Annotated in this window: 103 protein-coding genes (2 of these 103 only partly in view); 45 read left to right on the top strand and 58 right to left on the bottom strand. The window is 64.6% G+C overall.

The window, feature by feature from the left end; translation table 11 throughout:
- The 11 genes in view from gspM to ACJA3S_RS05205 are tightly spaced (at most 17 nt apart) and all read right to left on the bottom strand, a layout consistent with a single transcriptional unit that may run on beyond the window.
- Positions 1 to 338, bottom strand: the 5' portion of a protein-coding gene (gene gspM, locus ACJA3S_RS05255; RefSeq protein WP_406821064.1) for a type II secretion system protein GspM. It extends 49 nt beyond the left edge of the window; 338 of the gene's 387 nt are visible here — the first part of the coding sequence; its start codon is at positions 336 to 338; the stop codon falls past the left edge of the window.
- The gene (gspL, locus tag ACJA3S_RS05250) at positions 335 to 1,411 is read right to left on the bottom strand and encodes a type II secretion system protein GspL (RefSeq protein WP_406821063.1); all 1,077 of its coding nucleotides are present in this window, start codon (positions 1,409 to 1,411) and stop codon (positions 335 to 337) included. Before gspL ends, gspM begins: the two co-directional genes overlap by 4 nt.
- Positions 1,408 to 2,076, bottom strand: coding sequence for a type II secretion system protein (locus tag ACJA3S_RS05245; protein ID WP_406821062.1), 669 nt, complete (start codon positions 2,074 to 2,076; stop codon positions 1,408 to 1,410). Before ACJA3S_RS05245 ends, gspL begins: the two co-directional genes overlap by 4 nt.
- Positions 2,073 to 2,441, bottom strand: a complete 369-nt coding sequence (locus tag ACJA3S_RS05240; RefSeq protein WP_406821061.1) for a type II secretion system protein GspI — start codon at positions 2,439 to 2,441, stop codon at positions 2,073 to 2,075. Before ACJA3S_RS05240 ends, ACJA3S_RS05245 begins: the two co-directional genes overlap by 4 nt.
- On the bottom strand, positions 2,438 to 2,875 hold the full coding sequence (gene gspH, locus ACJA3S_RS05235) for a type II secretion system minor pseudopilin GspH (protein ID WP_406821060.1): 438 nt from the start codon (positions 2,873 to 2,875) through the stop codon (positions 2,438 to 2,440). The genes ACJA3S_RS05240 and gspH overlap by 4 nt, the downstream gene beginning before the upstream one ends.
- Positions 2,876 to 2,878: 3 nt before the next feature.
- A complete protein-coding gene (gene gspG, locus ACJA3S_RS05230; protein WP_170028490.1) occupies positions 2,879 to 3,313 on the bottom strand; it encodes a type II secretion system major pseudopilin GspG in 435 nt (144 codons plus the stop codon).
- 17 nt (positions 3,314 to 3,330) lie between these two features.
- A complete protein-coding gene (gene gspF / locus ACJA3S_RS05225) occupies positions 3,331 to 4,533 on the bottom strand; it encodes a type II secretion system inner membrane protein GspF (protein ID WP_406821059.1) in 1,203 nt (400 codons plus the stop codon).
- Positions 4,534 to 4,535: 2 nt separating this feature from the next.
- The gene (locus ACJA3S_RS05220; protein ID WP_406822208.1) at positions 4,536 to 5,984 is read right to left on the bottom strand and encodes a GspE/PulE family protein; all 1,449 of its coding nucleotides are present in this window, start codon (positions 5,982 to 5,984) and stop codon (positions 4,536 to 4,538) included.
- Positions 5,984 to 7,753 (bottom strand): type II secretion system secretin GspD, encoded by a 1,770-nt coding sequence (gspD, locus tag ACJA3S_RS05215; RefSeq protein WP_406821058.1) that lies wholly within the window; start codon positions 7,751 to 7,753, stop codon positions 5,984 to 5,986. The genes ACJA3S_RS05220 and gspD overlap by 1 nt, the downstream gene beginning before the upstream one ends.
- Before the next feature lie 3 nt (positions 7,754 to 7,756).
- Positions 7,757 to 8,179, bottom strand: a complete 423-nt coding sequence (locus ACJA3S_RS05210; RefSeq protein WP_406821057.1) for a pilus assembly protein PilZ — start codon at positions 8,177 to 8,179, stop codon at positions 7,757 to 7,759.
- Complete coding sequence (locus ACJA3S_RS05205; RefSeq protein ID WP_406821056.1) at positions 8,179 to 9,819, bottom strand: lipoprotein UxpA; 1,641 nt, start codon at positions 9,817 to 9,819, stop codon at positions 8,179 to 8,181. Before ACJA3S_RS05205 ends, ACJA3S_RS05210 begins: the two co-directional genes overlap by 1 nt.
- A gap of 224 nt (positions 9,820 to 10,043) precedes the next feature.
- Between ACJA3S_RS05205 and ACJA3S_RS05200 the strand changes: the two genes are divergently transcribed.
- Positions 10,044 to 12,089 carry a PhoX family protein gene (locus ACJA3S_RS05200; protein ID WP_406821055.1) on the top strand — a complete coding sequence of 682 codons (2,046 nt, stop codon included), beginning with the start codon at positions 10,044 to 10,046 and terminating at the stop codon, positions 12,087 to 12,089.
- Positions 12,090 to 12,228: 139 nt separating this feature from the next.
- Here ACJA3S_RS05200 and gspK read toward each other — a convergent pair whose 3' ends face one another.
- Positions 12,229 to 13,194 (bottom strand): type II secretion system minor pseudopilin GspK, encoded by a 966-nt coding sequence (gene gspK, locus ACJA3S_RS05195; RefSeq protein ID WP_406821054.1) that lies wholly within the window; start codon positions 13,192 to 13,194, stop codon positions 12,229 to 12,231.
- Between the two features lie 144 nt (positions 13,195 to 13,338).
- On the opposite strand from gspK, the gene tatA reads away from it, so the two are divergent.
- From tatA to tatC, 3 genes are read left to right on the top strand one after another with little or no spacing between them, the layout of a single operon-like run.
- On the top strand, positions 13,339 to 13,572 hold the full coding sequence (tatA, locus tag ACJA3S_RS05190; protein ID WP_406821053.1) for a twin-arginine translocase TatA/TatE family subunit: 234 nt from the start codon (positions 13,339 to 13,341) through the stop codon (positions 13,570 to 13,572).
- Positions 13,572 to 13,859, top strand: a complete 288-nt coding sequence (gene tatB / locus ACJA3S_RS05185) for a Sec-independent protein translocase protein TatB (RefSeq protein WP_406821052.1) — start codon at positions 13,572 to 13,574, stop codon at positions 13,857 to 13,859. Before tatA ends, tatB begins: the two co-directional genes overlap by 1 nt.
- Positions 13,859 to 14,620 (top strand): twin-arginine translocase subunit TatC, encoded by a 762-nt coding sequence (tatC, locus tag ACJA3S_RS05180; RefSeq protein ID WP_170028481.1) that lies wholly within the window; start codon positions 13,859 to 13,861, stop codon positions 14,618 to 14,620. The genes tatB and tatC overlap by 1 nt, the downstream gene beginning before the upstream one ends.
- Before the next feature lie 103 nt (positions 14,621 to 14,723).
- Here the strand turns inward: tatC and ACJA3S_RS05175 are convergent, their stop codons facing one another.
- Together ACJA3S_RS05175 and purL are read right to left on the bottom strand one after the other, a co-directional pair.
- The gene (locus ACJA3S_RS05175) at positions 14,724 to 15,035 is read right to left on the bottom strand and encodes an NGG1p interacting factor NIF3 (protein WP_406821051.1); all 312 of its coding nucleotides are present in this window, start codon (positions 15,033 to 15,035) and stop codon (positions 14,724 to 14,726) included.
- Positions 15,036 to 15,038: 3 nt separating this feature from the next.
- Positions 15,039 to 18,938, bottom strand: coding sequence for a phosphoribosylformylglycinamidine synthase (gene purL / locus ACJA3S_RS05170; protein WP_406821050.1), 3,900 nt, complete (start codon positions 18,936 to 18,938; stop codon positions 15,039 to 15,041).
- A 279-nt stretch (positions 18,939 to 19,217) separates the two neighbouring features.
- On the opposite strand from purL, the gene mltF reads away from it, so the two are divergent.
- Entirely contained in the window at positions 19,218 to 20,675 is a 1,458-nt protein-coding gene (mltF, locus tag ACJA3S_RS05165; RefSeq protein WP_406821049.1) for a membrane-bound lytic murein transglycosylase MltF, read from the top strand.
- A 91-nt stretch (positions 20,676 to 20,766) separates the two neighbouring features.
- Here mltF and tadA read toward each other — a convergent pair whose 3' ends face one another.
- The 6 genes from tadA to ACJA3S_RS05135 all read right to left on the bottom strand — a co-directional run bounded on the left by tadA (position 20,767) and on the right by ACJA3S_RS05135 (position 25,988).
- Positions 20,767 to 21,246 carry a tRNA adenosine(34) deaminase TadA gene (gene tadA, locus ACJA3S_RS05160; protein WP_170028477.1) on the bottom strand — a complete coding sequence of 160 codons (480 nt, stop codon included), beginning with the start codon at positions 21,244 to 21,246 and terminating at the stop codon, positions 20,767 to 20,769.
- Positions 21,246 to 22,628 carry a multicopper oxidase family protein gene (locus tag ACJA3S_RS05155; RefSeq protein WP_186686085.1) on the bottom strand — a complete coding sequence of 461 codons (1,383 nt, stop codon included), beginning with the start codon at positions 22,626 to 22,628 and terminating at the stop codon, positions 21,246 to 21,248. The genes tadA and ACJA3S_RS05155 overlap by 1 nt, the downstream gene beginning before the upstream one ends.
- An 89-nt stretch (positions 22,629 to 22,717) precedes the next feature.
- The gene (locus ACJA3S_RS05150) at positions 22,718 to 24,190 is read right to left on the bottom strand and encodes a M48 family metallopeptidase (protein WP_406822207.1); all 1,473 of its coding nucleotides are present in this window, start codon (positions 24,188 to 24,190) and stop codon (positions 22,718 to 22,720) included.
- A 31-nt stretch (positions 24,191 to 24,221) separates the two neighbouring features.
- Entirely contained in the window at positions 24,222 to 24,887 is a 666-nt protein-coding gene (locus ACJA3S_RS05145; protein ID WP_406821048.1) for a hypothetical protein, read from the bottom strand.
- Positions 24,880 to 25,545 carry a hypothetical protein gene (locus tag ACJA3S_RS05140; RefSeq protein ID WP_325166789.1) on the bottom strand — a complete coding sequence of 222 codons (666 nt, stop codon included), beginning with the start codon at positions 25,543 to 25,545 and terminating at the stop codon, positions 24,880 to 24,882. Before ACJA3S_RS05140 ends, ACJA3S_RS05145 begins: the two co-directional genes overlap by 8 nt.
- Positions 25,542 to 25,988: a hypothetical protein gene (locus ACJA3S_RS05135; RefSeq protein ID WP_170028473.1), complete on the bottom strand. Its 447-nt coding sequence runs from the start codon at positions 25,986 to 25,988 to the stop codon at positions 25,542 to 25,544. Before ACJA3S_RS05135 ends, ACJA3S_RS05140 begins: the two co-directional genes overlap by 4 nt.
- A 176-nt stretch (positions 25,989 to 26,164) precedes the next feature.
- On the opposite strand from ACJA3S_RS05135, the gene ACJA3S_RS05130 reads away from it, so the two are divergent.
- Positions 26,165 to 27,109 carry a helix-turn-helix transcriptional regulator gene (locus tag ACJA3S_RS05130; RefSeq protein WP_406821047.1) on the top strand — a complete coding sequence of 315 codons (945 nt, stop codon included), beginning with the start codon at positions 26,165 to 26,167 and terminating at the stop codon, positions 27,107 to 27,109.
- Positions 27,110 to 27,156: 47 nt separating this feature from the next.
- Here ACJA3S_RS05130 and ACJA3S_RS05125 read toward each other — a convergent pair whose 3' ends face one another.
- Positions 27,157 to 28,038, bottom strand: coding sequence for a LysR family transcriptional regulator (locus ACJA3S_RS05125; protein WP_406821046.1), 882 nt, complete (start codon positions 28,036 to 28,038; stop codon positions 27,157 to 27,159).
- A 102-nt stretch (positions 28,039 to 28,140) separates the two neighbouring features.
- Between ACJA3S_RS05125 and ACJA3S_RS05120 the strand changes: the two genes are divergently transcribed.
- The gene (locus ACJA3S_RS05120) at positions 28,141 to 29,151 is read left to right on the top strand and encodes an aldo/keto reductase (RefSeq protein ID WP_406821045.1); all 1,011 of its coding nucleotides are present in this window, start codon (positions 28,141 to 28,143) and stop codon (positions 29,149 to 29,151) included.
- A gap of 125 nt (positions 29,152 to 29,276) precedes the next feature.
- On the opposite strand, the gene guaA is transcribed toward ACJA3S_RS05120, so the two are convergent.
- From guaA to ACJA3S_RS05100, 4 genes are all read right to left on the bottom strand, one after another.
- On the bottom strand, positions 29,277 to 30,854 hold the full coding sequence (guaA, locus tag ACJA3S_RS05115) for a glutamine-hydrolyzing GMP synthase (RefSeq protein WP_406821044.1): 1,578 nt from the start codon (positions 30,852 to 30,854) through the stop codon (positions 29,277 to 29,279).
- Positions 30,855 to 30,932: 78 nt separating this feature from the next.
- On the bottom strand, positions 30,933 to 32,402 hold the full coding sequence (guaB, locus tag ACJA3S_RS05110) for an IMP dehydrogenase (RefSeq protein WP_085624113.1): 1,470 nt from the start codon (positions 32,400 to 32,402) through the stop codon (positions 30,933 to 30,935).
- A gap of 86 nt (positions 32,403 to 32,488) precedes the next feature.
- Positions 32,489 to 33,046 carry a sugar ABC transporter ATPase gene (locus ACJA3S_RS05105; RefSeq protein WP_406821043.1) on the bottom strand — a complete coding sequence of 186 codons (558 nt, stop codon included), beginning with the start codon at positions 33,044 to 33,046 and terminating at the stop codon, positions 32,489 to 32,491.
- Between the two features lie 50 nt (positions 33,047 to 33,096).
- On the bottom strand, positions 33,097 to 33,852 hold the full coding sequence (locus ACJA3S_RS05100; protein ID WP_406821042.1) for a TSUP family transporter: 756 nt from the start codon (positions 33,850 to 33,852) through the stop codon (positions 33,097 to 33,099).
- Between the two features lie 97 nt (positions 33,853 to 33,949).
- On the opposite strand from ACJA3S_RS05100, the gene ACJA3S_RS05095 reads away from it, so the two are divergent.
- The 4 genes from ACJA3S_RS05095 to leuA all read left to right on the top strand — a co-directional run bounded on the left by ACJA3S_RS05095 (position 33,950) and on the right by leuA (position 39,281).
- On the top strand, positions 33,950 to 34,828 hold the full coding sequence (locus tag ACJA3S_RS05095) for a LysR family transcriptional regulator (protein ID WP_406821041.1): 879 nt from the start codon (positions 33,950 to 33,952) through the stop codon (positions 34,826 to 34,828).
- Positions 34,829 to 34,964: 136 nt separating this feature from the next.
- Positions 34,965 to 36,344 (top strand): exodeoxyribonuclease VII large subunit, encoded by a 1,380-nt coding sequence (gene xseA / locus ACJA3S_RS05090; protein ID WP_406821040.1) that lies wholly within the window; start codon positions 34,965 to 34,967, stop codon positions 36,342 to 36,344.
- 3 nt (positions 36,345 to 36,347) lie between these two features.
- Positions 36,348 to 37,175, top strand: coding sequence for a peptidoglycan DD-metalloendopeptidase family protein (locus ACJA3S_RS05085; protein WP_406821039.1), 828 nt, complete (start codon positions 36,348 to 36,350; stop codon positions 37,173 to 37,175).
- Between the two features lie 432 nt (positions 37,176 to 37,607).
- Positions 37,608 to 39,281, top strand: a complete 1,674-nt coding sequence (gene leuA / locus ACJA3S_RS05080; RefSeq protein WP_406821038.1) for a 2-isopropylmalate synthase — start codon at positions 37,608 to 37,610, stop codon at positions 39,279 to 39,281.
- A gap of 239 nt (positions 39,282 to 39,520) precedes the next feature.
- Here leuA and ACJA3S_RS05075 read toward each other — a convergent pair whose 3' ends face one another.
- The 3 genes from ACJA3S_RS05075 to zwf are packed head-to-tail and all read right to left on the bottom strand — an operon-like array spanning position 39,521 to position 42,388.
- A complete protein-coding gene (locus tag ACJA3S_RS05075; RefSeq protein ID WP_406821037.1) occupies positions 39,521 to 40,201 on the bottom strand; it encodes a bifunctional 4-hydroxy-2-oxoglutarate aldolase/2-dehydro-3-deoxy-phosphogluconate aldolase in 681 nt (226 codons plus the stop codon).
- Between the two features lie 17 nt (positions 40,202 to 40,218).
- Positions 40,219 to 40,932 (bottom strand): 6-phosphogluconolactonase, encoded by a 714-nt coding sequence (pgl, locus tag ACJA3S_RS05070; protein WP_406821036.1) that lies wholly within the window; start codon positions 40,930 to 40,932, stop codon positions 40,219 to 40,221.
- Positions 40,919 to 42,388, bottom strand: a complete 1,470-nt coding sequence (gene zwf, locus ACJA3S_RS05065) for a glucose-6-phosphate dehydrogenase (RefSeq protein ID WP_406821035.1) — start codon at positions 42,386 to 42,388, stop codon at positions 40,919 to 40,921. The genes pgl and zwf overlap by 14 nt, the downstream gene beginning before the upstream one ends.
- 211 nt (positions 42,389 to 42,599) lie before the next feature.
- Here zwf and hexR point away from each other — a divergent pair, with 211 nt between their 5' ends.
- On the top strand, positions 42,600 to 43,463 hold the full coding sequence (gene hexR / locus ACJA3S_RS05060) for a DNA-binding transcriptional regulator HexR (protein WP_169774905.1): 864 nt from the start codon (positions 42,600 to 42,602) through the stop codon (positions 43,461 to 43,463).
- Here hexR and ACJA3S_RS05055 read toward each other — a convergent pair.
- From ACJA3S_RS05055 to edd, 11 genes are all read right to left on the bottom strand, one after another.
- Entirely contained in the window at positions 43,456 to 44,310 is an 855-nt protein-coding gene (locus ACJA3S_RS05055; protein WP_406821034.1) for a D-hexose-6-phosphate mutarotase, read from the bottom strand. The genes hexR and ACJA3S_RS05055 overlap by 8 nt on opposite strands.
- A 116-nt stretch (positions 44,311 to 44,426) precedes the next feature.
- Entirely contained in the window at positions 44,427 to 45,770 is a 1,344-nt protein-coding gene (locus ACJA3S_RS05050) for a carbohydrate porin (RefSeq protein ID WP_170028460.1), read from the bottom strand.
- A 41-nt stretch (positions 45,771 to 45,811) separates the two neighbouring features.
- The gene (locus ACJA3S_RS05045; protein ID WP_406821033.1) at positions 45,812 to 46,966 is read right to left on the bottom strand and encodes an ABC transporter ATP-binding protein; all 1,155 of its coding nucleotides are present in this window, start codon (positions 46,964 to 46,966) and stop codon (positions 45,812 to 45,814) included.
- Between the two features lie 3 nt (positions 46,967 to 46,969).
- Positions 46,970 to 47,815: a carbohydrate ABC transporter permease gene (locus ACJA3S_RS05040; protein WP_406821032.1), complete on the bottom strand. Its 846-nt coding sequence runs from the start codon at positions 47,813 to 47,815 to the stop codon at positions 46,970 to 46,972.
- A complete protein-coding gene (locus tag ACJA3S_RS05035) occupies positions 47,808 to 48,716 on the bottom strand; it encodes a carbohydrate ABC transporter permease (RefSeq protein ID WP_170028457.1) in 909 nt (302 codons plus the stop codon). Before ACJA3S_RS05035 ends, ACJA3S_RS05040 begins: the two co-directional genes overlap by 8 nt.
- Before the next feature lie 132 nt (positions 48,717 to 48,848).
- Positions 48,849 to 50,147, bottom strand: coding sequence for an ABC transporter substrate-binding protein (locus ACJA3S_RS05030; protein ID WP_406821031.1), 1,299 nt, complete (start codon positions 50,145 to 50,147; stop codon positions 48,849 to 48,851).
- Positions 50,148 to 50,254: 107 nt separating this feature from the next.
- Positions 50,255 to 51,502 carry an AGE family epimerase/isomerase gene (locus tag ACJA3S_RS05025; protein ID WP_406821030.1) on the bottom strand — a complete coding sequence of 416 codons (1,248 nt, stop codon included), beginning with the start codon at positions 51,500 to 51,502 and terminating at the stop codon, positions 50,255 to 50,257.
- Between the two features lie 120 nt (positions 51,503 to 51,622).
- Complete coding sequence (locus ACJA3S_RS05020) at positions 51,623 to 53,077, bottom strand: ATP-binding protein (RefSeq protein ID WP_406821029.1); 1,455 nt, start codon at positions 53,075 to 53,077, stop codon at positions 51,623 to 51,625.
- On the bottom strand, positions 53,058 to 53,783 hold the full coding sequence (gene gltR / locus ACJA3S_RS05015) for a two-component system response regulator GltR (protein ID WP_406821028.1): 726 nt from the start codon (positions 53,781 to 53,783) through the stop codon (positions 53,058 to 53,060). The genes ACJA3S_RS05020 and gltR overlap by 20 nt, the downstream gene beginning before the upstream one ends.
- Positions 53,784 to 53,955: 172 nt before the next feature.
- A complete protein-coding gene (locus ACJA3S_RS05010; RefSeq protein WP_406821027.1) occupies positions 53,956 to 54,915 on the bottom strand; it encodes a glucokinase in 960 nt (319 codons plus the stop codon).
- A complete protein-coding gene (gene edd / locus ACJA3S_RS05005; RefSeq protein WP_406821026.1) occupies positions 54,912 to 56,738 on the bottom strand; it encodes a phosphogluconate dehydratase in 1,827 nt (608 codons plus the stop codon). Before edd ends, ACJA3S_RS05010 begins: the two co-directional genes overlap by 4 nt.
- Positions 56,739 to 57,003: 265 nt before the next feature.
- On the opposite strand from edd, the gene gap reads away from it, so the two are divergent.
- From gap to ACJA3S_RS04975, 6 genes are all read left to right on the top strand, one after another.
- A complete protein-coding gene (gap, locus tag ACJA3S_RS05000; protein ID WP_406821025.1) occupies positions 57,004 to 58,005 on the top strand; it encodes a type I glyceraldehyde-3-phosphate dehydrogenase in 1,002 nt (333 codons plus the stop codon).
- A 236-nt stretch (positions 58,006 to 58,241) separates the two neighbouring features.
- On the top strand, positions 58,242 to 58,754 hold the full coding sequence (locus ACJA3S_RS04995) for an RNA polymerase sigma factor (RefSeq protein WP_406821024.1): 513 nt from the start codon (positions 58,242 to 58,244) through the stop codon (positions 58,752 to 58,754).
- A 73-nt stretch (positions 58,755 to 58,827) separates the two neighbouring features.
- Entirely contained in the window at positions 58,828 to 59,790 is a 963-nt protein-coding gene (locus ACJA3S_RS04990) for a FecR family protein (protein WP_406821023.1), read from the top strand.
- Positions 59,791 to 60,032: 242 nt separating this feature from the next.
- On the top strand, positions 60,033 to 62,621 hold the full coding sequence (locus ACJA3S_RS04985; RefSeq protein ID WP_406821022.1) for a TonB-dependent receptor: 2,589 nt from the start codon (positions 60,033 to 60,035) through the stop codon (positions 62,619 to 62,621).
- Positions 62,622 to 62,823: 202 nt separating this feature from the next.
- A complete protein-coding gene (locus ACJA3S_RS04980) occupies positions 62,824 to 63,417 on the top strand; it encodes a biliverdin-producing heme oxygenase (RefSeq protein WP_406821021.1) in 594 nt (197 codons plus the stop codon).
- A gap of 55 nt (positions 63,418 to 63,472) precedes the next feature.
- Entirely contained in the window at positions 63,473 to 63,886 is a 414-nt protein-coding gene (locus ACJA3S_RS04975; RefSeq protein ID WP_406821020.1) for a YbaN family protein, read from the top strand.
- On the opposite strand, the gene arcD (ACJA3S_RS04970) is transcribed toward ACJA3S_RS04975, so the two are convergent.
- The gene (gene arcD / locus ACJA3S_RS04970; RefSeq protein ID WP_406821019.1) at positions 63,866 to 65,293 is read right to left on the bottom strand and encodes an arginine-ornithine antiporter; all 1,428 of its coding nucleotides are present in this window, start codon (positions 65,291 to 65,293) and stop codon (positions 63,866 to 63,868) included. The two genes, ACJA3S_RS04975 and arcD (ACJA3S_RS04970), sit on opposite strands and share 21 nt — an antisense overlap.
- A gap of 435 nt (positions 65,294 to 65,728) precedes the next feature.
- Between arcD (ACJA3S_RS04970) and arcD (ACJA3S_RS04965) the strand changes: the two genes are divergently transcribed.
- The 6 genes from arcD (ACJA3S_RS04965) (at position 65,729) to ACJA3S_RS04940 (ending at position 72,763) form a co-directional block, all read left to right on the top strand.
- Complete coding sequence (gene arcD / locus ACJA3S_RS04965; RefSeq protein ID WP_406821018.1) at positions 65,729 to 67,156, top strand: arginine-ornithine antiporter; 1,428 nt, start codon at positions 65,729 to 65,731, stop codon at positions 67,154 to 67,156.
- Between the two features lie 32 nt (positions 67,157 to 67,188).
- Positions 67,189 to 68,442 carry an arginine deiminase gene (arcA, locus tag ACJA3S_RS04960; protein WP_085624058.1) on the top strand — a complete coding sequence of 418 codons (1,254 nt, stop codon included), beginning with the start codon at positions 67,189 to 67,191 and terminating at the stop codon, positions 68,440 to 68,442.
- A gap of 68 nt (positions 68,443 to 68,510) precedes the next feature.
- On the top strand, positions 68,511 to 69,521 hold the full coding sequence (locus tag ACJA3S_RS04955; protein ID WP_406821017.1) for an ornithine carbamoyltransferase: 1,011 nt from the start codon (positions 68,511 to 68,513) through the stop codon (positions 69,519 to 69,521).
- Positions 69,522 to 69,701: 180 nt separating this feature from the next.
- Positions 69,702 to 70,631, top strand: coding sequence for a carbamate kinase (gene arcC, locus ACJA3S_RS04950; protein WP_406821016.1), 930 nt, complete (start codon positions 69,702 to 69,704; stop codon positions 70,629 to 70,631).
- Positions 70,632 to 70,687: 56 nt separating this feature from the next.
- Entirely contained in the window at positions 70,688 to 71,056 is a 369-nt protein-coding gene (locus tag ACJA3S_RS04945; protein WP_406821015.1) for a DUF5064 family protein, read from the top strand.
- A 198-nt stretch (positions 71,057 to 71,254) separates the two neighbouring features.
- Positions 71,255 to 72,763, top strand: coding sequence for a sigma-54-dependent transcriptional regulator (locus tag ACJA3S_RS04940; protein ID WP_406822206.1), 1,509 nt, complete (start codon positions 71,255 to 71,257; stop codon positions 72,761 to 72,763).
- Between the two features lie 11 nt (positions 72,764 to 72,774).
- On the opposite strand, the gene ACJA3S_RS04935 is transcribed toward ACJA3S_RS04940, so the two are convergent.
- Positions 72,775 to 73,644 (bottom strand): LysR family transcriptional regulator, encoded by an 870-nt coding sequence (locus tag ACJA3S_RS04935; RefSeq protein WP_406821014.1) that lies wholly within the window; start codon positions 73,642 to 73,644, stop codon positions 72,775 to 72,777.
- A 117-nt stretch (positions 73,645 to 73,761) separates the two neighbouring features.
- Here ACJA3S_RS04935 and ACJA3S_RS04930 point away from each other — a divergent pair, with 117 nt between their 5' ends.
- From ACJA3S_RS04930 to ACJA3S_RS04885, 10 genes are all read left to right on the top strand, one after another.
- On the top strand, positions 73,762 to 74,184 hold the full coding sequence (locus tag ACJA3S_RS04930) for an ester cyclase (protein WP_186686163.1): 423 nt from the start codon (positions 73,762 to 73,764) through the stop codon (positions 74,182 to 74,184).
- Between the two features lie 3 nt (positions 74,185 to 74,187).
- Complete coding sequence (locus ACJA3S_RS04925; RefSeq protein ID WP_406821013.1) at positions 74,188 to 75,234, top strand: SDR family oxidoreductase; 1,047 nt, start codon at positions 74,188 to 74,190, stop codon at positions 75,232 to 75,234.
- 3 nt (positions 75,235 to 75,237) lie between these two features.
- Positions 75,238 to 75,831 carry a histidine phosphatase family protein gene (locus ACJA3S_RS04920; RefSeq protein ID WP_406821012.1) on the top strand — a complete coding sequence of 198 codons (594 nt, stop codon included), beginning with the start codon at positions 75,238 to 75,240 and terminating at the stop codon, positions 75,829 to 75,831.
- Between the two features lie 136 nt (positions 75,832 to 75,967).
- Complete coding sequence (locus ACJA3S_RS04915) at positions 75,968 to 77,422, top strand: TrkH family potassium uptake protein (RefSeq protein ID WP_406821011.1); 1,455 nt, start codon at positions 75,968 to 75,970, stop codon at positions 77,420 to 77,422.
- 328 nt (positions 77,423 to 77,750) lie between these two features.
- The gene (gene gcvH / locus ACJA3S_RS04910) at positions 77,751 to 78,134 is read left to right on the top strand and encodes a glycine cleavage system protein GcvH (RefSeq protein ID WP_406821010.1); all 384 of its coding nucleotides are present in this window, start codon (positions 77,751 to 77,753) and stop codon (positions 78,132 to 78,134) included.
- Positions 78,135 to 78,145: 11 nt separating this feature from the next.
- Positions 78,146 to 81,001 carry an aminomethyl-transferring glycine dehydrogenase gene (gcvP, locus tag ACJA3S_RS04905; protein WP_406821009.1) on the top strand — a complete coding sequence of 952 codons (2,856 nt, stop codon included), beginning with the start codon at positions 78,146 to 78,148 and terminating at the stop codon, positions 80,999 to 81,001.
- A gap of 111 nt (positions 81,002 to 81,112) precedes the next feature.
- Entirely contained in the window at positions 81,113 to 82,489 is a 1,377-nt protein-coding gene (locus ACJA3S_RS04900) for an L-serine ammonia-lyase (RefSeq protein ID WP_406821008.1), read from the top strand.
- 27 nt (positions 82,490 to 82,516) lie between these two features.
- Positions 82,517 to 83,638 (top strand): glycine cleavage system aminomethyltransferase GcvT, encoded by a 1,122-nt coding sequence (gene gcvT / locus ACJA3S_RS04895; RefSeq protein WP_406821007.1) that lies wholly within the window; start codon positions 82,517 to 82,519, stop codon positions 83,636 to 83,638.
- Between the two features lie 358 nt (positions 83,639 to 83,996).
- A complete protein-coding gene (locus ACJA3S_RS04890; RefSeq protein WP_075043881.1) occupies positions 83,997 to 84,209 on the top strand; it encodes a cold-shock protein in 213 nt (70 codons plus the stop codon).
- A gap of 90 nt (positions 84,210 to 84,299) precedes the next feature.
- Positions 84,300 to 84,788, top strand: a complete 489-nt coding sequence (locus ACJA3S_RS04885) for an RDD family protein (protein ID WP_170028430.1) — start codon at positions 84,300 to 84,302, stop codon at positions 84,786 to 84,788.
- A gap of 160 nt (positions 84,789 to 84,948) precedes the next feature.
- Here ACJA3S_RS04885 and lptG read toward each other — a convergent pair whose 3' ends face one another.
- Entirely contained in the window at positions 84,949 to 86,010 is a 1,062-nt protein-coding gene (gene lptG / locus ACJA3S_RS04880) for an LPS export ABC transporter permease LptG (RefSeq protein WP_170028429.1), read from the bottom strand.
- Positions 86,003 to 87,118: an LPS export ABC transporter permease LptF gene (gene lptF / locus ACJA3S_RS04875; protein WP_406821006.1), complete on the bottom strand. Its 1,116-nt coding sequence runs from the start codon at positions 87,116 to 87,118 to the stop codon at positions 86,003 to 86,005. The genes lptG and lptF overlap by 8 nt, the downstream gene beginning before the upstream one ends.
- Positions 87,119 to 87,419: 301 nt before the next feature.
- Here lptF and ACJA3S_RS04870 point away from each other — a divergent pair, with 301 nt between their 5' ends.
- The 5 genes from ACJA3S_RS04870 (at position 87,420) to rlmF (ending at position 93,951) form a co-directional block, all read left to right on the top strand.
- Positions 87,420 to 88,913 carry a leucyl aminopeptidase gene (locus tag ACJA3S_RS04870; RefSeq protein ID WP_406821005.1) on the top strand — a complete coding sequence of 498 codons (1,494 nt, stop codon included), beginning with the start codon at positions 87,420 to 87,422 and terminating at the stop codon, positions 88,911 to 88,913.
- 49 nt (positions 88,914 to 88,962) lie between these two features.
- A complete protein-coding gene (locus tag ACJA3S_RS04865; protein ID WP_406821004.1) occupies positions 88,963 to 89,391 on the top strand; it encodes a DNA polymerase III subunit chi in 429 nt (142 codons plus the stop codon).
- 5 nt (positions 89,392 to 89,396) lie between these two features.
- Complete coding sequence (locus ACJA3S_RS04860) at positions 89,397 to 89,762, top strand: DNA polymerase III subunit chi (protein WP_406821003.1); 366 nt, start codon at positions 89,397 to 89,399, stop codon at positions 89,760 to 89,762.
- Positions 89,763 to 89,971: 209 nt separating this feature from the next.
- Positions 89,972 to 92,818, top strand: a complete 2,847-nt coding sequence (locus ACJA3S_RS04855) for a valine--tRNA ligase (protein ID WP_170028424.1) — start codon at positions 89,972 to 89,974, stop codon at positions 92,816 to 92,818.
- Positions 92,819 to 92,997: 179 nt separating this feature from the next.
- Positions 92,998 to 93,951 (top strand): 23S rRNA (adenine(1618)-N(6))-methyltransferase RlmF, encoded by a 954-nt coding sequence (rlmF, locus tag ACJA3S_RS04850; protein ID WP_406821002.1) that lies wholly within the window; start codon positions 92,998 to 93,000, stop codon positions 93,949 to 93,951.
- A gap of 50 nt (positions 93,952 to 94,001) precedes the next feature.
- Here rlmF and ACJA3S_RS04845 read toward each other — a convergent pair whose 3' ends face one another.
- Positions 94,002 to 94,283: an HU family DNA-binding protein gene (locus ACJA3S_RS04845; RefSeq protein WP_112250800.1), complete on the bottom strand. Its 282-nt coding sequence runs from the start codon at positions 94,281 to 94,283 to the stop codon at positions 94,002 to 94,004.
- Between the two features lie 371 nt (positions 94,284 to 94,654).
- On the opposite strand from ACJA3S_RS04845, the gene yejK reads away from it, so the two are divergent.
- Entirely contained in the window at positions 94,655 to 95,662 is a 1,008-nt protein-coding gene (gene yejK / locus ACJA3S_RS04840) for a nucleoid-associated protein YejK (RefSeq protein ID WP_186686196.1), read from the top strand.
- Positions 95,663 to 95,845: 183 nt separating this feature from the next.
- On the opposite strand, the gene ACJA3S_RS04835 is transcribed toward yejK, so the two are convergent.
- Positions 95,846 to 96,139, bottom strand: coding sequence for a GIY-YIG nuclease family protein (locus ACJA3S_RS04835; RefSeq protein ID WP_406821001.1), 294 nt, complete (start codon positions 96,137 to 96,139; stop codon positions 95,846 to 95,848).
- A gap of 151 nt (positions 96,140 to 96,290) precedes the next feature.
- Here ACJA3S_RS04835 and ACJA3S_RS04830 point away from each other — a divergent pair, with 151 nt between their 5' ends.
- Positions 96,291 to 97,067 (top strand): hypothetical protein, encoded by a 777-nt coding sequence (locus tag ACJA3S_RS04830; RefSeq protein ID WP_406821000.1) that lies wholly within the window; start codon positions 96,291 to 96,293, stop codon positions 97,065 to 97,067.
- Here ACJA3S_RS04830 and ACJA3S_RS04825 read toward each other — a convergent pair.
- From ACJA3S_RS04825 to ACJA3S_RS04815, 3 genes are all read right to left on the bottom strand, one after another.
- Positions 97,046 to 97,531, bottom strand: a complete 486-nt coding sequence (locus ACJA3S_RS04825; protein WP_406820999.1) for a nuclear transport factor 2 family protein — start codon at positions 97,529 to 97,531, stop codon at positions 97,046 to 97,048. The genes ACJA3S_RS04830 and ACJA3S_RS04825 overlap by 22 nt on opposite strands.
- Before the next feature lie 98 nt (positions 97,532 to 97,629).
- On the bottom strand, positions 97,630 to 98,910 hold the full coding sequence (locus ACJA3S_RS04820; protein WP_406820998.1) for a CynX/NimT family MFS transporter: 1,281 nt from the start codon (positions 98,908 to 98,910) through the stop codon (positions 97,630 to 97,632).
- Positions 98,911 to 98,923: 13 nt separating this feature from the next.
- The gene (locus ACJA3S_RS04815; RefSeq protein ID WP_170028418.1) at positions 98,924 to 99,574 is read right to left on the bottom strand and encodes a FadR/GntR family transcriptional regulator; all 651 of its coding nucleotides are present in this window, start codon (positions 99,572 to 99,574) and stop codon (positions 98,924 to 98,926) included.
- A gap of 139 nt (positions 99,575 to 99,713) precedes the next feature.
- Between ACJA3S_RS04815 and ACJA3S_RS04810 the strand changes: the two genes are divergently transcribed.
- Positions 99,714 to 100,910, top strand: coding sequence for an alkaline phosphatase family protein (locus ACJA3S_RS04810; protein WP_406820997.1), 1,197 nt, complete (start codon positions 99,714 to 99,716; stop codon positions 100,908 to 100,910).
- Positions 100,911 to 100,959: 49 nt separating this feature from the next.
- Here ACJA3S_RS04810 and hisC read toward each other — a convergent pair whose 3' ends face one another.
- From hisC to ACJA3S_RS04760, 10 genes are all read right to left on the bottom strand, one after another.
- Complete coding sequence (gene hisC / locus ACJA3S_RS04805) at positions 100,960 to 102,009, bottom strand: histidinol-phosphate transaminase (RefSeq protein ID WP_406820996.1); 1,050 nt, start codon at positions 102,007 to 102,009, stop codon at positions 100,960 to 100,962.
- Between the two features lie 2 nt (positions 102,010 to 102,011).
- Complete coding sequence (gene hisD, locus ACJA3S_RS04800; protein WP_289133970.1) at positions 102,012 to 103,337, bottom strand: histidinol dehydrogenase; 1,326 nt, start codon at positions 103,335 to 103,337, stop codon at positions 102,012 to 102,014.
- A gap of 126 nt (positions 103,338 to 103,463) precedes the next feature.
- A complete protein-coding gene (gene hisG / locus ACJA3S_RS04795; protein ID WP_051096610.1) occupies positions 103,464 to 104,099 on the bottom strand; it encodes an ATP phosphoribosyltransferase in 636 nt (211 codons plus the stop codon).
- Between the two features lie 179 nt (positions 104,100 to 104,278).
- Positions 104,279 to 105,544 carry a UDP-N-acetylglucosamine 1-carboxyvinyltransferase gene (murA, locus tag ACJA3S_RS04790; protein ID WP_406820995.1) on the bottom strand — a complete coding sequence of 422 codons (1,266 nt, stop codon included), beginning with the start codon at positions 105,542 to 105,544 and terminating at the stop codon, positions 104,279 to 104,281.
- Positions 105,545 to 105,567: 23 nt separating this feature from the next.
- Entirely contained in the window at positions 105,568 to 105,807 is a 240-nt protein-coding gene (locus tag ACJA3S_RS04785) for a BolA family protein (protein WP_003255121.1), read from the bottom strand.
- A gap of 117 nt (positions 105,808 to 105,924) precedes the next feature.
- Complete coding sequence (locus ACJA3S_RS04780; protein ID WP_170028413.1) at positions 105,925 to 106,227, bottom strand: lipid asymmetry maintenance protein MlaB; 303 nt, start codon at positions 106,225 to 106,227, stop codon at positions 105,925 to 105,927.
- Positions 106,224 to 106,871 carry an ABC transporter substrate-binding protein gene (locus ACJA3S_RS04775; RefSeq protein WP_326433623.1) on the bottom strand — a complete coding sequence of 216 codons (648 nt, stop codon included), beginning with the start codon at positions 106,869 to 106,871 and terminating at the stop codon, positions 106,224 to 106,226. The genes ACJA3S_RS04780 and ACJA3S_RS04775 overlap by 4 nt, the downstream gene beginning before the upstream one ends.
- 9 nt (positions 106,872 to 106,880) lie before the next feature.
- Complete coding sequence (mlaD, locus tag ACJA3S_RS04770) at positions 106,881 to 107,366, bottom strand: outer membrane lipid asymmetry maintenance protein MlaD (protein ID WP_170028411.1); 486 nt, start codon at positions 107,364 to 107,366, stop codon at positions 106,881 to 106,883.
- Positions 107,366 to 108,163 carry a lipid asymmetry maintenance ABC transporter permease subunit MlaE gene (mlaE, locus tag ACJA3S_RS04765; protein WP_406820994.1) on the bottom strand — a complete coding sequence of 266 codons (798 nt, stop codon included), beginning with the start codon at positions 108,161 to 108,163 and terminating at the stop codon, positions 107,366 to 107,368. The genes mlaD and mlaE overlap by 1 nt, the downstream gene beginning before the upstream one ends.
- Complete coding sequence (locus ACJA3S_RS04760) at positions 108,163 to 108,972, bottom strand: ATP-binding cassette domain-containing protein (RefSeq protein ID WP_012270662.1); 810 nt, start codon at positions 108,970 to 108,972, stop codon at positions 108,163 to 108,165. The genes mlaE and ACJA3S_RS04760 overlap by 1 nt, the downstream gene beginning before the upstream one ends.
- 248 nt (positions 108,973 to 109,220) lie before the next feature.
- Between ACJA3S_RS04760 and ACJA3S_RS04755 the strand changes: the two genes are divergently transcribed.
- The 3 genes in view from ACJA3S_RS04755 to lptC are tightly spaced (at most 12 nt apart) and all read left to right on the top strand, a layout consistent with a single transcriptional unit that may run on beyond the window.
- Positions 109,221 to 110,195 carry an SIS domain-containing protein gene (locus ACJA3S_RS04755; protein WP_406820993.1) on the top strand — a complete coding sequence of 325 codons (975 nt, stop codon included), beginning with the start codon at positions 109,221 to 109,223 and terminating at the stop codon, positions 110,193 to 110,195.
- A gap of 12 nt (positions 110,196 to 110,207) precedes the next feature.
- Entirely contained in the window at positions 110,208 to 110,732 is a 525-nt protein-coding gene (locus ACJA3S_RS04750) for an HAD family hydrolase (RefSeq protein WP_085623989.1), read from the top strand.
- Between the two features lie 8 nt (positions 110,733 to 110,740).
- Positions 110,741 to 110,947, top strand: partial view of an LPS export ABC transporter periplasmic protein LptC gene (gene lptC, locus ACJA3S_RS04745; RefSeq protein ID WP_170028408.1) — the 5' end (the start) only. 366 nt of this gene lie beyond the right edge of the window; 207 of the gene's 573 nt are visible here — the first part of the coding sequence; it begins with the start codon at positions 110,741 to 110,743; the stop codon falls past the right edge of the window.

Genomic DNA, 110,947 nt, shown 5'->3' with positions numbered 1-110,947 from the left:
AGCCCCCATTGCCGTAGCTGCGCGCCTTCGGCCCGCAGGCTGTGCAGCCAGCCCTGCAACAGAAGCTCGTCGGGTACCTGGCCACGCAACTGCCAGACCTCACCTTGCGCATCGACTTCGGCCAGTTCGATGCGCCGGGCCTGGGCTGACTGGCGTAGCCGTTCCAGGTTCAACCCCGGGCCGCCGTGCAGGCTGGCGGCTTGTTCGGCCAGCCCGCGCCACTGGCTGAGTTCGCGCCATTGCGCCAGGCCGGCGCGCAGGGCCAGCACGGCCAGCAACAGGGCAATCAGTGCCCCGGCGAAGGTGAAACGATGACGCTGTATCCAGTCCCGGTTCATGAGGCCGCTCCCAGGTCGAACAGCACCTGGTCAGCTTGAACCTGAACAGTCGCACCGGCAGCGGTGGCCATGTCCTGCCATGGCGGTGCACTGCCCTCACCGACCAGGCGCACCTGCCAACGCTGGCCATCGAAGCGCACCGCGCCCAGGTGCCAGCCGGGGTGGTCACGCAGCCAGGCCTGCAATGCCGCTTGCAGGTCGTCGAGCTGGCGCATGCGCAGTTGCTGTTGCAACTCACCTTCGCGCAGCCGCTTGAGCGCCTGCGCGGCGTGACGCGGGCTGGCCTGGGCACCGGTCACGGCAATGACCTGGCTGCGCCAGAGTTGCGCCTGGCGCCATTGCTGGGTCATCCACAGCCCAGCCCAGGCCACAGCCAATGCCAGGCAGGCGGCCAGCAGGCGTTGCTGCGGCCGGGATACCGTCGCCAGCGCACGCCTGTTGCGGGCATGCTCGAACAGGCCGGGCAGTTTATCGAGCGGCGGCAACGCCGTTGGCCAGTCACCGCTCAGCGGCACCCTGTGCAGCCCCGCCCACGGTTGGCGAGGCGCATCACCCAATGCATCCGGCCAGGCCAGCCAATGCTCCTGGCCATCTTCTTCCAGCCCTTTGCACAAGCGCAGATCGGCTGAGCGCTGCCAATGCCAGGCAGTGCCGGCCTCGGGTGTCGGCAGTAGCTGCAGCTCCGCCCAGCAACGCTGCACTGGCAAACCCCACTCGGCACACTGCCGGTGCCAGCTGTCCAGTTGCTGGCGCGCCACCACCAGCAAGCGAAGGTAACCGGGCCCACGCGCCAGGCAGGCACAGGTCACTTCGTCCGCGGCCTGCAGCAAGCGATCTTCGAGCAACAGTGGCCATTCCTCTCGTTTGAGCCCCGGTGGTGCCGGCACGCGGAAATGGCTGCAGGCTTCGGCAGGCAGAATCAGTGCGACACGCGCCTGCAGGTTCAGCGGCGGCTGGCCCTGCCCCTGGCTTTGCACACGGCCGCCATCGACCAGCGCCCAGTGCCAGGTTGCACCCGGTCGCAGCAACAACCAGGGCCGGGCTGGTGTACGCCGCCGCCATTCAACGTTCATGAGCGCCCCCACGGGAGCGCGAAGGTGCAGACATAGGGGGCTCCGTCACGCTGCAATTCCAGGCGCACGCCACGGCCGGGGTGCGCGGGTTGGTCAGAAGGCCAGGCCAGCCAGCGGCCGCCCTGGTAATACAGAACATTCAGGGCGCTGACCCGCTCGAGCCGTTCACGCTCGAGCCAGCGCGGCGCGGCAGCGGCGTACAGGTCGGCCGAGCTTTCCAGCAGCAGGCGCTGCTCGCGGGCCTCGAAGCGCAGGCGCTGGCGTTGCAGGCGCGAGCCACCTTCGGCGGGCGGCAGGCCGGTAGTGGCGACCCACAGCAGCTGGTTGCTGGCTGGCTGCCAGTCGAGCCAGCGGCTGGCCAGGGGCAGGCGCTGCTCGTAGATGCGGCGCATCACCGGGCTGTCGAAGCGCCGTTCCAAGGCCAGGCAAAATTCCAGTACCGAGGTTTCCTGGGTGGTGTCCTGCAAGCGTTCGCGCACCTTGAGCCAGCCATTGACCAGGGCGGCGAGCAGAATGCCGAGCACGGCGGTCAGGGCCAGGGCGACCATCAGCTCGATCAGGGTCAGGCCAGCCTGGCGGCGCTTTACCGGTTTGCCGCCCGGGTGACCGGTGTCCCCCGCTGCTACAGGGGGCAGGCACGCCTTTGAAATTGGCGGCCGGCTCATGGGCGCTCCAGGAATACGGTGTACTGGCCCAGCGGCAGGCGCTGGTCGCGATCGGCGAACAGCAGTAGTTCCCCGCGACGCAAGTCACGCACGCCAGTGCGGCGCAGCTGCAACTGCCAGTGGCACGCCTGGCCACCCTGGCTCAGCTCACCGCTCACCTGGTTGTTGGCAGGCCAGTACTGCTCGACGGCAAAGCGGGTTTGCAACTCGCGCGCGCACAGCAGGCCGAGGCGGTGTTGCTGCAGGTTGCCCTGCACGGCCAGGCGCTGGCGCAACACCTGGCTGGTGATTACCGCCAGCACGGCAGCGATCGCCAGGGCCACGGTAACCTCGAGCAAGGTGAAACCGCGTTGATGCCGCTTCATGGCGCCACCGCTATGCGCAAGCGGCCATCACGGCTCCAGGCCCAGCGTTGGCTACCATCGGCCCAGCGCCAGTGCACGCTGCCCGGCTGTGCCCAGCCGTGCGGGGTGAACAGCAGCTGAGGTTGCGAGCTGGCTGGCCAATCCGGATGCAGGCCTTTGGGCCAGTCGCCCAGGGCCACCGTCTCGAGCGCCCAGGCATCGCCCTGGCGGCGCACGAACTCCGGGCGCTGGCCGTTCCAGCGCAGGCCGCGCAGTTGCCCGGCGTGCCGGGCCAGCACGGCCTGGCTGCGGGCCTCTGCCGCCAGCCGCTGCAAGGCCTGGTCGACCGCGGCCTGGCCGTTGCCGAGACTGGCCACCGCCAGCCCGGTCATCAGCCCGGCGATGGCCAGCACCACCAGCAACTCGATGAGGCTGAAACCCCGCTGCCGACGCACGGGTTACAGCTCCCAGTTGCCCAGGTCGGCATCCTGGCCTTCGCCTCCCGGCAGGCCGTCGGCGCCCAGCGAGTACACATCGACCCGGCCGTGCTCGCCGGGCATGCGGTACTGATACGGGGTGCCCCAGGGGTCTTCAGGCAGGCGGCGCACGTAGCCGTCACTGCGCCAGGCCCGCGGCAGCGGTTCCTGGGCCGGCTTTTTCACCAGCGCGGCCAGGCCCTGCTCGTTACTGGGAAAGCGCAGGTTGTCCAGGCGGTACATGTCCAGCGCCTGCTCCAGGGTGGCCAGGTCGGCCATGACTTTCTGTTTCATGGCCTTGTCCTGGTTGCCGAGCACGCTGGGCGCGACCACGGCGATGAGCAGGCCGATGATGAAGATCACCACCATGATTTCCATGAGGGTGAAACCGCGCTGGCGGTGGCGTCGATGCTGCATGGCAATACTCCTTGCGTTCACAGTTGCAGGCCCTGGTTGAGTTGCATGATCGGTAGCAGCACGGCCAGCACGATGAACAGCACCACGGCGCCCATCACCAGGATCATCAGGGGTTCGAACAGCGCCATGGCGGTGTCGACCTGGCGGGCGAAGCCGCGCTCCTGGTCGTCGGCCACCCGCTCGAGCATGTCGGCCAGGGTGCCGCTGGCCTCGCCACTGCCGACCATGTTCACCAGCAGTGGCGGGAACTGCTGGCTGGCATCCAGCGCGCGGTGCAGGCTGGTACCGCCCTGCACCTGCAGGCGCACCTGTTCCATGGCCTGGCGGATACGCCGGTTGCCGACGGTTTCGGTGGCCACGTGCAGGGCTTCGAGCAGGGCCACGCCGCTGCCAGTGAGAATGGCCAGGCTGCGTGCCAGGCGCGCGCTTTCCAGCACCTGCAGCAGGTTGCCGATACGTGGCAGGCGCAACAGCAGCTGATCGCGGCGCAGGCACCATTGCGGCTTGCGCAGCAACCAGCCACCGAGCGCCGCGAGCACCACGGCCAGCCCCAATAGCCAAGGCCCGGCCTGGACCAACCCTTGGCTCAGGCCGATCAACAGCGAGGTGATCAGCGGCAGGCTCTGCCCGGCATGGGCGAATTGCTCGGTGAGCTTGGGCACGACGAAGGTCATCAGGCCGATGACCACCGCCAGCGACACGCCCATCAGCACCGTGGGGTAGATCAGCGCAGTGCGCGCCTTGTGCTGTTGCCGTTGTACCTGTTCCAGGTGATCGGCCAGGCGGGCCAGGACCTGGGCCAGGCGCCCGGAGCGCTCGCCGGCCTCGACCAGCGCGCAGTACAGGCCGCTGAACGGTGCGCCTTGGCGCGCCAGGCTGCGGGCCAGGCCCAGGCCTTCGGCAAGCGAGCCGCGCAAGGCCACCAGCACACTGTGCAGGGCGGGCTGGCGCAATTGACGTTCAAGGGTGGCCAGGGCGTCGACCAGGGGGATGCCGGCACCGGTCAGGGTGGCCAGCTGACGAGTCAGTTCGCACAGCTGGCCGCGGCTCAGGCGCTGGCGCCGGGGTTGCCGGGCACCGGCCTCGTGGCGCTGCAACTGGCGGGCGAACAGCCCCTGCTCGCGCAACAACTGGCGCGCGTGGCGTTCGCTGTCGGCTTGCAGGCTGGCCTTGCGGGTCTTGCCGGCGAGGTCGACGGCCTGGTAGCGGTAGGTCGGCATGCTCAGCCCTGCACCACGCGCAGCACTTCGGCCAGGCTGGTCTCGCCACGCGCCAGGCACTCGCTGGCCATCGCCACCAGGCTCTGCCGGCGTTCGGCCAGGTAGTCGTGCATGGCCAGTTCGCTGGCGCCGTCGTACAACAGGCCGACCAGCCCGGGGTCCAGCTCGATGAATTCGTACAGGCCCAGGCGCCCGCGGTAACCGCTGCCCTGGCACTGCTCGCAGCCCACCGCGTGGTAACTGCTGCCGAGTGCCGCCAGCTCGGGCCACAGCTCACGTTCAGCCGCCTGCAGCGGGTGCGCCACGGCGCAACTGCACAGGCGCCGCACCAGGCGCTGGGCCAGTACACCACGCAGGCACGAGGCGATCAGGAACGGTTCGATGCCCATGTCGCGCAGGCGGGTCACCGCGCCCAGCGCACTGTTGGTGTGCAGGGTGGACAGCACCAGGTGGCCGGTGAGGCTGGCCTGAACGGCGATCTGCGCGGTTTCCTGGTCGCGGATTTCGCCGAGCATGATCACGTCCGGGTCCTGGCGCAGGATCGCGCGCAGGCCGCTGGCGAAGGTCAACCCGGCGCGCGGGTTGATGGCAGTCTGGCCGATGCCGGCAATGGCGTACTCCACCGGGTCCTCGACGGTGAGGATATTGCGGCTGCCATCGTTGAGGCTGTTGAGGCTGGCGTACAGGGTGGTGGTCTTGCCGGAACCGGTCGGGCCGGTGGACAGGACGATGCCGTTGGGCCGCGCCAGGCAGCCACGCAGGCCCTGCAGTACCGCCGGCGGCATGCCCAGGTTGCCCAGCGCCAGCAGGCTGGCCTGCTTGTCGAGGACGCGCATCACCACCCGTTCGCCATGGATGCCAGGCAGGGTCGAGACCCGCACGTCCACTTCGCGCCCGGCCGCACGCAAGGTGATCCGGCCATCCTGGGGCTGGCGCTTTTCGGCGATGTCCAGGCGCGCCATCACCTTGATCCGCGACACCAGCATGGCTGACAGGGCACGCGGTGGGCGCAACACCTCGCGCAGGTAGCCATCGACCCGCAGGCGCACCACCAGGCTCTGCTCGAAGGTTTCGATGTGGATATCCGAGGCACGCAGGCGCAGGGCCTGGCCGAACAGGCCGTTGATCAGGCGGATCACCGGGGCCTCGTCGTCGCTTTCCAGCAAGTCCTCGATGCGCGGCATCTCGTTCATCAGGCTATCCAGGTCCACCTGCTCGCCAATGCCTTCGATCAGTGCCTCGGTGGCGTTGGCGCCTGCCTGGTACAGCTGGCCCAGGCGCTCGTCGAACAGCGCGGGCTCCAGGTATTCGAGCAGGCTGGGCTGGCCATGCACGCGCAACAGTTCCTGCAGTTGCGCACTGTCGGCGTCGGGCCGCAGCCACAATTGCCAGCCTTGCTCGGCCGGGGCCATGGCTACCCCGCTCTGGCGCGCCTGGCGATATGGCAGCATCACCAGTCACCGCCTTCCAGGCGCGCGCGGCTGGCAGGGAACACCTGCAGCAACTGCGGGCTGCCGGCTGCCAGGTCCGGCAGTTGCAGCGGCGTGGTCTGCTGCAAGGTGCGGTACTTGCCCTCGCTGAGCCCGGCCAGGCTCGGCTCGTCACGCAGGATACGCGGGCGAATGAACACCATCAGGTTCTGCTTGGTGTTCTTGCTGGCATCGGAGCGGAACAGCCGGCCCAGGTACGGGATGTCGCCCAGCAGCGGCACACGCTGGTTGCTGGTGCTCAGCTCGTCGGAGATCAGGCCGCCGAGAATGACCAGGCCGTTGTCCTCGACCATCACCTTGGTCTTGATCTCGCGCTTGTTGGTGATCACGTCGCTGGCCGCGCTGGAGTCGGCGATCGACGACACTTCCTGGACGATGTCCAGGCGCACGCTGTTGTCGATGTTGATCTGCGGCTTGATGCGCAGCTTCACCCCAACTTCCTTGCGCTCGATGGTCTGGTACGGGTTGGCGTTGTTCTGGGTCACCGAACCGGTGACGAAGGGCACTTCCTGGCCGACCAGGATCGACGCTTCGGCATTGTCCAGGGTCAGCAGGGTGGGCGTGGACAGCAGGTTGAAGCCACTTTTGCCCTTCAGCGCATTGACCAGCATGGCAAAGTTGAAGCCGCCGCCGAAATGGCCGATGCCGGCCGTGGCGCCGCTGGTCGACGACAGCAGCTCGCCCAGCGCCTCGCTGTCACCGCTGGCGGCCGCCCCGGCGATACTGGCGATGTTGACCCCGTTGCTGCCGAAATTGACGATGCCAGCACCGAACTTCTCATCGGCGAACAGCCACTGCACGCCCAGCTCCTGGGCACTGCTGTCGGAGACCTCGGCGATGATCGCCTCCACCACCACCTGGGCGCGGCGGATGTCCAGTTGCTCGACGATGCTGCGGTAGGCCGCCAGCTCGCTGTCGGGGCCAACCATGACCACGGCGTTGGTGCCTTCCTCGTACTCCAGGCGGATAGCACTGCCACCACCGGCAGCCATCACCGGCCGGTCCTTGGCCTCGGCTCCAGCAGCGCCTTCCGCCGCCACCATGCCCTCCTGGCTGAGGCCGCGCAGCACCTTGACCACTTCGCTGGCACTGGCGTGGCGCAGGTAGATCACCTGGGTGCCGGTGTTGTCCGCCACTTCGCCTGGGCGGTCGAGGTGCTGCAGCAAGCTGGCGATACGATCCAGGTTGCTGCGCCAGTCGGTCACCACCAGTTGCTGCGCTGCGGGGTAAGGGGTGATCACGCCCACCCGTGGATCGATCAGCGGCTTGAGAATGCCGAGCACTTGTTCGCTGGCAGCATTGCGCACATTGAAAACCCGGGTAGCCACGCTGTCGCTGCCCTGCCCCTGCTGCCCGGCCGGCTCCACCGGCACCGGTTCCAGGCGCGCCGCCTGGTCGGGGACGATCTTCACGCTGCCGTTGGGCAGGTCGACAGCGGCATAGCCCTGGGCACGCAGCTGCGCCAGGAAGATGTCGTAGATCGCATCGGCGTCGTGCATGTCGACGGTGCGCACGGTGACCTTGCCTTTGACCCGGGGGTCGACGATGAAGGTGGTGCCGGTAATGCGCGACACGCTGTCGATGAACTCGCCCAGATCGGTGTCGACGAAGTTCACCTCATACAGGGGCGTACCGTTGTCGTCGAATACCGGCTCTTCGGCATTGGCGGCGGGCAGGCCCATGGACAAGGCCAGGCTCAAGGCGGCCGCTAGGCAATATCTGACAGGCATCGTTCATCCTTGCCGCTTGAAGCCGGCCACGACGGGGCGTGGCGGCCAGGGCAGGCGTTCACGCCGCCCCTGGTTGTTGAAAATCAGGCCATCGCTGTCGATGTCCTGCAGCACGATCCCGGGTGCCAGGCGCTGGCCACGGGCCAGGGTGCGCACCTGCTCGCCATAGCGCAGCACTACCACGCTGGCGGCCAACGGCTGGGCCTTGAGGCCGCCGAGGTAGTGCAGCGGCAGACGGGTAAGGGCAATGGCGCCGTCGTCGACGGGCTGCTGCCAATGGCCGACCATCAACCCGGGCAGCGGCGTGTCGGCCATGCCGGGTGCAGTCGCTGGTTGCGGCTGGCGGCTCAGTTGCAGCACGCACTGGGCGGCCAGCCAGCCGGCCAAGGTCAGGCCAGCGCCAGTGAGCAGGCGCGAGATGAGCATCACGAGGCCAACTGCCGTGGGTGCCAACCCGGGTGCCCCTGTACGTAGCGCACTTCGGGCAATTGCAGCGGCGCCAATTGCCAGTCCGCAGGCTGGCGGGCGAGCCAGGCCTCAACGCGTTGCCACAGGGGCTCACCCGCCTGGGCCTGGAATTGCAGGCCGAAGGTGCGGCACAGGCCCGGTAGCGGTGCCAGGTCGCTGATGCGCTTGCCTTGCGGGCTGTAGCTGACCCGCCAGGGCTGGCCCTGCCAGCGCGGCAGGTCCTGGCTGTTGTCCAGCAGCAACGGATCGCCGAACAGTTGCTCTGCAGCGTTCTCCAGCACCTGCTCGACCTGCCGCGCTGGCGCTTCGACCACCGGGGCCGGGTAGCCACCGGTGAGGCTGATCAAGTGTTCGCGGGTAATGGCCGCCCCTGCTGGCAGCGGGTAGTCATAACGCAGGCCAGGCAGCAGCACCGGCATGTCGCTGTCGCCAGCCAGGGCCTGATGCAGCAGGCGGTCCCAGCTGCCGCCCCGAGTATCGCGGCGCCACAGGGCCTGGGGCGCGCGGGCCAACGGTTGATCGAGCCAGGCCGCATGGCCGGCGCGCTGTTGCCGCAGTTCGGCTTGCAATGGCGCGACACGCAGCTGCGCCGCGGCGGCCAGCTGGTGTTCAAAGGCCGGGAAGAAACGCCCGTCGAACTGCCACGCCCCGGCCACCCGCCGACAGCGCAGACGGAAGGCGCCGCTACCCCGGCAACCGGCGAACAGCACCGGTACCCGGCGGCCGCTGGCCTGGGTCACCTCAACCGGTGCCGGCCACAAGTCCTGGCCACGGGCAGATAGCAGCACGTCGATCTGCGCTACCCGCTCGGCCAGCCACAGCCCGGGGCCAGTGCCCGCATCGGCCAGGGCCACCACCAGGTCGGCGTCGCGCCGGGCCTGCTCGAACACCGGCTGGAGCGCCTGGTACCACTGCTTGAGCGACGCTTTCTGGTCCTGGGCGTAGGGGTCGGTGACACCGACCACGGCGACCCGTGCCCCACCCCGCTCGAAGATATGCAAGTTGTCCAGGCCCAGGGCCTGGCGTTGCCCTTCAGCCAGCCCGGCCCCCAGGGTGATGGCGCCAGCCTGGCGATACAGGCCTGGGCAACGTTGTGGCCACAGCACGCGCTCGTCGCTGCTGACCCGCGCTTCGATTCCCAGCAGCTGGCTGCCCTGCACGCCGCTTTCGCCCTGGGTCAGGTAGGCCAGGCCACTGCCATTCCAACCCTGGCCATTCTCCAGGGTCAGGCTGTTGCCCGCCCCGGCCTCGCCGCGCAACTGCTCCAGCAACGCCGCCAGCACTGCATAGCCGCCCAGCTGGGCAGACGCCGCCTGGCCGGCGTCGAGCAGTGACGCCAGTTGCGGGTGGGCGACGCTGGCGTTGCTGCCGGTCATCCATGGCGCGCGGCCCAGATGGCTGACCGGCCCCAGGCGCGTGGCCGGCACCACCGCCAGGCCAGGCTGGCGGGCATCGAGGGTATCGGCCACGTACAGCAGGTCGAGGCTGGCATCACCGCGCGGTTGCCCAGGAAAGGCGGAGCAGGCGCCGAGCAACGGCGCCAAGGCACCGACACCCATCCAGCCGATCACTTCGCGCCTGTGCATACTGCTTGCCATCGAACCCGCCATCCTTTTCCATGTTCATTCAGGGCACCGGATGTTGCGGCGTTGGCATTACAGTTTGATGGCAGAAATCCGACAACCATTCCAAACTGATCTGTCGATCCTGTTTTTAAGCGCCCGGTGTTTTAAAGGCGCGTTCACATTTCTGCCAATGAATCATCATATTTGCCCACTAAAGTCGCGGTTTCCTCCAACTCAGCCAACATAAGGACACCCTGATGAGTCGAGATACCGGCGACAACCTGGACCGGAACCACAGCGGCAACCTGCCGATGGCCCGCGTCATGGACGCCTACCTGAGCCGTCGCAGCGTGATGCGCGGCAGCCTGGGCGCTGCCATCGCCATGATTGCCGGTACCGGCCTGACAGGCTGCTTCGACAGTGGCGGTTCGGATCATGATGATCCGGTCACCGAGCCGGAAGTGCCAGAACTGGCGTTGGGCTTCCAGTCCATCCCCGGCTCGCGCACCGATGCCTGCGTGGTTGCCGCTGGCTACAGCGCCTACGTGCTGGCGCCCTGGGGCACGCCGATCAACAGCAACGGCAACCCGTGGAAGGCCGACGGCAGCAATACCTCGACCGACCAGGCCAACGCCATGGGCATGCACCACGACGGCATGCACTTCTTCCCTATCAACGGCAGCTCGGAAGACGGCCTGCTGGCAATCAACTTCGAGTACATCGACACCGCCGCCCTGCACCCGGCCGGCCCGACCACCGATATCAACGGCAAACGCCCGGCCGAGGAAGTGCGCAAGGAAATCAACGCCCACGGCGCCGGCGTAGTGCGCCTGCAGAAGGTCAGCGGGCGCTGGCAGGTGGTCGACAACGACCCGCTCAACCGCCGCTTCACCACGGCCTCGCGCATGGAAATCACCGGCCCCCTGCGCGGCACCGATCACGTGAAGACCAAGTATTCGCCGGACGGCACCCACTGCCGCGGCACCAACAACAACTGCGGCAACGGCTACACCCCGTGGGGCACCTACCTGACCTGTGAAGAGAACTGGCCAGGCATTTTCGTCAACAAAGGTACCCGCCCAGAAGACCAGCGCCGTATTGGCGTGAGCACTTCCAACGGCCAGTACAAATGGGAAACCGCGGCGGGTGACAGCAGCGAGGTAGCCGACGAATTCGCCCGTTTCGACGTCACCATCAAAGCTGCCAGCGCCACCGACGACTATCGCAACGAAGCCAGCACCTACGGCTACATCGTCGAGATCGACCCGTACAACAGCGCCACCCTGGCCACCAAGCGCACCGCGCTGGGCCGTTTCCGTCACGAGGGCTGCGCGCCGGGCCTGGCGGTCGCCGGCAAGCCGCTGGTGTGGTACATGGGTGACGATTCGAACAACGAGTACCTGTACAAGTGGGTGTCCGACGCCGTGTGGGATGCCGCCGACGCCAACCCGGCCGACCGCCTGGCCACCGGCGCCAAGTACCTCGACCAGGGCAAGCTCTACGTGGCGCGCTTCAATGCCGATGGCAGCGGGGTATGGCTGCTGCTGGACGTCGCCACCACGACCACTGCCGGCAGTACCCTGGGCGCCCTGTATGGCGACCTGCCGGGGATCATCCTCAACACCCGCGGTGCCGCCGATGCCGTAGGCGCAACGCCGATGGACCGCCCGGAATGGACCACGGTCAACCCGCTGAACGGCGACGTGTACCTGACCCTGACCAACAACAGCGCACGCACCCCGGACAAGGTCGATGCTGCCAACCCGCGCGGCCCGAACCGTCACGGCCATATCATTCGCTGGCACGACAGCGACGACCAGCTGAGCTTCACCTGGGACATCTTCGTGTTCGGCGCCAACGCGGCCGGCAGCGCCGACATCAACCGCTCGGGCCTGACCGAACTGAACCAGTTCGCCAGCCCTGACGGCATGAGCTTCGATAGCCGTGGCGTGCTGTGGTTCGAGACCGACAACGGCGAGAGCACGGTGACCGACTACACCAACGACCAGCTGTTGGCAGTGATCCCGACCAACCTGGTCGATGCCAGCGGCAAGCAGGTGCCGGTGAATGCGCAGAACCAGGTGGACCTGCGCCGCTTCTTCGTCGGCCCGAATGGTTGCGAGGTGACCGGGATTACCTTCACCCCCGACAACAAGACGCTGTTCGTCAACATCCAGCACCCGGACAACTGGCCGTATACCGACAAGGCCACCGATGCCACCCCGGCGGGGACCACGGTAAGGCCGCGAGCGGCGACGGTGGTGATCCAGCGTATCGATGGCGGCGAGATCGGCACCGCCTGAAAGGGCGCCGGTCAGTCAGCCTTGTGCTGGCTGTACCGGCCTCTTCGCGGGTGAACCCGCTCCCACAGGTACTGCACAGGGTTCAAAAACTGTGCGTTCCCTGTGGGAGCGGGTTTACCCGCGAAGAGCCCGGCGAATATCACCAGACAATCGGCTCGCGGCTACGCACCCGCACCTGCTGTGCCGGCACCCGGGCATGCCATTGCACCACACCCAGCGCCTCCACCTGGAACTCGCTGCGTATCACCCGCCCTTCCTCGGCGAACGACAGCTGCAACAGGAAATACCCGCTGTTCAGCAGCAGCCCTTCGCTCAGCCGCTCGAAGGTTTCGTCATCCACCGCCCCCAGTGCCTGGCGCAGCGCCGCCGCATCCGCATAGCCAGACGCCGGTCGGCCGCTGATGATGCGGCTGAGCAGCGAACGCGGATAACGCCCTTCGTACAGCGCCTCCAGCAAAGGCAGATGCTGCAACCCCAGGGCATTGGCATTCAGCCGCCAGCCCGTGGTCTGCGGCAAGGCGCACAGCATCGGGTAGCGCCCCTCACGGCTGGCATCCGGCTCCAGCAACAGGTTCAGCTCGCTGGTGTCCAGCATCGGTTGGTTGGCCGCCAACCGCGCGGGTTGCTGGCGCAGGTACTGGCCGCTCTCGGCGCCCAGCAGGCGGGCATCGCTATCCGCATCGAGCCAGTCGGCCAAGGCATCGACCAGGCGTTCGGCCGCCATGTCATCGCCCAGCAGGTAGCGCAACTGGCGTTCGGCGCGCTCACCATCCGCCCCGAGCAGCGCGTTGACATTGAAGCAGGTGTGCTGGTCGCGCACCTGCAGCTGTGCCTGGCCGGCACCAAAGTCATAGTTCAATGGCTGCCCGCGCAAGGCCTGCCAGAACAACGGGCTGAGCCGCCAGGCGGGATCAAGCAGGGCCTGCTCGGCATAGGCCAGGCCGGCCTGTTCCATGGCCCGTGCCTGCACCCGTTGATGCAACAGGCGCACCTCATCCACCTGACGCCGGCCATCTTCCACCAGCCAGGCCATGCCCGCCGCCAACATCGCCAGCACCACCATCACCATCAGCAGGGCCGCCCCCTGCTGTCGTCTGCCACCCATCCGTGCGCACCTCACCCGCGAATGAAAACGCCAGTCAACACCTTGGGTGTTGCAGCGAGATGGCAGCCACCATCCGTCATGTGCCCGTCATCTACACAAGGCACGATTGCCCTTCCTTTTCATGGCCTTACAGGAGTGGTCGCAATGGGTAGCATTGGAATCTGGCAACTGGTAATCGTACTGCTGATCGTATTCCTGCTGTTTGGTACCAAGCGCCTCAAGGGCCTGGGCAGCGACGTCGGCGAAGCGATCCAGGGCTTTCGCAAGTCCATGGGCGGCGACAATGGCGCCAACGTCGCAGGCCACCCGCAGGTGCAGCAGCAATGCCCGCTGACTGGCCAGGCGGCAAAGCAGCAACAAGCGGAACGCCAGGCCTGATGTTCGAGGTAGGCTTCAGCGAGCTGCTGCTGGTCGGCATCGTCGCATTGTTGGTGCTGGGCCCAGAGCGCCTGCCGCAGGCGGCACGCACGCTCGGGCGTGGCCTGGGCCAGGCGCGCCGGGCCATGCAGGCCTTGCGCACGCAGGTGGAACGGGAGATCGAACTGCCTGGCTTCGACCACGCCCCGTTGCAGCGCCTGGAACAGGAAATTCGCCAAGGCGTGCGCCTGAGTTCGGCCCCCAGCCAAGGCGCGACCACGGTAACGCAGCCCAGGGAGAATGCCTGATGAGCATGGCCACGGAACCGCTTGCCGGCATGCCGCTGACCGAGCACCTGCGCGACCTGCGCAAACGCCTGGTGCGCTGCCTGGGGCTGGTCGCGCTGCTGTTCGCCGGCCTGTTCCCCTTCGCCCAGACGCTATACACCCTGGTTTCCGAACCGCTGCGGCGCTTTCTGCCGGAAGGCGCCAGCATGATTGCCACCAGTGTCACCTCGCCGTTTCTGACGCCGTTCAAGCTGACCGCGATGTGCGCGCTGTTCGTTGCCATGCCGCTGTTGCTGCACCAGGCCTGGGGTTTCATGGCACCCGGGCTGTATCGCCGCGAACGGCGCATTGCCCTGCCGTTGCTGGTGTCGAGTATCGTGCTGTTCTATGCCGGCATGGCCTTCGCGTTCTTCCTGGTGTTCCCGATGATGTTCGGCTTCTTTGCCAGCGTGACGCCCGAAGGCGTAGCGATGATGACCGACATCAGCCAGTACCTGGACTTCATCCTGGCGCTGTTCCTGGCGTTCGGGCTGGCGTTCGAGATCCCGGTGGCGACCTTCATCGTGGTCTGGGTGGGGTTGGCCGATGTGGCCACGTTGCGCCGTAGCAGGCCCTACGTGATCGTCGGCTGCTTTGTGGTGGGGATGATCCTGACGCCGCCGGATGTGTTTTCGCAGACGATGCTGGCGGTGCCGATGTGGCTGCTGTTCGAGGTGGGGTTGCTGGCTTGTGCCTGGTTGCAGCGGCCTGAGCCAGGCAAGGAGAGTGTGACTGAACTGTAGGGCCCTTGCGCGGGCAAGCCCGCTCCCACAGGGATATCACAGTCTTCAGAACCCGTGATATCCCTGTGGGAGCGGGCTTGCCCGCGAACGGCCTTGATGCGATCTAGAACTCGGCGAGCCGCCAGACCTCGTAGGCTGGCGTCTCGTACGGGTGGCTCTGCCTGAGCGCAGCGACGACCAGGGCAATCAGCTCGTCGGCCACCACCAGCTCCACCTTCCACTCCTCCACCACCTCGACCTGACCGGTTTGCCCGAGGTACGGCTGGCTGCCGTCCAACGGGCGGAACTGGCCCTGGCCCAGGGTCTGCCAGGCACAGTGGTCATAGTCGCCGATGCGCCCGCCACCTGCGGCGAACACAGCAGCCTTGACCACTTCGACGTGGCTGGCGGGGACGAAGAAGGCGAGCTTGTACACGCCTTAGTTCACCCACACCCGGGCATTACGGAACATGCGCATCAGCGCGGCATCTTCCTGCCACTCGTCCGGGCGCCAGGAGTTCTGCACGGCGCGGAACACCCGCTCCGGGTGCGGCATCATGATGGTCACGCGGCCGTCGCGGCTGGTCAGGCCGGTGATACCTCGCGGCGAGCCGTTCGGGTTGGCCGGGTAGGCTTCGGTGACCTTGCCGTGGTTGTCGACGTAGCGCAGGGCCACGCAGCCGGACAGGTCCGCAGCCAGCAATGCCTCTTCGCTGGCGAATTCGGCATGGCCTTCACCGTGGGCGATGGCGATCGGCATGCGCGAACCGGCCATGCCCTGCAGGAAGATCGAGTTGGACTTCTGCACCTCGACCATGGCCACGCGCGCCTCGAACTGCTCCGAGCGGTTGCGCACGAAGTGCGGCCAGTGCTCGGTGCCCGGGATCAGCTCGTGCAGGTTGGACATCATCTGGCAACCGTTGCACACGCCCAGGGCGAAGCTGTCGGTGCGCGCGAAGAAGGCCTGGAAGGCGTCGCGGGCGCGGCTGTTGAACAGCGCCGACTTGGCCCAGCCTTCACCGGCACCCAGCACGTCGCCGTAGGAGAAGCCGCCGCAGGCGACCAGGCCCTTGAACGCTTCGAAGTCGACACGGCCAGCGAGGATGTCGCTCATGTGCACGTCGATGGCAGCGAAACCGGCGCGGTCGAAGGCGGCAGCCATCTCGACCTGGCCGTTGACGCCCTGCTCGCGCAGGATCGCCACTTGCGGGCGAATGCCTTTCTTGATGTACGGTGCGGCGATGTCTTCGTTGACGTCGAAGCCCAGTTTCACCGACAGGCCCGGGTTGTCTTCCTCGAGCAGCAGGTCGAATTCCTGGTCGGCGCAGTCGGCGTTGTCGCGCAGGCGCTGGATCTGGTAGCTGGTTTCAGCCCACTGGCGCTGCAGCATGCGGCGGTCGTCGTCGAACAGCACTTCGCCGTTCAGGCTGATGGACACTTCACCGTTGTTCACCGGCTTGCCGATCACGGCAACGCATTCTTCGCCCAGGCCAGCGGCGCTGAACTGTGCCAGCACGTCCGGGGTGGCATCCTGGCGAACCTGGATGACCGCGCCCAGCTCTTCGTTGAAGAGGATGGCCGCCACGTCGGCCTTGCTGTCGGTCAGCGGGTCCAGGTGCAGGTCGAGGCCGCAGTGGCCGGCGAAGGCCATTTCCAGCACGGTGGTGATCAGGCCACCATCGGAACGGTCGTGGTAGGCCAGCAGGTGACCGTCGGCGTTCAGGCCCTGGATCACGGCGAAGAACGCCTTCAGGTCTTCGGCATCGTCGACGTCCGGAGCCTCGGCGCCGAGCTTGCCGTAGGTCTGGGCCAGGATCGAGGCGCCCATGCGGTTCTTGCCGCGGCCCAGGTCGATCAGGATCAGGTCGGTCTCGCCCTTGTCCATGCGCAGTTGCGGGGTCAGGGTGCTGCGGATGTCGACCACCGGGGCGAAGCCGCTGACGATCAGCGACATCGGCGCGGTGACGCTCTTCTCGACACCGTCCTCGCTCCACTTGGTCTTCATCGACATGGAGTCCTTGCCGACCGGAATGGTCAGGCCCAGCTCCGGGCACAGCTCCATGCCGACAGCCTTGACGGTGTCGTACAGGCGGGCATCTTCACCAGGGTGGCCGGCAGCGGACATCCAGTTGGCCGACAGCTTGATGTCGGAGAGTTTTTCGATACGCGCGCCGGCCAGGTTGGTCAGCACCTCGCCGATGGCCATGCGGCCCGACGCCGGGGCGTCCAGCAGGGCCAGCGGGGTACGTTCGCCCATGGCCATGGCTTCACCGGTGTAGACGTCGAAGCTGGTGGCGGTGACGGCGCAGTCGGCCACCGGTACCTGCCACGGGCCGACCATCTGGTCGCGGGCCACCAGGCCGGTGATGGTGCGGTCGCCGATGGTGATCAGGAAGCTCTTGCTGGCCACGGCCGGGTGGCTGAGCACGCGCTGTACGGCATTGTCCAGGTCCAGCTGGCTCGGGTCGAAATCATCGCCCAGCTCGGCTTCGCGGGTAACCGAACGGTGCATGCGCGGCGGCTTGCCCAGCAGCACGTCCAGCGGCATGTCCACCGGGGTGTTGCCGAAGTGGCTGTCGGTAACGGTCAGGTGCGGCTCTGCAGTGGCTTCGCCGACTACCGCGAACGGGCAGCGCTCGCGCTCGCAGATGGCCTGGAAGCGCTCGAAGTCCTCGGCGCTGACGGCCAGCACGTAACGTTCCTGCGACTCGTTGCTCCAGATTTCGTGCGGGGCCATGCCCGGCTCGTCATTGGGCACGTTGCGCAGTTCGAAGCGGCCACCACGGCCACCGTCGTTGACCAGCTCGGGGAAGGCGTTGGAGATACCGCCAGCGCCAACGTCATGGATGAAGGCGATCGGGTTCTTGTCGCCCAGCTGCCAGCAACGGTCGATGACCTCCTGGCAGCGGCGTTCCATTTCAGGGTTTTCGCGCTGTACCGAAGCGAAGTCCAGATCGGCCGAGCTGGCACCGGTGGCCACCGACGAAGCGGCACCGCCGCCCAGGCCGATCAGCATGGCCGGGCCACCGAGCACGATCAGCTTGGCGCCGACGGTGATCTCGCCCTTCTGTACGTGGTCTTCACGAATGTTGCCCATGCCGCCGGCGAGCATGATCGGCTTGTGGTAGCCGCGTACTTCTTCACCGCGCGGGGTGTTGATGGCCTGCTCGAAGGTACGGAAGTAGCCGGTCAGGGCCGGGCGACCGAATTCGTTGTTGAACGCGGCGCCACCCAGCGGGCCTTCGACCATGATGTCGAGGGCATCGACAATGCGGCCGGGCTTGCCGTAGTTCTGCTCCCACGGCTGTTCGAAGCCCGGGATGCGCAGGTTGGACACGGTGAAACCGGTGAGGCCAGCCTTGGGCTTGGCACCACGGCCGGTGGCGCCTTCGTCGCGGATTTCGCCGCCCGAGCCGGTGGACGCACCGGAGAACGGCGCGATGGCGGTCGGGTGGTTGTGGGTTTCCACCTTCATCAGGATGTGCACCGGCTCCTGCACCGCGCCGTACTGGCGGGTTTCAGGGTTCGGGAAGAAACGGCCGGCCACGTTGCCGACGATCACCGAGGCGTTGTCCTTGTACGCAGACAGCACGCCTTCGCTGTGCATCTGGTAGGTGTTCTTGATCATGCCGAACAGGCTTTTTTCCTGGGCCTGGCCGTCGATGTCCCAACTGGCGTTGAAGATCTTGTGGCGGCAGTGCTCGGAGTTGGCCTGGGCGAACATCATCAGTTCGATGTCGTTCGGGTTGCGCTTGAGGCCCTGGAAGGCGTTGACCAGGTAGTCGATCTCGTCTTCGGCCAGGGCCAGGCCCAGGTCGATGTTGGCCTTGGCCAGGGCGTCACGGCCGCCGGCCAGGATATCCACCGAGGTCATCGGCTTGGGCTGGGCGTGGCTGAACATATCCGCGGCCTGCTCCAGCTGGCCGAGCACGCGCTGGGTCATGCGGTCGTGCAGTTCGGCAGCGATCAGCTCGGCATCGGTGGCGCTCAGGTCGCCGGCGACGTAGTAGGCAATACCGCGCTCCAGGCGCTGGATGGCCTGCAGGCCGCAGTTGTGGGCGATGTCGCTGGCCTTGCTGGCCCACGGCGAAATGGTGCCCAGGCGCGGCACGACCAGGAACAGGCGGCCGCTCGGCTCCTGTACCGGCACGCTCGGGCCGTACTTGAGCAGACGGCCCAGCACCTGCTGCTGGTCGGCGGTCAGCTCGCCGTCGACATCGGCGAAGTGGGCGAATTCGGCATACAAACCAGTAACAGCGGGGACTTTCTGGCTCAGTTGCTCGAGTAATTTACCGTGGCGAAAGGCAGAAAGGGCAGGAGCGCCGCGCAGGATCAACATCGTCGGGACAGCCTCAGGAAGGGGTGTGCTTAGAGGCCGTGCATTCTAGCCTAATTCGAAGGGTTTCGGCACCCGCTCTAAGCCACGACTGCCGGGCGGTGGAACCGGACTTCGGGGTCAGATTTCTGGGGGAGGGTATTCGCCTCAACGCATTCCGTGCCTGTGAGACCGAGCGCCTGGCGGCCTTGACGCAATCCCCCCAACCACACAACCCGCTACCAGACAAGCTAACAGTTGTCGAGATATGGTTGGGCCAGTCCTTTGCGTATACTGCAACCTATGTTCGCCCACACTGCTTTGCGCCAGCGTTGCGCCAGATGGCTTTTCGCAACCGGACTCTTTCTGCTGCTCGGTGCCTGCGTTGAAAAACCCAGCACCCTCGAGCGCGTGAAGGAGGATGGCGTGCTGCGCGTGATCACCCGCAACAGCCCGGCCACCTACTTCCAGGACCGCAACGGCGAAACCGGCTTCGAGTACGAGCTGGTCCAGCACTTCGCCGACGATCTCGGCGTGAAGCTGCAGATCGAGACCGCCGACAACCTCGACGAGCTGTACGACGCCCTCGGCAAGCCCTCCGGCCCGGTGCTGGCGGCGGCCGGCCTGGTCAGCAGCGAACGGCGCAAGGCCCAGGTCAAGTATTCCCACCCTTACCTGGAAGTGACGCCCCAGGTCATCTACCGCAACGGCCGCCCCCGCCCTACCGACGCCAACGGCCTGATCGGCAAGAAAATCATGGTGCTCAAGGGCAGCAGCCATGCCGACCAGCTGGCCGAGCTGAAAAAGCAGTATCCGGCCCTGGAATACGAAGAGTCCGACGCCGTCGAGGTGGTCGACCTGCTGCGCATGGTCGACGAAGGGCAAATCGATCTGACCCTGGTCGACTCCAACGAGCTGGCGATGAACCAGGTGTACTTCCCCAACGTGCGGGTGGCCTTCGACCTGGGCGATACCCGCGACCAGCGCTGGGCAGTCGCCGCCGGCGAAGACAACAGCCTGCTCAACGAAATCAACGAATTCCTCGACAAGGCGCAGAAGAACGGCACCCTGCAGCGCCTGAAGGACCGCTACTACGGCCATGTCGACGTACTGGGCTATGTCGGCGCCTACACCTTCGCCCAGCACCTGCAGCAGCGCCTGCCCAAGTATGAGAAGCATTTCAAGAGCTACGCCAAGGTCGAGCAGGTTGACTGGCGCCTGCTCGCGGCCATCGGCTACCAGGAGTCGATGTGGCAGCCGGAAGTCACCTCCAAGACCGGCGTACGCGGCCTGATGATGCTGACCCAGCGCACCGCCCAGGCGATGGGTGTGTCCAACCGCCTGGACCCGAAGCAGAGCATCCAGGGTGGCGCCAAGTACTTCATGAAGATCAAGGAAGAGCTCGACGACAGCATCCAGGAGCCGGACCGCACCTGGTTCGCCCTGGCCGCCTACAACGTCGGCACCGGCCACCTGGAAGACGCGCGCACCCTGGCCAAGCGCGAGAAGCTCAACCCGAACAAGTGGCTGGACGTGAAGAAGATGCTGCCACGCCTGTCGCAGAAGCAGTGGTATCGGCAGACCAAGTACGGCTATGCCCGGGGCGGCGAACCGGTGCATTTCGTGGCCAACATCCGCCGTTACTACGACATTCTCACCTGGGTGACCCAGCCGCAGCTCGAAGGCCAGATGGCCGAGGGCAACCTGCATGTGCCGGGGGTGAACAAGGACAAGCCGGCGGAACAGTCACCGCCGATGTAGGCCTGTACTGGTCTTTTCGCGGGCGTGCCCGCTCCCACAGGTGCAGCCACAGGCCTCAACGAAGTGGTATTCCTGTAGCGGCCGGTGCAAGTCAGCCCTTGGCCCGGCGCGCCCTGAAGAACTCCGTCAGGATCTGCCCGCACTCCTCGGCCAGCACCCCGCCCTCCACCATCACCCGGTGGTTGAGAAAACCCTGCCCGAAGAACTGCCCCTGGCTCTGCACGATCCCCGCCTTGGGTTCCAGCGCACCATACACCACACGCATGACCCGCGAATGCACGATCAGTCCTGCACACATGCTGCAGGGTTCCAGGGTCACGTACAGGGTGCTGCCAGGCAGGCGGTAATTGCTCGCCGACCTGGCCGCCGCCCGGATCGCCACCATCTCGGCATGCGCGCTGGGGTCACTGTCGATGATCGGCCGGTTGAAACCCTGGCCGATCACCTGGCCATGCTGTACCAGTACCGCGCCCACCGGCACTTCGCCCAGGGCCGCGCCCTCGGCGGCCAGGGCCAGGGCCAGGCGCATGAATTCCTGATCGCGACTGCGGTCGATGATCTGCGGGCGCATCAGACCACCGCGATCGCGGCCATCAGGCCGGTTTCCATGTGGTCGATGACGTGGCAGTGGAACATCCAGGTGCCCGGGTTATCCGCCACCAGCGCCACCTGCGCGCGCTCGTTACGGCCCAGCAGGTAGGTGTCGGTGAACCACGGCTCCTTGATGTCGTGGCGGTTCGAGGCAATCACCTTGAAACTCATGCCATGCAGGTGGATCGGGTGCTGGTACTGGGTCATGTTCTTCAGCTCGAAGATGTAGCTCTTGCCCTTCTTCAACGTGGCGATCGGCCGGTCGGCGCACGTCTTGTCGGTGATGTCCCAGGCCTGGCCGTTGATCTGCCACATGCTCGAGGGTTTGTCCTGGTCTGTGCTGACAGAAACCTTGGCCGCCCATTCGAAATTGAAGTTGAGCTTTTCGGCGTTCTCCAGATCCGGTTCGGCAATCGGGTTGGGCGGCAGCGCCGGCGGCCAGTCGCTTGGCGCATCGCTGCTGGGCAGCGAACGCAGCGTGCCCAGGCGGACAAAGCCGTCACGCAGGGAGATCTCCTCGCCTGCCTGGGGAATGCGGATGGCCAGGCAGATTCGCATGCCTGGGCCAAGCCAGTAGTCGTCGTCCAGCGGCCGTGGCGTCACCGGGTTGCCGTCCAGGGCATAGATCATTGCCTCGCAATTGCCCTTGAGGTTGATGCGGTAGGTCCAGGTGTTGTCCAGGTTCAACAGGCGCACACGGACCACTTGCCCGGCTGGCAGCTCGGTGACTGAATCGGCCTGGCCATTGATGGTGATCAAGCGCCCGGCGGTGCCGTTGCGCGCGGCCTCGCGGGGGATGCTGAACGGCAGCCAGGCGCCCTGCTCGTCCACATGCCAGTTCTTCAGGCTCAGGGTGCGCTCATGGCGGAACCCGGTGGGTTCGCGTTCCTCGACGATCAGCGGGCCGACCAGGCCGCGCCCCAGCTCCTCGGAGCTGCTGACATGCGGGTGGTACCAGTAGCTGCCGGCATCCGGCACGCGGAACTTGTAGTCGAAGTACTCGCCCGGCTTGACTGGCAGCTGCGACACATAAGGCACGCCGTCCATTTCCAGCGGCAGGCGAATGCCGTGCCAATGGATGGTGGTTTCCACCGGCAGGTGGTTGATGAAGCGCACCCGCAGCCAGGTACCCTGGCGCACGCGCAGCTCGGTGCCCGGGGCCGAGGGGCCAAACGCCCAGGCCTCGGTCTTGAACCCCGGTACCAGCTCGACATCCAGCGGCGCGGCGATCAATTCGTAATCATGCCCGGCATTGTCGTCCTCGACCCGGCCCAGCCAGTAACGCGCCGCGCCACCGGCGCCCAGGCCAACCACAACCAGGCCGGTCAGGCCTTTGAGCATTTGTCGACGGGTGAAGGACATCGGTGCGGGTACCTCATGTTCTGCGCAATCAAGCTGCCAGCATGGCTGGCGATGAAGGGCGAATACGATACACCTGCAAATGGGAAAGATTAAGTGAAGTCTCTGGCAACACCGCCCGCAGCCTTGCCATCGGCACTGCCGTCAGGGGCCAGGCAAAGCTCGTTGAACCACCGCTGGTCATCGCTGGACGGCGTGCGCAAGGCCGCCTGCAGCAATTGCGGGTCGAGCAGGACGTTCAGGTTCTGCAAGCGCGTGGCGGTGTCGGGGTGGGTATCGAACGGATGGGTAATGGTCAGCGCCAGCGCCTCTTCACCCAGTTGCAGCGGGGTGCGTTGCAAGTGCAACGCCAACGCCTGCGGCAGGCCTTCGCCACCGCGAACATGCAGTAACCCATCGATCACCCTGCCCAGGGCAATCGCCCGCAGCAGCGCCTGGATGAACAGCTTCGGCCCAGCGACCTCGGCACCCGCCCGGTCGGCCAGCAATTCCTGCGCCCGCCCCCAATGGTGCACCGCGACCTGGAAGTGATGCAGGAACTGCCCGGCCATCCACAGGATCGGGCGCACCGCCCAAGGCGGGGTGCTGTCGGCGCCAAGCATGGCCTGATAATGCGCGCACATCAGGCTGAAACGCGCGCTGATCTCACTGCCTCGCTCGGTGTCACGGCGACGGAAATGGCCCAGCTCATGGCCGATCAGCGCTGCCGCCTCGACCTGGCTCATGGCCGCCAGGCAAGGCAGCGGCAGATACAGGGTCCGCCCGCTGAGCTGGCTGCCGCTGGGCTGCAGCACGACAGGCACGCTGGTAACGAAAAAGCCTTGGTCAAGCCCGACCACGATATGGTCGGGCACAGGCGCATGCAGTTGCGCAGCCAGGCCCTCGACCCAGCGCCACAGCGCCGGCGCCGCCTGCCTGTGGAGCTGCCGGCCCAGAAAGCTCGCACTCGGCGCGCCCATGCCCGGCCACTGTTGGCGCAAGCGCCAGAGGGTGCGCATGCAGACGAAGAGCACAGACGTCAGCGGCAGCACCACGATCAGAACGGTCAGGCCGCCCTGCGCGGCATGGCTCAGCCCGAGGCTGGTCTCATAGAGCAATGCCAGGCTCAGCGAGCCCGCGAGCAGGCCCAGGTAGGCACTCAGCCAACGGCCCAGCACCAGCCAGTTGGCGCTCATGCGGCCGTGCAGGTACTGCGCCGAGCGCAGCGCTCGCCAGGCGTCGATCCTCAGCCTGAGCCAGGCGCCAACTCCGGTGAGCAAAGCTCCCAGTGCCAACCAGCCGCTGAGGCTGGCCATCCATTTGCGCAGGCCCAGCCAGTGACGGTCGGCGTCGAGCACGGCCAACTGTGCCTGCAGCGCTTCGCGCTTGTCGAGGCGCCCGTTGAGCTGCTTGCGCGCGGCCCAAGGCAGGCTTTGCAGCAAGGCATCGCTGGGTGCAGCCAGCCATTGGCGGATGATCCGTGCCTGCTCCTGCGCCGTGTCGGCGCGCCAATGTTGCAGCTGCCCCCAGCCGAACAGCGCCAGTGGCAGCAACAGCAGGGCCAGGCCCCAACCCAGGCGCCTCATCGCCAGCACACGCCGCTAGTCCCGACCCGGCTCATCGGGCCGTTTCGCCCAGGCGCGCCACGCCCGGAAACAGCTGCGCCAAGCTCCGCCTGGCCTGGGCCGCCTGCACATAGGCGTAAAGCAGATCCACCAGTTCCTGCAGGCTCAGGCGACGCCCGCCCACCACGGGCGTGCACAGCCACAGCCTGACCCGCAAGCCGCCTGCGAAGGTCACTGCGTCAGGCGAGGCCAGTGCCTTGAAACAGGCCGGCGCCAGGGCTGGCGCGTGGCTGAACGCCGACACGGTAAAGATCAGGCGGGTGGTGAAATAACCCTGCTCGACCTCGAAGCCGTCAAAGTCATGCAGGGGCGTCGGTGCCTGTGCGTTGGCAAAGCACAGCGTATCGGGCGTCACGCTCAGCACCCGCTTGCCGTGCCGACGGTGTAGCACGGCGGCACAGGCCAGCGCCGCCACTGCGGCGCCGGCCAGGGCGAGGCCGAAACCAGCCAGCAGCCAGATGGCAGCGCGGCTGGCATTGGCACTGAACTGCACCGCCAGGGCCATCAGCCAGGCCCCCAGTCCGCCGAGCAACAGGCCAATCACCGCACAGGCCAGCGCCTTGCCGAGCGAGTGTTCCAGCAGTTCGAAGCTGTCGCTGGGGCCGTCGGCCTGCGCCTGTAGGTACGCCAGGTGAGCTTCGCGTTCGTCGTTATCCATCAGCCTGCAGCAGCTCCAGTTGCCGTTGTGCATGTGCCGCATCGCGATAGGCCGCCAGCACCGCAAGCACTTCCTCGTTGTCCAGCTTGCGCCCGTTGCTGGCCAGGCCTGCAGACATGATGCGGATCTGCGGTCGCGGTTTTTTCAGCACCATGGCCTGGTTGCCGAAGAACTGCAGTTTCACCACATGATGCTTCGGCAGGGCGGCTTCGCTGCTCATCTCCAGCGTCTGCACCGTGACCAGCCCTTCATCCTTGACCGAAACATCTTCCACTTCCGCCAGGTCTACCGGCGCATCCAGCGTATCGACGAACAACTGGCGGCGGGTCAGGCGCATGAATACCTGAGTACCGGCATTGCGGTGTTGCCAGGTTACCGCTGCAGCAATCAGGGTGATGAAGACCCCCGCTGCCACCGCCCCCAAGCGCTCCGGGTTGAAGGTGACCGCCGTGATAATCAGGGCCCCCAGCAACAGTATCGGCCCCCACACCCGGTAACGTCGGGAGTTGGTGAACTCGCTCTGCTCGGGCACGCGCTCGATCACTTGCTTGAGCTCGGCGATCACCCGGTCGCGCTGGGCGGCACGGCTATGCTCGTAGTCCTGGCCGAGCGAACCGGACAGGTCAGACATCGGGTCGGTGAATTCGCCCATGGTCATTGCCCCTCCTGGTTCTGTGCCGCCAGGTAATCGGTAAGAAAGGCCTGCGCATTACCCTGCTGCGACAGCTCTTGCGAATAGCCGACTTGCAGCGCTTGCGCCTCGCCCGGCAGGTAGAGTTCGCCACCCCAGCTGCCCTGGACGATCAGCACGACGAATTTCTTGCCATCCACGGTGGTGGAATAACGGGTATCCCGGCTGGTCTTCTCCACCTGCATTTTCTGAATGCGCATGTTCCAGTCGTGGTCGACGCCTTCAACCTGCACCAGCGCCTCGTTGGCGGCGCGTTCACCAATGCGCAGCGTCCATACCTTGGCCCCTTGCGCGCCCGTGTAAGCCACCACCTGGTCGGCCACTTGCGGCCGTTGTTCAGCGTGAGCCTGGCCCAGCCACAGGGTGAGCGAAGCCACCAGCAGGGCTGCAAATTTGCGATAAGCGAGCATGTTTTTTCATCCTGAATTGAAACAAACGCACATTGAAATAAGCCCTGTCCGCGCTGCCAACCCCGCTGACCGGTTCGCACAACAGACAACGCCTTGCGCACAATGGCTGTTGCTGAATATGTGCACGCGTTACCATTTGCGGCCATGCCGCCCTCAGCCAAGGATGCGAAGCGCACATGCGATCGATCAGCCCTTACCTCGACACCGCCTTTTCCTTCGACAGCCCCGGCTCACTTGCCGAGGCCGGGGTGCTGGATGCGCGCAGCGCGCGGGTGATGGGCAGTGCGACCGGCCATTATCAGGCGCAGACGGTGCACGGCGGGTTGCAGTACTTCGACTGCAACCTGCAGTTCCCCGAACCGCTGAGGATCGACAAGGTGCTGCCACAAAGCCTGTGTTTCGTGCAGGTATTCGACGGCGCGTGGCAGCACAGGATCGACGGCCAGCTCAACAGCTATGCCCCTGGCCGGTTGCACATGCTGGGCCTGGGTGAAAGCCTGGAAGCGCAGGACCAGCTACCCGCCCACAGCCACGCCCGCATGGCCGGGGTCCGTCTTGCTGGTGATTACCTGCTCGAACTGGTCCGCGACGACGTGCAGTTGAAGCCGCTGCTGGCGCTGTTCGCCGATGGCATGCGCTTCGACCAGTTGCCGCAGTGGCCAACGGTGAGCCGCCTGTTTCAGCAGCTGTACCTGTCACCCTACACGGGCGGACTCCGGCGCCTGCATTGCGAAAGCCTGAGCCTGGCCATCGTGCTGGAGCTGGCCAACCAGCTCATCGGCCACCGGTTCAGCGGAAAACCCCGGGACCGGGGGTGGCGCGACCTGGCCATCGAAGCGCGCCGCCAGCTCGATGCCAACCTGAGCGCCACGCCTACAGCTGCAACCCTTGCCCGCCAGCTGGGCGTGAGCGAGACCACCTTGCGCCGCGCGTTCAGCCAGGAATATGGCCGCTCGATCCTGCAATACGTGCGGCAACAGCGCCTGGAACTGGCCCGTGCCCTGCTGCTGGAACGTCGCTGGCAGGTCTCGCAAATTGCCTATCACGTCGGTTATGCCAACCCGGCCAACTTCTGCCATGCCTACAAGGCGTATTTCGGGCATACGCCCGGGGCCGAGTAGGGTTTGAATGACCATGGGGTAGCACAGGCGAAAAGCCGGCGGCCCGGTCATGCCCGAGTAAAATCCACCAGCGTGCGCAGCGCCGCCGGCAGGTGTCGCCTGCCGGAGTAATAGAGGAAGAACCGGCCCGGCGGCGCAGCCCAGGCATCGAGCACCGTCACCAGCTGGCCTGCGCTCAGGTCATCGTGCACCATCGCCTCATACACGTAGGCAATGCCCACGCCATCGCGCGCAGCCTGGAGCATCGGTATGTCGTCGTCAAACACCAGCGGGCCGCTGACTTCGATGGCCAATGGTTCACCATCGGCGAGGAACTCCCAGGCGTAGCGCTGGCCACTGGGAAAGCGCCGGCCGATACAGGCGTGGCCGGGCAATTCACGTGGCGTTTGCGGCACGCCGCGAGCGGCCAGGTAGCACGGCGCGGCTACACAGACGAAGCGCTGCGGCGGGCCGATGGGTACCGCAACCATGTCACCGGCCAGACTCTCGCCGAAGCGGACACCCGCATCGAAGCCATCGCCGACGATATCGGCCAGGGCATCATCCGTCACGACTTCCACCTGCACCCGCGGGTATTTGCTCACGAAGCCGCTCAGCAGTGGCGCCAGTACCAACCGCGCCGCCGGGCGCGGCACGTTCAGCCGCAGCGTGCCGGCGGGCTCGGCCTGCAGCGCAGTCACATCAGCCAACGCGTCGACCACTTCATGCAAGGCCGGGACCAACCGTGCCAGCAAGCGCTGGCCCGCTTCGGTCGGCGTCACGCTGCGCGTGGTGCGGTGCAGCAGGCGCACGCCCAAGCGTTCTTCCAGCCCTCGCAGGGCGTGGCTAAGGGTCGAGGCGGATACCCCGCGCTCGGCGGCAGCCTTGCGAAAGCTGCGATGCCGCGCCACCGCAGCGAAGGCGTCCAGTTCGTGCAGATCGAAGGCCATATAGATGAATTCTGCTCAGTAGTTCATCAAGCATAACTCGGCTTATCAGCGACTGTCTGCGGCGAGACACTGGCGCTTTCTCACTGATCGAAAGGTTCGACCATGCAGCAACGACGACTCGGTAATGCTGACTTCACGATTTCGCCCATCGGCCTGGGTACCTGGGCCATCGCCGGGCCGGGGTGGGAATTCGGCTGGGGCGCGCAGGACGATAGCGATAGCCTGGCGGCGCTGGAATACGCAGTGGACCGAGGCGTGAACTGGATCGACACCGCCGCCGTCTACGGCCTGGGCCACGCCGAAGAACTCGTCGGCCAGTTGCTGCGCCGCGTGCCGGCTTCGCGCCGCCCCCTGGTATTCACCAAAGGCAGCCTGGTATGGGACCCTGCCACGCGGCAGATTTCGCACTCGCTAGCTACGGATTCGCTGGCCCGGGAGATCGAGGACAGCCTGCGCCGCCTGCAGGTTGAAACCATCGACCTGTACCAGCTTCACTGGCCGGCCTTTCCGCCGGGCGGCCCGGACACTGGTATCGAGGAGGCGCTGACGGTGCTGGCCAAGGCGCGCGAACAAGGGAAAATTCGCGCCATCGGCGTATCCAATTTCGATGTGCCCCAGCTCAAGCGCGCCCAGGCGATAACAGCGATCGCCGCGTTACAACCACCTTATTCGGCGTTGATGCGCGAGGTCGAGGCAGAAATCCTGCCATTCTGCGGGCAAGCGGGCATCGGCGTCATCGCCTATTCCACTTTGCAATCGGGCCTGCTGACCGGCGCGATGACCCGTGAACGCATCGCCCGCCTGGCGGATGACGACTGGCGCAAGACCCGCAGCCCAGACTTTCAGGAGCCGCGCCTGACCAGCAACCTTGCGCTGGTGGAAGGCTTGCGCCGCATCGGCGCACGCCACGGGCTGACGCCTGCGGCGGTGGCGATCGCCTGGGTGCTGCGGCAGCCAATGGTCACTGGTGCCATTGTCGGAGCGCGTCGGCCAGCGCAGGTCGACGGGCTGCTTGGCGCGGCGGACTTGCGGCTGAGCGCAGAAGAGTTGGCTGAGATCGCACCGCTGCTGCCCGAGGGCATGGGTACCAACGTGCCCGAGGCGGCTTCCTGAGCGACTATTGCCGGGGCCGTTTTGCTGAGGATGGCCCCGACACGTTGAAAAAGCCGAAAGCCCGCGATTATGCGGGCTTTCGGGTGTTTCCTGCCACTTGCTACCGGCTTATACCAGTCGCGGGATCACTCCCACTCGATGGTCGCTGGCGGCTTGCTCGACACGTCGTAGGTAACGCGCGAGATCCCTTCGATTTCGTTGATGATACGGCCGCTGACGGTTTCCAGCAGCTCGTATGGCAGGTGCGCCCAGCGCGCGGTCATGAAGTCCACGGTTTCGACGGCACGCAGGGCCACGACCCAGGCGTAGCGACGGCCATCGCCGACCACACCCACCGACTTGACCGGCTGGAACACCACGAAGGCCTGGCTGGTCTTGTGGTACCAGTCAGCCTTGCGCAGCTCTTCGATGAAGATGTGGTCAGCGCGACGCAGCAGGTCGGCGTATTCCTTCTTCACTTCACCGAGGATACGCACGCCCAGGCCCGGGCCCGGGAACGGGTGGCGGTAGACCATGTCGTACGGCAGGCCCAGCTCCAGGCCGATCTTGCGCACTTCGTCCTTAAACAGTTCACGCAGTGGCTCGACCAGCTTGAGGTTCATTTCCTCCGGCAGGCCACCCACGTTGTGGTGCGACTTGATCACGTGGGCCTTGCCGCTCTTGGCGCCAGCCGACTCGATCACGTCCGGGTAGATGGTGCCCTGGGCCAGGAACTGGATGTTTTCCAGCTTGCTGGCTTCGGCGTCGAACACGTCGATGAAGGTGCGGCCGATGATCTTGCGCTTCTTCTCCGGGTCGGCTTCGCCGGCCAGGTTGTCGAGGAACTGCTTTTCAGCGTCGGCGCGGATCACCTTGACGCCCATGTTCTCCTTGAACATGGCCATTACCTGGTCGCCTTCGTGCAGGCGCAGCAGGCCGTTGTCGACGAATACGCAGGTCAGCTGGTCGCCGATGGCACGGTGCAGCAGTGCGGCAACCACCGAGCTGTCGACACCGCCGGACAGGCCCAGCAGGACGTTGGCCGAACCGACTTGCTCACGTACCTGGGCAATGGCGTCTTCGACGATGTTGGAAGGCGTCCACAGGGCTTCGCAGCCGCAGATGTCCTGCACGAAACGGGACAGGATGCGACCGCCCTGCTTGGTGTGGGTCACTTCCGGGTGGAACTGCACGCCGTAGTAGCCACGCGCGTCGTCGAACATGCCGGCGATCGGGCAGCTCGGGGTGCTGGCCAGCACGTGGAAGTCGCTCGGCATCTGGGTGACCTTGTCGCCGTGGCTCATCCACACGTCCAGGCCCAGCAGGCCGTCGGCGTCGATGTGGTCTTCGATGCCATCGAGCAGGCGGCTCTTGCCGACCACATCCACGCGGGCATAACCGAATTCACGCAGGTCGGAACCTTCGACCTTGCCGCCCATCTGCTCGGCCATGGTCTGCATGCCGTAGCAGATGCCCAGCACCGGGACGTTGAGGTCGAACACGGCCTGCGGGGCACGTGGGCTGTTGGCTTCGTGGACCGACTCGGGGCCGCCGGCGAGGATGATGCCGCGCGGGTTGAATGCACGGATCGCTTCATCGTCCATGTCGAACGGGTGCAGTTCGCAGTACACGCCGATCTCGCGCACGCGGCGGGCGATCAGCTGGGTGTACTGGGAACCGAAATCGAGGATCAGGATGCGGTGAGCGTGAATGTCGAGGGCCATGACTCAATCTCGTCAGTGGAAATCGGAAACGACGCGGGGCTGTCGTGACAGCCCCGCTAACAGGTATTGCCGGAAGCCTCAGCCTACGCGGTAGTTAGGGGCTTCTTTGGTGATCTGCACGTCATGCACGTGGGACTCGGCCATGCCGGCACCGGTGATACGCACGAACTCCGGCTTGGTGCGCATCTCTTCGATGGTCGCGCTGCCGGTGTAGCCCATGGACGAACGCAGGCCGCCCATCAGCTGGTGGATGATCGCTGCCAGCGCGCCCTTGTAGGGAACGCGGCCTTCGATGCCTTCCGGTACCAGCTTCTCGGCACCGGCCGAGGAGTCCTGGAAGTAGCGGTCGGACGAGCCTTGCGCCTGTGCCATGGCACCCAGCGAGCCCATGCCGCGATAGGCCTTGTAGGAACGGCCCTGGAACAGTTCGACTTCACCCGGGGCCTCTTCGGTACCGGCGAACATCGAACCCATCATCACGCAGGAAGCACCGGCGACGATGGCCTTGGAGAGGTCACCGGAGAAACGGATGCCACCATCGGCGATCAGCGGCACGCCAGTGCCTTCCAGTGCTGCGGCAACGTTGGCGATGGCGCTGATTTGCGGCACGCCGACACCGGCAACGATACGGGTGGTGCAGATCGAGCCTGGGCCGATACCGACCTTGACGGCATCGGCGCCGGCTTCGGCCAGGGCCTTGGCCGCAGCGCCGGTGGCGATGTTGCCGCCGATCACCTGCACTTGCGGGTAGTTCTCCTTCACCCAGCGAACGCGGTCGATAACGCCTTTGGAGTGACCGTGGGCGGTGTCGACAACCACCACGTCAACGCCAGCGGCAACCAGGGCGGCAACGCGCTCGCCGGTGTCCTTGCCGGTACCGACGGCGGCGCCGACGCGCAGGCGACCCTGGTCGTCCTTGCTGGCCAGCGGGTAGGCCTTGGCCTTTTCGATGTCCTTGACGGTCATCATGCCCTTGAGGTTGAACTTGTCGTCGACGATCAGGACTTTTTCCAGGCGGTGCTTGTGCAGCAGCTCGCGGACTTCGTTCTTGTCGGCGCCTTCGCGGACAGTGACCAGACGCTCTTTCGGGGTCATCACGTCGCGCACCTTGGCGTCCAGGCGGCTTTCGAAGCGCACGTCACGGGAGGTGACGATACCGACCAGGTCGCCATTGGCCAGCACCGGAACACCAGAGATGTTGTTCAGGCGGGTGAGGTCGAACAGGTCGCGCACGGTGGCGTCGGCGTCGATGGTGATCGGGTCCTTGACCACGCCAGCCTCGAACTTCTTGACCTTGCGCACTTCGCTGGCCTGCTGTTCGATGGTCATGTTCTTGTGGATGATGCCGATACCGCCTTCCTGGGCCATGGCAATGGCCAGGCGCGCTTCGGTCACGGTATCCATGGCGGCGGAAACCAGCGGAATGTTCAGCTCGATGCCACGGGTCAAACGGGTCTTGAGACTGACTTCATTGGGCAGTACCTCGGAATAGCCAGGTACAAGGAGAATATCGTCGAAGGTCAGGGCTTCTTGGCTGATACGCAGCATCGCGGGGGCTCCCGGGCGGGAAAAATGGAAGCGCGCCATTATACTCATGCACGGCGCGCCGCTCAATGCAAAATAAGGGCCTTCGGTCAGCCTTGTGGCAGTTTTACCTGTACCACCGCCACCGGCTGGTCGAGCCAGTCGGCGAAGCTGTCGAGAAAGGCCGGGGTGAACCCGGCCTCGCCCCAGTTGTTGAAGATGAACCCCAGGTTGGAAAAGGCACATGGCTGCAAAAAAATGAAGCCGTTGATGTCGTCTTCGAAGCCGCACAGCGGGCAGGTGAAGTTGTCGCTCACCGCCGGCATCCATTCCTCCAGGCTTTCGAACAGCGGCTCACCCACCTCGCGGCGGCACTCCGGGCAACCGGCTTCTTCGAGGAAACCTTCGGTGGGCGTATAGATGCAGCGCTTGAGCATCACTTCCAGGCCGTTGACCGGCTCGCCGAAGGGCAGTCGCTCCGGGTGCAGGGCCACTTTGCGGGCACCTTCGGCCAAGGCATGGCCCATGCGGTTGCCGGTGCGACCACAGGTGGTCAGTTGCTCCTCGACGACCTTTTCGCGCACCAGCCAGCGCAGGATGGCGCGAGCCCGGGCTTCGTGCACCGGGACCGTGGACAACTTGGGAACGATGATGCTCTGGGTGTTCATGAACGGGGCAAGCCTGAAAACTGCGGTTGTGCTGCAATTCTACCGCCTGCTCAGGTACTCAGGTAGCGACCGATCAACGCCAGGCCGCTGGCCAGCACCAGCCAGGTGACCAGGCGCACGAAGGCTTCACGGGACAGGCGGTGGGTCAACCTGCGCCCGGCCCAGAGCCCGGCGCCCATCACCGGCAGCAGGCAGGCAGCAAGCAGCAACAGGCTCTGGTCGGCATACACGCCGGCGACCAGGAACAGCGTCAGGCGCACCACCGTACTACAGCTGATCAGCGCGCTCTGGGTGGCGCGGACCTGTTCCTTCGCTTCCAGCCGCGCACTCAGGTACAGCGCGTAAAGGAAGCCGCCGCTGCCGAACAAGGCGCCGAACATTCCGCCCGCCGTGCCCATCGGTGCCGCCCACAGGCCGGACAGGCTGGCCGGTCGCACCTTCACTGCCAGCCCGTACAGCGCGTAGGCGGTCACGAACAGCCCCATCAGCAGCAGTAGCAGGTCGGACTTCAACTGCAACAGGAACACCACGCCCAGCGTGCAACCGAGGGCCATGAACGGCAGCAACCGCAGCAGCTCGCCGCGCACCACGTCGCGGCGCGAGGGCAGCAGGTTGCCGAAGGCCGCGACGAAGTCGAGCAGCACCAGCAACGGGATGATCCGCGACAACGGCATGAAGTGAATGAGGATCGGCCCAGCCACCAGCGCGGTGCCGAACCCGGCAATGCCGAACACGATGTAGGCGGCGCCTACACCCAGCAGGATGGGTAGCCAGTCGAGGCCGGAAAACGACAGTTGCGCGAGCATGGCAGCGGTTCCAGAGAAGACAGGCAAAGATTAGTCAGCCAGGAGCCATGCCGACTAATATGCCTTTATCACCACAGCCATCTCGAAAAGGCATGACATGACGTCAATCCGCCAGTTGCGTTACTTCGTGGAAATCGCCGAATGCGGCAGCTTCAGCGCCGCGGCCGAGCGGCTGTACATCGCCCAGTCGGCACTGAGCCGGCAGATCAAGGAGCTGGAACAGCAACTGGGCACTCCGCTGTTCGAGCGCACGGCACGCCTGCCACGCCTGACATTGGCTGGCCAGGCGTTCCTGGAACGGGCGCGCCGGCTGCTGGCGGAACTGGCGCAGGCCGAACGGGTAACCCGCGACATTGGCGAAGGGCGGCAAGGCAGCCTGCGCCTGAATCACTCCAGTACCGTGCCGCTGAGCGGCCTGCTGCTGGCTCGCCTGGGCAGCTACCTGAGCGGCAACCCGGGCATTTCGCTGGAGATCGCCCAGCAATCGTCGGAGGCGCAGCTGGAGGATATCGCCGCGGGGCGGCTGGACGTTGGCCTGCTGCGCTTGCCAGTACTGCGCCAGCATGAAGGGGTAATGCTGCAGGAGCTGTTCAGTGAGCCGCTGCTGCTGGCGGTCGCTGCCGGGCATCCGCTGGCCGGCGCAGCACAGGTGCAGCTGGAGCAGTTGCGCGAGGAGCGCTTCATTTCCATCCCGCATCGGGACCGTGGCGGGCTGAGCTACCTGGCGGCCTCGTTGTGCATGGCGGCAGGTTTCTTTCCGCAGGCGGCGCAGGTGCTGTCGCGCAAGACCACGCAGTTGCAGCTGATACAGGCGGGTTTCGGCGTGGCGTTGTTGCCGGAATGCATGCGTGAGATTGCACCGGCTTCGGTCAGTTTCGTGGCCCTGGCGGGGGAATGTGAGAGTACCGTGGCGCTGGCCTGCCGGCGTGATGCAGGGCCGCTGGTGTGCCAGTTCGTGACGGCGATGCAAGCCTGAACGGCCCCATCGCCGGCAAGCCGGCCGCCACAGCGACAGCATGGCGCCCAAGCCAGCGCGATAGCGGTAGGAGCCGGCTTGCCGGCGATAGGGCCGGGACAGACAACCGGGGCCGATGTCCTTTATGATGCCCGGCATGATCAGAGACCCTTTCGAACGACTCGGTCTGGACCGCGAGGTCCTCACCGTCAGCCAACTCAACGGCCGCGCTCGCGTGCTGCTGGAAGACGTGTTCCGCAGCGTGTGGGTGGAAGGCGAGATTTCCAACCTCGCCCGCCCGGCGTCCGGCCACATGTACTTCACCCTCAAGGACAGCGGCGCGCAAGTGCGCTGCGCGCTGTTCCGGCAAAACGCCACGCGGGTGCGCCAGGCCCTGCGCGATGGGCTGGCGGTGCGGGTACGTGGCAAGGTGTCGTTGTTGGAGGGGCGTGGCGATTACCAACTGATCCTCGATACCGTCGAGCCGGCCGGTGACGGCGCCTTGCGCCTGGCCTTCGAGGCGCTGAAGGAAAAGCTCGGCGCCGAAGGGCTGTTCAGCGCCGAACGCAAGCGACCGCTGCCCGCCCACCCGCAGCGCATCGGCATCATCACCTCGCCCACCGGCGCAGTGATCCGCGACATCATCAGCGTGTTCGGCCGCCGCGCCCCGCAAGTGGAACTGAACCTGATCCCCACCGCCGTGCAGGGTCGCGAAGCGATTGTCCAGATCGTGCGCGCCATCCGCCTGGCCGACAGCCTCGGTTTCGATGCGCTGATCCTGGCCCGGGGTGGCGGCTCGCTGGAAGACTTGTGGTGCTTCAACGAAGAAGCCGTGGCGCGCGCCGTGGCGGCCTGCGTCACGCCGATCGTCAGCGCCGTGGGCCATGAAACCGATGTCTCGATCAGCGATTTCGTCGCCGACGTGCGCGCGCCCACGCCGTCGGCCGCCGCCGAGCTGCTGGCGCCCGACAGCAGCGGCCTGCAGCAACGCCTGGATGGCCTGCAACGGCGCCTGTTACTGCGCATGCAGAATCGCTTGAGCCACGACCGCCTGCGCCTCGAATCGCTGACCCGGCGCTTGCGTCACCCGGGCGAGCGCCTGCGCCAGCAGGCGCAGCGCCTGGATGACCTGGACATGCGTCTGCGCCGGGCATTCATGCTCAGCCTCAACAAGTGCCACGAACGCCTGGCACGGCTGGATACCCGCCTGGCTGCGCAGCACCCCGGGCGCACCCTGAAACTGCTGGGCCAGCGCCTGGACAGCCTGGCCGAACGCCTGCCACGGGCCATGCGCGAGGTGCTCAAGGATCGTCGTCAGCGCTTCCAGGCCCAACTGCAGACGCTGCAGGTGGTCAGCCCCTTGGCCACGCTTGCCCGCGGCTACAGCATTCTGCTGGACGAGCAGGGCCAGGCTATCCGCAGCGCCGCACAAACCCGCAATGGCCAGCGCCTGACCGCGCGCCTGAACGAAGGCGAGCTGTTGGTGCGGGTCGAAGACAACCACCTGACCCCGGTCACCCTCTCACTCCTGGACTGACACATGCCTCGCCTGCTCGCGCCCCTGCTTGCCCTTTCCCTCCTGCTGCTGGCCGGCGGCGCCCAGGCCAGCTATATCACCCGCACGCTGAACAAGCCGGTACCCGGCGGCGTTGCAGTGGTCGACCTCGGCCCCGCCGCCAGTGCGCCGAGCGCCCGCTTCGACGGCAAGCCGGTGCTGGTGGTGAAGGAGCAGGACAACTGGCTGGCCATCGTCGGTATCCCGCTGACCCAGAAGCCGGGTACTGCGCTGCTGAGCCAGGGCGACCGCACCCTGCCGTTCACCGTCGCCGCGAAGAAATACCCTGAACAGCGCATCACCTTGAAGAACACCCGCCAGGTCAACCCGAACCCGGCCGACCTCAAGCGCATCGACCGCGAACTGGCCGAGCAGATCGCGGCCTACCGCAGCTTCAGTCCAGCCCTGCCGAGCAACCTGATCCTCGACAAACCGGTCAATGGCCCACTGTCGAGCAAGTTCGGCGTGCGGCGCTTCTTCAATGGCGAAGAACGCAACCCGCATGCCGGGCTGGACTTCGCGGTGCCGGCCGGCACGCCGATCAAGACCCCGGCCAATGGCAAGGTGATCCTGGTGGGCGATTACTTCTTCAATGGCCGCACGGTGTTCGTCGACCACGGGCAGGGCTTCATCAGCATGTTCTGCCACATGTCCAAGATCGATGTGCAGGTGGGCCAGCAGCTGCGCCGGGGTGACGTGGTCGGCCGGGTGGGCTCGACCGGGCGGGCTACCGGGCCGCACATGCACTGGAATGTCAGCCTGAACGATGCGCGGGTGGATCCAGCCATTTTCATTGGCGCGTTCCAGCCCTGAGACCGCGGTGTCTGCTTCGCGGGCATGCCCGCTCCCACAGGTATTGCGCTGCATCTTGAGGCTGCATCGTACCTATGGGAGCGGGCGCGCCCGCGAAGAGGCCAACACAGTCGACATCAGTTCACCCGTGTTGCGCCATCGAAAAATACCACGCAAAGATAAATAAGCACTCAGCCAAATCACGCTATAAAATCTCGCCCAACAGCTTTTTTTAAGCATTCCTCTCAATTTTTGCTGAACGCTTGCCATCCCCCACCCCACTGGTTAGGGTTGAAGGCATGAAAACCTTCAGCACCCTCATCCTGCTCCGACAACATCGCAGCCTCTGCCTGGTCAGCGCCCGACTACCAGGCTGAATCGCGTCGCCTCGCCTATTCATCTCGTTATCGCTCGGCAGGCCCGATCTCGGCCGCACACAAAAGGATTGCTTCCATGACCATGCTCAAAGACCCTTCGAAGAAATACCGTGCTTTCCCGACCATCGACCTGCCTGACCGTACCTGGCCGTCGAAGACCATCACCGCCGCGCCGATCTGGTGCAGCTCCGACCTGCGTGATGGCAACCAGTCGCTGATCGAGCCGATGGATTCGGAGAAGAAACTGCGCTTCTGGAAGACCCTGGTGCAGGTAGGCGTGAAGGAAATCGAAGCCTCGTTCCCGTCTGCCTCGCAAACCGATTTCGACTTCGTACGCACGCTGATCGAAGACGGCCACATTCCGGACGACACCACCATCCAGGTGCTCACCCAGGCCCGTGAGGACCTGATCGCCCGCACCTTCGAGTCGCTGCGCGGCGCGAAGAAGGCCATCGTCCACCTGTACAACGCCACCAGCCCTTCGTTCCGCCGCATCGTCTTCAACCAGGACAAGCAAGGCGTCAAGGACATCGCGGTGAACGCGGCCAAGCTGTTCGTCAAATACGCCGCGCAGCAGCCAGAAACCCAGTGGACCTTCCAGTACTCGCCAGAAACCTTCAGCGCCACCGAAATGGAGTTCGCCAAGGAAGTCTGCGACGCGGTCATCGAGGTCTGGAACCCCACGCCTGAGCACAAGATCATCCTCAACCTGCCGGCCACCGTGGAAGTCTCCACACCGAACGTGTACGCCGACCAGATCGAGTGGTTCTGCCGCAACATCAACCGCCGCGACAGCGTGATCATCAGCCTGCACTGCCACAACGACCGTGGCACCGGCATCGCCGCCACCGAGCTGGGCCTGATGGCCGGCGCCGACCGCGCCGAAGGCTGCCTGTTCGGCAACGGCGAACGTACCGGCAACGTGGACCTGGTGACCCTGGCGTTGAACCTCTATACCCAGGGCATCGACCCGCTGCTGGACTTCTCCGACATCGATGGCGTGCGCAAGGTGGTCGAAGAGTGCAACCAGTTGCCGGTGCACCCGCGTCACCCGTACGTGGGCGACCTGGTTCACACCGCCTTCTCCGGCTCGCACCAGGATGCCATCCGCAAGGGCTTCGCCAAGCAACAGGAAGGCGCGCTGTGGGAAGTACCGTACCTGCCGATCGACCCGGCCGACATCGGCCGCAGCTATGAAGCGGTGATCCGCGTCAACAGCCAGTCGGGCAAAGGCGGCATCACCTACCTGCTCGAGCAGGAATACGGCATCAGCCTGCCGCGCCGCATGCAGATCGAGTTCAGCCAGGTGGTGCAGGGTGAAACCGACCGCCTGGGCCTGGAAATGACTGCCCAGCAGATCTACAACCTGCTGCACAAGGAATACCTCCAGGCCAACGCGCCGTACGCGCTGGTCAGCCACCGCCTGCAGGAAGAAAACGGCCACAGCGCCGTGGAAGTGGAAGTCGCCGGCGAAGGCGAGACCACCCTGCACTGGCGCGGCAAGGGTAACGGCGCGCTGGAAGCCCTGGTGGCCGGCCTGCCGATTGCCGTCGAGATCATGGACTACAACGAACACGCGATTGGCGCAGGCACCAATGCCAAGGCTGCCGCCTACATCGAGCTGCGCGTAGCCGGCGGTCGTCCGGTGCATGGCGTGGGTATCGATGAAAACATCACCACCGCCAGCTTCAAGGCGCTGTTCAGCGCACTGAACCGCTCGCTGAGCCAGCAGGAAGCCAAGGCCGCCTGAGGCTTGCCCTGATAGACAAGAAAGCCCGCATCCTTTGATGCGGGCTTTTTTTGTTGGCCTGTGCCGGCCCTTTCGCGGGCTCGCCCGCTCCCACAGGTACTGCACGGCACCTGAGAGCAGCGCGATACTTGTGGGAGCGGGCAAGCCCGCGAAAGAGCCGGTACAGACAGCAGAGGAATTCCAGGCAAAAAAAGGGGCGCTGACCAAGCGCCCCACAAGCCGTAAAGCACACAACAAATTCAGTTGGCGTCCAGCAGCGCAATCGCCTCCGCACTGCATGCCTCGATCCGCGCCCAATCGCCATTCTTGATCCAGCTGCTGTCGAGCATCCAGGTCCCGCCCACGCACATCACATTCGGCAGCGCCATGTAGTTGCGCACGTTAGCCGGGTTGACCCCGCCGGTCGGGCAGAAGCGAATGTCGCCGAACGGGCCGCCAAAGGCCTTGATCGCCGCCACGCCGCCGCAAATTTCCGCCGGAAACAGCTTGAAACGGCGATAACCCAGGGCATAGCCCATCATGATTTCGGAGGCCGTGCTGATACCCGGCAACAGCGGAATCTCGCTGTCTACACCCGCTTCGAGGATGTCCTGGGTAATGCCGGGGGTGACAACGAACTGCGCTCCGGCAGCTTCGACTGCCGCGAACATGCGGCGATCGAGCACGGTGCCGGCACCGACACAAAGCTCCGGGCGCTGCTCGCGCAGTACCTGGATGGCCTTCAGGCCATGCTGGGAGCGCAAGGTCACTTCCAGGGTACGGATACCGCCAGCGGCCAGGGCATCAGCCAAGGGCAGGATGTCGTCCTCGCGGGCGATGGTGATCACCGGCAGGATGCGCGCCTGTTCGCAAATGGCATCGATCCGTGCGGCTTTGTCGGCCATCGAGAGCTTGGGCTGTGGGCGTTCGAGGGTGGTCATGACTGTGGATCCTTGGCTCATGGGCACCAGTAGATGTCCAGGGGGGCGTGAAGAAAAGCGCGAATCGGCATTTCCGTAAGGTCGGTGCCAGCCAGCGCGGCGCGCAGGGTAGCGAGTTTGCCCTGCCCTTGCACGGACAGCGCGGTGAAAGCTGCACTGGCCAGCAGCGAGCGGGTCATCGACAGGCGCTGGCGCGGTACGCTCGGTGCCAGCAAGGGCAGGCAGCGGCGTGGGCTGGCCAGGTCGAGGGCGGCATTCAGGTTGGGGCTGGCGGGGAACAGCGAGGCGGTATGGCCATCGTCACCCATGCCCAGCACCAGCACATCGATTGGCGGCAGCTCGGCCAGCGCCTGGTCGGCCTTGACGGCAGCGGCGTCGAGGTTCTGCGCCTGCTGGTACAAGCCAACGAAACGCGCCTTGGCCGCGGCGCCCTTGAACAGGTGGCGAGCCAGCAGGCCAGCGTTGCTGTCGGCGTGCTCCACCGGCACCCAACGCTCATCGGCGAGGCTGACGGTGACCCTGGCCCAGTCGAGGTCTTCGCTGGCCAGCTGTTCGAGGAACGGCACCGGGCTGCGACCGCCAGACAGCACCAGGCAGGCCTGGCCCTTGCTGGCGATCGCCTCACGCAGGCGTACAGCCACGTCATGTGCCTGGCGCACGGCCAGGGCCTTGGCGTTGGCCAGCTCGTGCACGTTCACCGAGCCGGGCAGTTTCAGTTCAGATATCCCCATACCACGCCCTCCCGTCGCGTGTGATCAGAGCAATCGAGCTCATCGGCCCCCAGGAACCGGCCGCATAAGGTTTCGGTGCATCGCCCGCGTTACGCCAGCCGGCGATCAACTGGTCGCACCACTTCCAGGCATATTCGATTTCGTCCTTGCGCACGAACAGGTTCTGGTTGCCGCGCATCACCTCGAGCAACAGCCGCTCGTAGGCATCCGGAATCCTCGCGCTGCGCCAGGTGTCGGAAAAATTCAGCTGCAACGGGCCGCTGCGCAGTTGCATGCCCTTGTCCAGGCCCTGCTCCTTGGTCATCACCCGCAAGGAAATGCCTTCGTCCGGTTGCAGGCGAATGATCAGCTTGTTACCGATTTGCAAACGCTGTTCCGGGGCAAAGATGTAGTGCGGCGTTTCCTTGAAATGAATGACGATCTGCGACAGTTTCTGCGGCATGCGCTTGCCGGTACGCAGGTAGAACGGCACGCCCGACCAGCGCCAGTTGCGGATGTCGGCACGCAGGGCGACGAAGGTTTCGGTATCGCTCTGGGCGTTGGCGTTGTCTTCTTCGAGGTAGCCAGGCACCGGCTTGCCATCGCTGTAGCCGGCAATGTACTGGCCACGCACCACACGGGTGCTCAGGCCTTCGCCAGTGATCGGTGCCAGGGCCTTGAGCACCTTGACCTTCTCGTCACGGATGGCATCGGCGGACAGTTCGCTGGGCGGGTCCATGGCGATCAGGCACAACAGCTGCAACAGGTGGTTCTGGATCATGTCGCGCAGCTGGCCGGCCTTGTCGAAATAGCCCCAGCGGCCTTCGATACCGACCTTCTCGGCAACGGTAATCTCCACGTGGGAGATGGAATTCTGGTTCCACTGGGTTTCGAACAGGCTGTTGGCAAAGCGCAGGGCAATCAGGTTCTGCACCGTCTCCTTGCCCAGATAATGGTCGATGCGGTAGACCCGGTTCTCGGGGAAGAACCGTGCCACGGCGTCGTTGACCCGGCGCGACGACTCCAGGTCATGGCCGATGGGCTTCTCCAGCACCACCCGGGTGTGCGCAGCCAAGCCGGCCTTGTCGAGGTTTTCGCAGATGGCGCCGTACACCGCCGCCGCCGTGGCGAAATAGGCAATCAGCGGCTGCTCGCCTTGCATCTGTTCGGCCAGGGCCTGATAGCCCTCGGGCTGGAGGAAGTCGAGGTGCTGGTAGCTCAGCCGGGCAAGGAAGCGGCCCAGCGCTGCAGGCTCTATGTCAGCCTCGGGCACATGCCGGCGCAGGTGCGCTTCGATACTGTTCAGGTGTTGCTGTGCAGTACCGGCCTCGCGGGCCAGGGCCAGCAGGCGGGTATCCGGGTGCAACAGGTTGGCCCGGTCGAGCTGATAAAGCGCAGGAAACAGCTTGCGCAATGCCAGGTCGCCGAGGGCGCCAAATAGGGCAAAGGTGCAAGGTTCGACACTGATCGCAGCCATGATGTTGGTTCTTTCCTAAAGTTGGTCTAGGAATACCGCTTTCACATACGGTTTTCAAGGGATAATGTAGTAAAAACCACAACATTCGACACAAGTGTTACAGACAAGTGGTACGCCAACCGCGCCGACAGTACGATAGACGACCGTGCAAAAAGCCTGCTGCTCCCACAGCCGGCTGTCTTCCCGACCCAAGGACACACCCATGGACCGCGTGCGAAACCTCCTGGAACAGATCCAGGGACGCCTCGACGAGCTGAACAAGGCCGAACGCAAAGTCGCCGAAGTCATCCTGCTCAACCCGCAACAAGCCACCCGTTTCAGCATCGCTGCGCTGGCCCAGGCGGCCAAGGTCAGCGAGCCGACCGTCAACCGCTTCTGCCGCTCGTTCGGCGTCAGCGGCTACCCCGAACTCAAGCTGCAGCTGGCGCAGAGCCTGGCCAGCGGCGCCGCCTATGTCAGCCGCGCGGTAGAGGCAGACGATGATCCGGCCGCCTATACCCAGAAGATCTTCGCCAGCGCCATCGCCTCGCTCGACAGCGCCTGCCAGCAACTCGACCCGCAGCAGGTCAGCCGTGCCGTGGACATGATGATCCAGGCGCGGCAGATCCACTTCTTCGGCCTGGGCGCCTCTGCCCCGGTGGCGCTGGATGCCCAGCACAAGTTCTTCCGCTTCAACCTGGCGGTGTCGGCCCACGCCGACGTACTGATGCAACGCATGCTGGCCTCGGTCGCCCACACCGGCGACCTGTTCGTGATCATTTCCTACACCGGACGCACCCGAGAACTGGTCGAAGTGGCGCGCCTTGCCCGGGAAAATGGCGCCTCGGTGCTGGGCCTGACGGCCGCCGGTTCGCCATTGGCCAATGCCTGCAGCCTGAGCCTGCATATTCCGTTGCCGGAAGACACCGACATCTACATGCCAATGACCTCGCGGATCATCCAGCTGACCGTGCTCGATGTGCTGGCCACCGGCATGACCCTGCGCCGTGGCGTGGACTTCCAGCCGCACCTGCGCAAGATCAAGGAAAGCCTCAACGCCAGCCGCTACCCGATCGAGGACGACGAACTCAACTGAGCCGGTGCGCCTGCAAACGCAGGTGCGCCCGCTGCCCCGGCGCCAGGCTCAGGCCTTCGCCACTGCCGCTGGCGGCCTCGACGCAGACGAAGCGCTGGCATTCGCGGCCAGTCACCCCCATCAGCGGGCGATTGCCCGGGTGCCAGACCACGGTGTCGTCACTGTCGCCGGTATCGATGCACAGCTCACGCTGCCAGGCCGGGTCCTGCAGCTGCACCCGTGGCGTACCGGGGTAGACCTTCTGGCAGCCGCCCTTGAGCTTCAGCGCGCCATCCTCACGGCAGGCCTGGCGGTTGAGGCGGTCATAGCCTTCGATGTCCTCGAGCCCGGACAGCGCTATCTCGGACACGTCACTGATACACCAGTAGGCCAGCAGGGCATGGCTCAGCTGGCAGGGTTCGCTGTCCTGGTGCTCGGTGCTCAGGCTCAGCTCCATGCGGCTGCCCAGCCGCGCATGCAGGTCGACCTGCCAGTCGCACAGGTCCAGCCGCCACTTCAGGGTAACGCCCTCCTCGTCCTCGCGGCTGTCGACCAGCTTCCAGTCCAGCAGGCGCGCCCAGCCATGGGCTGGCCACAGGTCTTCGCTGGGGTGACGGCCATACCAGGGCCAGCACACCGGCACGCCACCGCGGATCGCCCCAACCTGCGGCCACTGCTCGGCACACCACAGCCAGGGCCGTTCGCCGGCCGGCTGGAAATGCAGCAGTTGCGCGCCCTGGCGGCTGAACACCGCCTGGCAGCATGGGTGGTCGATGATCAGCACATCGCGCTGCTGGTAACGCTCCCACTCGAATGTCGGCCGGGGCCGCTGCGAGGTAAAGAAGCGATGAAGCGGATGTTCGGGCATGTTCAGGGCTCTTGTTGTTTGAGATAGCGCTGTCTCGGCCTATCCCTGGCACCCACTGCAGACCAGTGGGTGCCGGGAGCCGAAATTGGATTGGCGTAAATTTACAACAATTGCCCTTAGAATGACGACTGAATCTTCAAGCCTGCGACCAGCGCATTGTCCACCTCATCGACCCCGCCGGGGCTCTTGATGTACTGCAGGTTGGGCCGCACGGTCAGCCAGTTGGTGACGTGGAAGCCGTAATAGAGCTCGGCATTGTATTCGGTGCGTTGCAGCGGCACGAAGCCGGGATTGTCGTAATCGTCGATACCGCTCTGGGCATTGAGCAGCTCGGCGCGTTTCTTGACGTCGTCATTCACATGAATGCGTGCCACACCGAAGCCGATATCGTCCTTGGGCCGGGCGTCGAAGGCACCCTTGTAGACCAGGCCGACCTGCTGGTAGTTGTCGACCACGTTGGTGGCCTTGTCGTGCACGGTGAAGTTGGCGAACAGGCTCAGGCCACGGTTGACATCGCCAGCATGCGCGGTGACTTGCTGTTGCGCCACGACCCACCAGCCGTGCTTGCTGGAGTGCGACTTGAAGGCTTCGCCTGTCAGCGCCTGCGGGTTGCCGTTGACATCGTCGAATACATCATCGGCCTTGGCCGTGCTGTAGTAGTAACCCAGGCGGTACTCGCCCGGCAGGCCATTGACCTTGGGTGACCACACCGCTTCCACCGGCAGTATCGCGCCCTTGGTGCCACTGCCGCTGAGCTTGAAGCCGTTGCCGGTTTCCAGGTTGGAAGGGTTCTGCTCGAAGGCACCGACCTGGACGAAGAATTCCGGGGTGATGTTGTACTTGACCCGCAGTGCCCACTGGCTCACCGGCCAGTTGTACCAGATGCCACCGACCCAGTTGCCCACTTGCGAGCCGCAGAAGGCCAGGTTCTGGAAGTCGCAAGGGAAGCTGTTGAAGTCCTCGCCTTCGCCGAAGCGGCCGAATTTCACGTCCAGCGCACCGTCGAAGTACTTCTGCTTGACCCACATCTGGGTCAGGCGCCAGGTCTGGCCACGGCCCCACACTTCCTGCACCGAGCTGAACTGCCCGGCGCGCGGGTCGCTGATGCGGTCGTTGGACAGGTTGCGGCCACTGCGCTCGGTGATCGCCAGCTTGAACTCGGCATCGTGCCAGCCGAGGATTTTCTGCAGGTCCAGGTGTGCGCCCAGGGCGAACTGGTCGCTGTAGCGCGCGGTCTTGTCGTCGTTGTAGCCGCCGTGCAGGTTGCCGGCTACCTCACCGACATAATCCAGGGTGAAGTCGTAACCTTTTTCCAGCAGTTCGGTGCGGGTGCCGCCCCAGTCGCCGGTCATCCACTTCGATTCGCTGGAAAAGGCCTCGGCAGCCTGCGCGCCGCTGCTGCCAACGATGGCAAGCAAGGCCAGCGAGCCCAATGTCCTGATGCGTTTGCGCTGTTCCATCCCTTTGCGTCCTCTTTTTTCTTATTGATGGTGTAGACGAATCAACGGCCCTTGAAGTGAGCCACGTTGTCCTTTACTGCGGCGGCGGAGCTGGCCAGGTGCAGGCGCTCGCCGCTTTCGGCGTCGAACAGCAGCACCCGGGCCGGGTCGAACTGCAGGTTCAGGTTGTCACCTACCTGGCACGCCACATCCGGCGCCAGGCGGCAGCAGACCTTGGTCTGGTTGAGGGTGACGAACACCAGCAGGTCCGGCCCGGTAGGCTCGGTCACCTGCACCTCGGCGCGGATGCCCGGCAAGCCGTTGCCCTCCCCGGTGCCCAGCGCGATCTGCTCGGGGCGGATGCCCAGAATCACCTCGCGCCCCTCGAGTTCGTCGGTAGCCAAGCCCAAAGGCAGTTCGCAACGCGCCTGGCCGCTGTCGAGCAGCGCCAGCAGGCGGCCATCCTGTTTGGTCAGGCGTACCGGGATGAAGTTCATCGGCGGCGAACCGATGAAGCTGGCGACAAACTGGTTGGCCGGGTCGTTGTAGATCTGTTGCGGGGTGCCGAACTGCTGGATGATGCCGTCCTTCATCACCGCCACCTTGTCGCCCAGGGTCATGGCCTCGATCTGGTCATGGGTGACGTACACGGTGGTGGTCTTCAGGCGCTGGTGCATCAGCTTCATTTCGGTGCGCATCTCGACGCGCAGCTTGGCATCGAGGTTGGACAGCGGTTCATCGAACAGGTAGATCTTCGGCCGCCGCGCCAGCGCCCGGCCCATGGCCACGCGCTGTTGCTGGCCGCCGGACAGCTGCGCCGGCTTGCGCGCCAGCAGGTGCTCGATCTGCAGCAGCTTGGCCACCCGCGCCACCTCCTCGTCGATGGCAGCCTGGGGCAGCTTGCGGATCTTCAGGCCGAACTCGATGTTCTCGCGCACGCTCATGGTCGGGTACAGCGCGTAGGACTGGAACACCATGGCGATGTCACGATCCTTGGGGCTCATGCCACTGACATCCTGCTGGTCGATGAGGATCGCCCCGCCGGTGATCTGCTCCAGGCCGGCAATGCAGTTCATCAAGGTCGACTTGCCGCAGCCCGACGGGCCGACCAGGATCAGGAACTCGCCATCCTTGATCGACAGCTGGATGTCCTTGAGGGTGTCCGGCAAGCCGCTGCCGTAGGTCTTGTTCACATTGCGAAGTTCGAGCGTTGCCATGACTTACCCCTTTACCGCGCCAGCCGTCAGGCCGCGGACGAAATATTTGCCTGCCACCACGTAGACCAGCAGGGTTGGCAGGCCGGCAATCATCGCCGCTGCCATGTCGACGTTGTATTCCTTGGCCCCGGTACTGGTGTTGACCAGGTTGTTCAAGGCCACGGTGATCGGTTGCGAGTCGCCGCTCGAGAACACCACGCCAAACAGGAAGTCGTTCCAGATCTGGGTGAACTGCCAGATCAGGCAGACCATGATGATCGGCGTGGACATCGGCAGGATGATGCGGCGGAAGATGGTGAAGAACCCGGCGCCATCCAGCCGCGCAGCCTTGACCAGCGCATCGGGGACGCTCACGTAGAAGTTGCGGAAGAACAGCGTGGTAAAGGCCAGGCCATAGACCACGTGCACCAGCACCAGGCCGCTGGTGGTACTGGCCAGGCCGAGCTTGCCGAGGGTGAACGAGGCCGGCAGCAGCACGGTCTGGAACGGCAGGAAGCAGCCGAACAGCAGCAGGCCGAAGAACAGCTGCGAACCACAGAAGCGCCACATCGACAGCACGTAGCCGTTCAGCGCGCCGATGGCAGTGGAGATCAGTACCGCCGGCACGGTGATCATGATCGAGTTCCAGAAGTACCCGCTGACCGTGGCCCAGGCCTTGACCCAACCAATACCGCTGAACACCGCCGGCCAGCTCAGCAGGTTGCCGGTGCTGATATCGTCCGGGGTCTTGAAGCTGGTCAGCAGCATCACCACCAGCGGCACCAGGTACAGCAACACGGCCAGCAACAGCACCGCGTGGATGGCGATGCGGCTGAGGCTCAGCAGCGGTTTGTCGACAGGGCTATGCATGGCGTTTGCTCCGCAGCTCCGAATACAGGTAAGGCACGAGGATCGCCAGGATCGCCCCGAGCATGAGGATGGCGCTGGCCGAGCCCATGCCCATCTGCCCGCGGCTGAAGGTGAACGAATACATGAACATCGCTGGCAGGTCGGATGAATAGCCCGGGCCGCCGGCGGTCATCGCCGCCACCAGGTCGAAGCTCTTGATGGCAATGTGCGCGAGAATCATCAGCGAGCTGAAGAACACCGGGCGCAGGCTGGGCAGCACCACACGCCAGTAGATGCGCGGCAGGCTGGCGCCGTCGATCTGCGCGGCGCGGATGATCGACGGGTCGACACCGCGCAGGCCGGCGAGGAACATCGCCATGATGAAACCCGATGCCTGCCAGACCGCGGCAATCACCAGGCAATACACCACCCGGTCCGGGTCGATCAGCCAGTCCAGGCGGAAACCTTCCCAGCCCCAGTCACGCAGCAGCTTGTCCAGGCCCATGCCGGGGTTGAGCAGCCACTTCCAGGCAGTGCCGGTGACGATCATCGACAGCGCCATGGGGTACAGGTAGATGGTGCGGATGAAGCCTTCGCGGCGGATACGCTGGTCCAGCAGGACCGCCAGCAGCACACCGATGACCAGGCTGATGGCAATGAACAGGCCGCCGAACAGCAGCAGGTTCTTGCTCGCCACCCACCAGCGGTCGTTGTCGAACAGCCGGGCGTACTGGGCCAGGCCGGCCCACTTGTAGGTCGGCAGGAAGGTCGACGTGGTGAAGGACAGGACAAAGGTCCAGAGGATGTAGCCGTAGAAGCCCACCAGGACGATGAACATGCTCGGCGCCAGTACCAGCTTGGGCAGCCAGCGCTGAAGCGCGTCCAGGGGTGAGGCCCGCAGTTGGGCGGTTGTTGTGGTCATGTCGTGGATCTCGAGGTAAAGGCGATGCTTTGCACCGCTTCGCGGGCACGCCCGCTCCCACAGGGGGCCTGCTCACCACAGGTCCTTGGCAGGACGCCGAACCTGTGGGAGCGGGCTTGCCCGCGAATGGCTTTACTGGGCAGCCTTGATCGCCGCCGCCAGCTTCTTCGCCGCATCGGCCGGGTCGGCCTTCGGGTCGTTGATGTAGTTGGTCACCACATCGAAGAACGCGCCCTGCACGGCCAGCGTGGTGGCCATGTTGTGCGCCATGCTCGGCTGCAGGCCGCCGCTCTTGGCATCGGCGAGGAAGTCCTTGGCGGAGGTTTGCGCGCAGGCATCGAAGCCGTACTTGCCCATGTCGGCGAGCATGTCGTTGCGTACCGGGATGGAGCCCTTGTTGATGCTGAACACCTTCTGGAAGTCCTGGCCCAGCACCTTGCGCGCGATGTCCTGCTGGCCGGCGGCGGTGCCTTCGTCGTTCTGCTTGAACACTACCAGCGAATCGATGTTGTAGAGGAACGCCTTGTCCGTGCCAGGGAATGGCACGCACTGGTAGTCCTTGCCGGCGGTTTTCTTCGCCAGGGTCCATTCGCTCTTGGCCCAGTCGCCCATGATCTGCATGCCGGCCTTGCCGTTGATGACCTTGGCCGCTTCGAGGTTCCAGTCCTGGCCCTTGCCATCCGGGTCCATGTAGGTGGCGACCTTCTTCAGCTCGGTCAGCGCCTTGACCATCTGCGGGCCGGTCAGCGCCTGGCTGTCGAGGTCGACCAGGGCCTTCTTGTAGCCATTTACACCCATCACGGCCAGCACCACGCTTTCGAATACGGTGCTGTCCTGCCACGGCTGGCCGCCATGGGCGAGCGGGATGAAGCCGGCGGCCTTGAGCTTGTCGGCGGCGGCGTAGAATTCGTCGAGGGTGGTCGGCGCCTTGTCGATGCCGGCCTTCTTGAACACTTCGGGATTGATCCACAGCCAGTTGATGCGGTGGATGTTCACCGGTACGGCGACGTAGTCACCGTCATACTTCACGGTATCGGCGACCTTCTTGTCGAGCAGCGTGTCCCACTTCTCTTCCTTGGCCACATCCTTGAGCACATCGGCGTCGAGCAGGCCGGTGGCTGCCCAGTCCTGGATGTCCGGGCCCTTGATCTGTGCGACACCCGGCGGGTTGCCCGCCACGGCGCGGCTCTTGAGCACGGTCATGGCCGTGGCCCCACCGCCGCCAGCGACTGCGCCGTCCTTCCAGGTGAAGCCATCTTTCTCGACCTGGGCCTTGAGCACATCGACTGCCGCTTTTTCACCACCGGATGTCCACCAGTGCACCACCTCGATACTGCCTTTGGAATCGGCAGCCAGGGCAGTGAGCGGGAACAGGGAGGCCCCTAGCGAGGCAATGGAGATTGCGGCAGCGAGACGAAGCGTAGAGTTCATCGAAGCACCTTTCTTGTTGTTATGCCGTGCAAGTCGGTCGCTTGCGTTGCATTGAGTCTAAACAGCGTGCGCGCTTCGGCAGGTAACGAAGCGACGCGTGAATGTCATCATCTGGTTACATTGGCGGCCAGGCTGCTGGCCAGGCTCGGCGCCAGCGGCAAGCCCGGCAGCAGCAATGCCTGGTAGGCGTGGTAGAGGTCGGGCTTGCCCGGCCACAGCGTCCCGGCTGGCTGGTTATGCGCATCGAGCTCGTGGTGCCAGCTGCCCGCAACCAGGTCGATGAAATGCCTGGCAATGAAGTCCCAGCAGCGCTGGTACCACTGCTCGTAGCGTGCCTCGCCAGTACGCTGCAACAGCGCTGCTGCAGCGGCGCAGGCCTCGGCGTGCACCCAATGCAGGCGCGCGTGCACCATCGGCCGATTGGCCCAGTCCAGGGTATAGACAAAGCCCGGCGCGCCATCGACGTGCCATGCGTGCAGGCAGGCCGCGTCGAACAACGCGCGCGCGTCATCCCCCAGCCAGCCCGGCGCAGGCAGGCCGGCCCGTTCGAGGCTGGCCTCCAGGTGCAACAGCAACCGCGCCCACTCCAGCGCATGCCCGGGGGTGGTGCCATACGGCCGGAAAGGATCAGCCGGACGCTCCAGGTTGTAATGCGGCAGTGGCTGCCACAAGGCATCGAAGTGCTCGATGACGCGATGGCCGTTGGCGGCGGCATGCTCATGAATGACGCGTTCGGCGATGCGCAGGGCGCGTTGCAGCCACAGGTGCTGGCCCGTGACGTCGGCCAGGGCCAGGAAGGCTTCGACCGCGTGCATGTTGCTGTTGGCGCCACGGTACGGCTCGGGCAGCTGCCAGGCACGGGAGAAGGATTCCCTGAGGGCACCCTCCTCTTCGCTCCAGAAATGCGCGTCGAGCATCTGCACCGCGTCTTCCAGCAGGCCGGGGGCGTCGACAGCGCCGGCCAGCACCGCCGAGCTGGCGGCCAGGGCGACGAAGGCATGCAGGTAGGCGGCCTTGCCGCTGTCGGTAGCGCCATCGGGGTGGGCGAACCAGCCGCCATGGGTGGCGTCCTGCATGGCGCCGCGCAGGGCGGCCACGCCGTGTTCGACATCGGCCAGGTATCCGGGCAAGCCCTGCAGGTGGGCCAGGGCGAAGCAGTGGGTCATGCGGGCGGTGTTCAGGGTATCGGCACGGGCACCGGGGGCAAGCTGCCCCTTGGCATCCAGGCTGCCGAAGCCATCGGGCAGTTTCGCAGCCTTGGCGAACGCCAGCAGGCGCTGTGCTTCGGCCAGGCGCCAGGCGGTGTGGGCCGGGCTGTCGAGCCAGCGGGTGGCAGGCAGGTTATGCGTATTCATGGGCCAGCTTGATCCTTGCCAGTCGTGGGCGAATTCTAGTCAGCGCGATCGGGCGGGATGTCACGAAGGGCCGGGGGTTTGTCACCATACGGTTACATTTCGCTTGCCGGCGCCCGGCTCTCAGTCCATGCCCCGCGGCAGGTACAAGGTCACCCGCAACCCGCCCTCGCGCAGGTTGAGCAGACTCACCTCGCCGCCATGGCTATGGGCGATGTTGCGCGCGATGCCCAACCCCAGCCCATAACCCTGCTGCTGCCCCGCCAGGCGGAAGTGCGGCTCGAACACCTGCTCCAGCTGCTGCTCAGGCACCCCCGGCCCCTGGTCATCGACCTGCAGCACGAAGCCCTCGGCACTGTCGATGATACGTAACCGTGCGCGCTCGCCGTACTTGATGGCATTGTCGATCAGGTTGCCGATGCACCGTCGCAACGCCAGCGGCTTGCCCGGATACGGCGCCAGCGCCCGGCCTTCGAGGGTGATGCGGCCATCGCCCAGGTAGGGCTCGGCGAGGATTTCCAGCACCTGGTTGAGGTCGACTGGCTCGATGTTTTCATGAATGTCGGTGTCCTTCACGCACTGCAGGGCCCCTTTGACCAGCAACTCCAGCTCATCCAGGTCCTGGCTGAACTTGGCCTGCAGGCGTTCGTCCTCCAGCAGCTCGACCCGTAGCCGCAGGCGGGTGATCGGTGTGCGCAGGTCGTGCGAGATAGCGCTGAACAGCTGGCTACGTTCGGTCAGGTAGCGGCTGATACGTTCGCGCATGCTGTTGAACGCCCGCCCCACTTCCACCACCTCACTGCCACCACCTTCGGCCACCGGCGGCACATCGGCCCCCAGCGACATTTCGCGCGCCGCCCGTGCCAGGCGCTTGAGCGGCCAGCTCTGCCAGTGCACCAGCAGGCCGATGAACAGCAGCAGCAACACGGTGGTCAGCACGATGAAGCCGATCTGCTGGCGTGGCAGGCGTTCGGCTTCCAGGCTGGTATAGGGCTCGGGCAGCAGCGAGGCGATGTACAACCACTCGCCCTCGCCCAGGCGAATTTGCGTCACCAGCACCGGCGGGTTGAGCGGTTCCAGGGTCAACGAGTAGTGCGCCCACGAGCGCGGCAGCTCGTCGAGCTTGAGGCCGCTGTTGAAGATGCGCAGGTCGTCGGGGCTGACGAACGCCACGGAAATTTCCATCTGCGAACCCAGGCGCTCATGCAGCACTTGCTGGAACACGTCGATCACCACCTGCTTGCGCGGGGTGACCGGCAGTACCGGCATGTCCAGTGGCTTGGCGTTGAGCGACACGAAGAAGCGCGTGCCGCCCATGCTGCGCAACTGGTCGAGCACCATGGGCCGATAGCCCATCGGCAACGAACGAAAGTAGCTGACGCTGGCGCTCATCGAGTGGGCCAGGCTGCTGGCGCTGGCACGCAGGCCCTGCAGTTGGCTGGCGCGCAACTGGGCAACCCAGATGATGCTGGACAAGCCCTGGGCCAGCAGCACCACCAGCAGGGTCAGCAGCAGCATGCGCCCCAGCAACGAGCGCGGCAGCAACCGCCAGCGCCGCTCAGGAGCCACTGCAGACATGGGCAGCCAGCAGGTAGCCACTGCCGCGCACGGTGCGGATCAGCCGGGGCGGTTTGTCGGTATCGCGCAGGCGCTGGCGCAGGCGGCTCACCGCCATGTCGACGATGCGGTCCAGCGGCATCGGCTCGCGGCCGCGGGTGGCGTTGCCGATGGTGTCGCGGTCGAGGATCTGCTGGGGGTGGTCGAGAAACAGCTTGAGCAGGGCAAAGTCGGCGCCGGAGAGCATCACCTCCTCGCCGTCGCGATGAAACAGGCGATGGCTGACAGTGTCCAGGCGCCAGTCGTCGAAGGCCAGCACGGCACTGCCCGGCGCCGCCTGGCCGAACTCGGCACGGCGCAGCAGGGCCTTGATCCGTGCTTGCAATTCGCGCGGGCTGAACGGTTTGCCCAGGTAGTCGTCGGCGCCCAGTTCCAGGCCGATGACCCGGTCGGCTTCGTCCGAGCTGGCGGTGAGCATGATGATCGGTACCCGTGCCTGGCGCGGGTGCTGGCGTACCCAACGGCACAGGCTGAAGCCGTCTTCGTCGGGCAACATGACGTCGAGGATGACCAGATCGCAAGGGGTGGTTTCCAGGGCGCGGCGAAAGCCCTTGCCGTCGGCTTCGGCCTGCACCTGGAAGCCGGAACGGCTCAGGTAGGTTTGCAGCAGTTCGCGGATTTCCTGGTCGTCGTCGACCATCAGGATCGATTTACCGGCAGTGCTCAAGGTGGTCTTCCTTTTGTCTGGTTACAGGTCTTCGTTGCCTGCTATCGGGCCCGCTGCGCAGCCCACCGCGGCCCAAGGCCGCTCCTGCAGCGACCGCGCCGGGCCGGAAATCCCAGGCCCCGGTGCAGCAGCGGCGTTGGGTCGCGATGGCCGCGCAGCGGCCCTCAATCACCTAGCCGTGATCCAGCGCCTGTTGCAAGGCCACTCCAGCCCCCAGCAACCCGGAAAACTCCGCCGTCACCAGCCATACCGGCACCCCGGCGAAATAACCGCTCATGCAGCCCTTGTCGGCAAAGCTGGTGGCGAACCCGCTGCGCAGGAACAGCTCGGCAAACCGTGGGATCACACCGCCGACAATATAGACCCCACCGCGCGCGCCCAGCGTCAGCACATTGTTACCCGCCACCCGGCCGAGGAACCGGCAGAACTGCTCGATCACCGCCAGCGCCCGTGGTTCGCCGCCCAGCGCAGCATCGGTGATCTGCGCCGGGGTGTTGTGTCGGGGTGTGTCGCCGTCCAGTGCACAGATGGCCTGGTACAGGCGCAGCAGGCCACCGCCACTGAGCACGGTTTCGGCGCTGACATGGCCGATCTGGGCGTGAATCTGTTGGTGGATTGCCGCTTCGCGGGCATTGCCCACCGGCAGGTCGACGTGCCCGCCCTCACCCGGCAAGGCGCACCAACGCTCACCCACTCGCAACAGGGAGCCGACACCCAGACCGGTACCCGGGCCGATGACCAACGCCGGGCGCGAAAGGTCGGCCTGGCCCGGGCACACCTCGCGGAACTCGCCATCGCGCAGGCGGGTCATGCCCAGCGCCATGGCGGTGAAGTCATTGATCAGCAGCAACTGCTCGATCTGCAGCCGCTGGCAGAACGCCTGACGGCTCAGGCGCCAATGGTTGTTGGTGAAGCGGAACTCGTCGCCATTGACCGGCCCGGCCACCGCCAGGCAGGCAGCAGTCACGCCGCCGCGAGCGATGCCAAGGCCTTCCAGGTAAGCCTCGATGGCCTGTTCCGGGCTGGTGTAGTCCTCGGTGGCGAAGACCTTCACCGCCTGTAGCTGGTTGTCACGCCACAACGCGAAACGGGCATTGGTGCCGCCGATGTCGCCAACCAGCAGGTCTTTCATTTGAGGTTCTCCAGGGCCGCGGTGAAGGCGCTGGCGCCCTGCTCTGCCGGGCTGAACGCCATGCGCATGAAGCCGAACAGCTCGCGCCCGCAGCCCAGGTCGTTGCCCTGGGGGGCGGGCGGCAGGTCGCGGCTGGCCAGTTCTTCGGCCGACACCATTACCCGCAGCGTGCCCTCGACACCATCGACGCGCACGATATCACCGTCGCGCACCCGCGCCAGCGGGCCACCGTCATACGCCTCCGGGCAGACGTGGATAGCCGCCGGGATCTTGCCGGAGGCACCGGACATGCGCCCGTCGGTGACCAGCGCCACCTTGTAGCCGCGATCCTGCAGCACACCGAGGAACGGCGTGAGCTTGTGCAGCTCCGGCATACCGTTGCAGCGCGGGCCCTGGAAGCGCACCACGGCAACGAAATCACGCTCCAGCTCGCCGGCCTTGAAGGCATCGGCCAGCGACTGCTGGTCGTGGAACACCCGTGCCGGGGCTTCGACCACCTGGTGCTCCGGGGCGACCGCCGACACCTTCATCACGCCGCGGCCAAGGTTGCCTTCCATCACCCGCAGGCCGCCTTCGGCCGAGAACGGTCGGGCTACCGGGCGCAGGATGCTTTCGTCCAGGCTGTGCTGCGGCCCTTCGCGCCACACCAGCTTGCCGTCGTCGAGGAACGGTTCCTGGGTGTAGCGACGCAGGCCATGGCCGGCCACGGTGTTGACGTCCTCGTGCAGCAACCCGGCATCGAGCAGCTCGCGGATCAGGAAGGCCATGCCGCCAGCGGCCTGGAAGTGGTTGATGTCGGCCTTGCCGTTGGGGTAGACGTGGGACAGGGTCGGCACCACTTCGGACAGGTCGGCCATGTCCTGCCAAGTCAGCTGGATCCCCGCCGCCTGGGCAATTGCCGGGATATGCAAGGTGTGGTTGGTGGAACCGCCAGTGGCATGCAGGGCAACGATGGAGTTGACCAGCGCCTTCTCATCGACAATTTCGCCCAGCGGCATGAAGTTGCCGCTGGCCTTGGTCATGCGCGTGACCTGTTGCGCGGCCTCGGCAGTGAGCGCGTCGCGCAGCGACGTGTACGGGTTGACGAAGGAGGCGCCGGGCAGGTGCAGGCCCATCACTTCCATCACCAGCTGGTTGGTGTTGGCCGTGCCGTAGAAGGTGCAAGTACCCGGGCTGTGGTAGGACTTCATCTCCGACTCCAGCAGCTCCTCGCGGCTGGCCTTGCCCTCGGCGTAGCGCTGGCGCACGTCGGCCTTCTGCTTGTTGGAAATGCCGGACACCATCGGCCCGCCCGGGACGAAAATGGTCGGCAGGTGGCCGAAGCGCAGTGCGCCCATCATCAGCCCGGGGACGATCTTGTCGCAGATGCCCAGCATCAGCGCAGCGTCGAACATGTTGTGCGACAGCGCCACGGCGGTGGACATGGCGATCACTTCACGGCTGGCAATCGCCAGCTCCATGCCCGGCTCGCCCTGGGTCACGCCGTCGCACATGGCCGGCACGCCACCGGCAAACTGGCCGACCGAACCGACCTCGCGCAAGGCCTGCTTGATCTGCTCGGGGAAGTGCAGGTACGGCTGGTGCGCCGAGAGCATGTCGTTGTAGGCCGAGACGATGGCCACGTTGGCCGCGTTCATCAGGCGCAGGGTCTGCTTGTCCTCGCTGCCGCAACCGGCCACGCCGTGGGCGAAGTTGGCGCATTGCAGGCTGGCACGCATGGGGCCTTCACTGGCCGCGCCGCGAATCAGCTGCAGGTAGCGTTCGCGGGTGGCACGGCTGCGCTCGACCAGCCGCTGGGTGACCTCAAGGATGCGCGGATGCATGTACTGGACTCCAGGCTAATTGTAAGGGCGGTTTACCAGGCATTTCCCCTCCAAACGATTGCGGCCTAGGCTCAAGGTAGAGGAGCCCGCTGCATCGGTGGAGGCAGGTCGCCCGACCACTCGTTGTATGTTTAAACAAAATATTGCCACTAAAAAGGCTTGTTTTCTATCAGCCAGTGAATAATCTTGTAATTCCAACAACAAAACCGTTTCAGTGAAGCTCCTTTGTGCCACAGGTTTCACTCGGACTGCCAGAGGTACTGCCATGACTTTACGCATCGCCATCAATGGATTCGGCCGCATCGGGCGCAACGTCCTGCGCGCACTGTATACCCAAGGCTACCGCCAGGACCTGCAGGTCGTCGCCATCAACGATCTGGGCGACAGCGCCATGAACGCCCATCTGCTCAAATACGACAGCGTGCATGGCACCTTTGACGCCAACGTCGAGGCCGACCACGAAAGCCTGACGGTCAATGGTGACCGTATCGCCGTCAGCGCCATCCGCAACCCGGCCGAACTGCCGTGGAAGGCCGAGGCGATCGACGTGGTGTTCGAATGCACCGGGCTGTTCACCGAGCGCGCCAAGGCCGCCGCGCACCTGGCTGCGGGAGCGCGCAAGGTGATCGTCTCGGCCCCCGCCAAAGGCGCCGATGCCACCGTGGTATACGGTGTCAACCATGATGTGCTGCGGGCCTCGCACCAGGTCATTTCCAACGCCTCCTGCACCACCAACTGCCTGGCGCCGATTGCCCAGGTGCTGCACCGCGAGTTCGGTATCGAGCAGGGCCTGATGACCACCATCCATGCCTATACCAACGACCAGGTGCTGACCGACGTGTATCACGGCGACCCGTACCGCGCACGCTCGGCGACCCAGTCGATGATCCCCAGCAAGACCGGGGCCGCCGAAGCGGTAGGCCTGGTGCTGCCGGAACTGGCCGGCAAGCTGACCGGCATGGCGGTGCGCGTGCCGGTGATCAACGTGTCGCTGGTGGATCTCACCGTCAACCTTCGGCGCGAGGCCACGGCCGAGCAGGTCAACCAGCTGTTCCTCGAAGCCAGCAAGCATTCGCGGGTGCTGGGCTACAACGCCTTGCCGCTGGTTTCCTGCGATTTCAACCACAACCCGCTGTCGTCGATCTTCGATGCCAACCATACCCGGGCCAACGGGCGCATGCTCAAGGTGCTGGCCTGGTATGACAACGAGTGGGGCTTCTCCAACCGCATGCTGGATAACTGCCTGGCGCTGTGCCGGGCCGGCTGAGTGTCGGGTGGGAGCGGCCTTGCGTCGCGATGGGCCGCTAAGCGGCCCCGAGCAAATGTGCTGGGGTCGCGATCCAGGGGCCGCTTCGTGCCCCATCGCGACGCAAGGCCGCTCCTACACAGGGATCGCGCAAGGCGCCCCACTCACAATCTTTACTTTTTCCTAACATTTCCAAGCTTGACCTTCGACAGGGATGATAAGCATTATCATTAACTCCTTGTCGCCCAGGTCCCCTCGTGAGTCAGTCCCGGTTCAATTCCGTCTTCCTCGTCCAGCGCCAGAGCCTGCTGCGCACCCTGCAGCGCATGGTTGGCAACCCGAACACGGCCGAGGACCTGTTGCAGGAGACCTACCTGCGGGTATCCCGCGCCCTCGCTGAGCGGCGCGTCGAACACATCGAACCGTTCGTGTTCCAGACCGCGCGCAACCTGGCCCTCGACCACCTGCGCGCACGCCTGGTGCAATCGCGCATGCTGGTCGACGATGTGCCCGACGAGGTGCTGCACAGCGTGGCCGCGCCGGCCACCAGCAGCGAAGATGCCGCGCATGCCGAACAGTTGCTCAAGCAGTTGAGCGTCAGCCTCGGCCAGCTGAGCGAACGCCAGCAGCGCATTTTCATCCTCAGCCGCCTGCATGGCGCCACCTACCTGGAAATTGCCGAACAACTTAAGGTTTCGCCCAGCACGGTCCAGAAGGAACTGAAACTGATCATGGCGATCTGCATGGGTGTTGCCGACCGCCTCAAGTGAGGCAACGCAAAGCCCTTGCTACCACCCGCCCCAGCCTTGATCATTCGCAGAAAAGACCATCCAGGGATTCACCGTGACCGACAGCCCCGCCCCCCGCCCGTCACCCGCCGGACCAGACGCCCGTGCTCGTGCCATGGACGAAGCGCTGGACTGGCTGGTACGCCTGCAATGCGCCGACGCCGCGGACACCCTGGCCTTCGAAGCCTGGCTGAGCGCAGCAGCGGAGAACGCCGAAGCCTATGTCGAGGCCGAAGCCCTGTGGCACGGCGCGCCGCTGCGCCAGGTGGCCGTGCAGATGCATCTGCACCAGCGCCGGTCGTGGCGTGGGCGCCTGCGCAGCCACTGGAAACCGCTGGCTACCGCCGCGCTGCTGCTGGTCGGGCTGTGCACCTATGGCGACCTGCCCCTGCGCCTGCAGGCCGATCACCTGACGCTGGTCGGTGAACGCCAGCGCCTGCAACTGGACAACGGGGCGAAAGTGTTGCTCAACACCGATTCGGCATTCGCCAGCGAGTACCGTGACGGCCGCCAGGTCGCCCGCCTGCTGCAAGGCGAGGCCTATTTCCAGGTTGCCGGGGGAGCACGGTTGCCACTGGAAGTACAGGCCGGGCCGCTGCGCGCGCAGGTGGGCGATACCGACTTTGCCGTGCGCTACCTTGGCGGCGAGGCACAAGTGCGGGTGCAGCGCGGCGATGTCGACTTGCAGGGCGCCCGTGACCAGCGTATCCGCCTGAGTGCCGGCGAAAGCATCAGCATCGGCCCCCATGGCTTTGGCCAGCGCCAGCGCCCCGACATGCGCAGGGACCTGGCCTGGGTGGATGGCCGCCTGGTGTTTGAAAACTGCCCGCTCAGCCAGGTGCTGGCAGAGCTGCGGCGCTACTACCCAGGCTGGATCATCAACCGCAATACGCAGCTGGAAAACGTGACGGTGACTGGCAACTACCGCCTCGACCAGCCCCTGGAGACCCTGCGCGCGCTGGCCCACATCACCTCGGCCCGGCTGCATGAATACCCGGCGCTGGTCATCCTGAACTGATCTTTTGCCTATGCCGGCCCGATCGCTGGCGCCCCCGCACACGCCGCGCCGCCTGCATCGCGGATAAATCCGCTCCTACAGGTAACGCGCTGGCTTGCCGGCGATAGGGCGCACGGTCCTGTATTTATTTTTACGCGGTCGCGCTACCTCGCCCGTCTCGTTATAGCCAATGCGACTGATTCTTGTTTCAAGACAGGAACAGCCAACACCTATAACAGACCGCGCGTCAGGGAGCGCTTTCGATGTCCACAGGTCCTACCCGCCCCTCCACCCTTCCCCGCCGTACAGGGCCACTGTCCCTGCTGACCCTGGCCCTGCTCGCCAGCGGCACCTGCAGCCTGCCGACGCTGGCCGCCGAGCCGGCCCAGGCCAGCACCCCGCGCATGGGTGAATACCGCTTCAACATCGGCCAGCAACCGCTGGTGACGGCTATCAATGCCTTCAGCCAGGTTACCGGCTGGCAGGTCGGCTTGAGTGCCGAGCTGGCCGACGGCGTAGTCTCGCCAGGCGTGCACGGCGCGCTACTGCCGGAAGCCGCTCTCAAGCGCCTGCTGCACGGCACCGGCCTGGGCGTGCGCAAGATCGGCAACGGCAATGTGGTGCTCGAACGCCAGGCCGGCAACAACGTGGTCGCCCTGCAGCAGGTCACCGTCAGCGCCACCCGCAGCGCCCAGGACGTCAGCCAGGTGCCGAGCACCGTCAGCGTGCAGACCCGCGAACAACTGGACCGGCAGAACGTCAACACTATCCACGACCTGGTGCGCTATGAGCCAGGGGTGTCAGTAGCCGGCACCGGCCAGCGCAGCGGCCTGAACGGCTACAACATCCGTGGCATCGACGGCGAGCGAATCCTCACCCAGGTCGACGGCGTGTCGATCCCCGACAGTTTCTTCTACGGCCCCTACGCCCAGACCCAGCGCAACTACGTCGACCCGGAAATCGTCAAACGCGTGGAAATCCTTCGCGGCCCGGCCTCGGTGCTGTACGGCAGCAACGCCATCGGCGGCGCGGTCAGCTATTTCACCCTCGACCCGGACGACATCATCAAGCCCGGCAAGGACGCCGGCGCCCGCCTGAAGAGCGGCTACAGCTCGGCCGACGAAAGCTGGCTGACCTCCGCCACTGTCGCCGCTCGCCAAGGTGACGTCGACGGCTTGCTGCACCTGAGCCAGCGCAACGGCCATGAGACCGAGACCCACGGCAGCCACAGCGGCGCCGGGCTGTCGCGTAGCGAAGCCAACCCGATGGACGCACGCACCACCAACGTGCTGGCCAAGCTGGGCTGGGACTACGCCGAGGATGCTCGCCTGGGCTTTACCTACGAACACTACAAGGATGACCGCGAGCAGAATATCCTCAGCGCGGTGGGCGGGCCGTTCACCGGCGGCGGCAAGGGCATGGGGTTCTACAAGGCGCGTAGCGGCAACGACGTCATCACCCGTGAGCGCTTCGGCATCAGCCATGAGTTGGGCCTGGCATCGCCGGTTGCCGACCACCTGAAGTGGAGTCTCAACTACCAGATCGCCAAGACCGACCAGCACACCGAGGAAATCTACGCCCCGTTTACCCGCCAGGTGTTACGCACCCGCGATACCCTCTACAAGGACCGCCAGTGGGTGTTCGACGCGCAGCTGGACAAGGCCTTCAGCATTGGCGCCAGCGACCATCTGCTGACCTACGGCACCACCCTCAGGCACGAGAAGGTTACCGGTTCGCGCAGCGGCACCGGTACCTGCCTGGCCGTTGGTGCAGGCTGCCCGGCCGCCGGTGCTGACCGCCCGGCCGATGGCCAGGCCCTGGTCAGCGACTTCCCCGACCCGACCGTGAACACCTACAGCCTGTTCGTGCAGGATGAAATCCGCTGGAACGACTGGACCTTCCTGCCCGGCGCACGCTACGACTACACGCGCATGGAGCCAAGGTTCACCGAGGAATACCTGCGCGGCCTGGAATCCACCGGTGCGGCGCCCACCTCCCTCGACGACTCCACCAGGAAGTGGCACCGTGTCTCGCCCAAGTTCGGCCTCACCTATGCCTTCAACGATAGCTACACCTGGTACGGCCAGTACGCCGAAGGCTTCCGCACGCCGACCGCCAAAGCCATGTTCGGCAAATTCCAGAACCTCGACCAGGGCTACCGCGTGGAAGGCAACCCAGGCCTGGAGCCGGAGAAGAGCAAAAGCTATGAAACCGGCCTGCGCGGCAACTTCGACGCCGGCAGCTTCGATGTGGCGGTGTTCTACAACAAGTACCGCGACTTCATCGATGAAGACGCCGTGCAGAGCGCCAACCTGGAGCAGACTTTCCGCGCCAGCAATATCAAGCACGCCACGATCAAGGGCGCCGAGTTCAAGGGCCGCCTGAACCTCGACCGCTTCGGCGCGCCGCAGGGCCTGTATGGCCAGGGCTCGCTTGCCTACACCTACGGCCGCAACGATGACAGCGGCGCGCCGCTGAACAGCGTCAACCCGCTCAAGGGTGTGTTCGGCCTGGGTTACGAGCAACAGCAATACGGTGGCCTGCTGAGCTGGACACTGGTCAAGCGCAAGACCCGCATCGACAACAGCAGCTTCCATTCGCCCGACGGCTCCGCCAGCAAGTTCCGCACCCCGGGCTACGGCGTGCTGGACCTGACCGGCTACTACCGGGTCAGCGACGACGTCACCATCAATGCCGGCCTGTACAACCTCACCGACAAGAAGTACTGGCAGTGGGATTCGGTGCGCAGCTACGACGGCCAGGGTGAAGCGGCAGTGACCCAGCCAGCCAACATCGACCGCCTGAGCATGCCGGGGCGCAACTTCGGCATCAATGTGGTCTGGGATATCTGACCCTTTGCACCTGTAACGGCCTCTTCGCGGGCTCGCCCGCTCCCACAGGTACTGCGCAAGCCTTGGGCCTGCGCTGGACCTGTGGGAGCGGGCATGCCCGCGAAGAGGCCAGTACAGGCAACACGAAAACCCGATTTTTTTACTGTTCCGTCCCCGCTGTTTCGTCTTGTCTCTAGATGCCCCCCTTTCCAAGGACTGCCCCATGACCGACCGCCCAGCCCTGCGCTCCCAGCGCCTCAACCAGATCACCCACGCCCCCCATGCCGAACTGGATGCCCTGGTCAAAGCCCACGCCCCCTTCGACAGCCGCGAAAGCTTCGCCCGCTTCGTGGTCGCCCAGTACCTGTTCCAGGCCGAATTGCAGGCCCTGTACAACGACCCGCAACTGATCGCCATCGTCCCCGACCTGGCCGAGCGCTGCCGCGCCGAACAGGCCCGCCTGGACCTCGCCGACCTCGACACCGAAGTGCCACCCGCCCTGCCAGGTGCCCTGCGCAATCCAGGCCTGGGCGAGGCAATGGGCTGGATCTTCGTCTCCGAAGGCTCCAAACTGGGCGCGGCGTTTCTGATCAAGCGCGCCATGGCCCTGGGCTTGTCCGACAGCTTCGGTGCCCGCCACCTCGGCGAGCCGGCCGGGGGCCGCGCCGAAGGCTGGAAACAGTTCACCCGTATTCTTGATGGCCTGGCGTTGTCGGCCGACGATGAGGCTGCTGCCGAACGCGGCGCAGTGGCTGCCTTCGAGCGCTTCACCGAGCTGCTCAGGCACGCCTATGCTACGCATGCCGCGCTGGCTTGACAGGCCATACCCGGCCACCCTGTCGGTGGCCGACCGCTTTTTATGCAGTGAGACCATGACCCGACCCGCCCGCTCGAAACTCGCCCGCCTGCTGTATGCGATCCTGGCTTATGTCAGCCTGGGCGTGGGCCTGGTGGCGATTGTCATTCCCGGCCTGCCGACCACCGAATTCATCCTGCTGGCGGCCTGGGCGGCTACCCGCAGTTCGCCACGGCTGTCGGCCTGGCTGGAAAGCCACCGGCTGTTCGGGCCGATCCTGTACAACTGGCGTAATGGCAAGGTGATCCAGCGGCGGGCGAAAGTGAGCGCGACGCTCAGCATGCTGCTGTGCGCAGGGCTGATGCTGACGCTGCTGCAACACCACTGGCCGGTGTACCTGGCCATTGCCGGCATGACCCTGGGCAACCTGTGGATCTGGTCACGCCCGGAACATCCTGGCCCTGCCCCTTCACAGGCTCAGCAGCCCTGAGTACAGCGCATAGGCAGCCAATGCGGCACCTGCCAGCACGGCGGCAAATATCAGCTTTTCCCAGTGGCTGAACAGGGTCTGGCCCTGTTCACGCTTGGCCCTGGCGAACAAGATCACCCCCGGAGCGTAGAGCAACGCCGACAACAGCAGGTATTTGAGGCCGCCGGCGTAGAGCAGCCAAATGGCATACAGCAAGGCAACCAGCGCCACCAGCAAGTCCTTGCGGCGCAGCGCTGGCTGCCCGGCGTAGGTTTCTCCACGTATCGCCAGCAGCACGGCGTAGGCCGCCGACCACAGGTAAGGCACCAGGATCATCGACGAGGCCAGGTAGATCAGGCTGGTGTAGGTACCGGCGGAAACCAGCGTGATCAGCAGAAACCCCTGGATCATGCAGTTGGTCAGCCACAGGGCGTTGGCCGGCACATGGTTGGCGTTTTCCTTGGCCAGGAAACGCGGCATGGTCTTGTCGCGCGCGGTGGCGTAGAGGATCTCGGCACACAGCAGCGCCCACGACAACAGCGCGCCGAGCAGCGAGACCGCCAGGCCGAGGCTGATCAGCAGGGCGCCCCAGGGCCCGACGATATGCTCCAGCACCGAGGCCAGCGACGGGTTCTGCAAGCCGGCCAGCTCCGGCTGGGTCATTACCCCCAGCGACAGCACATTCACCAGTACCAGCAGCGCCAGCACCCCGAGAAAGCCGATCACCGTGGCCTTGCCCACATCCGAACGGCGCTGGGCACGCCCGGAATACACACTGGCACCTTCGATGCCGATGAACACGAATACGGTCACCAGCATCATGTTGCGCACCTGCTCCAGCACGCTGCCGAACTGCGGGTTGCCCAGGCCCCAGATATCTCGGGTGAAGATATCGGCACGGAAGGCGAACACCGCAATCACCACGAAAATCAGCAACGGCACGACCTTGGCCACGGTGGTCACCTGGTTGATGAACGCCGCTTCCTTGATGCCGCGCAGCACCAGGAAATGCACCGCCCACAGCAGCAGCGAGGCACAGCCGATGGCGATCGGCGTATTGCCTTCGCCAAACACAGGGAAGTAGAACCCCAGGGTGCTGAACAACAGCACGAAGTAGCCGACGTTGCCCAGCCAGGCGCTGATCCAGTAACCCCAGGCCGAGGAGAAGCCCATGTAGTCACCAAAGCCGGCCTTGGCGTAGGCGTATACCCCAGAATCCAGCGCCGGCTTGCGGTTGGCCAAGGTCTGGAACACAAACGCCAGCGCCAGCATGCCGACCGCGGTAATGGCCCAGCCGATCAGCACTGCCCCCACCTCGGCACGCGCCGCCATGTTTTGCGGCAGCGAGAAGATCCCGCCACCAATCATCGAGCCGACCACCAGCGCGATCAGCGCGCCGAGGCGCAGCTTCTGTCCCGGTTCGCTCATGTGCCTCCTGTTTTTTCGCCCGCTGTCACAGCTTTGAAACAGCCATGCGGGCTATATAAATATTGTTACTTATAATGTTAGTGCGCGGTGAAGCTATGCCACTCATAACAGCTGTGTCTATAACGCAGCTACGGGAAAACTAGCACCTGCCGGGCAACTAGGAAAGCGCCTGATAAAACTCAAAATTCTTGTCAAAAATTTGCGAAAGCGGCAAAAGCGACTAGCTTCAAGCATCGCAGGTGGAACAGAGCGTTTGCTCTAGAAGGACATGGAGGTGCCAGCGCGCAAGGCCTGCAGCAGAAGCTGTCGGCACTCTCCAGGAGTATCGTGAAGGAATTTTCCCACTTCACGTCGCCATGAACTGACCTAAGTCAGCGTATGGCAGCGGCGTCGGATTTACTCTGTCGTCAACTTTCTCCTGGCAGGAGTTGTTAAATGTCTGATTCATCCGGAAAACTAAAGCTCGGCGCGTTAGTTGCACTTGTCGTCGGTTCGATGATTGGCGGCGGGATCTTCTCGCTGCCGCAAAACATGGCGGCCAGCGCCGGGGTCGGCGCAGTGCTGATCGGCTGGGCCATCACCGCGGTCGGCATGCTGACCCTGGCGTTCGTGTTCCAGACCCTGGCCAACCGCAAGCCTGACCTGGATGGCGGGGTGTATGCCTACGCCAAGGCCGGTTTCGGTGACTACATGGGCTTCTCCTCGGCCTGGGGCTACTGGATCAGCGCCTGGCTGGGCAACGTCGGCTACTTCGTGCTGCTGTTCAGCACCCTGGGCTACTTCTTCCCGATCTTTGGCGAAGGCAACACCCCGGCCGCCATCATCGGCGCCTCGGTGCTGCTGTGGGCCGTGCACTTCCTGGTACTGCGCGGTATCAAGGAAGCGGCATTCATCAACCTGGTCACCACCATCGCCAAAGTGGTGCCACTGGTGCTGTTCGCCCTGATCTGCCTGTTCGCCTTCAAACTCGACATCTTCACCGCCGATATCTGGGGCCTGGGCACGCCAGAGCTGGGCAGCGTGATGAACCAGGTGCGCAACATGATGCTGGTCACCGTGTGGGTGTTCATCGGCATCGAAGGCGCGAGCATCTTCTCGGCGCGGGCGGAAAAACGCTCCGACGTGGGCAAGGCAACAGTGATCGGCTTCGTGACCGTGCTGCTGTTCCTGGTACTGGTCAACGTGCTGTCGCTGGGCATCATGACCCAACCGGAACTGGCCAAGCTGCAGAACCCGTCGATGGCCGCCGTGCTGGAACATGTAGTCGGCCACTGGGGCGCGGTGCTGATCAGCGTCGGCCTGGTCATCTCGCTGCTCGGGGCCCTGCTGTCGTGGGTGCTGCTGTGCGCCGAGATCATGTTCGCCGCCGCCAAGGACCACACCATGCCGGAGTTCCTGCGCCGCGAGAACGCCAAGCAGGTACCGGCCAACGCCCTGTGGCTGACCAACGCCATGGTGCAGATCTTCCTGGTGATCACGCTGTTCTCCGAAAGCACCTACCTGTCGCTGATCTACCTGGCCACGTCGATGATCCTGGTGCCCTACCTGTGGTCGGCCGCCTATGCCGTGCTGCTGGCAGTGCGCAGCGAAACCTACGAACAGGCCCTGGCCGAACGGCGCAAAGATCTGATCATCGGTGGCATCGCCCTGGTGTACGCGATCTGGCTGCTGTACGCCGGCGGCGTGAAATACCTGCTGCTCTCGGCCCTGCTCTACGCACCTGGCGCGATCCTGTTCGCCAAGGCCAAGCGTGAGGTTGGCCAACCTGTCTTCACCAACGTGGAAAAACTGATCTTCGCAGCCGTGGTCATCGGTGCCCTGGTGGCAGCCTTCGGCCTGTACGACGGCTTCCTGACCCTGTGATCCACGTCTTCGTTCAATTGGAGGAATGAACCATGTCCGCTGAAAAACAGAAGTACGGTGTCCACTCCGAAGCCGGCAAACTGCGCAAAGTGATGGTTTGCTCGCCGGGCCTGGCGCACAAGCGCCTGACGCCGAGCAACTGTGACGAGCTGCTGTTCGACGATGTGATCTGGGTCGACCAGGCCAAGCGTGACCATTTCGACTTCGTCACCAAGATGCGCGAACGTGGCGTGGATGTGCTGGAGATGCACAACCTGCTGACCGACATCGTCCAGCAACCCGAAGCGCTGAAGTGGATTCTCGATCGCAAGATCACCCCTGACACTGTCGGTGTCGGCCTGACCAACGAAGTGCGCAGCTGGCTCGAAGGCCTCGAACCGCGCCACCTGGCCGAGTTCCTGATTGGCGGCGTGGCTGGCCAGGACCTGCCGCAGAGCGAAGGTGCCGAAGTGGTCAAGATGTACAACGACTACCTGGGCCACTCCAGCTTCATCCTGCCACCGCTGCCCAACACCCAGTTCACCCGTGACACCACCTGCTGGATCTACGGCGGCGTGACGCTGAACCCGATGTACTGGCCGGCGCGACGTCAGGAAACCCTGCTGACCACCGCCATCTACAAGTTCCACCCGCAGTTCACCAATGCCGACTTCCAGATCTGGTACGGCGACCCGGACAAGGAACACGGCCAGTCCACCCTCGAAGGCGGCGATGTCATGCCGATCGGCAAGGGCATCGTGCTGATCGGCATGGGCGAGCGCACCTCGCGCCAGGCCATCGGCCAGCTGGCACAGAACCTGTTCGCCAAGGGTGCGGTGGAAAAGGTCATTGTTGCCGGCCTGCCCAAATCGCGTGCCGCCATGCACCTGGATACCGTGTTCAGCTTCTGCGACCGCGACCTGGTCACGGTCTTCCCGGAAGTGGTCAAGGAGATCGTGCCGTTCATCATCCGCCCGGACGAGAGCAAGCCATACGGCATGGACGTGCGCCGCGAACACAAGTCGTTCATCGAGGTGGTGGGCGAGCAACTGGGGGTCAAGCTGCGCGTGGTCGAAACCGGCGGCAACAGCTTCGCCGCCGAACGCGAGCAGTGGGATGACGGCAACAACGTGGTGGCCATCGAGCCGGGCGTGGTCATTGGCTACGACCGCAACACCTACACCAATACCCTGCTGCGCAAAGCCGGGATCGAAGTCATCACCATCAGCGCCGGTGAACTGGGCCGCGGCCGTGGCGGCGGCCACTGCATGACCTGCCCGATCGTACGCGACCCGATCGACTACTAACGACCATACCCCCGGCCGCCCAAACCCAGCGGCGGCCGGTGCGTTCACCAAACTCAAGGAGATAAGTCATGGCGTTCAACATTCACAACCGCAACCTGCTCAGCCTGGAACACCACACCACCCGCGAGCTGCGCTACCTGCTGGACCTGTCCCGCGACCTCAAGCGCGCCAAGTACACCGGCACCGAGCAACAGCACCTGAAGGGCAACAACATCGCCCTGATCTTCGAAAAGACTTCCACCCGTACCCGCTGCGCCTTCGAAGTGGCCGCCTATGACCAGGGCGCCAACGTCACCTACATCGACCCGACCTCCTCGCAGATCGGCCACAAGGAAAGCATGAAGGATACCGCCCGCGTGCTCGGGCGCATGTACGACGCCATCGAGTACCGTGGCTTCAAGCAGGAAATCGTCGAGGAGCTGGCCAAGTTCGCCGGCGTGCCGGTGTTCAACGGCCTGACCGACGAATACCACCCGACCCAGATGATCGCCGACGTGCTGACCATGCGCGAGCACAGCGACAAGCCGCTGCACGACATCAGCTACGCCTACCTGGGCGACGCCCGCAACAACATGGGCAACTCGCTGCTGCTGATCGGTGCCAAGCTCGGCATGGATGTGCGCATCGCTGCGCCCAAGGCGCTGTGGCCACATGACGACCTGGTCGAGCGTTGCCGCAAGTACGCCGAGGAAAGCGGCGCGCGCATCACCCTCACCGAAGACCCGATTGCCGCAGTCAAAGGCGTGGACTTCGTGCACACCGACGTCTGGGTATCGATGGGCGAGCCGATCGAGGCCTGGGGCGAGCGCATCAAGCTGCTCAAGCCGTACCAGGTCAACACGCAGCTGATGAAGTCCACCGGCAACCCGCGGACCAAGTTCATGCACTGCCTGCCGGCGTTCCACAACTCCGAAACCAAGGTGGGCAAGCAGATCGCCGAACAGTACCCGGACCTGGCCAACGGTATCGAAGTGACTGACGACGTGTTCGAGTCGCCAGCCTGCATCGCCTTCGAGCAGGCGGAAAACCGCATGCACACGATCAAGGCGATCCTGGTGTCGACCCTGGCTGACCTGTAAGCCTTGTCCGCCTACCGGGGGACTGCGTTGTACTTGTGGGAGCGGGCATGCCCGCGAATGCGTCAGCCGCACCAGTGATGGTGCCTGGCCTGGCCTCTTCGCGGGCACGCCCGCTCCCACAGGGAACCCTGCAACCTCCGTGTAGCGGCAGCTCATTCTTTTCGTTAAAGGACATTCCCCATGCGTATCGTTGTTGCATTGGGCGGCAACGCCCTGCTGCGTCGCGGCGAGCCCATGACCGCTGACAACCAGCGCGCCAATATCCGCACCGCCACCGAGCAGATCGCCAAGATCCACCCTGGCAACGAACTGGTCATCGCCCACGGCAACGGCCCGCAAGTCGGCCTGCTGTCGCTGCAAGGGCTTTCCTACAAGCCCGACGAGGCCTACCCGCTGGACGTGCTCGGTGCCGAGACCGAGGGCATGATCGGCTACATGATCGAGCAGGAGCTGGGCAACCTGCTGGCCTTCGAAGTGCCGTTCGCCACCCTGCTGACCCAGGTGGAGGTGGACGCCAACGACCCCGCCTTCAAGGACCCGACCAAGTTCATCGGCCCGGTGTATGCCAAGGATGAGGCCGAGCGCCTGGCCAAGGAAAAAGGCTGGGTGGTCAAGGCCGACGGCGACAAGTACCGCCGCGTGGTGGCCAGCCCGAAACCCAAGCGCATCTTCGAGATCCGCCCGATCAAGTGGCTGCTGGAAAAGAACAGCATCGTGATTTGCGCCGGTGGTGGCGGCATCCCCACCATGTACGACGAAAACCGCAAGCTCAAGGGTATCGAGGCGGTGATCGACAAAGACCTGTGCTCGGCCCTGCTGGCCGAGCAGCTGGATGCCGACCTGCTGATCATCGCCACGGACGTCGATGCCGCCTATATTGACTGGGGCAAACCCACGCAGAAAGCCATCGCCCAGGCCCACCCCGACGAACTCGAACGCCTGGGTTTCGCCGCCGGCTCCATGGGGCCCAAGGTGCAAGCGGCCTGCGACTTTGCCCGCCATACCGGCAAGGTGGCGGTGATCAGTTCGCTGGAAAACATCGAGGACATCGTCAAAGGCACCGCCGGTACACGTGTTTCCACCGCGAAGCCGGGTATCAGCTACCGTTGAATGCAGTGGGCGGGCGCTTGCTGCCCGCCATTTTCGACCTTCCAGAGGAGCTTGCCATGGCCCAGTACCACCCCGGTCATGTACACATCGAGCGCACCGCGCTGAACAAGAACGACCACAGCTATGACCTGAACATCGAATACGAGGCTGCGTCGGACCCCAAGGAAGGCAGAGGTATCCAGTTTCGTATGCATGGCAGCATCGAGGGCAAGCCAGTGGAAGAAAAGTTCTTCCTGGCCAAGGACCAGGTGCTACCCAGTTTTCTCATGGTCCTCAGCCGCAAGGCCCAGTCATACCTGGCGCCGCCCAAGAAATTCGAGAGCCTGGGTTCGCCGCACAAACTCTACGACCATATGTTCTCGGACATCCGTGAAAAACTCGATGTGAAGTCGGGCGACCCGATCAAGCCTGAACATCTGGAGTGATGCCACCCTTGTGGGGCTGCTGTGCAGCCCATCGCGACGCAAGGCCGCTCCTACAACGGTGATGTATTCTGGGCTGTGGCCCATTGGGGCGCAGCTCATTCCCTGTAGGAGCGGCCTTGCGTCGCGATGGGCCGCAAAGCGGCCCCGGCGTTGTTGAGGCATACTACCGCCGTCCCCGGCCACCACCTCACCGTCCCCATGCGCATCCACGTCAGCTTCATCGACCGCGTCGGCATCACCCAGGAAGTCCTCGCCCTGCTCGGTGCCCGCAACCTCAACCTGGACGCAGTGGAGATGGTCCCGCCGAACGTCTACATCGACGCCCCCACCCTCAGCCCCGCCGTACTCGAAGAACTCCACGACGCGCTGTTCGAGGTACAGGGCGTGCAATCGGTGGAAGTGGTCGACATCCTTCCCGGCCAACGCCGCCACCTGCAGCTCGACGCCCTGCTGGCGGCGATGAGCGACCCGGTACTGGCGGTGGACAGTGCCGGCAAGGTGCTGCTGGCCAACCCGGCACTGATCGAACTGTGCGGCCGCGAATCCGCAGGGCGCTCGGTGGGCGAGTTGTTCGGCGACCCGGCGCTGCTGCAGGCATTGCTGGACAACAACTTCCACCTGCCCATGCGCGAGATGCAGCTCAACGGCCAGAGCCTGCTGCTGGACGCCACGCCAATCACCAACGCCGGTGGCCTGCTGACACTGTACCCGCCCACACGCATGGGCGAACGCCTGTCGGCCCTGCATCATGACCATGCCGAGGGCTTCGATGCCTTGCTCGGCGAGTCGCCGGCCATCCGCACCCTCAAGGCCCGCGCCCTGCGTGTGGCGACGCTCGATGCGCCGCTGCTGGTGCACGGCGAAACCGGCACCGGCAAAGAGCTGGTAGCCCGCGCCTGCCACGCCATCAGCAGCCGCCACGCGGCGCCCTTCCTGGCGCTGAACTGCGCTGCGCTGCCCGAGAGCCTGGCCGAAAGCGAACTGTTCGGCTACGCCCCGGGCGCCTTCACCGGCGCGCAACGAGGCGGCAAGCCCGGGCTGATGGAGCTGGCCAACCAGGGCACGGTGTTTCTCGATGAAATCGGCGAAATGTCGCCGTACCTGCAGGCCAAGCTGCTGCGCTTTCTCAGCGATGGCAGTTTCCGCCGGGTAGGTGGCGACCGTGAAGTGAAGGTGGATGTACGCATCATCAGCGCCACCCACCGTGACCTGGAACGCATGGTCGCCGACGGTAGCTTCCGTGAAGACCTGTTCTACCGCCTCAACGTGCTCAACCTGCAGGTACCGCCGCTACGCGACCGAGGCCAGGACATCCTGATGCTGGCGCATTTCTTCATGCAACAGGCCTGCACGCAGATCCAGCGCCCGCCCTGCCGGCTGGCCCCGGCCACCCATTGCGCACTGCTGGCCAACCCTTGGCCAGGCAATGTGCGCCAGTTGCAGAACGTGATCTTTCGCGCTGCGGCCATCTGCGATGGCAACCTGGTGGATATCGGCGACCTGGACATCGCCGGCACCTCGGTGGCGCGTGGCCAGGACGGCGAAGTGGCCAGCTTGGAGCAGGCGGTGGCCGATTTCGAGCGCGAGCTGCTGCAACGCCTGTACACCAGCTACCCATCGACACGGCAACTGGCCGGGCGCTTGCAAACCTCGCACACCGCCATTGCCCAGCGCCTGCGTAAATATGGCATACCCGGCAAGGCTTGATCGGATGTTGTTCAGCCGGTTCCCAGGGCTTCCTGCAGCACCTGCTCGAGGATTACGAAATACGCCCTTATGTGGGCCTGCTTCAAGGCCTGCGGCCGAGTAACCATATAGACCTCCATGTCTGGCAGGCGCAGGTCCGGGAACAGCTCGATCAGATCGTTCGCCAGTATCCTCGGCAGTGCGGCAACGCCCATGCCCCGCCTCACCGATTCGAGCTGTGCGGTGAACGAACTCACGCGTATGGGCGCCCGATCCAGCCCCGCTGCCTTGGCCGCACGCAGTTGCGGTAACGCATCCAGCGGCGGCAGCAGGCCGATATTGACCGCCGTGGCCGGGGTAACGCCCGGGTAGCGCTGCAGGTAACCAGCAGTGGCGAACACGCCATAGCCAAGCCGGCCTATGGGCCGATAGATCAGTGAGGGTTCGCCCAGGTGGACCGTGCGCACGGCAATGTCCGCCACGCCGCGGGCAATCTTGTGAAAGTCGGCGGCCACGGTCAGCTCCACCGAACAACCCGGGTGCAGGCTGGTAAAGCGATCGGCCGCCTCCAGCACGCTCGTCGAGAAGCCGTCCCCTGCGCTCACCTGGACAGTGCCAGAGAGTGCACAAGGCAGATCGTCGTCGCCGCCTCGCGTTTGCCGGCGCAGGCCAGCTTCTGCTGCCAGGGCCACCTCTACCAGCGCTTGGCCGCGCGAAGTCAGCCTGCAACCTTCTACGCCCCGCTCGACCAGCGGCTCGGCCAGTGCGGCCTCAAGCTGGGTCAGGCGACGCGACACGGTCGACGCCGCGATGCCCAGCAACTCGCCAGCGCGAAGAAAGCTGCCCCGCCGCGCTACCGCCAGCAGCAGCCGAAGATCATCCCAGTTTTCCTGCAACGCCATCTGTGCCGGCCTCTCCACGCTTTGCGAATATGCAAAGCGATTATGCAGTAGCCGCTGTTTTTCGACAGCAAGCCCGGGAGTACCTTGGGCCCTCCCTGAACGAATGGAATGCAATGCATGATGACTGGCCCCAAGGACTATGCCCAGCGTGCCGCCAACGCCTTCAACCAGCGTGATGTGCAAGGGCTGCTGGCATTGGTTGACGAAGACTTCGTGTACCTGGATGGCATGACCAGGCAAACCGGGCGCGAAGCCATGCGCGCCCGCGAGTTGGCGTTGTTCAGCGCTTTCCCTGATGCCCAGGTGGCCCTGACCCCGTTCATGGTCGCGGACGATCGGCTGGCCATGAGCGCCGTCCTGACCGGCACCTTCAGCTCGCCGCTGTGGCTCCCGGCAGGGGTGATCGTTCCGGCCCATGGGCGCCGGGTCTGCCTGCAATATGCGGCCCACTTCACCTTCAGAAACGGCCTGGCGGTTCGCGAAACGGTGTTTTTCGACAGTGCCACGTTGCGGCCATCTGCCGAACAGGGCGAGGGGTGAGCCATGCGCAATGTGTTCGTGACCGGTGCAACCGGCTTGCTGGGCAACAACCTGGTGCGTGAACTGGTCGCACGTGGCTACACGGTCAAAGGGCTGGTGCGGTCGAGCGCAAAGGGCCGACAGCAGTTTGCCGATCTGCCCGAAGTGGAGCTGGTGGAAGGCGACATGGCCAATGTCGACGCCTTCGCGGCGGCGTTGCACGGCTGCGATACGGTATTCCATACGGCGGCGTTCTTTCGCGACAACTACAAGGGCGGCAGCCATTGGCAGGCACTTGAGCAGATCAATGTGAGCGGTACCCGCCGCCTGCTGGAACAGGCCTACCAGGCCGGCATCCGCCGGTTCATTCACACCTCGTCCATTGCGGTGCTCGACGGCGCACCTGGCACAGCCATCGATGAGACATGCCTGCGGGCCGAAGCAGATGCCGATGACTACTACCGCAGCAAGATCCTCGCTGACCGTGTGGTGGCTGCGTTTCTCCAGGCCCACCCCGACATGTACGCCTGCATGGTACTCCCAGGCTGGATGTGGGGCCCTGGCGACATCGGCCCGACGTCGGCCGGGCAACTGGTCAACGATGTGGTGCAGGGCAAACTGCCGGGCTTGATCCCGGGTAGCTTTTCAGTGGTGGATGCCCGCGATGTGGCTTTGGCGCAGATTGCCGCGGCCACCCAAGGACGCAGCGGTGAACGCTACCTGGCCGCTGGGCGGCATATGACCATGGCCGAACTGGTACCGATAGTGGGCCGTCTGGCCGGCGTACGCACGCCCACACGGCATTTGCCGTTGCCGTTGCTGTTCTGCCTGGCCGCAATCCAGGAAATGTATGCGCGGCTCACCGGCAAGCCCATCCTGCTAAGCTTGGCCACGCTGCGCCTGCTGGTGCGGGAAAAGGACCGTACACGCTTCAACCACAGCAAAAGCGAACACGCGCTCGGGCTGAGTTTCAGGGCGCTGGAACTGACTGTCGCCGATACCGTGGCGTGGTATCGAGACCACGGCTGGTTTGCACGACACGGCTCGTTCACGAAACAGGAAAGCCACTAGCCCATGGACAGGGAAATAATCCTGATGCGCCACGGCCAGCCGGCGCTGGTTGCCGGCAAAAAAAAAGTGTCCGCACTCGATATGCAGGGCTGGATCAACGGCTACAACCGCGCCGGAATCATCGACCAGCCCGTCCCGGCCGCCAGCCTGCAGCTTGCCACGCGGGCACGGGTGATCGTGTCGAGCACAGCGCCACGTGCATTGAGCTCGCTACAGGCGCTTGGCCTTGAGCCCAGCCACGTCGATGCACTTTTTTGTGAAGCGCAGCTGCCGTATGGCCAATGGAGGTTACCTCGACTTTCACCGTCGACCTGGGCATTCATCCTTCGCCTGCTGTGGTTGTGCGGTTACTCGCGCGATGTCGAAACCGTCAGCGCTGCCAGGCTCCGTGCCAGCATGGCAGCGCAACGGTTACTGTCACTTGCCAGCGAGGGGCCGGTACTGCTGCTGGGTCATGGCTTGATGAACCGGATGATTGCCAGGCAACTGATGGCACACGGGTGGACTCGCCGGAGCCACAACGGCAGCCACTACTGGAGCGCAGTCGTGCTTGCCAAGCGCATTGATAGCCCGACCCGAACAGGGGAAGCCCGATGACACGAACGCAGCGCTGATAAACTGTCGAACAGCCCCTTACGATGCGCCGGCCGGGTCATGACCTTTACGGTTTTTTTACTCGACAATGCGGTGGCGCTGTAAATACTGCCCGGGATATTCCAAGCGAGCCTGTTCGATGCCTCTCCCCGCGCTGCGCTTCATCGCCTTCATCATCGGTGTGTTCCTGATCACGTTGTCCCTCAGCATGGTCGTACCCATGGCCACGTTGATCCTGTACAGCCGCAGCGACGATCTTGGCGCGTTTCTCTGGTCGAGCCTGATCGCGCTGTGCGCTGGCCTGGTGCTGGTAGCCCGCGGCGTACCTGAAGCGCCGCAGATCCGCGCCAGGGACATGTATTTCCTGACCACCGCAAGCTGGATCGTGGTCTGCGCGTTCGCCGCCTTGCCCATGGTGCTGATCCGCCACATCAGCTACACCGATGCATTCTTCGAAACCATGTCGGGCATCACCACCACCGGCTCCACGGTCCTGACCGGCCTCGACAGCGCCTCGCCCGGGCTGTTGATCTGGCGCTCGATGCTGCACTGGCTCGGCGGCATCGGCTTCATTGGCATGGCCGTCGCGGTCTTGCCACTGTTGCGCGTCGGTGGCATGCGCCTGTTCCAGACCGAATCTTCGGACTGGTCGGACAAAGTCACACCGCGCTCGCACGTCGCGGCGAAGATGATTCTGGCGGTGTACCTGGGGCTCACCGCAGTCGGCACGCTGGCGCTGTGGGCCGCCGGGATGACCCCGTTCGAAGCCATCAACCATGCAATGTCACTGATCTCGACCGGTGGCTTCTCGACCTCCGATGCATCGCTCGGGCACTGGACCCAGCCCGCAGTGCACTGGGTGGCGGTGGTCATCATGATCCTCGGCAGCCTGCCCTTCACCTTGTATGTGGCGACCTTGCGCGGCCACCGCCGGGCCTTGATCAAGGATCATCAGGTACGCGGCTTCCTCGGCTTTCTGGCTTTCGTGTCGGTCACGGTGGGCACGTGGCTCTGCTGGCACAGCGACTTGTCGTGGTGGGACGCGTTGCGGATCGTGGCGGTCAATGTCACCTCGGTGGTCACCACGACGGGGATTGCGGTCGGTGACTACACGCTGTGGGGCAGCTTTGCGGTGCTGTTGTTCTTCTACCTGACCTTCGTCGGGGGCTGTTCAGGGTCGACGGCCGGGGGCCTGAAAATCTTCCGCTTCCAGGTGGCGGCATCGTTGCTGGTCAGCAGCCTGAAGCAGTTGATCCATCCGCGCGCGACGATTTCGAAGAAGTACAATGGCCACCCCATCGACGAAGATATCGTACGCTCGCTGCTGACCTTCTCGTTCTTCTTCTTCATCACCATTGCGGTGATCGCCCTGCTGCTGACCCTGATCGGCCTCGACTGGACCACGGCCTTGAGCGGTGCCGCCACCGCCGTGTGCAATGTCGGGCCCGGATTGGGCAATCTGATTGGACCGGCCGGCAATTTTGCTTCGCTGCCCGATGCGGCGAAGTGGTTGCTGACGATCGGCATGCTGCTGGGCCGGCTCGAAATTCTTACCGTGCTGGTTCTGGTTGCCCCCGCATTCTGGCGCTTCTAGGCAGAACTGAGGCGCGCCTGCAAGGCACTTCCATAGGCGACGGCCTGTGGTGCTGGCGGCATCACTGTAGCTATTTCATTACACCGTATTTAATTCGATACAGGCTTGCCTGGGAGGCCCTGGGCAAGGGTTTGATCCTCCTACGCTTTTTCTGCAGCGGTTGCTTGTAGCGTTTTCATTCCACTGTGAACACGTCAAGCGCTGGCCTAAAACATAACTAGTTGATTTAAAAGACCTTTTAACGATTGGCCGCATTTTTGCTAAGGGAATCCCAACCCAAGAGCGCGGAACCACCGCGCCCAACGCCCCTGCTTCCCGAGGATTCCCCATGAGCGAGTTGCGTTTCACTGAAGATCACGAATGGCTGCGCGTCGAAGCCGATGGCAGCGTTACCGTGGGCATTACCGCCTACGCCCAGAACGCCCTTGGCGACGTGGTTTTCGTGCAACTGCCAGAGTTGCAGCAGTATGAGAAAGGCAGCGAAGCGTCCACCGTCGAGTCGGTCAAGGCGGCCAGCGGCGTGTACATGCCGCTGACCGGTGAAGTGGTGCAGGTCAACGACCAGCTCGAAGACAGCCCGGAACTGGTCAACGAAGACCCGCTGGGTGAAGGCTGGTTCTTCCGCTTCATTCCCGCCGATGCCAGCGCCGTAGCCGACCTGCTCGACCAGGAGGCCTACAACCGCCTGATCAAAGCCAACGACGACGCCTGAGGACCTGCGCCATGACCATCAACCTCGGCACCGCCAACGAATTCATCGCCCGTCACATCGGCCCGCGTGCCGCTGACGAACAAGCCATGCTGGCCGCCCTCGGCTTCGACTCGCTGGAGGCCATGACCGACGCGGTCATCCCCGACAGCATCAAGGGCACCAGCGTGCTGGGTGCGCACGACGGCCAGAGCGAAGCCGACGCGCTCGCTGCGCTCAAGGCCATTGCCGGCAAGAACCAGCTGTTCAAGAGCTACATCGGCCAGGGCTACTACAACACCCACACCCCGGCACCGATCCTGCGCAACCTGCTGGAAAACCCCGCCTGGTACACCGCCTACACCCCCTACCAGCCAGAAATCTCCCAGGGCCGCCTGGAAGCGCTGCTGAACTTCCAGACCCTGATCAGCGACCTGACCGGCCTGCCGATCGCCAACGCCTCGCTGCTCGACGAAGCCACCGCCGCGGCCGAGGCCATGACCTTCTGCAAGCGCTTGTCGAAGAACAAGGCCAGCCATGCCTTCTTCGCCTCGGTACACTGCCACCCGCAAACCCTCGACGTGCTGCGCACCCGTGCCGAGCCGCTGGGTATCGAGATCGTGGTGGCTGACGAGCGCGAGCTGGATGATGTCAGCGGGTTCTTCGGCGCCCTGCTGCAATACCCCGCCAGCAACGGTGAAGTGTTCGACTACCGCGAGGTGGTGCAGCGCTTCCACGCGGCCAATGCCCTGGTGGCCGTGGCCGCTGACCTGCTGGCCCTGACCCTGCTGACCCCACCGGGTGAATTCGACGCCGACGTGGCCATCGGCAGCGCCCAGCGCTTCGGCGTGCCACTGGGCTTCGGCGGCCCGCACGCGGCCTACTTCGCCACCCGCGATGCGTTCAAGCGCGACATGCCGGGCCGCCTGGTCGGCGTGTCGATCGACCGCTTCGGCAAGACCGCCCTGCGCCTGGCCATGCAAACCCGCGAACAGCACATCCGCCGCGAGAAGGCCACCAGCAACATCTGCACCGCCCAGGTGCTGCTGGCCAACATCGCCAGCATGTTCGCCGTATACCACGGCCCGGCCGGCCTCAAGCGCATCGCCGAACGCACCCATGCGCTGACCGCGATCCTGGCCGCCGGCCTGAAGGCACTGGGCCTCCAGGTAGTCGGCAGCAGCGCTTTCGACACCCTGACCCTGGCCACCGGCAATGCCACCGCGAGCCTGCATGAAAAGGCCCGCGCCCAGGGTATCAACCTGCGCCAGATCGACGCCGACCACCTCGGCCTGTCGCTCGACGAAACCAGCAGCCAGGCCGATGTCGAAGCCCTGTGGCAGTTGCTCGGTGGCGACCAGGCGCAGCCAGACTTCAACGCCCTGGCCAGCCGCACCGGCTCGCTGCTGCCTGCGGCGCTGCTGCGTCAGTCGGCCATCCTCCAGCACCCGGTGTTCAACCGCTACCACAGCGAAACCGAGCTGATGCGCTACCTGCGCCGCCTGGCCGACAAGGACCTGGCGCTGGACCGCAGCATGATCCCGCTGGGCTCGTGCACCATGAAGCTCAACGCCGCCAGCGAAATGATCCCGGTCACCTGGGCCGAGTTCGGCAACCTGCACCCGTTCGCCCCGGCCGAGCAGAGCCAGGGCTACCTGCAGTTGACCACCGAGCTGGAGGCCATGCTCTGCGCTGCCACCGGCTATGACGCCGTGTCGCTGCAGCCCAACGCCGGTTCGCAGGGCGAGTATGCCGGCCTGCTGGCCATCCGCGCCTACCACCGCAGCCGTGGCGAAGGCCACCGCGACATCTGCCTGATCCCGTCGTCGGCCCACGGCACCAACCCGGCCACCGCGCACATGGCCGGTATGCGCGTGGTGGTCACCGCCTGTGACGCCCGCGGCAACGTCGATGTCGAGGACCTGCGCGCCAAAGCCATCGAACACCGCGAGCGCCTGGCCGCGATCATGATCACCTACCCGTCGACCCACGGCGTGTTCGAGGAAGCGATCGGCGAAATCTGCGCGATCATCCACGACAACGGCGGCCAGGTGTACATCGACGGCGCCAACATGAACGCCATGGTCGGCCTGTGCGCGCCGGGCAAGTTCGGTGGCGATGTTTCCCACCTGAACCTGCACAAGACCTTCTGCATCCCGCACGGTGGTGGCGGCCCAGGCGTCGGCCCGATCGGCGTCAAGTCGCACCTGGCACCGTTCCTGCCCGGCCACGCGCAGCTGGACAACACCGCAGGCGCGGTATGTGCCGCGCCGTTCGGCAGCGCCAGCATCCTGCCGATCACCTGGATGTACATTCGCATGATGGGCGGTGCCGGCCTCAAGCGTGCCTCGCAGATGGCGATCCTCAACGCCAACTACATCGCTCGCCGCCTGGAAGAGCACTATCCTGTTCTGTACACCGGCGGCAATGGCCTGGTGGCCCACGAGTGCATCCTCGACCTGCGCCCGCTGAAGGACACCAGCGGCATCAGCGTCGACGACGTGGCCAAGCGCCTGATCGACTTCGGTTTCCACGCCCCGACCATGTCCTTCCCGGTGGCCGGTACGTTGATGATCGAACCGACCGAAAGCGAGTCCAAGGAAGAACTGGACCGCTTCTGCGACGCGATGATCCAGATCCGCGAAGAAATCCGCGCGGTCGAGAACGGCAGCCTGGACAAGGACGACAACCCGCTGAAGAACGCGCCGCACACCGCGGCCGAGCTGGTTGGCGAATGGGCCCACGGCTACAGCCGCGAGCAGGCGGTGTACCCGCTGCCGAGCCTGGTGGAAGGCAAGTACTGGCCGCCGGTCGGTCGGGTCGACAACGTGTTCGGCGACCGCAACCTGGTTTGCGCCTGCCCGTCGATCGAGAGCTATCAGGACGCCTGATAGCCCCCGCGCCCGCTACCTTGCTTGAGGTGTGGGCCTCTGTGGGAGCGGGCATGCCCGCTCCCACAGGGTTCACCAAATCCGCCCAATATTCCTGGCTGGAGGTCTCCCATGTCACTGAGCGTCTTCGACCTGTTCAAGATCGGCATCGGCCCCTCCAGCTCCCACACGGTCGGCCCCATGCGCGCAGCCGCACGGTTCGCCGAGGGGCTGCGCCGTGATGGCCTGCTCGCCCGTACCCGCAGCGTCAAAGCCGAGCTGTATGGCTCGCTGGGCGCCACCGGCAAGGGCCACGGCAGCGACAAGGCCGTACTGCTGGGCCTTGAAGGCGAACACCCCGACAGCGTCGATACCGACACCATCCCCGCTCGCCTGCAGGCGATCCGCGACAGCGGCCGCATCAGCCTGCTCGGCGAGCACAGCATCGCGTTCGTCGAAAAACAGCACCTGGCGATGATCCGCAAGCCACTGGACTACCACCCCAACGGCATGATCTTCCGCGCCTTCGACGAGGCCGGCCTGCAGATCCGTAGCCGTGAGTACTACTCGGTGGGCGGTGGTTTCGTGGTCGACGAGGATGCCGCCGGCCACGACCGTATCGTCGAGGACAGCACGCCACTGCCCTACCCGTTCAAGACCGCCAAAGAGCTGCTCGGCCATTGCACCGCGCAAAACCTGTCGATAAGCCAGGTGATGCTGGCCAACGAAGCGGCCTGGCGCCCGGAGGCGCAAACCCGTGCCGGCCTGCTGCGCATCTGGCAGGTGATGCAGGGCTGCGTGGACGCCGGCTGCCGGCATGAAGGCATCCTGCCGGGCGGGCTGAAGGTCAAGCGCCGGGCACCGGCGCTGTACCGCCAGCTGAGCGGCCACCCGGAAGCCAGCCTGCGCGATGCCCTGTCGGTACTCGACTGGGTCAACCTCTACGCCCTGGCGGTGAACGAGGAAAACGCCAACGGCGGGCGGGTGGTCACCGCGCCCACCAATGGCGCGGCAGGCATCGTGCCGGCGGTATTGCACTACTACATGCGCTTTGTGCCTGGCGCCAGCGAAGACGGGGTGGTGCGCTTCCTGCTCACCGCCGCGGCCATCGGCATCTTGTACAAGGAGAACGCCTCCATCTCCGGCGCCGAGGTGGGCTGCCAGGGTGAGGTCGGCGTGGCCTGCTCGATGGCCGCCGGGGCGCTGTGCGAGGTGATGGGCGGCAGCGTGCAACAAGTGGAAAACGCCGCCGAAATCGGCATGGAACACAACCTGGGCCTGACCTGCGACCCGATTGGCGGGCTGGTCCAGGTGCCTTGCATCGAGCGCAACGCCATGGGCTCGGTGAAGGCGATCAATGCGGTGCGCATGGCCTTGCGCGGCGACGGGCAGCACTACGTGTCGCTCGACAAGGTGATCCGCACCATGCGCCAGACCGGCGCCGACATGAAAAGCAAATACAAAGAGACCGCCCGCGGCGGCCTGGCCGTCAACATCATCGAATGTTGACCCGACAACTACAGCAAGGAGTCACCGATGTCCGAAACACTGCTCAAGACCCCGCTGCACGCCCTGCACCTGGAACTGGGTGCGCGCATGGTGCCGTTCGCCGGCTACGACATGCCAGTGCAGTACCCGCTGGGCGTGCTCAAGGAGCACCTGCACACCCGCGAGCAGGCCGGCCTGTTCGATGTCTCGCACATGGGCCAGATCAAGCTGCACGGCAGCGACGCCGCCAAGGCCCTGGAAAGCCTGGTGCCGGTGGATATCCTCGACCTGCCGGTAGGCATGCAGCGCTATGCCATGTTCACCAATGAGCAAGGCGGTATCCTCGACGACCTGATGGTCGCCAACCTGGGCAACGACACCCTGTTCCTGGTAGTCAACGCCGCCTGCAAGGACCAGGACCTGGCCCACCTGCGAGCGCATATCGGTGGCCGCTGCGAGGTGCAAGCGCTGTTCGAGGAGCGTGCCCTGCTGGCCCTGCAAGGCCCGGCCGCAGCCGAGGTGCTGGCGCGCCTGGCCCCGGAAGTAGCCAGCATGACCTTCATGCAGTTCCGCGCAGTAAAGTTGCTGGGTGAAGACTGCTACGTCAGCCGCTCGGGGTATACCGGCGAAGACGGCTACGAGATTTCGGTACCGGCACACGCCGCCGAAGCCCTGGCCCGTCGCCTGCTGGCCGAGCCGCAAGTGCAGCCGATCGGCCTGGGCGCGCGCGACTCGCTGCGCCTGGAAGCCGGCCTGTGCCTGTACGGCCACGACATGAACAGCGAAACCTCCCCGGTCGAAGCCAGCCTGCTGTGGGCCATTTCCAAGGTACGCCGGGCCGATGGCGCGCGTGCCGGCGGCTTCCCTGGGGCCGAGCACATCTTCGCCCAGCAGCGCGATGGCGTGCCGCGCAAACGCGTGGGCCTGTTGCCGCAGGAACGTACGCCAGTGCGCGAAGGCGCTGACATTGTCGATGCCAACGATCACCCGGTAGGCAAAGTTTGCAGTGGCGGCTTTGGCCCGACACTCGGCGCACCGGTCGCAATGGGTTATATCGATAGCGAACATGCAGCAATCGACACGCCACTGTTTGCTGTGGTGCGTGGCAAGAAGGTGGCTTTGAAAGTCAGTAAAATGCCTTTCGTGGCGCAACGTTACTACCGAGGCTGAAGCCGTTTTGTGAAGCGTGCGGGCAGGTTCGGCTTATTCGTTTCCGAACCTGCCTAATAACTTTTGAACATGGCGCCAGGCCAGGCGCCATGCCGTTTCCGACAAACTGGTCGGTTATCGGCAAACGGCCGATTTTCCAGACGAGCAAGGGCTTGTTTTTCGCTCGGGAGTTGGCGTAGAGTCACTGCACTGTGTTTGCATGGGTCGCAACAGTTCGTGACCTGGGCCAGTAGCCGCAATCTGCTACAACCCGTTTGACGTCTCTTACTTTCCTGCAACCCAGCCCAGTAATCTTTTGCTTACTATTTATTGCAAAAGAAACTGTCATCAAAATTCAAGCTTCATAGGAAATAAGACAATGGCTGAGCGTCAGAACGGTACCGTCAAGTGGTTCAATGACGAAAAAGGTTACGGTTTCATCACCCCAGAAAGCGGTGCTGATCTGTTCGTGCACTTCCGCGCTATTGAAGGCAACGGCTTCAAGAGCCTGAAAGAAGGCCAGAAGGTCTCCTTCGAAGCAGTGCAAGGCCAGAAAGGCCTGCAAGCTGACAAAGTTCAGGTCATCGGCTAAGCCGAGCCCGACTTCGAAAAAGCCCCTGCCAAGTGCAGGGGCTTTTTTTTGCCCGTAGAATATCGGCTTCGTCTTCTGGAGCCGTTCTGCATGTCCAAGCCTCTGCTTACACCCCAGGGTGATTTCCCGCCGGTCGGCCTGGGCCGGCGCCTGGCGGCGATGTTCTACGACTTTTTGCTGTGCACGGCGCTGCTGATCGTGACCGCTGGCGCCTACAAGATGATCCAGATGGCGATCATCGGCGAAGCACGCATGCGCGAGCTGACCGAGGCCGGTGCGCTGGATGGCGACCCGCTGCTGTCGACGCTACTGCTGTTTGCCCTGTTCGGCTTTTTTGCCAAGTTCTGGACCCATGGCGGGCAGACCCTGGGCATGCAGGTGTGGGGGGTGCGGGTGCAGAACGCCGATGGCACGGCCATCAGCCTGTGGCAGGCGCTGTTGCGCTTCGTGGTATCGATCGCCTCGTGGCTGTGCCTGGGGCTGGGTTTCTTCTGGGCGCTGATCGACAAGCGCAAGCGCGGCTGGCATGACATCTACTCGGAAAGCCAGCTGGTGCGGGTACCGAAGCAGAAGAAATGAGCTGAGACCTGTATTGCCTGCTTCCGGCCTATTCGCGGGCGTGCCCGCTCCCACAGGGGCTGTGATGAACCTGTGGGAGCGGGCACGCCCGCGAAGAAGCCAACACAAATGCCAGCAAAAAGCCGACCCTGAGGTCGGCTTTTTTGTACAGTTCAGGCCATTACCCCGCCCGGCGCAACAGCCACATCCCTGCCAGCGCACAGATGCCGGCCGGGATCACCACCGCCAACAGCGGCGGGAAGCCGAACACCTGGCTCGATGGCCCCAGCAGGTCCTGAGCAATGCGGAACACGAAGCCCACCAGCACACCGGTGAACACGCGCTGGCCAAGGGTCACCGAACGCAACGGGCCGAAAATGAACGAGATCGCCATCAGCACCAGCGCCGCGGTCACCATCGGTTGCAACACCTTGGTCCAGAACGCCAGCCAGTAACGGGCGTTGTTCAGGCCCTGGTCGGACAGGTAGTGGATGTAGTCCCACAAGCCAGTAATCGATAGCGACTCAGGCGCCAGGATCACGGTATTGAGCAGCTGCGGGGTGAGCGAAACGTCCCAGCGCTCCTGCGGCGTGTTCACCACTTCGGTATGGTCACCACGGAAGAAGGTGGTGCGCACGTCGGCAAGCAGCCAGTGATCGTCCTGGTATTGGGCGCGACGAGCGAAACTCGAAGTGACGATCTTGCGTTCGCTGTCGAAGCGGTAGCGGGTCACGCCCAGCAGCAGGCCGTTGGGCTGCACGGCGTTGATGTGCACGAACTCGTCACCCTGGCGGTGCCACATGCCACGCTTGGAGCTTTGTGCCTCACCCCCACCCTGGGCCAGCGAACGGTCGGCCTGGGCCTTGTTCTCGGTCACCGGTGCCACGTATTCGCCGATCAGCAGGCCGACCAGCATCAGCACCAGCATCGGCTTCATCACCGCCCAGACGATGCGGCCGATCGATACCCCGGCAGCGCGCATGATGGTCAGTTCGCTGCTGCTGGCCAGGCTGCCCAGGCCGATCAGGCAACCGATCAAGGCGGCCATCGGCAGCATTTCGTACAGGCGCCGTGGGGCGGTGAGCAAAACGAAGTTACCCGCCTCCATCACCGTGTAGGTATCGCTGAGGTCGCTCATTTCATCAATGAAGGCGAACAGCGAAGCCAGGCCAAGGATGATGCCCAGTACGGCGAGAATGGCCAGCAGCACGCTCTGGCCGATGTAACGGTCGAGTTTAGCCATGGGCCACCTCCGCACGGCGGGCGGCGCGCTTGAGGCGCAGCGGCTCCCAGTACATCAGGCCCAGGCCGATCAGCAGGAACAGGCCGTGGACCCACCACATGCCCAGGGCGATCGGCAACTTGCCCTTCTCGAGCGCGCCGCGTGCGGAAATCAGCATTGTCAGGTAGGCCATGTACAGAAGAATTGCCGGCAGCAGCTTGAGGAAGCGCCCCTGGCGCGGGTTGACTCGGGACAGCGGTACCGCCAGCAGGGTGACGACGAACACCAGGATGGGCAGCGACAGGCGCCATTGCAGCTCGGCACGCTCACGCAGGCCCGGCTTGCCGATCAGCTCGGAGGTGGGGATGGCTTCGCGCTCGGTCACTTCCTCGCTGACCTCCGGCTTGGGCAGCAGCACGCCGTAGGTGTCGTACTTGATGGCGCGGTAGTCGGCCTGGCCGGGGTTGCCGTCGTAACGGTAGCCGTTTTCCAGCACCAGGTAGCGGTTGCCGTCGGCCTGGATTTCCTGGTGGCCTTTTTCCGCGACCAGCACCGACGGCGCGCGGTCCTTGGTCTTGTCCTGGTTGAAGCGTTTTTCCGAGATGAACACCCCGGCCAGGTTGATGCGATCGTCAGACAACTGTTCGGTGTAGGTTACCCGCGAACCATCGCGCAGGGTCTGGAAGCGGCCCGGCACCAGAGTGTCGAACTCGGTCAGGGCATCCTGCTGGCTGATGATCTTCTGTACCTGGGCAACGCCCTGCGGCGCCAGGCTCAGGCTCAGCCAGGCCACCAGCAGGGCAACCAGGGCGGCCGGCGCCATGGTCAGGCCGAGCAAGCGCTGCTGGCTCATGCCAGTGGCCGACAGCACGGTCATCTCGCTTTCCAGGTACAAGCGCCCGTACGCCAGGAGAATGCCGAGGAACAGCCCCAAAGGCAGGATCAGCTGCAGGAAACCCGGCAGGCGGAAGCCCATGATCAGGAACAGCACGCTCGGGTCGAGCACACCCTGGGCAGCCTGGGCCAGGTACTTGATGAAGCGCCCGCTCATGATGATCACCAGCAGCACGGCGCTGACGGCGCTCAAGGTCACCAGGACCTCGCGGGACAGATAACGAAAGACGATCAAACCAGACACTCCTGGGTTGTCAGGGCGGACTGCCAAGCAATGGCGCCAGACAATGACTTAGTACATCCAAGACCAATGCCGGTTCGCCAAAGGCGAACCTCCATGTAAAGTGCGCGCATTATCCTGTGATTGAACGCCCCTGTCACTTCGCCGCGCATGAAGGCGTACAACGGGGTTGTCAGCACGCTTGCCGCAGGCTCAAACTGGCAGCTTTTCCGCTGGCGCGCGATAACGCAGCCAGGCCCGTCCAGAGCGCTGGAGCACACAGCGCCGACTGCATCGATCATTCGGGGATCCTGACATGGAACTGGTTGTAAAAAGCGTAGCTGCTGCATCCGTAAAAACCGCCACCCTGGTCATTCCGGTAGGTGAAAACCGCAAGCTCGGCGCCGTGGCCAAGGCCGTCGACCAGGCCAGCGAAGGCGCTATCAGTGCCGTGCTCAAGCGTGGCGACCTGGCTGGCAAGCCGGGCCAGACCCTGCTGCTGCAGAGCGTCGCCGGCCTGAAGGCCGAACGCGTGCTGTTGGTGGGCAGCGGCAAGGACGACGCCCTGGGCGACCGCGCCTGGCGCAAACTGGTCAACAGCGTCGCCGGCGTGCTCAAGGGCCTGAACGGCAGCGATGCCGTGCTGGCCCTGGACGACATTGCGGTCAGCAACCGCGATGCCCATTACGGCAAATACCGCCTGCTGGCCGAAACCCTGCTTGATGGCGAGTACGCGTTCGACCGCTTCAAGAGCCAGAAGGCCGAGCCGCGCGCCCTGAAAAAGGTCACCCTGCTGGCCGACAAGGCCGGCCAGGCCGACGTCGAGCGCGCGGTCAAGCACGCCAGTGCCATCGCCACCGGCATGGCCTTCACCCGCGACCTCGGCAACCTGCCGCCCAACCTGTGCCACCCAAGCTTCCTTGCCGAGCAGGCCAAGGACCTGGGCAAGGCGCACAAGGCGCTGAAGGTCGAGGTACTGGACGAGAAGAAGATCAAGGACCTGGGCATGGGCGCGTTCTACGCCGTCGGCCAGGGCAGCGACCAGCCGCCACGCCTGATCGTGCTCAACTACCAGGGCGGCAAGAAAGCCGAGAAGCCGTTCGTGCTGGTGGGCAAGGGCATTACCTTCGACACCGGCGGCATCAGCCTCAAGCCAGGTGCCGGCATGGATGAGATGAAATACGACATGTGCGGCGCGGCCAGCGTGCTCGGCACCCTGCGTGCGGTGCTCGAGCTGCAACTGCCGATCAACCTGGTGTGCCTGCTGGCCTGTGCCGAAAACATGCCGAGCGGCGGCGCCACCCGCCCGGGTGACATCGTCACCACCATGAGCGGCCAGACCGTGGAAATCCTCAACACCGACGCCGAAGGCCGCCTGGTGCTGTGCGACACCCTGACCTACGCCGAACGCTTCAAGCCGCAGGCGGTGATCGACATCGCCACCCTCACCGGCGCCTGCATCGTCGCCCTGGGCAGCCACACCTCCGGCCTGATGGGCAACAATGACGACCTGGTCGGCCAGTTGCTCGACGCCGGCAAGCGCGCCGACGACCGCGCCTGGCAGCTGCCGCTGTTCGATGAATACCAGGAGCAGCTGGACAGCCCGTTCGCCGACATGGGCAACATCGGTGGGCCGAAAGCCGGCACCATCACCGCCGGCTGCTTCCTGTCGCGCTTCGCCAAGGCCTACGACTGGGCGCACCTGGACATCGCCGGCACGGCCTGGGTCAGCGGTGGCAAGGACAAAGGCGCCACCGGCCGCCCGGTACCGCTGCTGACCCAGTACCTGCTGGACCGCGCTGGCGCCTGACGCCGTGCAGCCGGTGGCGCCTCGTGCGCCATCGGCCGGCGATATCACCATGAGCAAAGTCGATTTCTACATCCTGCCCACCGACGCGCTGTCGGCGCGCCTGGACTTCGCCTGCAAGCTGTGTGAAAAGGCCTGGCGCCTTGGCCACCGGGTCTACCTGCATTGCCAGGATGCCGAGCAGCGCGACCAGCTGGACCAACGCCTGTGGCGCTTCAAGGGCGAAGCTTTCGTGCCCCACGACCTGGCAGAGCTGCACGCCGACGCGCGCGTGGCCCTGGGCCTGGCCGACGACGCCGGCGACCATCGCGACCTGCTGATCAACCTGGGCGCCGGCGTGCCGGGCTTTGCCGGCCAGTTCGAGCGCATCGCCGAGATCGTCGTCGAAGAACCTGGCATCCGCCAGTCGGCACGTGAGCGATTCCGTTTCTACCGTGAACAGGGCTATGCTCTGCAAGACCACCGCTTACAGCGACTTTGACGACGATGGACAAACCCTCCCCGCTACCCGATTCCGCCCATCTGCTCGATGACCTCGAGTCGATCCGCCAGTTGCTTGGCGATGCCGACCTGCAACCGCCACTGCTGACCGAGACGGTCGAACAGATCCCCTTGCTGCTGGAAGCAGCGCCCGACACCACCGCAGCGGCTGCCGCAGCGGCCGAACCCGAGGCCGTGGACGACCCGCAGACGCGGCGCCAGGACACCCTGCTGCACCTGGAAAGCGAACTGCGCGCGGCGGCGCAGATGATCATGCAGGACGTGATCAACGACTTTACCCCGCATATCGAGAACGAGATCAAACGCCGGCTGGATGCGCGGATCGAGCGGTTGATCAAGCGTTCCGAGTAAACCGGGTATCAGCGGCGCCTGCTTCGCGGGCACGCCCGCTGCCACAGGTACGGTGCAAGCTTCGAGACATGCACCGTACCTGCGGCAGCGGGCGTGCCCGCGAAGCAGGCGCCACGGTTCCGTCAGTTGTCAGCAGCTTGTCGCCTGCGGCCCCCAGCTTGGTTATACTTCCCGGCTTTCCCGAATAAATGCACAGGGTCCCGCCGCGCATGGATAAGACCTACCAGCCGCACGCCATCGAAACTTCCTGGTACAACACCTGGGAGTCCGAGAATTATTTCGCCCCACAAGGTGCAGGCGAGTCCTACACCATCATGATCCCGCCGCCGAACGTGACCGGCAGCCTGCACATGGGCCACGGCTTCAACAACGCGATCATGGATGCCCTGATCCGTTTCCGCCGCATGCAAGGCCGCGACACCCTGTGGCAGCCCGGCACCGACCACGCCGGTATCGCCACCCAGATGCTGGTCGAGCGCCAGCTCGAGGCCAAGGGCCAGAACCGCCATGACCTGGGCCGCGAAAAGTTCCTGGAAAAGGTCTGGGAATGGAAGGACCAGTCCGGCGGCAACATCAGCCGCCAGATCCGCCGCCTGGGCTCGTCGGTGGACTGGAGCCGCGAGCGCTTCACCATGGACGACGGCCTGTCCGAAGCGGTCAAGGAAGCCTTCGTGCGCCTGCACGAGGACGGCCTGATCTACCGCGGCAAGCGCCTGGTCAACTGGGACACCAAGCTGCACACGGCCATCTCCGACCTCGAAGTGGAAAACCACGACGAGAAGGGCCACCTGTGGAACCTGCGCTACCCGCTGGCCGATGGCGCCAAGACCGCCGAAGGCAAGGATTACCTGGTCGTCGCCACCACCCGCCCGGAAACCCTGCTGGGTGACGCCGCGGTAGCGGTCAACCCGAACGACGAGCGCTACCAGGCGCTGATCGGCAAGTTCGTCGAACTGCCGCTGGTCGGCCGTCGCATCCCGATCATCGCCGACGACTATTGCGATCCCGAGTTCGGTACCGGTTGCGTGAAGATCACCCCGGCCCACGATTTCAACGACTACGAAGTCGGCAAGCGCCACAACCTGCCGCTGCTGAACATCTTCGACAAGAACGCCTTCGTGCTGGCCAGCGCCCAGGCCTTCAACCTCGACGGCAGCGTCAACGAGCAGGTCGACACCCGCCTGCCGGCCCAGTACGCCAACCTCGACCGCTTCGTCGCGCGCAAGCAGATCGTCGCCGACCTGGACGCCCAGGGCCTGCTGGTGAGCATCGACGACCACGCCCTGAAGGTGCCGAAAGGCGACCGTTCGGGCACCGTCATCGAGCCGTGGCTGACCGACCAGTGGTACGTCTCCACCAAGCCGTTGGCAGAACCTGCCATCGCTGCCGTGGAAGACGGCCGCATCCAGTTCGTGCCCAAGCAGTACGAGAACATGTATTTCTCCTGGATGCGCGACATCCAGGACTGGTGCATCAGCCGCCAGCTGTGGTGGGGCCACCGTATCCCGGCGTGGTACGACGAGGCCGGCCAGGTCTATGTCGGCCGCAACGAGGCAGAAGTGCGCGCCAAGCACAACCTGGGCGCCGACGTTGCCCTGCGCCAGGACGACGACGTGCTCGACACCTGGTTCAGTTCCGGGCTGTGGACTTTCTCCACCCTGGGCTGGCCGGAGCAGACCGAATTCCTCAAGAAGTTCCACTCCACCGATGTGCTGGTGACCGGCTTCGACATCATCTTCTTCTGGGTTGCGCGCATGATCATGCTGACCATGCACCTGATCAAGAACGAAGACGGCACCCCGCAGGTACCGTTCAAGACCGTGTACGTGCACGGCCTGGTGCGGGACGGCCAGGGCCAGAAGATGTCCAAGTCCAAAGGCAACGTGCTGGACCCGCTGGATATCGTCGACGGCATCACCCTCGATGCCCTGCTGGAAAAACGCACCAGCGGCATGATGCAGCCGAAGCTGGCCGAGAAGATCGCCAAGCAGACCAAGGCCGAGTTCCCTGAAGGTATTGCCAGCTACGGCACCGATGCCCTGCGCTTCACCTTCTGCTCGCTGGCCTCCACCGGCCGCGACATCAAGTTCGACATGGGCCGCGTCGAAGGCTACCGCAACTTCTGCAACAAGATCTGGAACGCCGCCCGCTACGTGCTGGACAAAGGCGAGGACTGCGGCCAGAACGGCGAGGCCGTCGAACTGTCGCTGGCCGACCGCTGGATCATCTCGCAGCTGCAACGCACCGAAGCCGAAGTGACCCGCCAGCTGGAGCAGTTCCGCTTCGACCTGGCCAGCCAGGCACTGTACGAGTTCATCTGGAACCAGTACTGCGACTGGTACCTGGAACTGTCCAAGCCGGTATTATGGGACGAGAACGCACCGGTCGAGCGCGCCCGTGGCACCCGTCGCACCCTGGTGCGCGTGCTGGAAGTGGCACTGCGCCTGGCGCATCCGTTCATGCCGTTCATCACTGAAGAAATCTGGCAGCGCATCGCGCCGCTGGCCGGCATCAGCGGCAAGACCATCATGCTGCAGCCATGGCCGGTGGCCAATGAAAGCCGCATCGACCCGGCCGCCGAAGGCGACATCGAATGGCTCAAGGAGCTGATGGTTGGCCTGCGCAATATCCGCGCCGAGATGAACATCGGCCCGGGCAAGCCGCTGCCGCTGTTCCTGAAGAACGCCAACGCCGACGACCAGCGTCGCCTGCAGGAAAACGAAGCGCTGCTGAAGAAGCTGGCCAAGGTCGAATCGTTCACCGTGCTGAGCGATGCCGACGAAGCCCCGCTGTCGGCCACCGCCCTGGTCGGTGACCTGCAGGTGCTGGTGCCGATGGCCGGCCTGATCGACAAGGATGCCGAGCTGGCGCGCCTGAACAAGGAGATCCAGCGCCTGCAAGGTGAAGTGGCGCGCGTGGGCGGCAAGCTGTCCAACGCTGCCTTCGTCGACAAGGCCCCACCTGCGGTGATCGAGAAGGAACGCGCCAAGCTGGCCGAGTCCGAACAGGCCCTGGCCAACTTCACCGAGCAGCACGCGCGGATTGCGGCGCTTTAATCACCAGAGAAACAGCTGGGGCCGCTGTGCGGCCCTTTCGCGACACAAGGCCGCTCCTGCAGGGACGGCGCCGGTTTGAAGGGCGCCGCTATCCTGCAGGAGCGGCCTTGTGTCGCGAAAGGGCTGCATAGCAGCCCCAGGCTCTATCAGCCACCGCTCGTATAGGGCTGGACACTGCCATGACCCCGAACAAACCCACCCTGCACCCGCGCAACCGCCACCAGGGCCGCTACGACTTCCCCAGCCTGATCAAGGCCCTCCCCGAGCTGGCGCGCTTCACCATCACCAACCCTCACGGCAAGCCCAGCATCGACTTCGCCAACCCCGAAGCCGTACGGGTATTCAACCGCGCCCTGCTCAAGGCCCAATACGGCATCCAGCACTGGGACATCCCGGCCGACTACCTGTGCCCGCCGATCCCCGGTCGCGCCGACTACCTCCATGTGGCTGCCGACCTGTTGGCCGACGACAATGCCGGCGAGATCCCCAAGGGCGCGCAGGTTCGCGTACTGGACATCGGCGTCGGCGCCAACTGCATCTACCCGCTGCTCGGCCACAGCGACTACCGCTGGCGCTTCCTCGGTTCGGACATCGACCCGGTGGCCCTGGCCTCGGCCAAGGCCATCGTCCAGGCCAACCGCCTGGACAAGGCCATCACCCTGCGCCAGCAGGCCAACCGTGCCCACATCCTCGGCGGCCTGCTGCAGGAGGACGAACACTTTGACCTGACCCTGTGCAACCCGCCCTTCCACGCCTCGCGCGACGAAGCCACCCGCGGCAGCCAGCGCAAGTGGAAGAACCTCGGCAAGCAGGACCCCAAGCGCAAGTTGCCGGTGCTGAACTTCGGTGGCCAGAACAATGAACTGTGGTGCGAGGGCGGCGAGATCCGTTTCGTCACCCAGCTGGTTGGCGAAAGCGTGCAGTACGCAGAACGGGTGCTGTGGTTCACCAGCCTGGTGTCCAAGGCCAGCAACCTGCCGGGGATCGAGGCCGCGCTGAAGAAGGCCGGCGCCAAGGCCGTGCGCGTCGCCGAAATGGGCCAGGGGCAGAAACAGAGCCGCATGGTCGCCTGGAGCTTCCTCGACGAGGCAGCGCGCCAGGCCTGGCACGCCCGGCGTAGACAACAGGCATGAAAAAACCGCGCCCGGGCAAGCCGGGCGCGGTTTCGTCAAAGCGTCAACAATTACTTGTTGATGGCGTCGGTCAGCACTTTGGCTGGAACGAACTTGACGACTTTCTTGGCAGCGATTTCGATGGCAGCGCCAGTCGAAGGGTTGCGGCCGGTACGGGCAGGACGCTCGGTGACTTTCAGCTTGCCGATGCCTGGCAGAGTGATTTCAGCGCCGTTTTCCAGCTGGTCGGCAACGATCTGGCCCAGTTGCTCCAGAGCGTTCTTGGCGGTGGCTTTTGGCGCGGCGATCGATTCGGCGATGTCGGCAATCAGTTGGTCTTTGGTCAATGCCATGGTGGTGTTCCTTCCCTATCAAATTCGATGGTTATGCAGCGGGCTAACGACGTTATCGGGCCAGCCCCTGAAAGTGGAGGGCCGCGCCAATCGCGTATGTAGATACGCAAATCGACGTTTGGTTCGACACGCCGGCAGCACGTTGCCAGCAATGCGCCACGTGCTGGGCGCAAGACCGCGCAAAGCTACCACAGGAACGGATAAATATCCGCTGCGCACTTCGATTAAATGCAGGTTTTTCGGGGGTTTTAGCCTGGGACGCACGAATTTGCACAAAAAACGAACAACCGGCATTTCTGCCAACATCCGGCCACTGCATCACCTGGCGTCTGGGGTAAACTTGGCACCTTTTGCAGCCCGCCGAGAATTCCATGCCAATCCGTCATTGCATCGTTCACCTGATCGACAAAAAGCCCGATGGCAGCCCCGCCGTGCTGCATGCCCGCGATTCCGAACTGGCCGCCTCCGATGCCATCGAAAACCTGCTGGCCGACCTCAATGACAGCTACAACGCCAAGCAAGGCAAGGCCTGGGGGTTCTTTCACGGTGAGTCCGGCGCCTACCCGCTGAGCGGCTGGCTGAAGCAGTACCTGGACCAGGAAAAGGATTTCACCGCCTTCAGCCGCGTAGCCGTGGAGCACCTGCAGAAGCTGATGGAAGAGTCCAACCTGTCCACCGGCGGCCACATCCTGTTTGCCCATTACCAGCAAGGCATGACCGAGTACCTGGCGATCGCCCTGCTGCACCATAGCGAAGGCGTGGCGGTGAACGCCGAACTCGATGTGACGCCTTCGCGCCACCTTGACCTCGGGCAGTTGCACCTGGCGGCGCGCATCAACCTGTCGGAATGGAAGAACAACCAGAACTCCAAGCAGTACATCTCGTTCATCAAGGGCAAGAACGGCAAGAAGGTTTCCGACTACTTCCGCGATTTCATCGGCTGCCAGGAAGGGGTCGACGGCCCGGGCGAAACCCGCACCCTGCTCAAGGCCTTCAGCGACTTCGTCGAGAGCGAAGACCTGCCGGAGGAGTCCGCCCGCGAAAAAACCCAGACCCTGGTGGACTACGCCACCACCCAGACCAAGCTGGGCGAGCCAGTGACCCTGGAAGAGCTGTCCAGCCTGATCGACGAGGACCGACCGAAGGCGTTCTACGACCACATCCGTAACAAGGATTACGGCCTGTCACCGGAAATCCCCGCAGACAAACGCACCCTCAACCAGTTCCGTCGCTTCACCGGGCGTGCCGAGGGGCTGTCGATCAGCTTCGAAGCGCATCTGCTGGGGGACAGGGTGGAATATGACGAAGCGGCCGGGACCTTGATCATCAAGGGGCTGCCGACCACCCTGGTGGACCAGCTGAAGCGGCGCAAGGACTGATGGCCCGAGGGGCTGCTGCGCAGCCCCATCGCGAAGCGACCCTAGGCTCTGTACGAAAAGTCTTGAGACGCAGGTCAGGCGAGGCGAAAACAGCCGAGGAAGCGGAGTGCACTGGAGTACATGAGCATTCCGAGGCTGTTTTCAACGCAGCATGAACAAGTATCAAGGCTTTTCGTACAGAGCCTAGGGCGAGGAAGCGCTGTCATAGCCGGCCACCAACGCCTCCTTGGCCGATTTGCGCAGGCGCTTCACCAGCCGTTCCTGGCGCAACGCCTCGCCCTTGTCCGGCCATCGCTCCATATACACCAGCGCCTGGGCCGGGCTGGTCTTGAAATAACGTGCACCCTGCCCTTTCTGGTGAGCCAGAAAGCGCCGCTGCGGATCATCGCTGATGCCGCAATACAACGAACCATTGGCAGCCCGTACCAGGTAGACATACCAGGGTTTCGTTGCCTGATCCGGCACTTGTTCACTCACGACGCCTGCTCTTTTCATCATTAGTTTGGTGGGCCCACTCATCGAGGGCTTCATCATGCTTGATTCGCTTCCCCACATCGGCTTGGGTGCAGCACTGCTTGTGGTTGCATTCGCCACACAGGCATCGACTGGCGAGGAAACCGCCAGACAGATGCAAGACAACTACGACGCCACCCCTGCCCAGTGCGAGGGCAGAGCCGTACCTGCCCACGCCTGCTCGGGCGTGCTGCTTCGCTCGACCAAGCCGTCACCGCATTACCACACCTGGCATCATAGCCAGAACAGCAAGGACAAGGGCGGCGTATCGTTCTCCTACCTGCGCAGCGATATCCCCACCACCCGACTGGCTGCCGATGGCCGCAGTGGCTTCACCCTGTACCCGATGCTGCAACGCCCGCAAGGCTCGCTACGCTACGAGATGCTGTGCGCCTGGCCCACCGACGGCGACACCTGGGAACGCGATAATCGCGGCTGCGGCGATAACCGGCAAACGGCCGAAACCGAGGCAGCCTGCCACGAACAGGGGGTGTTCACTGCCGAGCAATGGATGGCGCGCTTCAGGCAGAGCGAGGATTATAAACGCCAATGCGCCTTCGACATCCGTCGCGCGCGGGTGCCGGAACGGGCCGAGGCCTTCCATCAAAGCCTGCGCGCCAAACAACTGTTCGCCCGTGAGCTGCCGTTTCCCTGGAACGAAGTGGTGATTGGCGCCTGGGACGAGGCGAGCGCCAATCGCCTGCCGATCCAGTCGTTTTTCCACATCGAGGGCGAGTATGGTGCGCTGCAGCAGGCTCAGGCCGACCAAAAGGACTGGCACCAGACGTATGGCAGTTTCATCCCGGTGATTCGTATTCGGCTACCGGACACGGCCAACGGGCGTGCCACCTTCAGCTACCACGACAGTGATCAGGCCGTGGCGCTGCCCTGAGCATGCTGATACGCCCGCAAGCCGTTGAACGCTTGCTGGCGTACCTTGTTCTGCAGCAGCGGCGACCAGCCAAGCAGCAGCCCTGGAACACCCAGCGCCTGCCGCGACCAGCGCCACAGGTCGAAGGTGTCGTCATGCTGGCAGATCAGCCCATCGCGGATCACGAAACGCGCCTGGATATCGTTGACCACGGTGCGGCCAGTCTGGCTGAACAGGTAGGTGGCGACCCAGTGTGCGCCACCGCTGCGCTCATCGGCGCGTACGCCGTCGAACGTCAGGGTGAAATCCTTCGCCCGGGTGGTGAGCATGCGCCACATGTCGCCCACGTCCTTGCCGCGCAAGGTACCGAATACCGGGTCGCTGAAGACGATATCGTCGCTGTAGCAGGCCACCATGGCCTCGGCGTCAAGGCGCTGGAAGGCCTGGTAGAAGCGGGTGATGAGTTCGCGGTTGGCGTCGCTCATGAGGGCTGGTCCGTCCTGGGGTGGAAAGCAGCACGATAATCTGCCTCACAGGCTTATACCAGTACCCGCAAAGAGGCCAGTGCTGGCAAGGTTCACCCTCAAACCTTCTCGCTGCTCACCTGCACATGCAATGCCCGCCCAGCCCCCAGCCCGAACACGATGGCACCAACCCCCAACACGGCAAAAATCCAGCCCACGGCGGCCCAGCCCCCGCTCAGGTCATGCACCAGGCCCACCGCAAACGGCCCCATCGACGCCAAGGTGTAGCCCACGCCTTGGGCCATGCTCGACAGGTTGGCCGCGACATGGGCATCTTTCGAACGCAGCACGATCAAGGTCAGCGCCAGGGCGAAGGTACCGCCCTGCCCCAGGCCCAGCAGTACCGCCCAGCCCCACAGCCCGGCAAGCGGCGCATACAGGCAACCGAACAAGCCGCCCAGGGTGGTCAGCATGACCAGCACGATCGCCAGCCGCTGGTCCTTGCCGCGCGTGGCCAACCACGGCGCACTGAGCGAACTGACCAACTGCACGATCACCGACCCCGACAGCACCAACCCCGCCTCGGTCGGGCTCAGGCCGCGACCGATCAGGATTGACGGCAACCAACCGAACACGATGTAGGCCAGCGACGATTGCAGGCCCATGTACAAGGTCACCTGCCAGGCCAAGGGATCACGCCACAGCCCACGCACACGATAGGCCACCTTGTGCAAGCCATGCCCCTGGCGGGCCTGGGGCAGCCAGACCAGCATGGCCAGCAGTGCCGGTAGCGCCCAGAAGCCCAGCCCCAACGCCCAGCTGCCGTCGAAGTGCTGTGCCAGAGGGACGGTCGCCCCCGCTGCCATGGCCGCACCCAGGCATAGCGCCATGGTGTACACGCCGGTCAGCGTGCCGGCGTGCTGCGGGAAGTCGCGCTTGACGATACCCGGCAACAGCACGCCGATGATGCCGATACTGGCCCCGGCCATCAGGCTGCCGAGGAACACGCCGATAGCACCGAAGCTACTGCGCAGCACGGTGCCCAGTGCCAGGCTGGCGAGGATGCCGAGGATCACCCGCTCACTGCCGAAACGACGCGCCAGCACTGGCGCCAACGGGGCGAACAAACCCAGGCACAACACTGGCAAGGTGGTCAGCAGCCCAGCCAGCGAGGCGTTCAGCCCCAGGCCGGCGGACACCTGGCCAAGCACCGGCGCCATGCTCGACAACGCTGGGCGCAGGTTCAGCGCCACCAGCACCAGGCCGAGCAACAGCAGCCACGGCCGCCGCAGCAGCACGGGCTGCTGCTGGACCTGCTCGTCGTCAGCCTCGGCATCGATCAGCAGCTCATCGAGATCCCGCTCAGGTGGCGGGGTATTACGGGTGATGGATTCAGCCATGGGCGTTCTCGAGTCAGGATTCGATAAGGGTACGGCTTAGGCGTTTGGCCCGCTCCGCGTCGCGTTGCTCGATGGCCTCGAGAATCTGCCCGTGCAGGTCGAACGTGGCCTGGCAGCGCGGAACGGTGGTCATGTTGTGCTGCAGCGCGGCAGCCACCACCCCGGAAAAGTAGCGGTACAACTCGCTGAGTGCCGGGTTGTGGGCGGCATCCACCAGCCGTTGGTGAAACACCAGGTCGCAGGCCACGTAGGCTGCAACATCGCCATGAAAATGCCCGGCACTGACCGCCAGGGCATCACGCAACGCCTGCAGGTCGGCATCGGTACGCCGCAGCGCGGCCAGGCCGATAGCTTCGGCTTCCAGAATGTGCCGGGTTTCACGGGCATGTTCAGGTGAGCAGCGTGACATCGCCTGCACCGCCTGCAGCGGATCCTGGGCGGTGCGCAGGTAACTGCCATCGCCCTGGCGAATTTCCACCAGGCCACTGAAGGCCAGCACCCGCATGGCCTCACGCACGGTATTACGGCTGATGCCCAGCTCTACGGCCAGCACCGGTTCGGTGGGCAGACGTTGGCCGATTTGCCAGTCGCCCTGGAGGATGCGTTCGCGCATGCGTTCGACGGCAAGTTCGACCAGTGAGCGCCTGGTCAGTTCGCTGCTCATTTCACTCAACCAATCATCCGACGAATTTGTGGAGCTTAATGGATACCCTTGCGCACGGCAATTCAACTGGCAGTTCTACCAGTTGCCGGCACGCGAGGTTGTTGCAACGCTTGAGCCCCACCTCATCGAGGCATGGCTTATGTCGATCAGTAGAACCCTACGCTGGACCGCCCTGCTGCTGGCTGCGCTGCTGGTCAATGGCTGCGACGTCAAACCGCTGCAAACGCAACCGAAGACGCTGATCATCGGCATGGACGGCGTCCAGCTTCAGCACTACGAACAGCTGGGCGCCGATACCAACCTGCACAAGCGCCTGTTCTATGGCAAAGCCTATGCCGGCGGCATAACCGGGCGGGCCAGCGAGCAGGCCACGGTCAGTGGCCCGGGGTGGATCACCCTGTTGTCAGGTGTATGGGCCAACAAACACAAGGTGGTTTCCAATTCCGAAGCGTTGCGGATCGCTCCCGAGTTCCCCAGCCTGTTCAAGCGCCTACGGGATGCTTTGCCGAGTGCCCACATTGCCAGCATCGTCAACTGGTCGCCAATCAACACCGCCTATCTGCTGGTGGACGCGCAGGGCAACAGCCTGAACAAGGACGGCCTGAGTGATGACGAGGTCATCGCGCAAACCCTGGAAATACTTGGCGCAACCTCTGCCGACTTCACCTTCATCCAACTCGACGAACCCGATCAGGTCGGCCACGCCAGTGGCTTCGGGCCGGCCTACCAGGCAGCCCTGCGCGAAGCTGACGCGCGCCTGGGGCGCCTGCTGGACAAGGTGGAACAGCGAATCACCCAGCACCCGCAGGAGGATTGGCTGGTGATAGTCTGCACCGACCACGGTCGGGATTACTGGGGCACTGGCCATGGCGGCGTGACCGAGCAGGAAAAGACGGTGTTCATTGCCAGCAACAAGCCGTTGAATGAAGAGCTGAACCAACCCAGCATCCCCGAAGACAACCCGGGCCCCAACAACTTGTATGGCTACGCAGCGCAGACATCGGTGGCCCCGACCGTGCTCAGGCACATGGGGCTCGACCTGCTGCCGCAATGGCTGCTCGACGGTACGCCGCTGCTGGGCGCTACTGGCGTACGCAAGGCAAGGGCCATCGAAGCCGAAGGCAAATTGTTGTGGAACAGCGACTCGCCAGGGACCGTGATCATTCACAAAAATGGCCAGGTCGTCGCCAATGCACAGGCTTACCTGCAGCAGTGGACCGATCCCGAAGGCATGCGCCAGGCCAACGACTACGTACTCGAACTCGATGGCACGCCGGTCGCAGTGCGTACCCGGCCAGCCAGCACGCAATTGAATATCGAGGAAATCAGGTACTGAGCGGGCCGGCACTGCAGGAGCGGATGTCCCCGCTCCTGCAGTGCCCGGCTCAGTTCAAGGCATCGAGCAGCGCCTGGTTCATCTCCGGCGTGCCAATGGTGATACGCAGGAACTGGGCAATGCGCTCCTGCTTGAAGTGACGCACGATCACGCCCTGCTCACGCAGGCGCGCCGACAGCTGCGCAGCATCCTGCTGGGGGTGGCGGGCGAAGATGAAGTTGGCCGCCGATGGCAACACCTCGAAGCCCTTGCCGACCAGCTGCTCGACCAACGCTTCACGGCTGTCGATCACCTTGCGGCAGGTGGCCTGGAAGTAGGCCTTGTCCTCGAAGGCAGCCGCGGCGCCCACGATCGCCATGCGGTCAAGCGGGTAGGAGTTGAAGCTGTTCTTGATCCGCTCCAGCGCCTCGATGAGGTCCGGGTGGCCGACTGCCAGGCCCACACGCAAACCGGCGAGCGAGCGGGACTTCGACAGGGTCTGGGTCACCAGCAGGTTGTCGTAGCGATCCACCAGGCTGATGGCTGTCTCACCGCCGAAGTCGATGTAGGCTTCGTCCACCACCACCACCGAGTCGCGGTTGGCCTGCAGCAACTGCTCGATCGCCTGCAACGGCAGCAGGCAGCCGGTCGGCGCGTTAGGGTTGGGGAAAATGATCCCGGCGTTGGGTTTGTCGTAGTCAGCAATGCGGATCTGGAACTGCTCATCCAGCGCCACCTGCTCGAACGCAATGCCATACAAGCCGCAGTACACCGGGTAGAAGCTGTAGCTGACGTCGGGGAACAGCAACGGGCCGCGAGCGTGCTGGAACAGGCCGTGGAAGATGTGTGCCAGCACCTCGTCGGAGCCGTTGCCGACGAACACCTGCGCCGGGGTCACGCCGTAATACTCGGCCACCGCCTGCTTCAGGCGGTCGCTGTTCGGGTCCGGGTACAGCCGCAGGTTGTCGTTCAGCTCGCCACGCATGGCCTCCAGCGCCTTCGGCGATGGGCCATAGGGGTTCTCGTTGGTGTTCAGCTTGACCAGGCGGGCCAGCTTGGGTTGCTCGCCCGGCACGTAAGGCACCAGGTCCTTGACGAAGGGGCTCCAGAATCGACTCATGCTCAGTTCCCCTTCTGTTGGGTCAGGATACGGTATTCAGCGCTGCGGGCGTGGGCGGTCAGCGACTCGCCACGGGCCAGGACCGAAGCGGTATGGCCCAGTTCGGACGCGCCCTGTTCGGAGCAGAAGATGATCGACGAACGCTTCTGGAAGTCATACACCCCCAGCGGCGAGGAAAACCGCGCGGTACCGGAAGTGGGCAGCACGTGGTTGGGGCCGGCGCAGTAGTCGCCGAGCGCTTCGCTGGTGTGGCGACCCATGAAGATCGCGCCCGCGTGGCGGATGTGCGGCAGCCAGGCCTGTGGGTCGGCGACCGACAGTTCGAGGTGCTCCGGAGCGATACGGTTGGCCACTTCAATGGCCTGCTGCATGTCACGCACCTGGATCAACGCGCCACGGCCATTGATCGATTTCTCGATGATCGCGGCACGTTCCATGGTCGGCAGCAACTTGTCGATGCTGGCGGCAACGCGGTCAAGGAAAGCGGCGTCCGGGCTGACCAGGATCGCCTGGGCGTCTTCGTCGTGCTCGGCCTGGGAGAACAGGTCCATGGCGATCCAGTCCGGGTCGGTCTGGCCGTCACACACCACGAGGATTTCCGACGGGCCGGCGATCATGTCGATGCCGACCTGGCCGAACACGTGGCGCTTGGCCGTGGCGACGTAGATGTTGCCCGGGCCGACGATCTTGTCCACCTGCGGCACGCTCTCGGTACCGTAGGCCAGCGCGGCAACGGCCTGGGCGCCGCCGACGGTGAACACCCGGTCGACACCGGCGATGCAGGCCGCCGCCAGCACCAGCTCGTTGACCTCGCCACGCGGGGTCGGCACCACCATGACCACTTCGGCCACGCCGGCAACCTTGGCCGGGATGGCATTCATCAGCACCGACGACGGGTACGACGCCTTGCCGCCCGGTACATACAGGCCGGCGCGGTCCAGCGGGGTGACCTTCTGGCCGAGCACGGTGCCGTCGGCTTCGGTGTACTGCCAGGAGTCCTGCTTCTGCCGCTCGTGGTACAGGCGCACACGGTTGGCGGCTTTTTCCAGGGCTTCGCGCTGGGCTGGGGTAATGCGGGTCAGGGCCAGTTCCAGGCGGTCGCGCTTGAGGATCAGGTCGTCGATCGACTTGGCATCAACACCATCGAAACGCTGGGTGAACTCCACCAGCGCCGCATCGCCGCGCTCGCGCACAGCCTTGATGATGTCGAGCACGCGTTGGTTGACCGCGTCATCGGACACACTTTCCCAGCTCAGCAGATGATCCAGATGTCGGGCGAAATCCGGATCAGCAGCGTTGAGACGGGCAATTGCAGTGGACACGGTCATGGCGAGGGCCTCGATTATTGGCGAATGCTCAGGCGCCCTAGGCTACCAGTCGATCCGCGCGGGCACCCGAGAAAAAAGGCTATGACGCGGATAGACGGGCGCGACAGCGAAGGTCGCGCGCAGGAGTCAACCGCGGTGTCGCGACTCGACTGCTTGGCGCAGCGTGTCGATCAGGCTCTGGATACGGGCGTGCTGCATTTTCATGGAGGCCTTGTTGACCACCAGGCGCGAGCTGATCGTGGCGATCAGTTCCTGGGGCTCCAGGCCGTTGGCACGCAGGGTATTGCCGGTGTCGACCACGTCGATGATCTTGTCGGCGAGGTTGATCAGCGGTGCCAGCTCCATCGAGCCGTACAGCTTGATGATGTCGACCTGACGGCCCTGTTCGGCGTAATAGCGCTTGGCTACGTTGACGAACTTGGTAGCCACGCGCAGACGGCCCTTGGGCTCGGCTGCACCGACCACGCCGGCAGTCATCAGCTTGCAACGGGCAATCTGCAGGTCCAGGGGCTCGTACAGGCCCTGGCCGCCATACTCCATCAGCACGTCCTTGCCGGCCACACCCAGGTCGGCGGCACCATGCTCGACATAGGTCGGCACGTCGGTGGCACGCACGATCAGCAGGCGCACATCGTCCTGCGTGGTGGGGATGATCAGTTTGCGGCTCTTGTCCGGGTTCTCGGTCGGCACGATACCGGCTTCCGCCAGCAGCGGCAGGGTATCGTCGAGAATACGGCCTTTGGAAAGCGCGATGGTCAACATTGGAACGTCGGTCCTCAAGCGGCTACTGCCGGCCGGGCCACGGGCCCGACCGCATTCAATTCATCAGGCTCACCCTGTGGGAGCGGGCTAGCCCGCGAACACCGGCATAGCCGGTGCCATGCACCGCGGAAGCTTCTTCGCGGGCATGCCCGCTCCCACAGGATGTGCCAGGCAGATAACTAGCCCGGTACGCGACGGATTTTCGCGCCCAGCATCTGCAGTTTCTCTTCGATGCACTCGTAACCACGGTCGATGTGGTAGATGCGATCGATCAGGGTATCGCCTTCGGCAACCAGTGCCGACAGCACCAGGCTGGCCGACGCACGCAGGTCGGTGGCCATCACCGGGGCGCCCTTGAGCGTATTCACGCCGGTGACGATTGCGGTGTTGCCTTCGACCTGGATCTGCGCGCCCATGCGGTGCATTTCGTAGACGTGCATGAAGCGGTTTTCGAAGATCGTCTCGATCACGGCACCGGTGCCTTCGGCAATGGCGTTGAGCGAGATGAACTGCGCCTGCATGTCGGTCGGGAATGCCGGGTACGGGGCGGTACGCAGGTTGACGGCTTTCGGCCGCTTGCCGTGCATGTCCAGCTCGATCCAGTCTGCGCCGGTGTTGATGTCGGCGCCGGCTTCCTTGAGTTTTTCCAAAACAGCTTCAAGGATGGTCGGGTCGGTGTCCTTGACCTTGACGCGGCCACCGGTCACGGCAGCGGCAACCAGGTAGGTACCGGTCTCGATACGGTCTGGCATCACGCGGTAGTTGGCCGAGGCCAGGCGCTCGACGCCATCGATGACGATGGTGTCGGTACCCGCGCCCTGGATCTTGCCGCCCATGGCGTTGATGAAGTTGGCCAGGTCGACCACTTCCGGCTCGCGCGCGGCGTTCTGCAGCACACTGCGGCCCTTGGCCAGGGCTGCGGCCATCATGATGTTCTCGGTACCGGTCACGCTGACGGTGTCGAAGAAGAAGTGCGCACCGCGCAGGCCACCTTCAGGCGCCTTGGCCTTGATGTAGCCGCCCTCGACTTCGATCTTCGCGCCCATGGCTTCGAGGCCACGGATGTGCAGGTCGACCGGACGCGAGCCAATGGCGCAACCGCCAGGCAGGGCCACTTCGGCCTCGCCGAAGCGGGCGACCATCGGGCCCAGGACCAGGATCGAGGCGCGCATGGTCTTCACCAGCTCGTACGGCGCGACCAGGGTCTTGATGGTGCGCGGGTCGATCTCCACCGCCAGCTTTTCGTCGATCACAGGCTCGATGCCCATGCGCCCGAACAGCTCGATCATGGTGGTGATGTCGTGCAGGTGCGGCAGGTTGCCTACGGTGACCGGGCCGTCGGCCAACAGGGTCGCCGCCAGGATCGGCAGGGCTGCGTTCTTCGCGCCCGAAATGCGGATCTCGCCATCAAGGCGAGCGCCGCCAGTAATAATCAGTTTGTCCATTGGAATCTCGCCGCCACGTTGGCTCAGGTGCGCTCAGCCCAGGCTGCGCTGCTGAAAAATTTCATGGTTACCGCATGGATGCTGCCATTGGCGATCCACGGATTCAGGTGAGCATAGATCGCCTGCTGGCGTTTGACCGGGCTCAGGCCAGCCAACTCGTCGCTGATCACGTTCAACTGGAAGTTGCAGCCTTCGCCTTCAACTTCGACCCGGGAACCCGGCAATTTCTCTTCAAGGAAGCTTTTAACTTCTACGGCCTGCATGCTCAACCTCAATCGGCGCCCGATGCGCACGGGTCGGCCATCATACAAAAAAGCCCCTCGCCTGCGAAGCCCAACGAGGGCTTCACTGACCGAGGGGCCATCATTGCTGTCACGCCATCAGGTTGCCAGCACTTCATCGAGGTCATAGACCTCGGCAATTTCGCGCATGTCGTCGGGCATGTTGCGCACCTGACAACCCTTGCCAGCGGCCTGGGCATCACGCATGAAGGCCAGCAGCAATGACAGGCCGACACTGGTGGAGCGCTGCACCGCCGCGCAATCGAGCACCACCTGCGCCTCGCCGCAGGCGCCGATCAGCGCCTTGCCCTGCTTGCGCAGGAGCGGCCCGCTGCGGTAGTCCAGCACGCCGGCCAGGCGCAGCACGCCCGGCTCGGCCATGCTTACGGCAGCCTCACTCATTTGACGGTCTTCTCCGGGGAGTTGTCGGCGGCCTGCTTGGCCTTGGCCACTTCACCGGCCCAGCCGTCGATGGTCTTGTCCAGGTCGCCACCGTTGCGCTGCATGGCGTCGGCGAACTGGTCGCGGAACAGCTTGCCGATGTTGATGCCGTTGACGATCACGTTACGCACTTTCCACTCGCCACCGAGGTTTTCCAGGGTGTACTGCACCGGGTACACGGCACCGTTGTTGCCGGTGACCTTCATGCCGACGCTGGCGCGCTTGCCGTCATCGGCCTTGGCCGGGTCCACGACGATGCCCTGGTTGTTGTACTCCAGCAGCGCGTTACCGTAGAACTGGAACAGGCTGCGCTTGAAGTTTTCCTGAAAGCGCTGCATCTGCTCGGGCGTGGCCTTGCGCGAGTACTTGACGGTCATGATGCTTCTGGAAATGCCGTCGGCATCGACCACGGGCGCGAGGATCCGGTCAAGGGTGTCGTAGAAAGCTTGCGGGTTGGTCTTGTACTGCTCCTTGTTGGCCTTGAGCTCACCCAGCAGCTCGGTGGTGGTGCTCTGCACCACGTCGTGCGGCGACTGCGCGGCCATTGCCATCAGGGGGAAGGCCGCCAGCAGGACCAGCAGGCCACGTCGCAGGATCGAAATCATGGAAACTCCTTAATTAGCCGGTTGCGCTTCTTTCGGTTCCTTGCCAACGGAGTTGAGCAGGAACTTGCCAATCAGATCTTCCAGCACCAGGGCCGACTGAGTGTCATGGATGGTCGCGCCATCCTTGAGCACCTGCTCTTCACCGCCCACGCTGATGCCGATGTATTTCTCGCCCAGCAACCCAGCGGTCAGGATCGAGGCAGTGGAGTCGACCGGCAGGTTATCCACCGACTTGTCCAGCTGCAGCGTCACCCGACCGGTATAGGAATCACGGTCCAGGTCGATGGCGGTAACCTTGCCGATGGTCACACCAGCCATGGTCACTTTAGCTCTGACCGTCAAACCGGCGATATTGTCGAAGTACGCATAAACTTTATAGGTATCGCTGCTCGGGCTGGCCGACAGGCCGCTGACACGCAGGGCCAGCAGCAGCAGCGCCAGGATCCCGGCCAGGAGGAACAGGCCGACACCGATTTCCAGGGTGCGGTTTTGCATCAGAAATCTCCAAACATCAAGGCGGTCAGAATAAAGTCCAGACCCAGCACTGCCAACGAGGCGTAGACCACGGTCTTGGTGGTGGCACGGCTGATCCCTTCTGAGGTGGGCTCACAGTCGTACCCCTGGAATACGGCGATCCAGGTCGTGACGAAGGCGAATACCAGGCTCTTGACCAGCCCGTTGAGCACGTCGTCGGTGAACGAAACACTGTTCTGCATGTTGGCCCAGAACGAGCCCTCGTAGACGCCCAGCCAGTCCACGGCGACCCACGAGCCACCCCAGATGCCCACCACGCTGAAGATCAGCGCCAGCAACGGCAGCGAGATGAAACCGGCCCACAGGCGCGGGGCGACAATGTACTTGAGCGGGTCGACGCCGATCATTTCGAGGCTCGACAGCTGCTCGGTGGACTTCATGTTGCCGATTTCAGCGGTCAGCGCCGAGCCGGCGCGGCCGGCGAACAGCAAGGCGGTCACCACCGGGCCCAGCTCACGCAGCAAGGTCAGGGCCACCATCTGCCCCACGGCCTGCTCCGAGCCGTACTTGGTCAGGATGCTGTAGCCCTGCAGCGCCAGCACCATGCCGATGAACACCCCGGACACGACGATGATCGCCAGCGACAGCACACCCACCGAGTACAGCTGCTTGGTCAGCAGCTGGAATCCGCCACCGATACCGCCACGGCCGATCAGGGCATGGCACAGGAACAGGCAGGAACGCCCCAGCACCGCCAGCACGTCGATTGCCGAACGCCCGAGCAGGCGCACACGTTCGAGTAAGGATTTTCTGCGCATCAACGCGCCCCCAGCAGGTCGGCGCGGTAGTCAGGCGCGGGAAAATGGAAAGGTACCGGACCGTCCGGGTCGCCTTTCATGAACTGGCGAATGCGCGGGTTGTCCGACCCCATCAGCTCGTCAGGGGTGCCCTGGCCAAGTACCTGGCCGTCACCCACCACATAGATGTAGTCGGCGATGCTGGCGGTTTCCGCCAGGTCATGGGAGACCACGATGCTGGTGATACCCAGCGCATCGTTGAGCAGGCGGATCAGGCGCACCAGCACCCCCATGGCGATCGGGTCCTGGCCGACGAACGGCTCGTCGTACATGAGGATCTGCGGGTCCAGGGCAATCGCCCGGGCCAGCGCCACGCGGCGCTTCATGCCGCCGGACAGTTCGTCCGGCATCAGGTCGATGGCACCACGCAGGCCCACGGCCTGCAGTTTCATCAGCACGATGTCACGGATCATTTCATCCGACAGCTGGGTGTGCACGCGCAGCGGGAACGCGACGTTCTCGAACACATCGAGGTCGGTGAACAGCGCGCCGCTCTGGAACAGCACCCCCATTTGCTTGCGGGCGTCGAACAGGTCGCTGCGCGACAGCGTCGGCAGGTTCTGCCCGGCAACCCAGACCTCACCGCTGGAAGGGCGCAACTGCGCGCCCATCAGACGGAGCAACGTGGTCTTGCCGCACCCCGATGGCCCCATGATACCGGTGACCTTGCCGCGCGGGATGCGAATGTCGACGTTGCTGAAAATGCTGCGCGAACCGCGTTTGAAGGTAACCCCCTTCAACTCGACCGCGTAGGCGCTATCCACACTCATCTAGACTCCTTGCTGATGCAGCCTCGTCCTAATGGACGCCGGCCTCCACCTGGAAGGCACACACGCCCCTGGCAGGCCGAATAGCGGCGAACTATAGCACCGCTGACAGCGCCGCCCCAAGGTCGGCTAACGAGTCGTTCAGCCCGGTGACAGGCTGCCGCGAGATTCGCCAGGGCAATCGAAAGCGTGAGGGTTTCTTTCATTGCAGCTATAATCGCCGCCTTTTCATCAGGCATTGCTTTTTCGACATGAGCCAATCCAGCGAGCTGATCCAATCCGCCCAACGCACCCTGCGCCTGGAAGTCGAGGCCGTAGAGGCCCTGCTGGCGCGCATCGACGACAATTTCGTCAAGGCCTGCGAACTGATCCTGGCCAGCAAGGGCCGGGTCGTCGTGGTCGGCATGGGCAAGTCCGGGCACATCGGCAACAAGATCGCCGCCACCCTCGCCAGCACCGGTACGCCGGCGTTTTTCGTGCACCCTGCCGAAGCCAGCCATGGCGACATGGGCATGATTACCCGCGATGATGTCATCCTGGCCCTGTCGAATTCCGGCAGCACCGCCGAAATCGTCACCCTGCTGCCGCTGATCAAGCGCCTGGGCATCAAGCTGATCAGCCTGACCGGCAATCCGGATTCGCCCCTGGCCCAGGCTGCCGAGGTCAACCTCGACGCGCGCGTCGAGCAAGAGGCCTGCCCGCTCAACCTGGCCCCCACCTCTTCCACCACCGCTTCGCTGGTACTTGGCGACGCCCTGGCCATCGCCCTGCTCGAGGCGCGTGGCTTCACCGCCGAGGACTTCGCCTTCTCGCACCCGGGTGGGGCGCTGGGCCGCCGCCTGCTGCTGAAGGTCGAGAACGTGATGCACGCCGGTGACGACCTGCCCCAGGTACCGCGCGGCACCCTGCTCAAGGACGCCCTCCTGGAAATGTCCCGCAAGGGCCTGGGCATGACCGTGATCGTCGAAGCCGACGGCAAGCTGGCCGGGATCTTCACCGACGGCGACCTGCGCCGCAGCCTGGACCGCAACATCGACGTCCACACCACCCTGATCGAGCAGGTCATGACCGTGCACGGCAAGACGGCCCGCGCCGACATGCTCGCGGCCGAGGCCCTGAAAATCATGGAAGACCACAAGATCGGCGCCCTGGTGGTGGTAGACCGTGAGGACCGCCCGACCGGCGCCCTGAACATGCACGACCTGCTGCGCGCCGGCGTAATGTAAAGGAGCGATGGAATGAACCAGGACCTCATGCAACGCGGCAAGCACATCAAGCTGGCAGTGTTCGACGTGGACGGCGTGCTCACCGACGGGCGCCTGTACTTCCTCGAGGACGGCAGCGAATTCAAGACCTTCAATACCCTCGACGGCCAGGGCATCAAGATGCTCATGGCCTCGGGCGTGACCACCGCGATCATCAGCGGGCGCAAGACCCCGGTGGTCGAGCGGCGGGCGAAGAACCTCGGCATCCCGCACCTTTATCAGGGCCGCGAGGACAAGCTGGTGGTGCTTGACGGCCTGCTCGCCGAACTGGGCCTGAGCTATGCTCAAGTGGCCTACCTCGGCGACGACCTGCCGGACCTGCCGGTGATTCGCCGGGTCGCCCTGGGCATGGCGGTGGCCAACGCCGCCCCCTTCGTTCGCCAGCACGCCCATGGCGTGACCCAGGCACGTGGCGGCGAAGGCGCGGCCCGTGAATTCTGCGAACTGATCATGCAGGCCCAGGGCACCCTGGACGCTGCCAACGCCAACTACCTGTAAGGCTGCCCATGTTCAGCAAGAAAGCCCGCAACATTGCGCTGCTCGCGGTGATCGCCGCCCTGCTGGTGGCGATCGGCTACTGGAATGTCAGCCCGGAAAGCTTCCTCGACAAACCGGTAGCGCAGGTCGACAAGAGCGCCATCGACTACTACGCCGTCAACGCCCACAGCGTGCAGTTCCTGCCCGACGGCAAGCTGCAGTACGAAATGACCGCC

The sequence above is a fragment of the Pseudomonas sp. KnCO4 genome, assembly GCF_045344305.1.
Taxonomy (GTDB): Bacteria; Pseudomonadota; Gammaproteobacteria; order Pseudomonadales; family Pseudomonadaceae; genus Aquipseudomonas; species Aquipseudomonas anuradhapurensis.
This window is presented reverse-complemented; position numbering and strand designations above follow the sequence as displayed.

What these genes read in the sequence shown, in the direction of transcription:
- gspL (WP_406821063.1), bottom strand. Translation starts at nt 1,411, where the DNA reads ATGAACGTTGAATGGCGGCGGCGTACACCAGCCCGGCCCTGGTTGTTG.
- ACJA3S_RS05245 (WP_406821062.1), bottom strand. Translation starts at nt 2,076, where the DNA reads ATGAGCCGGCCGCCAATTTCAAAGGCGTGCCTGCCCCCTGTAGCAGCG.
- ACJA3S_RS05240 (WP_406821061.1), bottom strand. Translation starts at nt 2,441, where the DNA reads ATGAAGCGGCATCAACGCGGTTTCACCTTGCTCGAGGTTACCGTGGCC.
- gspG (WP_170028490.1), bottom strand. Translation starts at nt 3,313, where the DNA reads ATGCAGCATCGACGCCACCGCCAGCGCGGTTTCACCCTCATGGAAATC.
- gspF (WP_406821059.1), bottom strand. Translation starts at nt 4,533, where the DNA reads ATGCCGACCTACCGCTACCAGGCCGTCGACCTCGCCGGCAAGACCCGC.
- ACJA3S_RS05220 (WP_406822208.1), bottom strand. Translation starts at nt 5,984, where the DNA reads ATGCTGCCATATCGCCAGGCGCGCCAGAGCGGGGTAGCCATGGCCCCG.
- gspD (WP_406821058.1), bottom strand. Translation starts at nt 7,753, where the DNA reads ATGCCTGTCAGATATTGCCTAGCGGCCGCCTTGAGCCTGGCCTTGTCC.
- ACJA3S_RS05210 (WP_406821057.1), bottom strand. Translation starts at nt 8,179, where the DNA reads ATGCTCATCTCGCGCCTGCTCACTGGCGCTGGCCTGACCTTGGCCGGC.
- ACJA3S_RS05205 (WP_406821056.1), bottom strand. Translation starts at nt 9,819, where the DNA reads ATGGCAAGCAGTATGCACAGGCGCGAAGTGATCGGCTGGATGGGTGTC.
- ACJA3S_RS05200 (WP_406821055.1), top strand. Translation starts at nt 10,044, where the DNA reads ATGAGTCGAGATACCGGCGACAACCTGGACCGGAACCACAGCGGCAAC.
- gspK (WP_406821054.1), bottom strand. Translation starts at nt 13,194, where the DNA reads ATGGGTGGCAGACGACAGCAGGGGGCGGCCCTGCTGATGGTGATGGTG.
- tatA (WP_406821053.1), top strand. Translation starts at nt 13,339, where the DNA reads ATGGGTAGCATTGGAATCTGGCAACTGGTAATCGTACTGCTGATCGTA.
- tatB (WP_406821052.1), top strand. Translation starts at nt 13,572, where the DNA reads ATGTTCGAGGTAGGCTTCAGCGAGCTGCTGCTGGTCGGCATCGTCGCA.
- tatC (WP_170028481.1), top strand. Translation starts at nt 13,859, where the DNA reads ATGAGCATGGCCACGGAACCGCTTGCCGGCATGCCGCTGACCGAGCAC.
- purL (WP_406821050.1), bottom strand. Translation starts at nt 18,938, where the DNA reads ATGTTGATCCTGCGCGGCGCTCCTGCCCTTTCTGCCTTTCGCCACGGT.
- mltF (WP_406821049.1), top strand. Translation starts at nt 19,218, where the DNA reads ATGTTCGCCCACACTGCTTTGCGCCAGCGTTGCGCCAGATGGCTTTTC.
- tadA (WP_170028477.1), bottom strand. Translation starts at nt 21,246, where the DNA reads ATGCGCCCGCAGATCATCGACCGCAGTCGCGATCAGGAATTCATGCGC.
- ACJA3S_RS05155 (WP_186686085.1), bottom strand. Translation starts at nt 22,628, where the DNA reads ATGTCCTTCACCCGTCGACAAATGCTCAAAGGCCTGACCGGCCTGGTT.
- ACJA3S_RS05150 (WP_406822207.1), bottom strand. Translation starts at nt 24,190, where the DNA reads ATGAGGCGCCTGGGTTGGGGCCTGGCCCTGCTGTTGCTGCCACTGGCG.
- ACJA3S_RS05145 (WP_406821048.1), bottom strand. Translation starts at nt 24,887, where the DNA reads ATGGATAACGACGAACGCGAAGCTCACCTGGCGTACCTACAGGCGCAG.
- ACJA3S_RS05140 (WP_325166789.1), bottom strand. Translation starts at nt 25,545, where the DNA reads ATGACCATGGGCGAATTCACCGACCCGATGTCTGACCTGTCCGGTTCG.
- ACJA3S_RS05135 (WP_170028473.1), bottom strand. Translation starts at nt 25,988, where the DNA reads ATGCTCGCTTATCGCAAATTTGCAGCCCTGCTGGTGGCTTCGCTCACC.
- ACJA3S_RS05130 (WP_406821047.1), top strand. Translation starts at nt 26,165, where the DNA reads ATGCGATCGATCAGCCCTTACCTCGACACCGCCTTTTCCTTCGACAGC.
- ACJA3S_RS05125 (WP_406821046.1), bottom strand. Translation starts at nt 28,038, where the DNA reads ATGGCCTTCGATCTGCACGAACTGGACGCCTTCGCTGCGGTGGCGCGG.
- ACJA3S_RS05120 (WP_406821045.1), top strand. Translation starts at nt 28,141, where the DNA reads ATGCAGCAACGACGACTCGGTAATGCTGACTTCACGATTTCGCCCATC.
- guaA (WP_406821044.1), bottom strand. Translation starts at nt 30,854, where the DNA reads ATGGCCCTCGACATTCACGCTCACCGCATCCTGATCCTCGATTTCGGT.
- guaB (WP_085624113.1), bottom strand. Translation starts at nt 32,402, where the DNA reads ATGCTGCGTATCAGCCAAGAAGCCCTGACCTTCGACGATATTCTCCTT.
- ACJA3S_RS05105 (WP_406821043.1), bottom strand. Translation starts at nt 33,046, where the DNA reads ATGAACACCCAGAGCATCATCGTTCCCAAGTTGTCCACGGTCCCGGTG.
- ACJA3S_RS05100 (WP_406821042.1), bottom strand. Translation starts at nt 33,852, where the DNA reads ATGCTCGCGCAACTGTCGTTTTCCGGCCTCGACTGGCTACCCATCCTG.
- ACJA3S_RS05095 (WP_406821041.1), top strand. Translation starts at nt 33,950, where the DNA reads ATGACGTCAATCCGCCAGTTGCGTTACTTCGTGGAAATCGCCGAATGC.
- xseA (WP_406821040.1), top strand. Translation starts at nt 34,965, where the DNA reads ATGATCAGAGACCCTTTCGAACGACTCGGTCTGGACCGCGAGGTCCTC.
- ACJA3S_RS05085 (WP_406821039.1), top strand. Translation starts at nt 36,348, where the DNA reads ATGCCTCGCCTGCTCGCGCCCCTGCTTGCCCTTTCCCTCCTGCTGCTG.
- leuA (WP_406821038.1), top strand. Translation starts at nt 37,608, where the DNA reads ATGACCATGCTCAAAGACCCTTCGAAGAAATACCGTGCTTTCCCGACC.
- ACJA3S_RS05075 (WP_406821037.1), bottom strand. Translation starts at nt 40,201, where the DNA reads ATGACCACCCTCGAACGCCCACAGCCCAAGCTCTCGATGGCCGACAAA.
- pgl (WP_406821036.1), bottom strand. Translation starts at nt 40,932, where the DNA reads ATGGGGATATCTGAACTGAAACTGCCCGGCTCGGTGAACGTGCACGAG.
- zwf (WP_406821035.1), bottom strand. Translation starts at nt 42,388, where the DNA reads ATGGCTGCGATCAGTGTCGAACCTTGCACCTTTGCCCTATTTGGCGCC.
- ACJA3S_RS05055 (WP_406821034.1), bottom strand. Translation starts at nt 44,310, where the DNA reads ATGCCCGAACATCCGCTTCATCGCTTCTTTACCTCGCAGCGGCCCCGG.
- ACJA3S_RS05050 (WP_170028460.1), bottom strand. Translation starts at nt 45,770, where the DNA reads ATGGAACAGCGCAAACGCATCAGGACATTGGGCTCGCTGGCCTTGCTT.
- ACJA3S_RS05045 (WP_406821033.1), bottom strand. Translation starts at nt 46,966, where the DNA reads ATGGCAACGCTCGAACTTCGCAATGTGAACAAGACCTACGGCAGCGGC.
- ACJA3S_RS05040 (WP_406821032.1), bottom strand. Translation starts at nt 47,815, where the DNA reads ATGCATAGCCCTGTCGACAAACCGCTGCTGAGCCTCAGCCGCATCGCC.
- ACJA3S_RS05035 (WP_170028457.1), bottom strand. Translation starts at nt 48,716, where the DNA reads ATGACCACAACAACCGCCCAACTGCGGGCCTCACCCCTGGACGCGCTT.
- ACJA3S_RS05030 (WP_406821031.1), bottom strand. Translation starts at nt 50,147, where the DNA reads ATGAACTCTACGCTTCGTCTCGCTGCCGCAATCTCCATTGCCTCGCTA.
- ACJA3S_RS05025 (WP_406821030.1), bottom strand. Translation starts at nt 51,502, where the DNA reads ATGAATACGCATAACCTGCCTGCCACCCGCTGGCTCGACAGCCCGGCC.
- ACJA3S_RS05020 (WP_406821029.1), bottom strand. Translation starts at nt 53,077, where the DNA reads ATGTCTGCAGTGGCTCCTGAGCGGCGCTGGCGGTTGCTGCCGCGCTCG.
- ACJA3S_RS05010 (WP_406821027.1), bottom strand. Translation starts at nt 54,915, where the DNA reads ATGAAAGACCTGCTGGTTGGCGACATCGGCGGCACCAATGCCCGTTTC.
- edd (WP_406821026.1), bottom strand. Translation starts at nt 56,738, where the DNA reads ATGCATCCGCGCATCCTTGAGGTCACCCAGCGGCTGGTCGAGCGCAGC.
- gap (WP_406821025.1), top strand. Translation starts at nt 57,004, where the DNA reads ATGACTTTACGCATCGCCATCAATGGATTCGGCCGCATCGGGCGCAAC.
- ACJA3S_RS04985 (WP_406821022.1), top strand. Translation starts at nt 60,033, where the DNA reads ATGTCCACAGGTCCTACCCGCCCCTCCACCCTTCCCCGCCGTACAGGG.
- ACJA3S_RS04980 (WP_406821021.1), top strand. Translation starts at nt 62,824, where the DNA reads ATGACCGACCGCCCAGCCCTGCGCTCCCAGCGCCTCAACCAGATCACC.
- ACJA3S_RS04975 (WP_406821020.1), top strand. Translation starts at nt 63,473, where the DNA reads ATGACCCGACCCGCCCGCTCGAAACTCGCCCGCCTGCTGTATGCGATC.
- arcD (WP_406821019.1), bottom strand. Translation starts at nt 65,293, where the DNA reads ATGAGCGAACCGGGACAGAAGCTGCGCCTCGGCGCGCTGATCGCGCTG.
- arcD (WP_406821018.1), top strand. Translation starts at nt 65,729, where the DNA reads ATGTCTGATTCATCCGGAAAACTAAAGCTCGGCGCGTTAGTTGCACTT.
- arcA (WP_085624058.1), top strand. Translation starts at nt 67,189, where the DNA reads ATGTCCGCTGAAAAACAGAAGTACGGTGTCCACTCCGAAGCCGGCAAA.
- ACJA3S_RS04955 (WP_406821017.1), top strand. Translation starts at nt 68,511, where the DNA reads ATGGCGTTCAACATTCACAACCGCAACCTGCTCAGCCTGGAACACCAC.
- arcC (WP_406821016.1), top strand. Translation starts at nt 69,702, where the DNA reads ATGCGTATCGTTGTTGCATTGGGCGGCAACGCCCTGCTGCGTCGCGGC.
- ACJA3S_RS04945 (WP_406821015.1), top strand. Translation starts at nt 70,688, where the DNA reads ATGGCCCAGTACCACCCCGGTCATGTACACATCGAGCGCACCGCGCTG.
- ACJA3S_RS04940 (WP_406822206.1), top strand. Translation starts at nt 71,255, where the DNA reads ATGCGCATCCACGTCAGCTTCATCGACCGCGTCGGCATCACCCAGGAA.
- ACJA3S_RS04935 (WP_406821014.1), bottom strand. Translation starts at nt 73,644, where the DNA reads ATGGCGTTGCAGGAAAACTGGGATGATCTTCGGCTGCTGCTGGCGGTA.
- ACJA3S_RS04930 (WP_186686163.1), top strand. Translation starts at nt 73,762, where the DNA reads ATGATGACTGGCCCCAAGGACTATGCCCAGCGTGCCGCCAACGCCTTC.
- ACJA3S_RS04925 (WP_406821013.1), top strand. Translation starts at nt 74,188, where the DNA reads ATGCGCAATGTGTTCGTGACCGGTGCAACCGGCTTGCTGGGCAACAAC.
- ACJA3S_RS04920 (WP_406821012.1), top strand. Translation starts at nt 75,238, where the DNA reads ATGGACAGGGAAATAATCCTGATGCGCCACGGCCAGCCGGCGCTGGTT.
- ACJA3S_RS04915 (WP_406821011.1), top strand. Translation starts at nt 75,968, where the DNA reads ATGCCTCTCCCCGCGCTGCGCTTCATCGCCTTCATCATCGGTGTGTTC.
- gcvH (WP_406821010.1), top strand. Translation starts at nt 77,751, where the DNA reads ATGAGCGAGTTGCGTTTCACTGAAGATCACGAATGGCTGCGCGTCGAA.
- gcvP (WP_406821009.1), top strand. Translation starts at nt 78,146, where the DNA reads ATGACCATCAACCTCGGCACCGCCAACGAATTCATCGCCCGTCACATC.
- ACJA3S_RS04900 (WP_406821008.1), top strand. Translation starts at nt 81,113, where the DNA reads ATGTCACTGAGCGTCTTCGACCTGTTCAAGATCGGCATCGGCCCCTCC.
- gcvT (WP_406821007.1), top strand. Translation starts at nt 82,517, where the DNA reads ATGTCCGAAACACTGCTCAAGACCCCGCTGCACGCCCTGCACCTGGAA.
- ACJA3S_RS04890 (WP_075043881.1), top strand. Translation starts at nt 83,997, where the DNA reads ATGGCTGAGCGTCAGAACGGTACCGTCAAGTGGTTCAATGACGAAAAA.
- ACJA3S_RS04885 (WP_170028430.1), top strand. Translation starts at nt 84,300, where the DNA reads ATGTCCAAGCCTCTGCTTACACCCCAGGGTGATTTCCCGCCGGTCGGC.
- lptG (WP_170028429.1), bottom strand. Translation starts at nt 86,010, where the DNA reads ATGGCTAAACTCGACCGTTACATCGGCCAGAGCGTGCTGCTGGCCATT.
- ACJA3S_RS04870 (WP_406821005.1), top strand. Translation starts at nt 87,420, where the DNA reads ATGGAACTGGTTGTAAAAAGCGTAGCTGCTGCATCCGTAAAAACCGCC.
- ACJA3S_RS04865 (WP_406821004.1), top strand. Translation starts at nt 88,963, where the DNA reads ATGAGCAAAGTCGATTTCTACATCCTGCCCACCGACGCGCTGTCGGCG.
- ACJA3S_RS04860 (WP_406821003.1), top strand. Translation starts at nt 89,397, where the DNA reads ATGGACAAACCCTCCCCGCTACCCGATTCCGCCCATCTGCTCGATGAC.
- ACJA3S_RS04855 (WP_170028424.1), top strand. Translation starts at nt 89,972, where the DNA reads ATGGATAAGACCTACCAGCCGCACGCCATCGAAACTTCCTGGTACAAC.
- rlmF (WP_406821002.1), top strand. Translation starts at nt 92,998, where the DNA reads ATGACCCCGAACAAACCCACCCTGCACCCGCGCAACCGCCACCAGGGC.
- ACJA3S_RS04845 (WP_112250800.1), bottom strand. Translation starts at nt 94,283, where the DNA reads ATGGCATTGACCAAAGACCAACTGATTGCCGACATCGCCGAATCGATC.
- yejK (WP_186686196.1), top strand. Translation starts at nt 94,655, where the DNA reads ATGCCAATCCGTCATTGCATCGTTCACCTGATCGACAAAAAGCCCGAT.
- ACJA3S_RS04830 (WP_406821000.1), top strand. Translation starts at nt 96,291, where the DNA reads ATGCAAGACAACTACGACGCCACCCCTGCCCAGTGCGAGGGCAGAGCC.
- ACJA3S_RS04825 (WP_406820999.1), bottom strand. Translation starts at nt 97,531, where the DNA reads ATGAGCGACGCCAACCGCGAACTCATCACCCGCTTCTACCAGGCCTTC.
- ACJA3S_RS04820 (WP_406820998.1), bottom strand. Translation starts at nt 98,910, where the DNA reads ATGGCTGAATCCATCACCCGTAATACCCCGCCACCTGAGCGGGATCTC.
- ACJA3S_RS04815 (WP_170028418.1), bottom strand. Translation starts at nt 99,574, where the DNA reads ATGAGCAGCGAACTGACCAGGCGCTCACTGGTCGAACTTGCCGTCGAA.
- ACJA3S_RS04810 (WP_406820997.1), top strand. Translation starts at nt 99,714, where the DNA reads ATGTCGATCAGTAGAACCCTACGCTGGACCGCCCTGCTGCTGGCTGCG.
- hisC (WP_406820996.1), bottom strand. Translation starts at nt 102,009, where the DNA reads ATGAGTCGATTCTGGAGCCCCTTCGTCAAGGACCTGGTGCCTTACGTG.
- hisD (WP_289133970.1), bottom strand. Translation starts at nt 103,337, where the DNA reads ATGACCGTGTCCACTGCAATTGCCCGTCTCAACGCTGCTGATCCGGAT.
- hisG (WP_051096610.1), bottom strand. Translation starts at nt 104,099, where the DNA reads ATGTTGACCATCGCGCTTTCCAAAGGCCGTATTCTCGACGATACCCTG.
- murA (WP_406820995.1), bottom strand. Translation starts at nt 105,544, where the DNA reads ATGGACAAACTGATTATTACTGGCGGCGCTCGCCTTGATGGCGAGATC.
- ACJA3S_RS04785 (WP_003255121.1), bottom strand. Translation starts at nt 105,807, where the DNA reads ATGCAGGCCGTAGAAGTTAAAAGCTTCCTTGAAGAGAAATTGCCGGGT.
- ACJA3S_RS04780 (WP_170028413.1), bottom strand. Translation starts at nt 106,227, where the DNA reads ATGAGTGAGGCTGCCGTAAGCATGGCCGAGCCGGGCGTGCTGCGCCTG.
- ACJA3S_RS04775 (WP_326433623.1), bottom strand. Translation starts at nt 106,871, where the DNA reads ATGATTTCGATCCTGCGACGTGGCCTGCTGGTCCTGCTGGCGGCCTTC.
- mlaD (WP_170028411.1), bottom strand. Translation starts at nt 107,366, where the DNA reads ATGCAAAACCGCACCCTGGAAATCGGTGTCGGCCTGTTCCTCCTGGCC.
- mlaE (WP_406820994.1), bottom strand. Translation starts at nt 108,163, where the DNA reads ATGCGCAGAAAATCCTTACTCGAACGTGTGCGCCTGCTCGGGCGTTCG.
- ACJA3S_RS04760 (WP_012270662.1), bottom strand. Translation starts at nt 108,972, where the DNA reads ATGAGTGTGGATAGCGCCTACGCGGTCGAGTTGAAGGGGGTTACCTTC.
- ACJA3S_RS04755 (WP_406820993.1), top strand. Translation starts at nt 109,221, where the DNA reads ATGAGCCAATCCAGCGAGCTGATCCAATCCGCCCAACGCACCCTGCGC.
- ACJA3S_RS04750 (WP_085623989.1), top strand. Translation starts at nt 110,208, where the DNA reads ATGAACCAGGACCTCATGCAACGCGGCAAGCACATCAAGCTGGCAGTG.